Origin of the sequence: Citrobacter farmeri (assembly GCF_019048065.1) — a bacterium.
Taxonomy (GTDB): Bacteria; Pseudomonadota; Gammaproteobacteria; order Enterobacterales; family Enterobacteriaceae; genus Citrobacter_A; species Citrobacter_A farmeri.
Genome location: NZ_CP077291.1, coordinates 1,779,546 through 1,894,888 on the forward strand (window position 1 = coordinate 1,779,546; position 115,343 = coordinate 1,894,888).

General features: G+C 51.3%; 111 protein-coding genes, 7 tRNA genes and 2 pseudogenes (2 of these 120 cut by a window edge). 74 read left to right on the forward strand and 46 right to left on the reverse strand.

All coding sequences use genetic code 11. From position 1 onward, the window contains the following. Positions 1–1,288, forward strand: partial view of an EmmdR/YeeO family multidrug/toxin efflux MATE transporter gene (locus I6L53_RS08330; RefSeq protein ID WP_042318226.1) — the 3' portion only. The gene continues 200 nt to the left of window position 1, outside the view; 1,288 of the gene's 1,488 nt are visible here — the last part of the coding sequence; its start codon lies off the left edge, out of view; the stop codon is at positions 1,286–1,288. 99 nt (positions 1,289–1,387) lie between these two features. Next, positions 1,388–1,463: transfer RNA gene (locus I6L53_RS08335), tRNA-Asn, on the forward strand. 68 nt (positions 1,464–1,531) lie between these two features. Here the strand turns inward: I6L53_RS08335 and I6L53_RS08340 are convergent. Beyond that, the gene (locus tag I6L53_RS08340) at positions 1,532–1,864 is read right to left on the reverse strand and encodes a type II toxin-antitoxin system PemK/MazF family toxin (RefSeq protein WP_042318227.1); all 333 of its coding nucleotides are present in this window, start codon (positions 1,862–1,864) and stop codon (positions 1,532–1,534) included. Continuing rightward, positions 1,865–2,122, reverse strand: coding sequence for an AbrB/MazE/SpoVT family DNA-binding domain-containing protein (locus tag I6L53_RS08345; protein WP_042318230.1), 258 nt, complete (start codon positions 2,120–2,122; stop codon positions 1,865–1,867). A gap of 611 nt (positions 2,123–2,733) precedes the next feature. Between I6L53_RS08345 and I6L53_RS23605 the strand changes: the two genes are divergently transcribed. The 5 genes from I6L53_RS23605 (at position 2,734) to I6L53_RS08365 (ending at position 13,026) form a co-directional block, all read left to right on the forward strand. After that, positions 2,734–4,671 (forward strand): hypothetical protein, encoded by a 1,938-nt coding sequence (locus I6L53_RS23605; protein ID WP_232231063.1) that lies wholly within the window; start codon positions 2,734–2,736, stop codon positions 4,669–4,671. Beyond that, positions 4,575–6,632 carry a hypothetical protein gene (locus I6L53_RS23610; RefSeq protein ID WP_232231064.1) on the forward strand — a complete coding sequence of 686 codons (2,058 nt, stop codon included), beginning with the start codon at positions 4,575–4,577 and terminating at the stop codon, positions 6,630–6,632. Before I6L53_RS23605 ends, I6L53_RS23610 begins: the two co-directional genes overlap by 97 nt. Before the next feature lie 4 nt (positions 6,633–6,636). Then, positions 6,637–9,096 carry a hypothetical protein gene (locus tag I6L53_RS08355; RefSeq protein ID WP_042318232.1) on the forward strand — a complete coding sequence of 820 codons (2,460 nt, stop codon included), beginning with the start codon at positions 6,637–6,639 and terminating at the stop codon, positions 9,094–9,096. 131 nt (positions 9,097–9,227) lie between these two features. Then, positions 9,228–11,300, forward strand: a complete 2,073-nt coding sequence (locus tag I6L53_RS08360) for an ATP-dependent nuclease (RefSeq protein WP_042318233.1) — start codon at positions 9,228–9,230, stop codon at positions 11,298–11,300. Beyond that, on the forward strand, positions 11,293–13,026 hold the full coding sequence (locus I6L53_RS08365; RefSeq protein WP_042318234.1) for a UvrD-helicase domain-containing protein: 1,734 nt from the start codon (positions 11,293–11,295) through the stop codon (positions 13,024–13,026). Before I6L53_RS08360 ends, I6L53_RS08365 begins: the two co-directional genes overlap by 8 nt. Positions 13,027–13,247: 221 nt before the next feature. Here the strand turns inward: I6L53_RS08365 and I6L53_RS08370 are convergent, their stop codons facing one another. The 3 genes from I6L53_RS08370 to I6L53_RS08380 form a co-directional block, all read right to left on the reverse strand. Further along, positions 13,248–14,702, reverse strand: coding sequence for an AMP nucleosidase (locus I6L53_RS08370; RefSeq protein WP_042318236.1), 1,455 nt, complete (start codon positions 14,700–14,702; stop codon positions 13,248–13,250). A gap of 115 nt (positions 14,703–14,817) precedes the next feature. Further along, positions 14,818–16,134 (reverse strand): shikimate transporter, encoded by a 1,317-nt coding sequence (gene shiA / locus I6L53_RS08375; protein ID WP_042318237.1) that lies wholly within the window; start codon positions 16,132–16,134, stop codon positions 14,818–14,820. Between the two features lie 207 nt (positions 16,135–16,341). Next, positions 16,342–16,417, reverse strand: a tRNA-Asn gene (locus I6L53_RS08380). Between the two features lie 326 nt (positions 16,418–16,743). Between I6L53_RS08380 and nac the strand changes: the two genes are divergently transcribed. Both nac and cbl read left to right on the forward strand, forming a co-directional pair. After that, on the forward strand, positions 16,744–17,661 hold the full coding sequence (gene nac, locus I6L53_RS08385) for a nitrogen assimilation transcriptional regulator NAC (RefSeq protein ID WP_042318238.1): 918 nt from the start codon (positions 16,744–16,746) through the stop codon (positions 17,659–17,661). A 101-nt stretch (positions 17,662–17,762) separates the two neighbouring features. Then, a complete protein-coding gene (cbl, locus tag I6L53_RS08390; protein WP_042318240.1) occupies positions 17,763–18,713 on the forward strand; it encodes an HTH-type transcriptional regulator Cbl in 951 nt (316 codons plus the stop codon). Positions 18,714–18,750: 37 nt separating this feature from the next. Here the strand turns inward: cbl and I6L53_RS08395 are convergent. Next, a tRNA-Asn gene (locus I6L53_RS08395) sits at positions 18,751–18,826 on the reverse strand. 100 nt (positions 18,827–18,926) lie between these two features. Beyond that, positions 18,927–19,724: a DgsA anti-repressor MtfA gene (mtfA, locus tag I6L53_RS08400; protein WP_042318243.1), complete on the reverse strand. Its 798-nt coding sequence runs from the start codon at positions 19,722–19,724 to the stop codon at positions 18,927–18,929. Between the two features lie 93 nt (positions 19,725–19,817). Here mtfA and I6L53_RS08405 point away from each other — a divergent pair. Then, positions 19,818–19,907, forward strand: a tRNA-Ser gene (locus tag I6L53_RS08405). Positions 19,908–20,376: 469 nt separating this feature from the next. Here I6L53_RS08405 and I6L53_RS08410 read toward each other — a convergent pair. Together I6L53_RS08410 and ompC are read right to left on the reverse strand one after the other, a co-directional pair. Next, positions 20,377–23,232, reverse strand: coding sequence for an autotransporter outer membrane beta-barrel domain-containing protein (locus tag I6L53_RS08410; protein ID WP_042318244.1), 2,856 nt, complete (start codon positions 23,230–23,232; stop codon positions 20,377–20,379). A gap of 589 nt (positions 23,233–23,821) precedes the next feature. After that, the gene (gene ompC, locus I6L53_RS08415) at positions 23,822–25,009 is read right to left on the reverse strand and encodes a porin OmpC (protein ID WP_042318245.1); all 1,188 of its coding nucleotides are present in this window, start codon (positions 25,007–25,009) and stop codon (positions 23,822–23,824) included. A 641-nt stretch (positions 25,010–25,650) separates the two neighbouring features. Between ompC and drpB the strand changes: the two genes are divergently transcribed. Genes drpB through I6L53_RS08435 form a run of 4 tightly spaced genes read left to right on the forward strand, consistent with a single transcriptional unit; the run spans position 25,651 to position 28,603 of the window. Beyond that, entirely contained in the window at positions 25,651–25,920 is a 270-nt protein-coding gene (gene drpB / locus I6L53_RS08420; RefSeq protein WP_072015676.1) for a cell division protein DrpB, read from the forward strand. A 52-nt stretch (positions 25,921–25,972) separates the two neighbouring features. Beyond that, on the forward strand, positions 25,973–26,671 hold the full coding sequence (locus tag I6L53_RS08425) for a phosphohydrolase (RefSeq protein ID WP_042318248.1): 699 nt from the start codon (positions 25,973–25,975) through the stop codon (positions 26,669–26,671). A 50-nt stretch (positions 26,672–26,721) separates the two neighbouring features. Then, positions 26,722–28,155: a DNA cytosine methyltransferase gene (locus I6L53_RS08430; protein WP_042318251.1), complete on the forward strand. Its 1,434-nt coding sequence runs from the start codon at positions 26,722–26,724 to the stop codon at positions 28,153–28,155. Next, on the forward strand, positions 28,136–28,603 hold the full coding sequence (locus I6L53_RS08435; RefSeq protein WP_042318252.1) for a very short patch repair endonuclease: 468 nt from the start codon (positions 28,136–28,138) through the stop codon (positions 28,601–28,603). Before I6L53_RS08430 ends, I6L53_RS08435 begins: the two co-directional genes overlap by 20 nt. On the opposite strand, the gene yedA is transcribed toward I6L53_RS08435, so the two are convergent. Continuing rightward, positions 28,595–29,515 (reverse strand): drug/metabolite exporter YedA, encoded by a 921-nt coding sequence (gene yedA, locus I6L53_RS08440; protein ID WP_042318254.1) that lies wholly within the window; start codon positions 29,513–29,515, stop codon positions 28,595–28,597. The two genes, I6L53_RS08435 and yedA, sit on opposite strands and share 9 nt — an antisense overlap. A 171-nt stretch (positions 29,516–29,686) precedes the next feature. Between yedA and I6L53_RS08445 the strand changes: the two genes are divergently transcribed. The 3 genes from I6L53_RS08445 (at position 29,687) to dgcQ (ending at position 32,681) form a co-directional block, all read left to right on the forward strand. Beyond that, positions 29,687–30,604, forward strand: coding sequence for a DUF808 family protein (locus tag I6L53_RS08445; RefSeq protein ID WP_094465880.1), 918 nt, complete (start codon positions 29,687–29,689; stop codon positions 30,602–30,604). A gap of 75 nt (positions 30,605–30,679) precedes the next feature. After that, positions 30,680–30,856 carry a YodC family protein gene (locus I6L53_RS08450; RefSeq protein WP_042318255.1) on the forward strand — a complete coding sequence of 59 codons (177 nt, stop codon included), beginning with the start codon at positions 30,680–30,682 and terminating at the stop codon, positions 30,854–30,856. Between the two features lie 130 nt (positions 30,857–30,986). Further along, on the forward strand, positions 30,987–32,681 hold the full coding sequence (dgcQ, locus tag I6L53_RS08455; protein WP_042318256.1) for a cellulose biosynthesis regulator diguanylate cyclase DgcQ: 1,695 nt from the start codon (positions 30,987–30,989) through the stop codon (positions 32,679–32,681). Here the strand turns inward: dgcQ and I6L53_RS08460 are convergent. After that, positions 32,678–33,493, reverse strand: coding sequence for a mannosyl-3-phosphoglycerate phosphatase-related protein (locus tag I6L53_RS08460; RefSeq protein WP_042318257.1), 816 nt, complete (start codon positions 33,491–33,493; stop codon positions 32,678–32,680). The genes dgcQ and I6L53_RS08460 overlap by 4 nt on opposite strands. Positions 33,494–33,783: 290 nt before the next feature. Continuing rightward, on the reverse strand, positions 33,784–34,011 hold the full coding sequence (gene yodD, locus I6L53_RS08465) for a YodD family peroxide/acid resistance protein (protein WP_042318260.1): 228 nt from the start codon (positions 34,009–34,011) through the stop codon (positions 33,784–33,786). A gap of 129 nt (positions 34,012–34,140) precedes the next feature. Here yodD and dsrB point away from each other — a divergent pair, with 129 nt between their 5' ends. Next, a complete protein-coding gene (gene dsrB, locus I6L53_RS08470; protein WP_042318262.1) occupies positions 34,141–34,329 on the forward strand; it encodes a protein DsrB in 189 nt (62 codons plus the stop codon). A 56-nt stretch (positions 34,330–34,385) separates the two neighbouring features. Here dsrB and rcsA read toward each other — a convergent pair whose 3' ends face one another. From rcsA to fliF, 14 genes are all read right to left on the reverse strand, one after another. Further along, positions 34,386–35,009, reverse strand: a complete 624-nt coding sequence (rcsA, locus tag I6L53_RS08475; RefSeq protein WP_042318264.1) for a transcriptional regulator RcsA — start codon at positions 35,007–35,009, stop codon at positions 34,386–34,388. A 280-nt stretch (positions 35,010–35,289) separates the two neighbouring features. Continuing rightward, positions 35,290–36,084: a flagellar biosynthetic protein FliR gene (gene fliR / locus I6L53_RS08480; protein ID WP_042318267.1), complete on the reverse strand. Its 795-nt coding sequence runs from the start codon at positions 36,082–36,084 to the stop codon at positions 35,290–35,292. Positions 36,085–36,092: 8 nt separating this feature from the next. Then, positions 36,093–36,362, reverse strand: coding sequence for a flagellar biosynthesis protein FliQ (gene fliQ / locus I6L53_RS08485; RefSeq protein ID WP_042318268.1), 270 nt, complete (start codon positions 36,360–36,362; stop codon positions 36,093–36,095). 9 nt (positions 36,363–36,371) lie between these two features. Then, positions 36,372–37,109, reverse strand: coding sequence for a flagellar type III secretion system pore protein FliP (gene fliP / locus I6L53_RS08490; protein WP_042318271.1), 738 nt, complete (start codon positions 37,107–37,109; stop codon positions 36,372–36,374). Continuing rightward, positions 37,109–37,486, reverse strand: a complete 378-nt coding sequence (gene fliO, locus I6L53_RS08495; RefSeq protein WP_084196548.1) for a flagellar biosynthetic protein FliO — start codon at positions 37,484–37,486, stop codon at positions 37,109–37,111. The genes fliP and fliO overlap by 1 nt, the downstream gene beginning before the upstream one ends. Next, positions 37,486–37,899: a flagellar motor switch protein FliN gene (gene fliN / locus I6L53_RS08500; protein WP_042318274.1), complete on the reverse strand. Its 414-nt coding sequence runs from the start codon at positions 37,897–37,899 to the stop codon at positions 37,486–37,488. Before fliN ends, fliO begins: the two co-directional genes overlap by 1 nt. After that, positions 37,896–38,900, reverse strand: coding sequence for a flagellar motor switch protein FliM (fliM, locus tag I6L53_RS08505; protein ID WP_042318275.1), 1,005 nt, complete (start codon positions 38,898–38,900; stop codon positions 37,896–37,898). The genes fliN and fliM overlap by 4 nt, the downstream gene beginning before the upstream one ends. A gap of 4 nt (positions 38,901–38,904) precedes the next feature. Then, entirely contained in the window at positions 38,905–39,369 is a 465-nt protein-coding gene (gene fliL, locus I6L53_RS08510; protein ID WP_042318276.1) for a flagellar basal body-associated protein FliL, read from the reverse strand. 104 nt (positions 39,370–39,473) lie between these two features. Next, complete coding sequence (gene fliK / locus I6L53_RS08515; RefSeq protein WP_042318277.1) at positions 39,474–40,685, reverse strand: flagellar hook length control protein FliK; 1,212 nt, start codon at positions 40,683–40,685, stop codon at positions 39,474–39,476. Next, positions 40,682–41,125 (reverse strand): flagellar export protein FliJ, encoded by a 444-nt coding sequence (fliJ, locus tag I6L53_RS08520; protein ID WP_042318278.1) that lies wholly within the window; start codon positions 41,123–41,125, stop codon positions 40,682–40,684. The genes fliK and fliJ overlap by 4 nt, the downstream gene beginning before the upstream one ends. Positions 41,126–41,146: 21 nt before the next feature. Further along, entirely contained in the window at positions 41,147–42,517 is a 1,371-nt protein-coding gene (fliI, locus tag I6L53_RS08525) for a flagellar protein export ATPase FliI (protein ID WP_042318279.1), read from the reverse strand. Then, on the reverse strand, positions 42,517–43,221 hold the full coding sequence (gene fliH, locus I6L53_RS08530) for a flagellar assembly protein FliH (RefSeq protein ID WP_042318280.1): 705 nt from the start codon (positions 43,219–43,221) through the stop codon (positions 42,517–42,519). Before fliH ends, fliI begins: the two co-directional genes overlap by 1 nt. Beyond that, positions 43,214–44,212: a flagellar motor switch protein FliG gene (gene fliG, locus I6L53_RS08535; RefSeq protein ID WP_042318283.1), complete on the reverse strand. Its 999-nt coding sequence runs from the start codon at positions 44,210–44,212 to the stop codon at positions 43,214–43,216. Before fliG ends, fliH begins: the two co-directional genes overlap by 8 nt. Beyond that, positions 44,205–45,908 (reverse strand): flagellar basal-body MS-ring/collar protein FliF, encoded by a 1,704-nt coding sequence (gene fliF, locus I6L53_RS08540; RefSeq protein ID WP_042318284.1) that lies wholly within the window; start codon positions 45,906–45,908, stop codon positions 44,205–44,207. The genes fliG and fliF overlap by 8 nt, the downstream gene beginning before the upstream one ends. Positions 45,909–46,124: 216 nt before the next feature. On the opposite strand from fliF, the gene fliE reads away from it, so the two are divergent. Continuing rightward, complete coding sequence (gene fliE, locus I6L53_RS08545) at positions 46,125–46,439, forward strand: flagellar hook-basal body complex protein FliE (protein WP_042318286.1); 315 nt, start codon at positions 46,125–46,127, stop codon at positions 46,437–46,439. A 91-nt stretch (positions 46,440–46,530) separates the two neighbouring features. Here fliE and yedF read toward each other — a convergent pair whose 3' ends face one another. After that, on the reverse strand, positions 46,531–46,764 hold the full coding sequence (gene yedF, locus I6L53_RS08550; protein ID WP_042318288.1) for a sulfurtransferase-like selenium metabolism protein YedF: 234 nt from the start codon (positions 46,762–46,764) through the stop codon (positions 46,531–46,533). Next, entirely contained in the window at positions 46,761–47,966 is a 1,206-nt protein-coding gene (gene yedE / locus I6L53_RS08555; protein WP_042318290.1) for a selenium metabolism membrane protein YedE/FdhT, read from the reverse strand. The genes yedF and yedE overlap by 4 nt, the downstream gene beginning before the upstream one ends. 185 nt (positions 47,967–48,151) lie before the next feature. Here yedE and yedD point away from each other — a divergent pair, with 185 nt between their 5' ends. After that, positions 48,152–48,565 (forward strand): lipoprotein YedD, encoded by a 414-nt coding sequence (gene yedD / locus I6L53_RS08560; protein WP_042318292.1) that lies wholly within the window; start codon positions 48,152–48,154, stop codon positions 48,563–48,565. Positions 48,566–48,604: 39 nt separating this feature from the next. Here yedD and amyA read toward each other — a convergent pair whose 3' ends face one another. From amyA to fliD, 4 genes are all read right to left on the reverse strand, one after another. Beyond that, a complete protein-coding gene (gene amyA / locus I6L53_RS08565) occupies positions 48,605–50,092 on the reverse strand; it encodes an alpha-amylase (RefSeq protein ID WP_042318294.1) in 1,488 nt (495 codons plus the stop codon). Positions 50,093–50,160: 68 nt separating this feature from the next. Continuing rightward, complete coding sequence (fliT, locus tag I6L53_RS08570) at positions 50,161–50,532, reverse strand: flagella biosynthesis regulatory protein FliT (RefSeq protein ID WP_042318296.1); 372 nt, start codon at positions 50,530–50,532, stop codon at positions 50,161–50,163. Next, positions 50,532–50,939 (reverse strand): flagellar export chaperone FliS, encoded by a 408-nt coding sequence (gene fliS, locus I6L53_RS08575; RefSeq protein WP_042318298.1) that lies wholly within the window; start codon positions 50,937–50,939, stop codon positions 50,532–50,534. The genes fliT and fliS overlap by 1 nt, the downstream gene beginning before the upstream one ends. A 15-nt stretch (positions 50,940–50,954) precedes the next feature. Then, positions 50,955–52,364, reverse strand: coding sequence for a flagellar filament capping protein FliD (fliD, locus tag I6L53_RS08580; protein WP_042318299.1), 1,410 nt, complete (start codon positions 52,362–52,364; stop codon positions 50,955–50,957). Between the two features lie 254 nt (positions 52,365–52,618). Here fliD and I6L53_RS08585 point away from each other — a divergent pair, with 254 nt between their 5' ends. From I6L53_RS08585 to sdiA, 8 genes are all read left to right on the forward strand, one after another. After that, a complete protein-coding gene (locus I6L53_RS08585; RefSeq protein ID WP_042318301.1) occupies positions 52,619–54,256 on the forward strand; it encodes a flagellin N-terminal helical domain-containing protein in 1,638 nt (545 codons plus the stop codon). A 162-nt stretch (positions 54,257–54,418) separates the two neighbouring features. Continuing rightward, complete coding sequence (locus I6L53_RS08590; RefSeq protein ID WP_042318303.1) at positions 54,419–55,138, forward strand: RNA polymerase sigma factor FliA; 720 nt, start codon at positions 54,419–54,421, stop codon at positions 55,136–55,138. Positions 55,139–55,197: 59 nt separating this feature from the next. After that, positions 55,198–55,749 carry a flagella biosynthesis regulatory protein FliZ gene (gene fliZ, locus I6L53_RS08595; RefSeq protein ID WP_042318305.1) on the forward strand — a complete coding sequence of 184 codons (552 nt, stop codon included), beginning with the start codon at positions 55,198–55,200 and terminating at the stop codon, positions 55,747–55,749. 87 nt (positions 55,750–55,836) lie between these two features. After that, positions 55,837–56,637 carry a cystine ABC transporter substrate-binding protein gene (gene tcyJ, locus I6L53_RS08600; RefSeq protein ID WP_042318306.1) on the forward strand — a complete coding sequence of 267 codons (801 nt, stop codon included), beginning with the start codon at positions 55,837–55,839 and terminating at the stop codon, positions 56,635–56,637. A 106-nt stretch (positions 56,638–56,743) separates the two neighbouring features. After that, entirely contained in the window at positions 56,744–57,730 is a 987-nt protein-coding gene (dcyD, locus tag I6L53_RS08605; protein ID WP_042318308.1) for a D-cysteine desulfhydrase, read from the forward strand. Positions 57,731–57,745: 15 nt separating this feature from the next. Beyond that, positions 57,746–58,414, forward strand: coding sequence for a cystine ABC transporter permease (tcyL, locus tag I6L53_RS08610; RefSeq protein WP_042318310.1), 669 nt, complete (start codon positions 57,746–57,748; stop codon positions 58,412–58,414). Further along, the gene (gene tcyN / locus I6L53_RS08615) at positions 58,411–59,163 is read left to right on the forward strand and encodes an L-cystine ABC transporter ATP-binding protein TcyN (RefSeq protein ID WP_042318311.1); all 753 of its coding nucleotides are present in this window, start codon (positions 58,411–58,413) and stop codon (positions 59,161–59,163) included. Before tcyL ends, tcyN begins: the two co-directional genes overlap by 4 nt. A 234-nt stretch (positions 59,164–59,397) precedes the next feature. After that, complete coding sequence (gene sdiA, locus I6L53_RS08620; RefSeq protein ID WP_042318313.1) at positions 59,398–60,120, forward strand: quorum-sensing transcriptional regulator SdiA; 723 nt, start codon at positions 59,398–59,400, stop codon at positions 60,118–60,120. Between the two features lie 67 nt (positions 60,121–60,187). Here the strand turns inward: sdiA and I6L53_RS08625 are convergent, their stop codons facing one another. After that, complete coding sequence (locus I6L53_RS08625; protein ID WP_042318315.1) at positions 60,188–60,412, reverse strand: DUF2594 family protein; 225 nt, start codon at positions 60,410–60,412, stop codon at positions 60,188–60,190. 19 nt (positions 60,413–60,431) lie between these two features. Continuing rightward, entirely contained in the window at positions 60,432–60,479 is a 48-nt protein-coding gene (locus I6L53_RS23790; protein WP_418656714.1) for a hypothetical protein, read from the reverse strand. Between the two features lie 393 nt (positions 60,480–60,872). On the opposite strand from I6L53_RS23790, the gene uvrY reads away from it, so the two are divergent. The 6 genes from uvrY (at position 60,873) to I6L53_RS08660 (ending at position 64,411) form a co-directional block, all read left to right on the forward strand. Beyond that, the gene (gene uvrY, locus I6L53_RS08635) at positions 60,873–61,529 is read left to right on the forward strand and encodes a UvrY/SirA/GacA family response regulator transcription factor (protein WP_042318319.1); all 657 of its coding nucleotides are present in this window, start codon (positions 60,873–60,875) and stop codon (positions 61,527–61,529) included. Next, positions 61,526–63,358, forward strand: coding sequence for an excinuclease ABC subunit UvrC (uvrC, locus tag I6L53_RS08640; RefSeq protein WP_042318321.1), 1,833 nt, complete (start codon positions 61,526–61,528; stop codon positions 63,356–63,358). Before uvrY ends, uvrC begins: the two co-directional genes overlap by 4 nt. A gap of 56 nt (positions 63,359–63,414) precedes the next feature. Continuing rightward, positions 63,415–63,963: a CDP-diacylglycerol--glycerol-3-phosphate 3-phosphatidyltransferase gene (gene pgsA, locus I6L53_RS08645; protein ID WP_042318323.1), complete on the forward strand. Its 549-nt coding sequence runs from the start codon at positions 63,415–63,417 to the stop codon at positions 63,961–63,963. A 150-nt stretch (positions 63,964–64,113) separates the two neighbouring features. After that, positions 64,114–64,189, forward strand: a tRNA-Gly gene (locus I6L53_RS08650). A 49-nt stretch (positions 64,190–64,238) separates the two neighbouring features. Then, a tRNA-Cys gene (locus I6L53_RS08655) sits at positions 64,239–64,312 on the forward strand. 12 nt (positions 64,313–64,324) lie between these two features. Then, positions 64,325–64,411, forward strand: a tRNA-Leu gene (locus I6L53_RS08660). Positions 64,412–64,522: 111 nt separating this feature from the next. On the opposite strand, the pseudogene I6L53_RS08665 reads toward I6L53_RS08660, so the two are convergent. Next, positions 64,523–64,756: pseudogene (locus I6L53_RS08665) on the reverse strand (site-specific integrase); the annotation flags it as partial. Between the two features lie 24 nt (positions 64,757–64,780). After that, the gene (locus I6L53_RS08670; RefSeq protein ID WP_042318327.1) at positions 64,781–64,981 is read right to left on the reverse strand and encodes a hypothetical protein; all 201 of its coding nucleotides are present in this window, start codon (positions 64,979–64,981) and stop codon (positions 64,781–64,783) included. 178 nt (positions 64,982–65,159) lie between these two features. On the opposite strand from I6L53_RS08670, the gene I6L53_RS08675 reads away from it, so the two are divergent. From I6L53_RS08675 to I6L53_RS08710, 9 genes and pseudogenes are all read left to right on the forward strand, one after another. Beyond that, positions 65,160–65,522, forward strand: a complete 363-nt coding sequence (locus I6L53_RS08675; RefSeq protein WP_042318329.1) for a hypothetical protein — start codon at positions 65,160–65,162, stop codon at positions 65,520–65,522. A gap of 1 nt (position 65,523) precedes the next feature. Further along, on the forward strand, positions 65,524–65,703 hold the full coding sequence (locus tag I6L53_RS23615; RefSeq protein ID WP_247751671.1) for a hypothetical protein: 180 nt from the start codon (positions 65,524–65,526) through the stop codon (positions 65,701–65,703). Then, complete coding sequence (locus I6L53_RS23620) at positions 65,700–65,957, forward strand: YqhG/Tai3 family protein (protein ID WP_247751672.1); 258 nt, start codon at positions 65,700–65,702, stop codon at positions 65,955–65,957. The genes I6L53_RS23615 and I6L53_RS23620 overlap by 4 nt, the downstream gene beginning before the upstream one ends. A gap of 930 nt (positions 65,958–66,887) precedes the next feature. Further along, positions 66,888–67,184 carry a hypothetical protein gene (locus I6L53_RS08685; RefSeq protein WP_139155868.1) on the forward strand — a complete coding sequence of 99 codons (297 nt, stop codon included), beginning with the start codon at positions 66,888–66,890 and terminating at the stop codon, positions 67,182–67,184. A 2-nt stretch (positions 67,185–67,186) separates the two neighbouring features. Beyond that, positions 67,187–67,794 (forward strand): annotated as a pseudogene (locus I6L53_RS08690) (MipA/OmpV family protein). 22 nt (positions 67,795–67,816) lie between these two features. Beyond that, positions 67,817–68,950, forward strand: a complete 1,134-nt coding sequence (locus tag I6L53_RS08695; RefSeq protein WP_042318333.1) for an Acg family FMN-binding oxidoreductase — start codon at positions 67,817–67,819, stop codon at positions 68,948–68,950. A 117-nt stretch (positions 68,951–69,067) separates the two neighbouring features. Continuing rightward, complete coding sequence (locus tag I6L53_RS08700; protein ID WP_042318334.1) at positions 69,068–69,982, forward strand: alpha/beta hydrolase; 915 nt, start codon at positions 69,068–69,070, stop codon at positions 69,980–69,982. A 1,057-nt stretch (positions 69,983–71,039) separates the two neighbouring features. Continuing rightward, positions 71,040–73,661 carry an autotransporter outer membrane beta-barrel domain-containing protein gene (locus tag I6L53_RS08705; protein WP_052425364.1) on the forward strand — a complete coding sequence of 874 codons (2,622 nt, stop codon included), beginning with the start codon at positions 71,040–71,042 and terminating at the stop codon, positions 73,659–73,661. A gap of 162 nt (positions 73,662–73,823) precedes the next feature. Next, positions 73,824–74,630, forward strand: coding sequence for a helix-turn-helix transcriptional regulator (locus I6L53_RS08710; RefSeq protein ID WP_042318335.1), 807 nt, complete (start codon positions 73,824–73,826; stop codon positions 74,628–74,630). A gap of 39 nt (positions 74,631–74,669) precedes the next feature. Here I6L53_RS08710 and I6L53_RS08715 read toward each other — a convergent pair whose 3' ends face one another. Beyond that, complete coding sequence (locus I6L53_RS08715; RefSeq protein ID WP_042318337.1) at positions 74,670–75,032, reverse strand: RidA family protein; 363 nt, start codon at positions 75,030–75,032, stop codon at positions 74,670–74,672. Positions 75,033–76,056: 1,024 nt separating this feature from the next. Here I6L53_RS08715 and I6L53_RS23795 point away from each other — a divergent pair. The 4 genes from I6L53_RS23795 (at position 76,057) to I6L53_RS08735 (ending at position 78,683) form a co-directional block, all read left to right on the forward strand. Continuing rightward, a complete protein-coding gene (locus I6L53_RS23795) occupies positions 76,057–76,569 on the forward strand; it encodes a LuxR C-terminal-related transcriptional regulator (protein WP_042318338.1) in 513 nt (170 codons plus the stop codon). 136 nt (positions 76,570–76,705) lie between these two features. Beyond that, a complete protein-coding gene (locus tag I6L53_RS08725) occupies positions 76,706–77,479 on the forward strand; it encodes a winged helix-turn-helix domain-containing protein (protein ID WP_042318339.1) in 774 nt (257 codons plus the stop codon). Further along, entirely contained in the window at positions 77,476–77,937 is a 462-nt protein-coding gene (locus I6L53_RS08730) for a hypothetical protein (RefSeq protein ID WP_042318340.1), read from the forward strand. Before I6L53_RS08725 ends, I6L53_RS08730 begins: the two co-directional genes overlap by 4 nt. An 80-nt stretch (positions 77,938–78,017) precedes the next feature. After that, complete coding sequence (locus tag I6L53_RS08735; RefSeq protein WP_042318341.1) at positions 78,018–78,683, forward strand: YecA/YgfB family protein; 666 nt, start codon at positions 78,018–78,020, stop codon at positions 78,681–78,683. Between the two features lie 46 nt (positions 78,684–78,729). Here the strand turns inward: I6L53_RS08735 and tyrP are convergent, their stop codons facing one another. Beyond that, positions 78,730–79,881 (reverse strand): tyrosine transporter TyrP, encoded by a 1,152-nt coding sequence (gene tyrP, locus I6L53_RS08740; protein WP_276535236.1) that lies wholly within the window; start codon positions 79,879–79,881, stop codon positions 78,730–78,732. A 252-nt stretch (positions 79,882–80,133) separates the two neighbouring features. Here tyrP and I6L53_RS08745 point away from each other — a divergent pair, with 252 nt between their 5' ends. Continuing rightward, entirely contained in the window at positions 80,134–80,373 is a 240-nt protein-coding gene (locus I6L53_RS08745) for a YecH family metal-binding protein (RefSeq protein ID WP_042318343.1), read from the forward strand. A gap of 34 nt (positions 80,374–80,407) precedes the next feature. On the opposite strand, the gene ftnA is transcribed toward I6L53_RS08745, so the two are convergent. Next, positions 80,408–80,905 (reverse strand): non-heme ferritin, encoded by a 498-nt coding sequence (gene ftnA / locus I6L53_RS08750; RefSeq protein ID WP_042318344.1) that lies wholly within the window; start codon positions 80,903–80,905, stop codon positions 80,408–80,410. A gap of 182 nt (positions 80,906–81,087) precedes the next feature. Then, positions 81,088–81,423: a YecR-like family lipoprotein gene (locus I6L53_RS08755; protein ID WP_042318345.1), complete on the reverse strand. Its 336-nt coding sequence runs from the start codon at positions 81,421–81,423 to the stop codon at positions 81,088–81,090. 260 nt (positions 81,424–81,683) lie between these two features. Between I6L53_RS08755 and I6L53_RS08760 the strand changes: the two genes are divergently transcribed. Next, positions 81,684–82,322, forward strand: coding sequence for an RpiB/LacA/LacB family sugar-phosphate isomerase (locus I6L53_RS08760; protein ID WP_042318346.1), 639 nt, complete (start codon positions 81,684–81,686; stop codon positions 82,320–82,322). Between the two features lie 47 nt (positions 82,323–82,369). Here I6L53_RS08760 and I6L53_RS08765 read toward each other — a convergent pair whose 3' ends face one another. After that, on the reverse strand, positions 82,370–83,788 hold the full coding sequence (locus tag I6L53_RS08765; protein ID WP_042318347.1) for an MFS transporter: 1,419 nt from the start codon (positions 83,786–83,788) through the stop codon (positions 82,370–82,372). Between the two features lie 201 nt (positions 83,789–83,989). On the opposite strand from I6L53_RS08765, the gene azuC reads away from it, so the two are divergent. Together azuC and I6L53_RS08775 are read left to right on the forward strand one after the other, a co-directional pair. Further along, the gene (azuC, locus tag I6L53_RS08770) at positions 83,990–84,073 is read left to right on the forward strand and encodes a stress response protein AzuC (RefSeq protein ID WP_014229869.1); all 84 of its coding nucleotides are present in this window, start codon (positions 83,990–83,992) and stop codon (positions 84,071–84,073) included. 121 nt (positions 84,074–84,194) lie between these two features. Then, positions 84,195–84,446 (forward strand): DUF2766 family protein, encoded by a 252-nt coding sequence (locus I6L53_RS08775; protein ID WP_042318348.1) that lies wholly within the window; start codon positions 84,195–84,197, stop codon positions 84,444–84,446. A 128-nt stretch (positions 84,447–84,574) separates the two neighbouring features. Here the strand turns inward: I6L53_RS08775 and I6L53_RS08780 are convergent, their stop codons facing one another. Then, positions 84,575–85,078: a non-heme ferritin-like protein gene (locus I6L53_RS08780; RefSeq protein WP_042318349.1), complete on the reverse strand. Its 504-nt coding sequence runs from the start codon at positions 85,076–85,078 to the stop codon at positions 84,575–84,577. Between the two features lie 517 nt (positions 85,079–85,595). Here I6L53_RS08780 and I6L53_RS08785 point away from each other — a divergent pair. From I6L53_RS08785 to otsA, 6 genes are all read left to right on the forward strand, one after another. Next, complete coding sequence (locus tag I6L53_RS08785) at positions 85,596–86,153, forward strand: DJ-1/PfpI family protein (protein WP_042318350.1); 558 nt, start codon at positions 85,596–85,598, stop codon at positions 86,151–86,153. Between the two features lie 318 nt (positions 86,154–86,471). Next, positions 86,472–87,461 (forward strand): arabinose ABC transporter substrate-binding protein AraF, encoded by a 990-nt coding sequence (gene araF, locus I6L53_RS08790; RefSeq protein ID WP_042318351.1) that lies wholly within the window; start codon positions 86,472–86,474, stop codon positions 87,459–87,461. Between the two features lie 85 nt (positions 87,462–87,546). Then, complete coding sequence (gene araG, locus I6L53_RS08795; RefSeq protein WP_042318352.1) at positions 87,547–89,061, forward strand: arabinose ABC transporter ATP-binding protein AraG; 1,515 nt, start codon at positions 87,547–87,549, stop codon at positions 89,059–89,061. A 14-nt stretch (positions 89,062–89,075) separates the two neighbouring features. Then, positions 89,076–90,068 carry an arabinose ABC transporter permease AraH gene (gene araH, locus I6L53_RS08800; protein WP_042318353.1) on the forward strand — a complete coding sequence of 331 codons (993 nt, stop codon included), beginning with the start codon at positions 89,076–89,078 and terminating at the stop codon, positions 90,066–90,068. Between the two features lie 165 nt (positions 90,069–90,233). After that, positions 90,234–91,034 carry a trehalose-phosphatase gene (gene otsB, locus I6L53_RS08805; protein WP_042318354.1) on the forward strand — a complete coding sequence of 267 codons (801 nt, stop codon included), beginning with the start codon at positions 90,234–90,236 and terminating at the stop codon, positions 91,032–91,034. After that, the gene (otsA, locus tag I6L53_RS08810; protein WP_042318356.1) at positions 91,009–92,430 is read left to right on the forward strand and encodes an alpha,alpha-trehalose-phosphate synthase; all 1,422 of its coding nucleotides are present in this window, start codon (positions 91,009–91,011) and stop codon (positions 92,428–92,430) included. The genes otsB and otsA overlap by 26 nt, the downstream gene beginning before the upstream one ends. A 17-nt stretch (positions 92,431–92,447) precedes the next feature. On the opposite strand, the gene uspC is transcribed toward otsA, so the two are convergent. Continuing rightward, positions 92,448–92,876: a universal stress protein UspC gene (gene uspC / locus I6L53_RS08815; RefSeq protein WP_042318357.1), complete on the reverse strand. Its 429-nt coding sequence runs from the start codon at positions 92,874–92,876 to the stop codon at positions 92,448–92,450. Positions 92,877–93,670: 794 nt separating this feature from the next. Between uspC and flhD the strand changes: the two genes are divergently transcribed. The 6 genes from flhD (at position 93,671) to cheW (ending at position 99,092) form a co-directional block, all read left to right on the forward strand. After that, the gene (gene flhD / locus I6L53_RS08820; RefSeq protein WP_042318359.1) at positions 93,671–94,021 is read left to right on the forward strand and encodes a flagellar transcriptional regulator FlhD; all 351 of its coding nucleotides are present in this window, start codon (positions 93,671–93,673) and stop codon (positions 94,019–94,021) included. A 2-nt stretch (positions 94,022–94,023) separates the two neighbouring features. Continuing rightward, positions 94,024–94,602: a flagellar transcriptional regulator FlhC gene (flhC, locus tag I6L53_RS08825; protein WP_042318680.1), complete on the forward strand. Its 579-nt coding sequence runs from the start codon at positions 94,024–94,026 to the stop codon at positions 94,600–94,602. Between the two features lie 125 nt (positions 94,603–94,727). Then, the gene (gene motA, locus I6L53_RS08830) at positions 94,728–95,615 is read left to right on the forward strand and encodes a flagellar motor stator protein MotA (RefSeq protein WP_042318360.1); all 888 of its coding nucleotides are present in this window, start codon (positions 94,728–94,730) and stop codon (positions 95,613–95,615) included. Then, a complete protein-coding gene (gene motB / locus I6L53_RS08835; protein ID WP_042318361.1) occupies positions 95,612–96,541 on the forward strand; it encodes a flagellar motor protein MotB in 930 nt (309 codons plus the stop codon). The genes motA and motB overlap by 4 nt, the downstream gene beginning before the upstream one ends. Positions 96,542–96,545: 4 nt before the next feature. Then, complete coding sequence (cheA, locus tag I6L53_RS08840; protein ID WP_042318362.1) at positions 96,546–98,567, forward strand: chemotaxis protein CheA; 2,022 nt, start codon at positions 96,546–96,548, stop codon at positions 98,565–98,567. 21 nt (positions 98,568–98,588) lie between these two features. Continuing rightward, positions 98,589–99,092, forward strand: coding sequence for a chemotaxis protein CheW (gene cheW / locus I6L53_RS08845; protein WP_042318363.1), 504 nt, complete (start codon positions 98,589–98,591; stop codon positions 99,090–99,092). Positions 99,093–99,181: 89 nt separating this feature from the next. On the opposite strand, the gene I6L53_RS08850 is transcribed toward cheW, so the two are convergent. Further along, entirely contained in the window at positions 99,182–100,450 is a 1,269-nt protein-coding gene (locus I6L53_RS08850) for a dicarboxylate/amino acid:cation symporter (RefSeq protein ID WP_042318364.1), read from the reverse strand. 423 nt (positions 100,451–100,873) lie between these two features. Between I6L53_RS08850 and I6L53_RS08855 the strand changes: the two genes are divergently transcribed. The 11 genes from I6L53_RS08855 (at position 100,874) to cheZ (ending at position 112,481) form a co-directional block, all read left to right on the forward strand. After that, the gene (locus I6L53_RS08855) at positions 100,874–101,443 is read left to right on the forward strand and encodes a Csu type fimbrial protein (protein WP_042318365.1); all 570 of its coding nucleotides are present in this window, start codon (positions 100,874–100,876) and stop codon (positions 101,441–101,443) included. Between the two features lie 12 nt (positions 101,444–101,455). Beyond that, on the forward strand, positions 101,456–101,998 hold the full coding sequence (locus I6L53_RS08860) for a Csu type fimbrial protein (RefSeq protein ID WP_042318367.1): 543 nt from the start codon (positions 101,456–101,458) through the stop codon (positions 101,996–101,998). Between the two features lie 16 nt (positions 101,999–102,014). Further along, entirely contained in the window at positions 102,015–102,770 is a 756-nt protein-coding gene (locus I6L53_RS08865; protein ID WP_042318368.1) for a fimbrial biogenesis chaperone, read from the forward strand. An 11-nt stretch (positions 102,771–102,781) separates the two neighbouring features. Then, the gene (locus I6L53_RS08870) at positions 102,782–105,136 is read left to right on the forward strand and encodes a fimbria/pilus outer membrane usher protein (protein ID WP_232231066.1); all 2,355 of its coding nucleotides are present in this window, start codon (positions 102,782–102,784) and stop codon (positions 105,134–105,136) included. Next, complete coding sequence (locus I6L53_RS08875; protein WP_042318371.1) at positions 105,133–106,098, forward strand: Csu type fimbrial protein; 966 nt, start codon at positions 105,133–105,135, stop codon at positions 106,096–106,098. The genes I6L53_RS08870 and I6L53_RS08875 overlap by 4 nt, the downstream gene beginning before the upstream one ends. Positions 106,099–106,179: 81 nt before the next feature. Next, positions 106,180–107,841, forward strand: a complete 1,662-nt coding sequence (tar, locus tag I6L53_RS08880) for a methyl-accepting chemotaxis protein II (protein WP_042318373.1) — start codon at positions 106,180–106,182, stop codon at positions 107,839–107,841. A gap of 44 nt (positions 107,842–107,885) precedes the next feature. Further along, the gene (gene tap / locus I6L53_RS08885; RefSeq protein ID WP_042318375.1) at positions 107,886–109,487 is read left to right on the forward strand and encodes a methyl-accepting chemotaxis protein IV; all 1,602 of its coding nucleotides are present in this window, start codon (positions 107,886–107,888) and stop codon (positions 109,485–109,487) included. Positions 109,488–109,506: 19 nt separating this feature from the next. Further along, on the forward strand, positions 109,507–110,373 hold the full coding sequence (cheR, locus tag I6L53_RS08890) for a protein-glutamate O-methyltransferase CheR (protein WP_042318377.1): 867 nt from the start codon (positions 109,507–109,509) through the stop codon (positions 110,371–110,373). Next, positions 110,370–111,419 (forward strand): protein-glutamate methylesterase/protein glutamine deamidase, encoded by a 1,050-nt coding sequence (gene cheB, locus I6L53_RS08895; protein WP_042318378.1) that lies wholly within the window; start codon positions 110,370–110,372, stop codon positions 111,417–111,419. The genes cheR and cheB overlap by 4 nt, the downstream gene beginning before the upstream one ends. Positions 111,420–111,436: 17 nt before the next feature. Further along, positions 111,437–111,826, forward strand: a complete 390-nt coding sequence (gene cheY / locus I6L53_RS08900; protein WP_042318379.1) for a chemotaxis response regulator CheY — start codon at positions 111,437–111,439, stop codon at positions 111,824–111,826. Between the two features lie 10 nt (positions 111,827–111,836). Next, a complete protein-coding gene (gene cheZ / locus I6L53_RS08905) occupies positions 111,837–112,481 on the forward strand; it encodes a protein phosphatase CheZ (RefSeq protein WP_042318381.1) in 645 nt (214 codons plus the stop codon). A 46-nt stretch (positions 112,482–112,527) separates the two neighbouring features. On the opposite strand, the gene I6L53_RS08910 is transcribed toward cheZ, so the two are convergent. Further along, positions 112,528–113,670, reverse strand: coding sequence for a fimbrial protein (locus I6L53_RS08910; RefSeq protein WP_052425365.1), 1,143 nt, complete (start codon positions 113,668–113,670; stop codon positions 112,528–112,530). Then, positions 113,667–115,343, reverse strand: the 3' portion of a protein-coding gene (locus I6L53_RS08915) for a fimbria/pilus outer membrane usher protein (RefSeq protein ID WP_052425366.1). Its footprint extends 873 nt past the window's final position; only the last 1,677 of its 2,550 coding nucleotides appear in the window; its start codon lies beyond the right edge, outside the window; its stop codon occupies positions 113,667–113,669. Before I6L53_RS08915 ends, I6L53_RS08910 begins: the two co-directional genes overlap by 4 nt.

Here is a 115,343-nt window from a genome sequence, read left to right on the forward strand (position 1 = left end):
CAGTTGGTTGGGGAAGGAGGCAATGGCGGGCGTCGGTCTGGCCGACAGTTTCAATATGGTGATTATGGCCTTTTTTGCTGCTATCGATCTGGGAACGACGGTCGTGGTGGCCTTTAGCCTCGGTAAGCGCGATCGCAGACGCGCCCGTGCGGCGGCCCGGCAATCTCTGGTAATTATGACGCTGTTTGCCGTGATTCTGGCGGCGGTGATTCACTACTTTGGCGAGCAGATTATCAATGTTGTGGCTGGAGAAGCGACAGCGGAAGTGAAGGCGCTGGCGCTGACTTACCTGGAATTAACGGTCCTTAGCTATCCTGCTGCGGCGATTGCGTTGATTGGCAGCGGTGCGTTGCGCGGCGCGGGCAATACGAAGATTCCGCTGCTGATAAATGGTGGGATGAATATCCTTAATATTATCATCAGCAGCATCCTGATTTACGGGATCTTTTCCTGGCAAGGGCTCGGCTTTGTCGGTGCCGGACTGGGCTTGACCATTTCGCGTTATATCGGCGCGGTTGCCATTATCTGGGTGCTGATGATTGGGTTTAATCCGGCACTGCGCATATCGCTGAAAAGTTATTTTAAACCGCTGAACTTCGCCATCATCTGGGAAGTGATGGGGATTGGTATTCCGGCCAGTATTGAATCGGTACTGTTCAACGGCGGTAAATTGTTAACGCAGATGTTCGTCGCCGGGATGGGTACCAGCGTCATTGCGGGTAATTTCATTGCGTTCTCCATTGCCGCGCTGATTAACCTACCGGGGAACGCGCTGGGGTCGGCATCCACCATCATTACCGGAAGACGTCTGGGGAACGGACAGATTGCCCAGGCGGAGATTCAACTACGCCACGTGTTCTGGCTCTCTACTATTGGCCTGACCGCCATCGCCTGGTTGAGCGCACCGTTTGCCGGGCTGATGGCATCGTTTTACACCCACGATCAGGAGGTAAAAGACGTTGTTGTCATCCTGATTTGGCTCAACGCGGCATTTATGCCGATCTGGGCAGCTTCCTGGGTTTTACCTTCAGGGTTTAAAGGCGCGCGCGATGCCCGTTTCGCCATGTGGGTATCGATGCTGGGAATGTGGGGCTGCCGCGTGGTTGCTGGCTACACGCTAGGGATTGTACTTGGCTGGGGTGTCGTGGGGGTCTGGATGGGGATGTTCTTCGACTGGGCAGTACGCGCAGTGTTGTTTTACTGGCGTATGGTCAGTGGTCGTTGGCTGTGGAAATACCCTCGACCGGAACATGAAAAGGTGGCAAAAGCCCCCGTTGTGTCTGAATAAACGACGAAATGAAGAAAATTTCGGCAAACAGTTGCCACAGTGCATTCAGGCTTTGACAACGGCAATGGGCATCGCTAATATGCGCCCCGTTCACACAATTCCTCTGTAGTTCAGTCGGTAGAACGGCGGACTGTTAATCCGTATGTCACTGGTTCGAGTCCAGTCAGAGGAGCCAGATTTAGAAAATCCCGCTTAAGGAAACTTGAGCGGGATTTTTGTCATTATGGCATTGCTACTAAAGCATCAGATCAGGATGGCTTCCAGTCGCGCCAGCACCTCATTCACGACAGCGTCGGGTATACGTTCCAGCCGCTTACCATTTCGGGCCCCCATATCAATGGTTCTGGGCTGGTCGCAGCGAATGACGCCAGTTGTTTTTGTTCCAGCGCCGTCCAGTGAGACGGTAAAACCGGCTGAGCGGGCGAAGTTTCCGCCGCTGGTGACGGGAACAACAACGGGTAGCTGGGTCAGCATGTTAAACGATGCCAGAGAAACGATAAGTACCGGACGTTTTCCGCTTTGTTCATGTCCGGCTGTAGGATCCAGTGAGACGAGCCAGATTTCCCCTCTGTCCATTTACAGGATCTCCTTGCCCACAGCAGGCGCATTAATCCATTCCCGATCCTCTTCGCTCATTTCGGCGTGCGGATCGCACTGCGCCAGCAGTTCCTCAAGCGAATAACGGGGCCGTTTCTGGGGTTCAATAATAAGGCAGCCATTATCAATGGTCATGCCCACTTCACTGTCTGTCGACAGCGCCAGCGTTTTCAGCACAGCAGGAGGAACCGCCAGCATGACGGATCCGCCGACCTTTTTCAGACGTGTGGTATACATAGAGCACCTCCTGATATTATATTTTAATATAACATCTGCGGCAGGCGATGCACAATTATTCATCAGATTCATTGTGAGTTCCTTAGCGTAATAAAGCGTGAAGAAAGCCTTAATCCATCGAAGGACAGATCCGGCAGTTTTCAAAGGCGACATTGCCGGTAAAACGGCGACCATCCTGATACATCAGGCGCTTCTTTCAGGTCATGAAGCATTTTGTGCAGGCGGGAGCTTAGCTCGTAGTAGGAAGGCCGATAATAGAAAACTGTTTCTGCGGTTCAAAGGATTATGACGGATCAGATAAACGAAATGAGGCGCAGCTTCCGGCACGGACCTTCTCCGGATAAGTATCAGCGATAGCGCAAAGGCAAAATTAGTTCAGTTGTGACACCCGGCAATTAGACAAGAGGAAAAACGACGAACACGCGTTTACAGAGAATATATAACCTAAAGTAACAATATGGCATCAAGACTAATCATAACGTAGAAAAATATATCATGCTCATTGATTTATAAAGAAAAATTAACCACAACCATTGCAATGTCATCCGAGCGGTGTAACATAAATTGTTGAAATATTAGTCGTCGAAAAGTCGAGATAGATGAGGTGATATATGAATCCCCCTTTACTGCGTTCCTATAATGCCGTTATCGAACATACGTTATCCCAAACAAAAAAATCCAGAACAACGAAACACATTGCCGGTTTTTGTCAGTTACAGGGGCCCACGGGCAGCGGAAAAACTAGCGCTCTTTACCGTTCTGGCTTCACCGATAACGCCCCTCCGGCGTTGGAGACAATAAAAAAATCAGGCTCTCAGGCCATTCTGGTCACCCATCGTTGGAATATACTCCACGACATTTACGAAAAAACAGCTTCGCACGAAGACAGCAATGGAAAACCATTTAACGTTAGTGTGCTTTATGCGCAGGATGAACAAATTGTTTCTGCAATCGAAGCTACGCCGCTACCTCATGAGAAAGATATTTCCGCAGATTCACTCCCGGATCCCTTTAATTCCATCAACGAACTTGAGGGAAAAAATTTGTTTGTCGGCCCAGATATTGCAGACAAACTGCGTAAGAATTGCAGGAATATCCTATATATCAATAAATCATTGAAAGGATACCCGGCACATTTACGTGCAGCTATCGCCAGTGAAAAAGAGGCGTTAATAAAATCATGTGCGGCAGTTGAGATATCGTTAATTCAAAATATCAAATTGCTGGAAAAAGAAGCCAGGAAGCAAAAAGAAAAATATGGTGAAGAACATGAACTCTTGCAGGCCGCCAAGCAACGAGTTGATGACTTCCGTCGTCATGCCTGGGTCAGACGCATTCTGCCCGCCATCGCCTGGCGCGACGAAAAACAACATCTGCTGATTATGACAACCCAAAAGCTGGTTTCATCATTTTACGATGGGCGACGCAAAGTACGAATGTCCAGCAAAGAGCTGCACAATTATGTCATTTTTATTGATGAATTTGATTATCAGGCTGAGGTACTACAGGAATATCTGGCGCAAGCCCAATGGGTTCAGGAACCGCCTGAATGCTTGGGGCAGTTACTCGAGGGGGGACGCAGATTACTGCAACGTATGCAGTATGTTAAAACAGCACCTGCACCGATGATCCGTGAACGTCTTGAGACATTTCTTAACGAACTGGATGACACCCTAAAAGGGAAAAAAATTGATTTAACACATGCCAGATCGCTAGTAATTCCTCTGCAACGATATCTGGATAATAAACCCTTCGGTGAACATTATTTATTTCGCTCCGATCAACTGGTAACCAGTGAGCGCCTTATCATGCGACAGGCCGAACATGGCTACGAAATTATCAGACCAGATTCCTCATTTCAGGATAACGAGCAGGCTATCGACATCAGTGATTTTTTGCGCCTGATGGAGAAGTTTATTAGAAAGTTCAGTCTGATGTTAACGGACCTGACAGCCAGCGAAGATGAAACGTATGAATACATCAAAAAGTTAACCCGACTTCTGTTCGACCCAGTTAATGACTACAGACCGTCATATTATGGCTCAACCCTGCCAAATATGTCTCGGTTTTTGTTACCACGTACCGATCTACCTGAACTGCGGGAACTAAGAAAAAATAATATTTTGCCCAATACACATGCCAGTATTTTTGGGTTAACTAACTGGTTGCTGAAACAAAATGTTGTGGATACCGATATCGATCCATTACGAATACAGATCAAGCGTGCGTTCTTGCCAACAACAGCAGAAGGTTTACTACTGTCACTAGCCAGCCGTAATCTCGTTTTTGCACTGTCGGCCACATCATATATTGAAAGAGCCTGCAACCACTTTGATGTTCGGTGGATAAACTCAGCCTTACGCTATATTGCAGAAGCACGTAACCCTACAGTTACGGAAAGCTTCTCGGAACTACTTTTGAAAATCGACCTGATTCCTGGTTTAAAGAACCGATGCCCTACGTTCAGACCGATGATGACCTTCAGTTACAAAATACCGCGATTGAAGAGATCAATAGCAACAAGGAAAGCATCAGAAAGACACAACTGAATACTGAGATCCATGATTTTAATAGAACAAAGAACAGCCCGCATTCAGCCGATCTTCTTGCTTCTCTGCCCCCCGATTTTTTCCAGAATGATGATGAACCTTCAACAGATTTCGAATCAGAGTATCGCCAGAATATTCTACTTAAATTGCTTGATGTGCTGGATCTAGCAGGAAAAAGGCCTCAGCACCGAGGACATCTGGCTTTTGTTAATTCCATATCTTATTTTAGAAAATGGCTAACCGCTGCAATAGCGACACAAAGCAGAGATTGTCTCATATGGTTAAAGCTGGATCCGCCTTTATCCGACAATCTTCTGCTAAAGAATTTTACTGATGTATTTATTCCGTTGACTATACATAACGAGCCCGCACTAATCTGTCTGTTAACCGCAGAATGTCAGAAAAAAAAGGGCTTCAGTGATGCCTATCAGGCTGCATTTGCTTCCCGACGTATTGTTATTGTGCTGACACAAACTGCCTCTGCCACCAACGGTATAAATCTGGATTTCAGCCTACCTGAATCCGGCAAAAATATGGATTTGACCTGTTTATATTTACTGGAATCACGACATTTTTACTTTTCCGCTTTCCAGACCAGTGCAGATAGCAATGATGATATGGCACATGCAGGCTTCCAGTTACGCAATCTGGAAAAACTACTCCGTGCAGGGGAAATTTCACGTAAACAGCATCAGCGCTTCATCCTGCCACTGATGTTGAACAGGAAGAACGAAATCTCCCAGTTAAACGGAGAGTATAAGAGAACCAGCGATTATATAAAAAATACGGCAGCCAATGTCCAACAGCAGGTTGGTCGTATTGAGAGAGCGTGGTGCGAAGTACCCAACGCTGAGATTCACCTTGATGCTGAATTAGCAAAAGACCTGTCCCGCTTTGCTTCATTACCTATCTATACATCAAATCGTCGACAGCTTTCGGCACTCAATCGTCAATTACTGGATACACTTCGGGAGCGTGATGAACTGACACAGAATAATTTCTTCAGCCAGCTCATGACGCCGACACAGCCTGGAAAACTAGCATTGGCTTATATCGATCAGCGACTAATTCCGGCTATTCGGTTGTTACGGGAACAGTCAACACCAAGAGATGACATCCCATTACTCTGGCGACAACTCGGTAAAGCAGTACTTCAACATGATTTAGCCTGGAAACCGGGAAAAAACGCTTTCGACATTGATCTTGAATTATATAAATGGGCTTGCTTTGAAAAACCGGAATTAGCTAATACTGACGGCAAAATCTGGTACTCCCCACAGACATGGCAGTTTTATGACAAAGCAGCAGAAGGGCTGCGCCAATACAACCCTCAGAAATTGTACCAGTATATCCAACGTCATCCTGTCATAACTGACTGGTTTAACCGTAAGGGTTACCGAACGTCTATTATGCCCTTCGCGAGCGATTTGGAAGAGCGTTACGCATTCCATCCGCTAGTTATACAACGCCTACTGATGGGGCGTCTGGGAGAAGAAGCTATCCGGGCACTTCTTTATTCAGAGAGCATCATTACCACCAGCCAAGTAAGCAATCACCGGCTTTTTGAGCTGTATGATTTCAGCATAAAAAATTCTGATTATCGTGTGGATGCTAAGTTTTGGAGACAGGATACTCTCGATAAGGCAGATGAAGAATATCAGCAATGGTTGGCATCTGGCGCAAATCAAGAGCATACCCCTCTGGGTCTTAGTAAAAAACTGGCACAAATTCGCGCTATCGAGGGTAATAAAACCAAATTGGTTATCGCCAACTTTGTTGCTCCACATGCTGATAGTCTATTACTGGGTTTCTCTCACCAGTTAACCCCTGTTCAAAATCCTTATGAGGCGGACATTCTGGTTCTCGGCGGATGCGTGACCCCGGACACCATTTCAGTGGAAACACCCGGATTCGGGCAACTCAAAAAAATCATCAATCAAAACATTATGGAAAGAGCATAACATCATGGCGAAACGTAATGACGAAATAATCCGTTCTCTCCCCCTTTCACACATGATTTACCGGGACAACGAGATCGATCGGGAGAAAGCTGAAAAACTAGTTGTCTATCATTATCCGTTAAGTAAAAACTATCGCTGGAATGAATGGCAAAGCCGAATTGATGATGAGTTAGGTAGTCGTTATTACCCTTATTTGATGAAATCTCATAAGGATCAATTTGGGCTATACGTTGCTTTGGACTCAGAGCAAGACAAGCCACCCATAATAAAAAATGGTGATGGGATTATTGTTGAGCCAACGCGTGTCCATTACGAGGCTATGCTGAATCCAGTATGGATCCGACTTATCATGCGTAAAGTATCCGCCTTTGGTTCACATTGCAAAGGTAGCCATACACTGGGATGCCCCTTGCTACAGACTGACGTCTGGAAAAGTAAGAATAGTTGCGGTATCAATGCAATTAGTCTGGACTGTCGCACTCAACAAAGAAGCGATAAAAATATAACTGAGGTTATATTATTTCATAAAAATGTCCCATTACGTCCAATCGATATAAAAGACGAATTATTTAATATTCATCAACCATTATGGATTTATGATAAAAATAATGTTCTTGCCCGCTGGAAAGCGGAAAAAACGACAAAACCTAAATCTCAGATTTACCGGGAAGTAGCCAAAAGTAAAGATAAACGCAAGCTACGCCCTTTTCTCGACCTTTCGTCTTCAACCTCACTCAAAAATAGCTGGCCTTGGATCCTTCAACCCGTTCAAAATGAATTTATTGAGCAAGCAAGAAAATTTGGCTTCGGATTATCGCCAGTAGTACTTAAGTTACGCCCCTTACCGCTAAAAACAAAATTCAAAACCGCTGACAAGGCTAAATTCCCAAGTGTACAGCTTGACAAAGAGATAAAGGTTCTTGATCTACGTTTTTCGAAAAATGTATCCTCACAATACATTGTTCATAACATTCTGTCTCTGCTGAATGAAAAATATCCTGATGCACGCATGTCATTACTACCTGATATAGAACCGGATCAGATTGTGAACATAGAAATTGATGGTTCACAGTGTCTACTTGTTTTGCTGGATCAGACTCCTGGTATCATTGACGATCGCTATCCATTGACACAAATATTAAGAACAAAAGTTGCCTGCCAGCATATTAATATTAATCCTTTTGATCTCACAGGCGACCCAATTACGGATAACTTACTGATAGAACAGTCTACTTCTGACGGTGACACAAGGCTTATTCCTGCCACAGATTCTCGTTACTATGATTATAGTATCAGTGATTTTGAGAAAAAAGCGGTTCAAGAATCTTTGGCACGTAATGTTGAAATTGTATATAAAGAGTTAGCCCTGAAGCATTTGCTGCTATGCAATGAAACCAAAATTAGTGTGACGCTTCCACAGCAGAAGGATCTACTCACAAACAATCTCGCTGTAATCACTAATGGCTGCTTGTTTACTGTTAAACAAGACCGCCCAATAATATTACCTTTCCACCCTGCTATGTCAGATGCTGTTTCAGCCTGTGATAATATACTCCGTTCATTTGATACCTCTGTAACAGCACTACTAACTTTGCTTAACGAAAAGTGGCCTTACCATTATCGCCCCCAGGATATTACACAAGGGATTTGGAATGAAACAGAGAAGTTGACCCGATTTATTAATCGATTGACGGTGATAATTCATAAAACGGAAAAAGTGACAATTCTCCTTCAGGATCCACAATATGGAGCACCTCATATGCTTCCGGAGAAGTTAAACGATTTAATGACTATTCTGGATTCTCAACGGCAACAACTTCCTCTTAATCAATGGTTATTACCTAAAATGGATGAACTAACGTTTCATATAGACCAACTTACTGAAGAAGGTGAATTATCCGATACAAATAAAAATACGTTACTTCACGAACTAGATTTGTTGTGTGACCTATGGCAATGCGCTTTAAGAAAATATTATTCTGACAATGAATTCAATGTCACTTATGATGTTTTAAAAAATTATGTTTTTTCCCAATGGCCTGAAAAGAAAAATGCGCTTATGGTGGAAGTTGCTCAAAAATCAGTAAAAAGAGCCAGTACATCATTAATAGCATCATGGAATAAATTATTATCTCGTGTCTTCGATTTACCTTTAGGCGATCCTCGCAACTGGCTCAAGAACGTACCAGGTATTACACGACTCTGGCATGATCCAGAGCAAAATTACGTCATTGTTGGCAGTCTTTCCTCCCCCCAACCTATTATTCAACGTCAACCCAGTATTCGCCAATGGCATGCATTGCAGGGGGAACTTAATTCCGAACTGCTAGCCGGACTAGTTGATGTTGATTGGGTCAGAATGAATCAACTAGCGGGCAATCCCTGTGTGGCTACGCTTGTGCGTCGATGGAAGGAATTTCAGGTTCAGTTGGATGATGTGCGTGATGCATCACTGACAGAGTAAAGTTTCAATGCCACAGGTAATAATATAGAGCCTGAGGTATTGTGAACAACTAAGCTATCAGAAGAATGAAGTTCACATGCAATGTAATAACATCAGCTTTGTCGATATCCTATACACAGATTGAGGGACGTATGCGCATTCATCAGGTTCAAATAAAGAATTTCCGACTTTTAGCTGACGTGGAGCTTGTATTAGAGGAACAAACGACAGTCATTGTTGGTCGAAACAACAGTGGGAAAACATCGCTCTCAGAGATAATACGCAGATTTTTAGCAGACGGCAGTGCGACTTTTCAACTCGAAGACTTTTCCAGTTCTTGCTATGACCGTTTTTGTGATGCACTGAAAGCGCTAAACGAAGGGGAAGAGGATCATGTCATTCGTGATCTCGTCCCAGCTATTGAACTTCGATTGAAATTCCAGTACGACTCCGCGCAACCTCAATTAGGCCCATTGAGCCCCTTCGTGATTGATTTGGATCCGGCGTGTACCGAAGCGCTCGTGGTAGTCAGGTATGAATTGAAAGATGGCCAACTGGCACGGTTTCTCGAAGGACAGCCCACAGAACCACTAACTCAGGAGACTCGGATTGCCTTCTTCCGGGCGTTACGGGAACGTATTCCCAACGATTTTTGTGTAAAAATATGGGCTGAAGATCCCAATGATCCAGAAAATCATCGCGACTTACAATCTAGCGCACTGCGCGGTCTGATCAAGTCGGGCTTTATCAACGCTCAACGGGGACTCGATGATGTGACATCCAGAGAATCGGATGTACTGGCTAAAACGGTAGAACATCTTTTCGCAACAGCGTCCTCGGCCTCTGCGGATACAGCAGATAAGCAAATTGCCGATGCGTTGAAAGGTGCAGTTCAAGATATTCAGACTCAGATTGACACAAACTTTGGTAGCCAACTCAAAAGCCTGATTCCTGCGCTGAAAACGTTTGGATATCCCGGACTGGGAGGGCAAGAATTACACACCGAAACATTGCTCGACGTACGCAAGTTACTATCAAACTTCACTAAGGTTCGGTATTCGGGTTATAGCGGTGTCACACTACCGGAGTCGTACAACGGTCTTGGCACTCGTAATCTAATATTTATTCTGCTGCAGCTGGCTGGTTTCTATAAGGCATTTCGCGCTGAAGTTACTGAGCCGGGTGTACATCTGATCTTTATTGAAGAGCCTGAAGCCCATCTGCACCCACAAATGCAGGAGGTCTTTATTCGTCAACTTGCTAAGATTGTTCAACAACTGGTTGATGGCACTGAGGACAGGAGCCCCTGGCCCGTCCAGTTTGTTGTCTCTACACACTCATCTCACATTGCCAACGCAGCTGGTTTCGAGAGCATTCGCTATTTTCTCGGTGCTACAGTGCAGGGAACTCAGGAAGGAGTTCGTACAACCAAAATCAAAGACTTACGTAAAGGGCTTAGACATATTCCAACGGAAGATAGAAATTTCCTTCATCAATACATGACGCTGACCCGTTGCGATCTCTTTTTCGCAGATAAAGCTATTCTCGTCGAGGGATTGAGCGAGCGATTATTGCTTCCTGCTATCATCAAAAAACTAGAATCAGCCGAACCAGAAAGACCGAAGCTGTCGAGCCAGTACGCAACGGTGATGGAAGTCGGTGGTGCTTACGCTCATTTGTTCTTCGAGTTATTAGCATTTCTTGAACTTCAGAGCCTGATCATAACTGATCTGGATGCCGTTCTGGCTCCTCGGGGTAAAGCGTGCGCCGTTCATCTCGGCACATATTCCAGTAATGCTTGTTTGAAAGCATGGTTCTCTGAAGATACTCCTTTCACATTAGCTGGTTTGATTGCCAAGAGTGACGATGATAAAGCTCGTAATGGAAATCGTATTGCCTATCAATGTGCAGAAGTGACAGATGGCCCCTGCGGACGCACATTCGAAGATGCATTTATCCTTGCAAACTCGGCTCTATTCGGGTTGGTAGGGAGAAATACTCAGGAACTTGAAATAGAAGCCCGTGATAAAGCGGCTGAGTGGAAAAAATCAGAATTTGCATTGAAATACGCGATTACAGAGGCAGAATGGAACGCCCCCAAATACATCGTCGATGGAATTCGCTGGTTAGCTGGCAGCAATGAGCCTATGACACAAGATCCAGTATTGGCGCAGGTTGTAGAGGCCGCAACTAGTATTGAAGAAGGAGCCAGCGCTGATGTCTGAGATCCATTCGCCCGCCGAAGCTGCTAGCCAGCGAGCTTTGGAATCTATGTATGCTTGCTTCAGTGAAGGACGAAGCTTCCGGCTGGAAGCTGGCGCTGGTGCGGGTAAAACATATTCCCTTATTAAGGCACTTCGATTCTTGATTGAGCGAAATAAGAATTTATTTGAAAAACATAGCCAGCAAATTGCCTGCATCACCTTTACTAACGTGGCGAAGGATGAAATCGTCGCGCGAACAGATCGAAGCCCCATCGTTTTTTGTGATACCAATCATGCGTTCTGTTGGTCGTTAATCAGTAGCTTTCAAAAACCGTTGAGAGTACTGATTGAAACAATGCCAGAGTGGAGAGAAAAGCTCGAAGAGGCTGGTGGAAGCCTTGGTAATCGTAGTGTTGAGTATAATCTTGGACATCGCTCCATCCGCGACCATCGTATAACTATTCATCATGACGATGTCCTTTCTTTAACTATCTCACTCATGGAACACGATAAGTTCCGCAAAGTGATTACAGAACGCTTCCCGATCATTCTGGTCGATGAGTACCAGGACACAGACAAAGACTGGATTGAGGCAATTAAAAGACATTTTCTTGGCCGAACTGGAGCTCCTCTATTTGGTTTTTTCGGCGACCATTGGCAAAAAATCTATGATGGTGGATGTGGTAAGCTGGAACATCCAGATGTGATTGAGATAGGTAAGGAGGCCAATTTTCGTTCGGATAAGACAATTGTCGATGCCCTCAATCTCATGAGGCCTGAGCTACCGCAGTGTGTTAAAGATCCCGAGGCTGAAGGTCTGGTACGGATTTTCCATACAAACAATTGGCAAGGGGTACGTCAAAAAGGTGTGCACTGGGGTGGAGATCTCCCCTTAGCAGAAGGGCAAGCTACTCTGGAACGTGTCAAAGAAACGTTGCAACAAGATGGTTGGGATTTCTCTCCCGCTCATACCAAAATTCTCATGCTGACTCATCGACTTTTAGCCAATCAACAAGGTTACTCAAATATAGTAGCAACGTTTCGATATAACGAATCTTTTACGAAAAAAGAAAACGAGCATATAGCCTTCTTTATCGACAAGCTTGAACCTGCCTGCGACGCCTTTGAGGCTCGCAAATATGGTGCGATGTTTGAAGTTTTTGGTGGCACTGCGCCACAATTACGTAGCCATTCAGATAAGGAAAGTTGGCACAATGCAATGATGCTGTTACTTGCTATACGCAAAACAGGAACTATCGGTGAAGTGGTTGAATTCTTGCGTACTCATCGGAAGCCCAGACTTCCAGATAATGTTGAAAAACTCGAACAGGAATTACTCAATTTTGACAGGACTGCTGGTGCTGAAATACCCCGAAGGCTAAAAGAACTGGAAAAATTGAAAGATATTCCCTATTCCGAAGTAAAGTCACTTCGCCGTTATCTTGATGGTCATTCCCCCTTTGAGACTAAACACGGTGTGAAAGGTGCTGAATTTGAAAATGTCTTGGTAGTTGTTGGACGAGGGTGGAACCAATATAACTTTGGTGAAATGTTGGGTTTTGCTGGGGAACAAATGCTCCCAGCAGGAAAAGAAGATTCATTTGAGCGTAACCGAAATTTGTTTTACGTTGCCTGCTCCAGACCTCAAAAACGCCTTGCAATCTTGTTTACACAAGCTTTGTCACCTGAGGCACTTGCAACATTAGGGAATTGGTTCGGAGCGGATACTATTGTGCCTGCACCATAATTGGCTCGGTTTGCTGGTGTTCAATTGGCTAAAGCCAGTGCCTAAATATGTCATTAGTTCCGTAGTGAAATGGTGGTCATTCTGGTGGTCTTGACAAAGAATGAATTCCGCCTTAGCTTATTTATTAGCCACTTGCTGGCAAAGGCGATCCCAGTCAGAGGAGCCAAATTTAAAAAGCCTGCTTTCGAGCAGGCTTTTTGCATTTTCGTTCCCGGACCTTCTTAACGGAACGGCGGCTCGTTGAAGGTACGCAGTTTGCGGGAGTGCAGACGGTCGCCTTCTGCACGTAGCAGGTCAATAGCGCGAATACCAATCTGCAGGTGTTCGGAAATTGCCCCCTCGTAGAAACGGTTTGCCTGACCGGGCAATTTGATCTCGCCATGTAATGGCTTATCAGAAACGCACAGCAAGGTGCCATACGGCACACGGAAACGGTAACCCTGCGCGGCAATGGTGGCGCTTTCCATATCAATCGCCACGGCGCGACTCAGGTTAAAGCGCAGCGCCGAGGCAGAGTAGCGCAGCTCCCAGTTGCGATCGGAGGTGGTTACCACGGTCCCGGTACGCAGACGCTGTTTGACCTCTTCACCAGGCATGCCGCTGACCATCTTCGTTGCATCATACAGGGCACGCTGTACCTCTGCGATGCTCGGTATCGGGATATCCGGCGGCAGCACCGCATCGAGCACCTGATCGTCACGCAGATAGGCATGCGCAAGGACGTAGTCGCCAATCGTCTGGCTTTCACGTAGACCGCCGCAGTGACCAATCATCAACCAAACATCCGGGCGCAATACCGCCAGGTGATCGCAGATCGTTTTGGCGTTGGACGGGCCTACACCAATATTCACCAGCGTGATCCCCTGACCGTCGGCTGTGATCAAATGCCATGCTGGCATCTGATGTTTTTTCCATGCCAGATCGGAAATCGCTTCTTCGGGTGCCTCCGTTTCCGCGGTGATCCAGATACCGCCGGCGCAGGAGAGAGCAATATACGGACTGTCCGGATCCAGAATCTGACTGCATCCCCAACGCACAAACTCATCCACATAGCGGGTGTAGTTAGTGAACAACACGAACGGCTGAAAATGTTCCACCGGCGTCCCGGTATAGTGGCGCAACCGCGCGAGCGAGAAATCGACCCGGCGCGCGTCAAAGTGCGACAGGGGAGAATACTCAACTGGATGATAGATGCCATCTGCGGTTTCATCGCCAATTTGCGCCAGTTCAGTGGTTGGGAAATGGCGGGTTAACCCGGCGCTCATGGAGCGATCAAGCGTTAGCTCGGAACCGTCAATCACATAGGGATAGGGGATTTCATGTTGTGAAGGTTCTACGATGATCTGTGCGTCGTAATCCTGATACAGCAGCGTGAGTTGCTCTTCCAGATAGGGACGAAACAGTCCCGGACGGGTGATGGTGGTGGTATAACAACCCGCATGTGTGAAGCGTCCGTATGCGCGAGTTTTGGGAGGATTGGTGGCATTGCCATCCCAGGTAACAGAAAGCGATGGGTAAACAAAAAGACCTTTACTCCGGGCGGCGAGATCGGGAAGTTCCCCCGTTTCAATGTACTTGCCAATGGCACTGCGAAGCGCCTGAACGGACTGCTCGTAGAGTGCATCAAGTTTTTCCAGCGCTTGCGCAGGTGTCAGGCTGGAGCCCTTACTCTTCATCTGTGTCTCCTTGTTCTACAGGTGTACTGCTCACCCGATAGTATGTCAGCAGAATGTGAAACAAAAGTCAGAGTTTTAACGACGAGGCGAGAGCCGAACGGCTCTCGCAGAGAACTCAGGCGTGTTGCTTATCTTTCATCAACAGTGCGGTGGCAGCCGAGATCAGACAGCCAGCCAGGAGATAGATCGCCACGCTGTGCCAGTCGCCGCCAGAAAAGGTGACCAGCGCCGCAGCGATGAAGGGGGTGAATCCACCGCCCACCACGCTGGCAACCTGATAACCCACGCCAGCTCCGCTGTAACGATATCCTGCGCCAAACATGCCGGTGAACATGGGTTGTTGCACGCAGACCACCATGTCATGGGCGATATTGGCAAGCATGATCGAGAAGAACACAATCCAGAAGAGCGACTGTGATTCGAGTGCCATAAAGAACGGAAATGCGCTCAGCGTGCCAATCAATGCGCCGGTAATATAAACGCGTCGACGACCAAAGCGGTCTGCCAGCCAGGCAAAGCAGGGAATGGTCAGACAGCTAAGTCCGCCGACCAGCAGACCGATATTCAGAAAGAGCTCACGCGGCAGACCGAGGTTTTGCGTCGAGTAGTTCAGGGCGAAAGCGGTAACGATGTACATAGTCAGCAGTTCGCACAGGCGAAGCGCAATAATCTTTAAAAATGCCCCCGGATGGCGGATGAGTGCTTCCATCACCGGCAGGCGTTTTTTTGCTTCGGGTGACTGCGGTTTCTGTTGCTCAAATTCAGCGGATTCTTCCATCCTGTTTCTCACCCACAGCGCGCCGAGCACCAGGACGATGCTGAACAGGAACGGAATACGCCAGCCCCAGCTCAGAAACTGCTCGTCGGTCGTCAGATAACTGATCAGTGACACGAGACCCGTGGAAAGCAGCAGGCCGACGCCATAGCCCACCTGTACACCGCTGCTATAGAACGCTTTTTTGTTTTCCGGCGCGCTTTCGACGGAGAGCAACGCGGCACCGCCCCATTCACCGCCAACGGCAAATCCCTGAATCGCGCGCAGCAGAACCAACAGTACCGGCGCCCACCAACCAATAGCGGCGAATGAAGGAAGAATGCCAATCAATGCGGTGGCAATACCCATCATCCAGACGGTGAGCATCAGCATCCGTTTACGGCCTAAGCGATCGCCGAAGTGGCCGAAGATCACGCCGCCCAGCGGCCGGAACAGGAATCCGACGCCAAAAGTGGCAAACGCGGCAAGTGTGCCCATTGCCGGACTGACCTGCGGGAAAAACTCACGGTTGAAGACCAGCGCGGCGGTAATGCCATAAAGCAGAAAATCGTACCAGTCGACGACGGCACCGGCAAAGCTGCCCAGCGCGGCGCGTCGGGCGCGATCAAGCGATGGGGTTTCCTCCGCGGAGGGGGTGGAAATGAGGGTGGAATCCATAGTAATCCTGTCTGTACTGATTTTATTATTAGTATGGGAATGAGAGTCACACACATTGCGGCCAACCTATAAGCGGCTGTTATGAGACTACCGCGACAGACAGGAAGTGAAAACGATTTTTAATCCGATGAGAGCAGAATAGGAAAATTAAGCCGATATGGCGTCCTGAAAAGCAAAAAGCCCGCTAAAAGCGGGCTTTTTTAAATTTGGCTCCTCTGACTGGACTCGAACCAGTGACATACGGATTAACAGTCCGCCGTTCTACCGACTGAACTACAGAGGAATCGTGTGAACGAGGCGCATATTAACGACGACAATTGGGGTTGTCAAAGGGGGAAATGCGATTGTGAGTCTGTTTGCTGACAAAACCAGCAAAGCGGCGAACTTTCGATCGCCGACAGCTTTGCCCCATTCTGGTGCGAGCCTACCCCGGATGGGGCAGATCGGAAAACACTGGCTGGAATCGATATTACCGATAACAATCATAAATGCTTATTTTACGGTAGGTTAACGCGAGTTTCTTTCTTTATTCGAAACTGGCAAGCATCTTGCAATTCTCTCCTGACATCACTGCCAGCATGGGTTCTGGCATTCCGGACAGGAGGCAAAATGAACTTCAGACGATTGAAATATTTCGTAAAAATTGTCGATATTGGTAGCCTGACGCAGGCCGCTGAAGTATTGCATATCGCACAGCCCGCGCTGAGTCAGCAGGTTGCCACCCTGGAAGGTGAGCTCAATCAGCAACTCTTAATACGTACCAAAAGGGGAGTGACGCCCACCGAAGCGGGAAAAATCCTCTACACCCATGCGCGGACGATCCTCCGTCAGTGCGAACAGGCGCAGTTAGCTGTCTGTAACGTCGGACAAACCTTAACGGGACAGGTGTCGATCGGTCTTGCACCGGGGACTGCCGCGTCGTCGGTTACAATGCCGTTATTGCAGGCGGTGCGCGCAGAATTGCCCGAGGTGCTGGTGTATCTGCATGAAAACAGCGGGGCAGTGCTAAACGATAAACTGCTGAATGGTTACCTGGATATGGCGGTGCTCTATGAGCGCTCCCCGCTGGCAGGTATTACCAGTCAACCCCTGCTGAAAGAAGATCTCTTCCTTGTGGGTACTCGCGACTGTCCCGGGCAGAGCGTGGATCTCACCGCTGTCGCGCAGATGAATCTTTTTCTCCCTCGCGACTACAGCGCGGTCCGTTTGCGGGTCGATGAAGCTTTCTCGCTGCGTCGCTTAACGGCGAAAGTCATCGGCGAAATTGAATCGATAGCCACGCTGACCGCGGCGATTGCCAGCGGTATGGGCGTGACGGTGTTGCCGGAATCCGCTGCGCGTTCCCTGTGTGGGGCGGCAAATGGCTGGATGGCGCGCATTACCTCGCCATCGATGAGTCTGTCGCTGTCATTGAATATGTCGGCAAGAGGAAGTTTGTCTCCCCAGGCGCAGGCAGTGAAAGAGATCCTGATGTCGCTGGTCAGCAGTCCGGCGTTGGATAACCGCGAGTTGCAGTTGGTAAGCTAAGCGTTATTCCATGACGGAATAAGATGCAGGTTTTTATTATTTGTTATGCCGGACATCAGACTCTAACAATAGCAATATGTCTGATGTAACCGGAGCAACGAGTGAATTTCCAGCAGCTAAAAATTATCCGTGAAGCAGCACGTCAGGATTACAACCTGACAGAAGTTGCCAATATGCTCTTTACCTCGCAGTCAGGGGTAAGTCGGCATATTCGTGAGTTAGAAGATGAGCTTGGGATAGAGATTTTTATCCGCCGGGGTAAGCGTCTGCTTGGAATGACCGAACCTGGCAAGGCGCTGTTGGTTATCGCCGAGCGCATTTTAAATGAAGCCAGTAACGTCCGCCGACTGGCGGATTTGTTCACCAATGACACCTCGGGCGTGTTAACCATCGCCACGACGCATACGCAGGCACGCTACAGCCTGCCGGGTGTGATTAAAGCCTTCCGCGAGTTGTTTCCGGAAGTCCGTCTGGAATTGATCCAGGGGACGCCGCAGGAAATAGAGACGTTACTGCAAAATGGTGGGGCGGATATCGGTATCGCCAGTGAACGGCTGAGCAACGATCCTCTGTTGGTCGCGTTCCCCTGGTTCCGCTGGCATCATAGCTTGTTAGTGCCGCACAATCATCCGTTGATCCAGGTATCGCCTGTTACGCTGGAGTCGATAGCCCACTGGCCGCTAATCACCTATCGACAAGGGATCACCGGGCGCTCACGCATTGATGAAGCTTTTGCCCGCAAAGGGTTGCTGCCTGATATTGTCCTTAGCGCGCAGGATTCTGATGTGATTAAAACCTATGTCGCGTTAGGACTGGGGATTGGTCTGGTGGCGGAGCAGTCCAGTGGTGAGCTGGAAGAGGGGACGCTGACGCGTCTGGACACGCGCCATCTGTTTGACGCCAACACGGTCTGGTTGGGACTGAAACGTGGCCAACTTCAGCGCAACTATGTCTGGCGGTTTATCGAACTCTGTAATGCTGGATTGTCCGTGGAGGATATTAAACGGCAGGTGATGGAACCTGATGACGTCGCGATTGATTATCAGATATAAAGCAAAAAACCCGCTAAAAAGCGGGTTTCTTTAAATTTGGCTCCTCTGACTGGACTCGAACCAGTGACATACGGATTAACAGTCCGCCGTTCTACCGACTGAACTACAGAGGAATCGTGTGAACGAGGCGCATGATACTGACCTCTCCACTGCGTGTCAACAGTAAAATTAGCACGCTTTTTCAAGTGGTTAATTAATCCCCAACGCGAGGGATCAGTGAACCTGCCCGGTGGGGGATGGGTCATCGTCTTCGCTATCACGAAGGCGTTGCAGAGGGTCCTGCTGATAAAACTGGCAGAAGCGTTGCCACAGCGCGGGGAACCGTGGCGCAAAAAGTTCTGGAGCGCTGAAGAAATACTCGGACAGGACGGCAAAACATTCCGCCGGATCGCTTGCCGCATAGGCGTCAATGCTCGACGCAGTTTCCCCCACCAGATCAATTTCATCCTGAATATTGTTCATTGCGGCGTGCAGGTCATGTTCCCAACTCGCTACCTCCCGTAAGGGAATTAGCGGGATGCCGCTGGCACGGTCGCCATTGCGCATGTCCAGTTTATGTGCAACCTCATGAATAATAAGGTTAAATCCAGAGGCGTCAAAGGAGTCCTGAATATCCAGCCAGTTCAGAATGATCGGCCCTTGCTGCCAGCTTTGTCCGGACTGAACGACGCGCTGGTTATGGACCAGGCCAATATCATCTTCCCATTCGTCATCAACAACAAAGGGCGCAGGGTAGATCAGCACCTCGTGGAAGCCATCCAGCCATTCGATACCCAGTTCCAGAACCGGCAGACAGAAAAGCAGAGCGATGCGCGCGCTTTTCAGCGAGTCGAGTTCGAAACCCTGAAGGGCGACCAGCCTTTTTTGTTGCAGGAATCGCTCAGCCAGCGCAATGAGTCTGGCTTGTTCTTGCGCAGTCAAAGTCACAAGCAGGGGGATCGCAAGGGCTTCCTCCCACTGAGCTGAGTCACTTTGCGCGGTGTCTTGTGCTTTCCAGGGCCACTTAATCATCGTTTTGCTCGCAAACTCGTCACTTGAACAAAATTGAAGGGACAGGGTCTGTTAAAATGCCAAATTACCTGGCATGATGGCAACCATCAAAACGGAGAGATGCCGGAGCGGCTGAACGGACCGGTCTCGAAAACCGGAGTAGGGGCAACTCTACCGGGGGTTCAAATCCCCCTCTCTCCGCCACTATTCAAGCAGTTAGCTCACTTCCATTCAACGACGCACGTCACACTTGGTACCGTGTTGGTATACTTACCTGGTGTTTTTCGCGCCATCATCATCTTCTGATTTACCCAAAACAGGAAGAGCCTGGGCTGTGAATATTCTTACTTTGCGATCCTGAACATGCACCTGACGTTTCAGCTTATGGTCTGCTTCCGCTCTCGCTCATGATGTGCAAACCGACGAGTTAGACTATTTTCTGGTTGCATTTATGCTCGTCAGGGGCTTTTAAGGGTGTCCAGACCTCTCGGGAGAGAAGAGGGAAGTGAGCTAACGAAATGAGATGATGTGCTTCAGTTACATTATGCATGAAAGATGCAGAGGTGTTGGCGCACCTCTGCATGATGTTGGTTACCTGAAGGTTGATACGGCACATTCTAATTAATGTTTTTCAACTTGTTCTAAGGCAATGTTTCCACTGCCCGTCCGGCGCTTAAAAGCTGAAACGATATCCGCCGCTGACTTGCTTCTGATCAAAGGCATTACCCTGCGTGTAATCCGCTTCGAGGTAGAGTGTGTGCTGTTTGTTGAACTGTGCACTCACTCCCACACCGTTGTTCCAGCCATTACCTTTGAAACTGTGCTTTTCCCGGGAGCGGTTCAGGCGATACTCGGTATCCCCGGAAAACTCGCGAATACCGCCAGTCTTCACATACATATTCAACTGGCTGTTACCTGCGACGACGTCATATCCCAGTATTATGCTGGCACGTCCCAGCATTGATTTGTACTGACTCAGATGGATATTGAGGCCATTACTCGCCTTCATATCCATGTCATTTTGGTGGCTGTATGTGAACTGAGCCTGAGGTTCAATATAGAACCCATGACCTGGTTGGTTCAGGCTGAACTTCTGTCCGGCCTCCAGAGAGGCGCTGAATCCATTGGCGCTGCCGCTGGCGCTAACGCCGTTGTTCTGACTGTCCAGCACATGGAAACTATTTTTCTGGCGTGACGCTTTTACAACCAGATCGCTGTAAAAGCCGCCTTCTGCCATGTAACTGGTGTACATTCCCATATAGTCTGAACGTGCAGTACCATCGCCTCCGCGATAGTCCGGCGACGCGTGTGTTGAACCAATAAACAGTCCTACATACAACGGTATTTCATCAGAGAGACGTTTATCCCCGCCAAACTGTATACCGCTGTAACCCATATCAAAGCCGCTCAGTTTGCCACTGGCGAAGGAGTCCAGGTTGCCCCCATAGCCGCGAAGCCAGATATTACCTTCCTTGCTCTGATTTCTCAGGTCGCCCATTCGCTGCATCAGCGTACGGTTTTCGACATAGTTCATAAGATAACCAACGTTGAGATAATTGCCGCCAGCATCTGCGGTCGTGGTTGGTTTAGGTGCAGGAACTGGCGAGGGCTCGGGTTTTATGACGGGAGGCTGAGCGGGATCCGGTATGGGATCAGGAATCGGTTCTGGAGCCGTTCCGGAAGCGTATAGCTCCCAGTTGGTCCCATTTTTACGCACATCATACAGATATCCTCCCAGCTCAACCTGAGAAGAGGCGGTGAATGAGGCAGCACCGTCAGGGGTTTGTACAACGGTCAGCACTTCATTGCCCGTTGTCGCCTCGCTGCCCTGGTTGCGGATGGTCAATACGTGATTACCGGCGCTACTTCCGCTGATGTTCAGTAAATCACCTGCGTTATTAACGCCATCTCCCTCGCCCACGACATCGGCACGCATAATAAAGGTACTGTTACCGCTCAGGTTCGCGACATTTAATGTGGTAAATGTGCTGGCAGTTGAGGCGCGGCTGGCAAAATCGACGGTTGAATGCGTCAGCGCCAGCGTGTCGAGACTGGAATGACTCGTCACATTCCAGACGCTATCATTCATTGCGACGTCCAGTTTCCCGCCATTGATATTGTCGCTGAAGGAGGAACCCGTCCAGACGGATCCGGAATGCATATCCAGATTGATCAATCCACCTTTGGCAAGGACGCTACCGTTGATTAGCATATGCCCCGAAGCGTTGATTCGGCTGGCGGCATAACCATCGTTATGTTGCGTCGCGATGGCCATCTGATCGGGTGTGCTCATATTAATAACCAGATCGTTCGTCAGATCGATCTGGCTGTTGGTCATGGCATAAACTCCCCGGGTTCCTGCCGCGCCAGTGATAGTCAGATTATCACCGGCTATTTTACCGCCACTCAGCGTCCACAAACCCAGCGCCAGGCTGCCATTACGATCAACCGTAATGTCGGTGTTTTGCATGTTGATAACGGCCGTTGCGCTCTGGGCAGAGGCACCGTAAGAACCGCCGGAGAATATGCTGTTCCGTTGCGTTGGCGTGCCAGAAAAATGGATCGTTGCGCCTGTGCCGTTGGTCACCAGTCCACCCCCCTGGTTGGAAGAAATATGGCTGCCCGCACCGATAGTGGTTATTCCGCCACGGACTTCGATGCCATTGGCGTCAGTTCCATTTACCTCAACAGCGAGTGCATTCGCGCTAAGCTGGCCAAAGCTCCAGATGCCGTGCGCATAGCCGCCATTGGTTTTAATGGTACTGTTTGTTCCCAGGTCGACAACAGAGTTTCTCTGTACGTTTATGCCTAAGGCGCTGTAACCCTGCACATCGATCGTCAGGTCTGTCGCCGTAAAACGCGCAACACCGTTGGCGGAATTGCCGTTGAGACCACCGATGTAAACTCCTGGGCCACCGTTGGTTTTGATTTGGCTTCCGCTGCCAAGATCGGCACTGCTGCCATAGTCGTTGATTTTTAAGCCTGTGCCGTTCGAATTTTCAATGGAAAGTTGGCTGGCTAATAGCGCTGAGCTATGCCCAACAATGACGCCGTCACCGTTACTTTTAATGGTGCTGCCTGTGCCTAAGTCAGCATGCGTATCGTCACCATTTAAATTAATGCCGACCGCAGCGGTTTGACCGACAACGTCGACTGTCAGTTGGTTAGCTGTCAGGGTACTGTTGTTGCCCTGAAGAATGATTCCCTTTGCATACCCGGTGGGGGCGTTGACATTGACGGTAACATTATTACCCAGGTTGATGTTGCCGGGAGTATTACCTGTTGGGGTCATTACGCCATAGAGGCTCCCAGAGGAATCGACGCTATCTCCTGTAATTCTGTCACCATCGTTAACGGTAATACTGGTACCATTTTGACTGCCTAAATCAGCCGCTGCTATTAATGGCGAAAAGACAATTGCATTCAAACCAATAGCGCCGATCGTCGCAAGTTGAATTGAGGCAGAACGTATTTTTAATTCAGCGAGGCGATCGATCCCAATATTTCCATTGTGTTGTTTAATGCCCATACCACTCCTGTATAGTTCCCGTACTACGGGGGACTATGAATCCTGTTATTTTGTCTAAGTGAGAGAATAAAGTTCTCTTACATCACCATCAGATTATTTATATAATGTTGTTAAGGTGAAAGTCTGGAGGATACTTTTCTTTTGCCGGGTGCAAATCAGAAGGGTTGAAAATCAAAGGGTATTTAGCTTCTCTCTTGCGAGATAATGTTAATAATAAACTGTTCTCACACCTGTCATCCTTTATCCCACTTAATGACTATAAATAGGCCGAAAAATATTGTCAAAAGATTCATTTATATCATTGGGGAAGTGTTTTGGTAAGAATCTTATTTAGCTGTGAAATTTTCTTATCTATTTTTTTTGCTTTAACTGAAACATGAGAACGGTGGCTATTATTACATTATTAATAATGAGAAAATGCAAAAAAACATCAGCAGTCTTTTTGGGGGAGTAGAATTTCTACGCAGGCGTTTTACGAACCATACTCAGGTGTGGTTTCACGTACAGTCTATGCGGAAAATCCATCGCGGATTGAGTCTCAGAGGTACAAAAAAGCCCGCCAGAAGCGGGCCTGAAATCATTCTGGAAATTAGAACTGATACACTAAGCCCAGAGCAACGATGTCATCGGTCGCGATGCCGTTGTCTGTATAGAAATGGTCATCGTTATCCAGCAGGTTGATTTTGTAATCAACGTAGGTGGACATGTTTTTGTTGAAGTAGTAAGTCATACCGACCTCAACATATTTCACCAGATCTTTGTCGGTATAACGTGGGTTACCGTCGCCATCGTGATCCTGACCACCCAGGTCCTTACCTTTAGAGACCAGGTAGGCGATGGAGGGGCGCAGGCCGAAATCGAACTGGTATTGCGCGACGGCTTCAAAGTTCTGAGTCTGGTTAGCGATACCGCCAGTTGCTTCACCTTTACCGCTGCCGTAATAGGTCATATTGCGGGTTTCGGCATACATGGTGGCCAGATAGATATTGTTTGCGTCATATTTCGCGCCAATAGTCCACGCTTCGGCCGTTTCGCCGCCAGCATAGTTGTTGGCATGGGAGCGATCGCCATAACCACGAGTAACCTGATTATCAGTGCGATCGGAATTTGAGTAGGCCGCGCCCAGGCTCAGACCGAAGTCAAAGTCATAGGAGGTGGACATACCGAAACCGTCGCCGTTTTCTTTCGCCATGCTACGGGCACCGTTACCGTTACTCGTACCTTCCTGCCCAGCCAGACCGCCGTTCTCGTTATTACCCTGATACTGCAGCGCAAAGTTCAGGCCATCAACCTGACCGAAGAAGCCTTTATTACGATAGGTGGCGACGCCGTTAGTACGACCCAGCATATACACGTCGGTCTGGGTGTAGGTATCGCCACCAAATTCTGGCAGCATATCGGTCCACGCTTCAACGTCATAAACCACGCCGTAGTTACGACCATAATCAAAGGTGCCGTTCTGGCCAAAGCCTAAACCGGCAAAGCCCAGACGCGTCCAGGAGTTACCGTGGTCGCTTTCCGTTGTGTTTGCCTGGATATTGTATTCCCACTGGCCGTAACCGGTCAGTTGATCCATGATCTGAGTTTCGCCTTTGAAGCCAAGACGTGCATAGGACATGTCGCCATCGCTGCCAGCATCTTCAGAGAAGTAATGCAGACCATCTACTTTCCCATAGATATCTACTTTATTGCCGTCTTTATTATAAACTTCAGCGGCATTCGCCACGCCAGAAATAAGTAATGCTGGAACAAGCATTGCCAATACTTTTCTTTTCATTATGTTTTCCCTTATGATGATAATTCTCATGAATGAGTTCTTCTTTCCAGAAGAACACGCTGGATACTATTCCATAGAGTTCATTTTATTTTAAAAGTAACATGTAACAATTATATTTTAAATATTTCTAAATGTTTCTGTTTTGGGTTTTTATAATTAATTTTATATGATTTATTTAAATATCATTCATGTTTTTAGTTTGTTATATCAAATGATTATGATTTTTATGGTTATATCATGAATTTGAATGGTTTCTGAATAAAAGCTTATCTATGAGTCGTGAATAATAAATAATTGACGTGAATGTTGTTTGTAAAAACAAGTTAATTTAACGATGAGAAGTCTGGTGATACAGCATAATGATATGAACACTCTAAAAAAGACGGCGGGGTAGCGGGCGAATTTTTTATTTGTTTGCAATATGCGCAAATAAAGGAAAACCCGGAGATTCTTCGTTTTAGTGGAAAGGGGTGGTGGATTTTGTGACATAACTAAAATTGCCCTGGATCAATACATATGCAAAATCAATGAATGTCAGTCATCTTGTGACACACAGAACATAAAAATGTGACTATAATCACAAAAATAAGCAATGATTACTGTTGAGTTACATCACCAAAATGGAGTTTCCTTTGAGCACTATGGAAGAAAGAGCAACACGGAGTCTGGGCGGAAAACTGGCATTGTGGGTGTTTTATGCTTTTTGCGTCTACTTTGCCTGGGCCATGCTTCGCTACGCGTGGGTGATTAGCCATGTTCAGTCAATCCCGGTTGCCGGATTCGAAAGTTCGCTTGGCTCCACCAGCGGGAAATGGATGGGCGCACTGCTGGGTTTCCTGGTCCTCGGACTGGTGGGACTGATTCTCGGTGGCATCGCCTGGTATACGCGCCCGCGTCGTCAGCCAACGTGAAGACGCAGGAGAAACTTGCTACTGTATTGCTTCTTAACGTACGGGAGGCAATGTGGATCTTCAGCTCTGGCAATCACAATTTGAAGCGTGGTTATGTAACCATCATACCCGGCAGGATGCCGCACATGATATCTTTCACTTCCGCCGCGTCTGGGCGACATCACGGCAACTGATGAAAGGGCAGGAAGTGGATGGACTGGTCGTGCTGACCGCCTGTTATTTTCATGACATTGTCAGCCTTGCCAAAAATCATCCGGATCGTCATCGCTCGTCGGTTCTGGCTGCCGCTGAAACCCGCCGTATCCTCATTCAGGATTTCCCTACCTTCCCTGAGCCACAGCTGGCGTCGGTTTGCCATGCGATCGAGGCACATAGTTTTAGCGCGAACATTGCTCCCCTCACTCTGGAAGCAAAAATCGTTCAGGATGCTGACAGACTTGAGGCGCTGGGCGCGATAGGGCTGGCGCGCGTTTTTGCGGTTTCAGGCGCGTTAGGCGTGGCGCTTTTTGACGGTGAAGATCCCTTTGCAGAACGGCGTGCGCTCAACGATAAACAGTTTGCTCTCGATCACTTCCAGACCAAATTGCTGGCGTTGCCCGGCACAATGCAAACCGAGCGTGGACGTGAACTGGCCCGTCATAACGCTGATTTCCTGGTAAACTACATGGCAAAGTTGAGCGCTGAGCTAAATGGGGAGTATGAATCTGTCGATCCGGCGGTGATCCGCGCATTTCGCCCCAGCCACTCGTGAAGCCAATTTTATGTTAACCTGACGACACTCTTTTTTGGCCGGTTGAAGATATGCAGCAAAATCTTTCAGTAACAGGTTCGCTGGTTACCGCAACAGACAGCAATGTCGACGTTGCGCAGGGGGTATTGGCGAAATTGTTGGAAATTTATGATGTTAAAACGCTGGTGGCTCACCTGAATGGAATTGGCGAGAATCACTGGAGTCCGGCTATTTTAAAACGCGTGGCGGCGAATGCCTCGGCATGGCATCGATTGAGCGAACGTGAGTTGGCATCTTTGTGCTCGCTGTTGCCCACGCCGCCTGCACACCATCCTCACTATGCTTTTCGGTTTATTGATCTCTTTGCCGGTATTGGCGGTATTCGTCGTGGATTTGAGGCGATAGGTGGCCAGTGCGTGTTTACCAGCGAGTGGAACAAGCATGCGGTGCGTACCTATAAAGCCAACTATTACTGCGACCCGGCGAGCCACCACTTTAATGAAGACATTCGCGATATCACGCTCAGCCATCACGAAGGTGTAAGCGACAGTCAGGCAGCAGATCATATTCGCCAGCATGTGCCGCAGCACGATGTCCTGTTGGCAGGCTTCCCGTGTCAGCCATTTTCCCTTGCCGGCGTGTCAAAGAAAAATGCGCTGGGACGCGCCCACGGTTTTGCCTGCGATACTCAGGGGACACTGTTCTTTGACGTCGTGCGCATCATTGACGTCCGCCGCCCGCCGATTTTTGTCCTGGAAAACGTGAAAAACCTGAAGAGTCACGATCAGGGCAAAACGTTCCGCATCATTATGCAAACGCTGGATGAGCTGGGCTATGACGTCGCCGATGCGGAGGATAACGGGCCGGACGATCCGAAAATTATTGATGGCAAACATTTCTTGCCGCAGCACCGGGAACGCATTGTGTTAGTCGGCTTTCGTCGCGATCTGAATCTGAAGCGCGATTTTACCCTGCGTGATATCAGTACGCGTTACCCGCAGCGGCGCACTACTCTGGCGGAACTGCTGGAACCGGTAGTGGAAGCCAAATATGTACTGACGCCGGTGCTGTGGAAATATCTCTACCGCTATGCGAAAAAGCATCAGGCGAAGGGCAACGGTTTTGGCTACGGCATGGTCTATCCCACGAATCCGAATAGTGTGACGCGCACGCTATCCGCGAGATATTACAAAGACGGCGCAGAAATCCTGATCGACCGTGGCTGGGATTTTGCTGCCGGAGAAGTGAACTTCGACGATCCGACAAATCAGCAGCATCGTCCTCGTCGCTTAACGCCGAGAGAGTGTGCGCGACTGATGGGTTTTGAGTCGCCGCAGGGATATCAGTTCCGTATCCCCGTTTCTGACACCCAGGCCTATCGTCAGTTTGGTAACTCTGTCGTAGTGCCCGCGTTTGCCGCCGTGGCGACGTTGCTGGAAGAGAAAATTAAAATGGCTGTCGCGTTACGTCAGCAAGAGAGCGCGGATGGCGGACGTTCACGATAAGGCAACGCGCAGTAAAAACATGCGGGCCATCGCGACCCGCGATACCGCCATCGAAAAGCGGCTTGCGGGACTGCTGGCGGAGCAGGGACTCGACTATCGCGTTCAGGATGATTCGTTGCCAGGACGTCCCGATTTTGTACTGGATGAATACCGCTGCGTGATTTTTACCCACGGTTGTTTCTGGCATCACCATCATTGCTACCTGTTTAAGGTGCCGGCCACGCGCACAGAATTCTGGCTGGATAAGATCGGTAAAAACGTCGAGCGCGATCGCCGGGATACCCAGCGTTTGGCGGGACTGGGCTGGAGGGTGCTGATCGTCTGGGAATGCGCGTTGCGGGGGCGGGAGAAGCTCGGCGACGTCGCGCTGTCTGAACGTCTTGAAGAGTGGATCTGCGGCGGTGGCGCATCCGCGCAGATCGATACTCTGGGGATACATTTACTGTAACGTTTTTTCGTTTTCCATGGGTTTGAGCGTCGGTTTGGCCGGGAAAAGATATTTCCCCAGCGTCACCAGAACCACCGCAAAGACGATGACTCCTAACGCCAGCCATTCAATCAGTGCCAGACGTTCACCTCCCAGTCCTGTCCCCAGTAGCACAGCAACAACCGGGTTCACGTAGGCGTAACTGGTTGCCAGTGCAGGGCTAACGTTACGGATCAAATACATATAGGCGTTGATGGCGATGATGGATCCAAACACCGCCAGATAGCCTACCGCCAGAAAGCCTGACAGCGACGGCAGCGTGGTCAGTTTTTCACCGCTGATGAGCGAGGCACACATCAGCACGATCCCGGCGGCGAGCATCTCAATGGCGCCAGCCATCATTCCTGTCGGCAGTGTAATGCGGGAACCGTAGACGGAACCAAACGCCCAACTGATTGAACCAATCAGAATCAATATTGCTCCCCACGGATTGCCGCTCAGGTTGCCACCGCTGTTGAGCATCACGATCCCCGCCAGCCCAATGGCAATCCCCATCCACTCCAGCCTGCGGGTTTTGATGCCAAAGAAATGGCTGAAGCACAGGGTGAACAGGGGGACCGTCGCGACCACGACCGCTGCGATGCCGGAGGGAACGTCCTGATGTTCTGCCACCGTGACCAACCCATTACCGACGGCCAGCAGCAAAATGCCAATCAACGCCGCGTTAAGCAGCGGGCGAAGCGGCGGCAATTTGTGACCGCGCAGTAGCAAAAAGGCGGTTAACAACCCCCCGGCCGCGAGAAAACGGACGCCAGCCATCATCAGCGGCGGCCAACTCTCCACGCCGATACGGATGACGAAATAGGTAGAACCCCAGATGATATACAGCGCGAACAGTGCGCTGAAAAGCGGTAACAACTGCCTGAAACGCATAATCCCTCACGTGCGAAACGCTAACAAGCGATATAGTAAACGCGAAAACGACCAGACTGGCGAGCGATATAATTCACGCATCTTGTTAGAAAAATGTTGACGAATAACGTCAGTTTCAGCCTCGCGTGTTTTACTCCATACTTAACGCTTCAAGAAGAAAAAAATGAGGGAATAATTTTGGCAGGAAGTAGCTTACTGACCTTACTCGATGATATTGCCACGCTGCTGGATGATATCTCGATGATGGGCAAACTGGCCGCGAAGAAAACCGCTGGCGTATTGGGGGACGACCTGTCGCTAAACGCGCAGCAGGTGACGGGGGTAAGAGCGAATCGCGAGCTGCCGGTGGTCTGGAGCGTGGCGAAAGGCTCGCTCGTCAACAAAGTGATCCTGGTGCCGCTGGCATTGCTCATCAGCGCCTTTATTCCCTGGGCGATTACGCCGTTGTTGATGATTGGCGGTGCCTTCCTCTGTTTTGAAGGTGTGGAGAAAGTTCTGCATACCCTCAAATCGCGAAAACAGAAAGAAGATCCGGCTGAGCGACAGCGGCGGCTGGAAGCGCTGGCGGCACAGGATCCGCTGGCGTTTGAAAAAGATAAAATCAAAGGCGCAGTGCGAACCGACTTTATTCTCTCTGCGGAGATTGTGGCGATCACGCTGGGGATTGTGGCTGAAGCACCGCTGCTCAATCAGGTGCTGGTCTTGTCGGGGATCGCGCTGGTGGTGACGATTGGCGTTTATGGTCTGGTCGGACTCATTGTTAAGCTGGATGATATGGGCTACTGGCTGGCAGAAAAAACCAGCGTGTTGGCGCAGGCGTTAGGTAAAGGATTGCTGGTTGTCGCGCCGTGGCTGATGAAATCGCTGTCGGTGATTGGCACGCTGGCGATGTTCCTTGTGGGCGGAGGGATTGTCGTGCACGGCGTTGCACCGTTACATCATGCCATTGAGCGGTTCGCCCAACAGCAAAGCGCCGTAGTGGCGTTGATTTTGCCGACGCTTCTGAATCTGGTGCTGGGCTTTATCATCGGCGCGATCGTTGTGCTGCTGGTAAAAGCGGTGGCCAAAGTGCGCGGGGGGGCGCACTAAAAGTCTTCCCCTGAATGAGGCAAAACCAGACATCCTCGTCTAAGGTGAAAACGTTCACTGTATACAGGAGGTAACATGGTTTTTTCGGTCAGTGAGGAAGTGACTGTGAAAGAGGGCGGTCCACGCATGATTGTCACCGGCTATTCCAGCGGTATGGTGGAATGTCGGTGGTATGATGGGTTTGGCGTCAAGCGAGAAGCATTCCATGAGAGTGAACTCGTTTCCGGTGATGCCAGACAACGGTGTGAATAAGCCTGATGCCTGAACGCCCGGCGACCGTCGGGCGTTTTCTTAAATTCAAAAAATACGTGACGGTCATAATACGTAACGTACTGAGTTATGCCAGGATTAGGAAAGCAATCGCGAGTAGGGAGTGGTCAGAGTGCCGCACGAAACAACGATGGAAAACTGGGGCTGGCTGAAAACGCTGGCGCGGCGACTCGGCCCTGGCCATGTCGTGAATCTCTGTTTTCTGACCGTCATGCTCTTTTCAACCCTGCTGACCTGGCGGGAAGTAGTCGTCCTGGAAGACGCTTATATCTCAAGCCAGCGTAATCATCTGGAAAATGTCGCCAACGCCCTCGACAAGCAGCTGCAATTCAATGTGGATAAGCTGCTGTTTCTGCGTGACGGGATGCACGAGGCGCTGATCACCCCTCTGGGATTTTCCGTCTTAAAAGATGCGGTTACCCATTTTGAACAGTTACGCCATTCGCGCGTCTGGCAGCTTGAACTGGATAAGCGACGGACGCTGCCGCTGAATGGCGTTTCTGATTCGTTTGTGAATCAAACTCAGTTGCTCTCGCGTGACAACGAATCGCTGGATAACGAACTGACAGCCGCGCTGGAGCTGGGTTATCTGCTGCGCCTGGCGGTCACCCGCGCGTCTCTGTCACTCCAGGCGATGTACGTCTCGCGCGCGGGATTTTACGTCTCCACGCTGCCGACATCGCTCTCGAGCGAAATTACCGCCCGCTACTACGACTACGTAATTCAACCCTGGTTTACCGGGCAGTCGCAGCGAAAAAACCGGACGCGCGGCGTGCGCTGGTTTACCTCGCCGTCATCCGAATTCAGCTATGCGCAGCAGCGCGTAACCGTCAGTGTACCGCTGGATAGCAATCATTACTGGCTCGGGGTGCTGGCGATGAGCATCCCCGTTTCAGCAGTAGAACGGTTTATGGATGAGGCTATCGACAAAGATGTGGAAGGGGAGTACCAACTCTACGACAGTAAACTGAAACTGCTGGCAGCCTCAACGCCGGAACTGAGGAATGCTAAGACCTTTGATGAGCGCGAACTGGCGTTGCTGGCGCATGATATTGAGCAGGATACCGTAGGCGGCTTGCGCATGGGCAGTCGTTACGTTAGCTGGCAACGGCTGGACCATTTCGATGGCGTGCTGGTACGGGTACATACCTTGAGCGAAGGGGTACATGGCGATTTCGGCAGCATCAGTATTGCGCTGGCGCTACTGTGGGCGCTGTTTACCGCGATGTTGATCATCTCCTGGGTCGTTATCCGCCATATGGTCAGCAATATGTTTGTGTTGCAAAGTTCACTTCAATGGCAGGCCTGGCACGATACGCTGACCCGCTTATATAACCGCGGCGCGCTGTTTGAAAAAGCCAAACAGCTGACCCAGCGTTGTCGAATGCAAAAACAACCTCTGTCGGTTATTCAGATCGATCTTGACCACTTCAAAAGTATCAATGACCGCTTTGGTCATCAGGCCGGGGATCGCGTGTTAACGCATGCCGCAGGCTTAATCAGCGGCACATTGCGTACCTATGATGTTGCCGGGCGTGTGGGCGGGGAGGAGTTCTGCGTGGTCCTGCCGGAAACGTCTCTGGCGCAGGCGGAGCAGATAGCTGAACGCATCCGCCAGCGACTGAATGAGAAAGAGATTCTGGTGGCGAAAAGCGCCACGCTGCGGATCAGCGCCTCACTCGGGGTGAGTAGTACCCAGGAAACCGGAGACTACGACTTCGAGCAACTCCAGTCGCTCGCGGATCGCAGACTCTACAAGGCAAAACAGGCCGGACGGAACCGCGTTTGCGCGGTGGATCGGGGCTAAGGCGCGGCGAACAGCCAGGTCATGCCTTCCTGCCAGCCCTCGGGGCCTTCATGCTGCGTGCGGTAAACCTGCGCCGTGCTGTCGGAGCGTAAAACCACCCCTTCGCGATTCAGTCCTTTGACGATCACCGCGTAATCCATTGCCTCAAGCAGTGGGGCGTCGTTCGGGCCGTCGCCCAGACCGACGGTGATCGGGCGCTTTTTCCCCTGGCGCCGATAGAGATCAATCAGACCGTTTGCCGCGTGGTTTTTCCCTGACGTGGCGTCCAGGACATGCCAGAAGCGGGCACCATGGACAAACTGCAGTCCCAGATCGTTTAGCTGCCGGGCGAACTCGGCCATGCGTTCATCGCTGTCGCGCCAGATCAGGGTGACAGAGGCTTCATGCAGTCGCGTTAAGCTGGCCTGAGCATGCGACAGACCGGTCCACTCGGCGATCGTGGACTCATCGACATCATCAAACGTCGTAAATTTAAACGCGGATCGGGCACGAAGTTTATCCAGCACAGCGCTAATTTCAGCATGCGAAGCGCCGAAGATCTGGCGCGGAAAGTCAGGATGCGTCTGCCAGCGGCTGTCCAGTTCAACCACTGCGCCATTTTCAGCAATCAACGGCAGTCCTTGTAAGCCCAGCAATTTCTGGATGTGCAGCATTTCTGCGGCGGTTTTACTGCTGCACAGGATCACGGGAATACGCTTTTCACGCAGACGAGCCAGCCAGGCTGCGGCAGGTTGCCAGTCATAGGTATGACTGTCCAGTAGCGTGCCATCCAGATCGGTAAAAATCAGCAGTGGGGCGTCGAGTGATAGCATTTTTATTCCCGTCACGTAAGTCGCGGTATTCTGGATAAATCCTAAAAACAGGGCATTTTATCTGACAGGGAATTGGGATCGATCCCGCCATCACGCGTGCTGACAGCCTGTCCGCCTTAACCATTAGAAGGATTAATCATTTGTCTGAAAAATATTTGCTTGTCATGCAAAAAAATTGCGGATAAGGTTTAGCGTACATCAGATTTCCTGGTGTAACGAATTTTCAAGTGCTTCTTGCATAAGCAAGTTTCATCCCGACCCGTTAGGGTCGGGATTTTTTTCGCTGTGGGTCAGCGATTAATTTCCGTCACGCTAAAGTCATGGATATCCAGCTCAAACGCCTCGGCTAATTCATGCCATGTATGATACTCACGACCATCCACGCTGACTCTGTCCGGGTCGTTTCCGCTGCGATGAATCTCGCTTTCGCTGATTTCATTAATCGCCGCCAGCAGCGCGTCAACATCGACGCTGACTTCACGTTTTGCGGTATCGCTATACTCTTTCGCGGTCTTCATTTCAACCTCGTCATTAACCGTGCCACAGACTAAGTATAGACCGTTGAGAAAACCCGCAATCAAACCGGTCAGACGCTGTCAGGCGGCGGTTTTTGTTCTACACTGGCACAAAGCCACAGGAGGATAATGATGAAGGTGAATGATCGGGTCACAGTCAAAACGGACGGCGGTTCTCGTCGGCCTGGCGTGGTACTGGCAGTAGAAGAGTTTAGTGAAGGCACAATGTACCTGGTTTCGCTGGAAGACTACCCGCTCGGCATCTGGTTCTTTAACGAGTCAGGGCATCAGGATGGTATCTTTGTGGAGAAGGCAGAGTAGGCATTACAATGCCCAATGTATGCCCGGCTGGTGGGACAGCCACCAGTCGGGGCGTCTCATCGCATGTTAACAAATATACCGTTGGTCACGTTATCGGTGAGTCTGACAACATGATAGATAACCTGTTTGTTATGCGTCTTTATCTTTCGTTTTATATTCCCCTTATGGGATGACACCGTTTTCGCCTTGATATTCATTTGATCTGAAATTTGAATTGTTCCCTGGCCTTCCATCCACATGCGCAGCATGCTGGACTCAGTGCGACTTAATGATAACGTCGGTAAATTTATTACCCCGGCGACGTCCGTCTCTTTTTTCAGAATATCGCCAAGGAGATCGTCCAGTGATTCTGGCTTAATTGACTTTGAGCTGATCAATAAGTTTTTTCTGACTAATAGATATTCATCAAAATGGACATTGGCAATTGCCATAAAAACAATAAATAGCGTATTGGGATGCTGATTAATGATTTGCTTTATATGCTGACTGCTGGCTGGATCATGGATAAAACAGTCTTCATTAATAAACACCACAGACGGCTGGTGTGTGTCACAAGCGATGTCGAGTTCGTCAACGGTTTCGATGTCGTTGATTTCCCTTTTTTTCACCCCTCTGCTTACCAGATACCCGGTCAAACCCAGCCGGGTGTAACTGCATAAATCCATAATAATCGTTGACATGGCTTACCCTCACTCAATGCGTAACGATAATTCCCCTTACCTGAATATCTCATCACAACTTAACGGAATCGAATGCTTCACCTAATGAGACGCATATGCGGTTTTCAGGCGGACTTACTATCCCGTAAAGTTACGTATAATTTGCCTGGAATTGTCTTAAAGTAAAGTAAATGTTGCGTTATGTGAGAGAGATAAAAACAAATAAAGCGCGTGAGAGTTATCCTGGTAGATGTTTTTACTGAATGACTTTAGGATAATCCTTAGAAAAACAGGATAAACATTATGGACTATTATTAACGGGCAATTCACTAACAATATCAGCTAATAGATTGAAGATTTCACTAAATAGATGTTCACAAAACGGCGCAATCAATGGCATTAATGCCGCGATTAACGAGATACCCACGGTCAGGGTGAGCGGAAAGCCAATCACAAATACAGATAATTGCGGTGCCATACGATTTAATAATCCCAGCGCCAGGTTCAGCGTTAGCAGCATGGTGATCACCGGCAGCGCCAGCATCATCCCGTTAAGGAAGATCAGGCTGCCCGCTCTGGCCAACGCCAGAAACGCGTTGCTGTTCACCGGATTGCCGCCAACAGGCAGGGTGTGGAACGTGTCGACCAGCAGTGAAATCAGCCACAGGTGACCGTCAAAGGTCAGGAACAGCAGCATTGCCAGCATATCAATAATTCTGGCAAGCACTGGCATATTCAGGTGGCTGGCCGGATCGACAAAGGTGGCAAAGGAGAGGCCCATCTGCAAACCGATGATCTCACCCGCCGTACGTACCGCCGCGAAGGCAAATTGCATAGTAAAGCCCAATGCGATGCCGATCAGGATTTGCTGCATTGCCAGCCATAACGCGTTAAACGAAAAAATAGGCACATCGTTGGGCGGCAAAGAAGGGGCAATGACAAAGGTGATGATGAGCCCCAGCCCCAGTTTCACCCGTTTAGGAACCGCGCGTTCACTGAGGATCGGGGCGGTGCTGATCAGCGCCAGTACGCGCAGTAGCGGCCAGAAATAGAGGCTCAGCCACTGCAGCCATTGATCGCTGGTTACCTGCAACATCCGTCATCTTACCCGATGATGTACGGCAGATTGGTGAACAGCGTGCGCACGTAATCCAGCAGCAAATTCAGCATCCACGGCCCGGCCACGATAATCGCCGTAAACACCGCCACGATTTTCGGGATAAACGACAGCGTCATTTCGTTAATCTGTGTGGCGGCCTGCAAAATACTGATGATAAGCCCCGTCACCAGTGCAACCAGCAGCAGGGGGGCGGCAAGGGCGAGGGCAACTCTCATGGCCTCGGTGCCAATCATCATGACCGATTCAGGTGTCATTTTTCGCCTCTAACTGTAGAAACTTTGTGCAAGCGAACCCACCAGCAGTTGCCAGCCATCCACCAGCACGAACAGCATCAGTTTGAACGGTAGGGCAATGGTTGCCGGCGGAACCATCATCATCCCCAGCGCCATCAGCACGCTGGCAATCACCAGGTCGATAATCAGGAAAGGGATGAAGATCGTAAAGCCGATCTGGAAAGCCGTTTTCAGCTCGCTGGTCACATAGGCGGGCAGCAAAATACGCATCGGTACGGCTTCAGGCCCCTGAAGCGGACCGCTGTTTGCCAGACGGGCAAACAGGGCCAGATCGGCCTCGCGGGTCTGGCGCAGCATAAATTCACGCAGCGGTTGCGCACCTTTGTCCAGCGCTTCCTGCATTGAGATTTTCTCTTCGCTGAACGGTTGATACGCCTCGACATAGATCTTGTCGATGACCGGCGACATGATGAAAAAGGTCAGGAACAGCGCCAGCCCCAGCAGCACCTGGTTTGGTGGGGCGGATGGCGTACCAAGCGCATTACGCAGCAGGCCAAAGACGATGATGATGCGGGTAAAACTGGTCATCATCAGCAAAATGGCCGGAATAAAGGTCAGCGAGGTGATGAAGACCAGCGTCTGCACGGGCAGCGACCAGCTTTGTCCGCCCCCGGGCAGGGGTTGGCTCACAAGACCTGGCAGTTGCGCCAGTGCGGCGGGGCTGATAAGCCATAAACTGGTCAGCGTAAGGGATAACAAACGGCGCATCAGGATCTCCCGGAACGCTTAAGCAAACTCTTCATCATGGCCTGAAAATCGGCAGGAGCAGACGACGTCTCTTCTGGCACAACAGGGGCCGGGGGGAGGGTATGTAGCACACTGATGTTTGACGCCGTGACGCCAAGCACCAGTCGCGCGTCCTCAACGTCGACAATCACCACGCGCTCGCGTGGACCCAGCGAGGTACTGGCGGAGACTTTCAGTCCGCGCGTATGGCTGCCTTTCGGCGAAAAGCCCAGACGTTTGATGACCCAGGCAGCCGCCAGGATCAGCAGGATGATCCCCAACAGCGCGCCGCTAACCTGCATCAGGGGCGAGCCCGGAACGGCAGAAGGCTGTTGAACGGTGGCCTGGGTTTTCATGATTAGCGACTCAGACGACGCATACGCTCGGACGGGGTGATGATATCGGTAATACGTACACCGTATTTATCGGCCACGACCACAACTTCACCCTGGGCGATCAGATAGCCGTTGATCAGGATATCCAGCGGTTCACCCGCCAGGCCGTCCAGCGCCACCACGGAACCCTGCGTCAGGCGCAGTAGCTCTTTAATGGTCATGCGCGTGCGACCCAATTCGACGGTCAGTTTGACCGGAATATCCATGATCAGGTCGATATCCTGCAGCGTACCGCTGACATCGCCACCGCCAAGCTGCTGGAAAACGGCATCGGCAGCACTTTTGCTGGTGGTCGTTTTTTGCTCGTTCAACGCGTCAGCCCACAGATCGTCCAATGCACCAGTGTTCTCATCAGACGGATTATTCATGTCACTCATTTGGGCTGTTCCTCATTCAGCGAATTCAAAATCGGGTTAATCAAATGTTCCACGCGTAACGCGTACTGACCGTTAACCGTGCCGTATTGGCTGGTCAGTACAGGCACACCGTCCACATGAGCAATAATGCGGTCTGGTTTTTCAATCGGCAGCACATCGCCGGGTTGTAGTTTTAATATCTGAGAAAGGCGCAGCGGAATATCGGCAAAGTTCGCCACCAGCTCCAGCTCGGAGTGCTGAACCTGACGCACCAGATTGTCGCGCCAGTTCTGATCTTCATTACGGGAGTTTTCCAGCGGCGGATTCACCAACAGTTCGCGTAGCGGTTCAATCATGCTGAACGGCAAACAGATGTTGAACTCACCGGTCAGGTTGCCAATCTCGACGTGGAAAGGGGTGTTGACCACAATATCGTTCGGCGATGTGGTGATGTTGGTAAATTTCACCTGCATCTCAGATCGCACATACTCCACTTCCAGCGGATTGATGGCCTTCCACGCGTCGCTATAGCCTTCCAGCGCCAGTTTCAGCATGCGGTTGATGACGCGCTGTTCGGTATGAGTAAACTCGCGACCCTCTACTTTCGTCGGGAAGCGTCCGTCTCCCCCAAACAGGTTATCGACGGCGATAAACACCAGACTTGGCGAGAACACCACCAGACCCGTACCGCGCAGCGGCTTGAGGTGGATCAGGTTCAGGTTGGTCGGCACCGGCAGGTTGCGGGCAAACTCGTGATACGGCTGAATGCGGATCGCGCCCACGGTAATATCCGGACTGCGACGCAACAGGTTAAACAGCCCCATCCGGAACTGACGGGCAAAACGTTCGTTGATGATCTCCAGCGCCTGCAGACGCTCACGCACCACGCGACGCTGAGTATTGGGATCGTACGGGCGAATTTCACTTTCGCCCGCGATACCTGGAGTCGGCTCGTCTTTCGTGTCGCTGTCGCCATTCAACAGCGCATCGATTTCAGCCTGAGAGAGAATACTGTCGCCCATGTCTTTACCGCAGAATGAAAGCTGTATACAGCACGTCGGTGACGTCCTGTTTGGGTTGTCCGGCAACGAGCGGAGGGGAAAGCGTCTCTTTGATTGCCGCGATCAATTTTTGCTTACCTTCTTCGGTAGACAGTGCGTTGGCGTCCTGACGAGAGAACAACAGCAGCAAACGGCTACGGACTTCTGGCAGATATTCGTTCAGGCGCGTACGCGTGGCTTCATCTTTCAGACGCAGCGTCACGCCGATATACAGTACGCGATCCGCATCGCCCAGATTGACGGTAAACGTATCCAGGGCGAAGAACACCGGTGCAGGCGGTGGCGGTGGTTCACTCGCCGCCGGAGTGGGATGCTGCTGCATACGCCAGTAGCTATAGCCTGCGGTTGCGCAGGCGGCAAGGGTAATGATTACCAGCAGCGGGATCCAAATTGAGCGTTTGCTCTTTTTGCTAATCGCGGAATCAGTCATCTGATACGGGCTTCCTGTTTCGGTACAGCTTATCGGCTGATTATCCCGTGTCCTGACCACGGCAAAGCGTGGAAAAGACGCGGATAATCATGCTACCTCTGGCGTTAGGCGAAGATATCGACGGCGCCGTTACCGCGAGCAGCGGACTGGAGCGAAGCGGGAACCGCCAGCTCACTCTCGTCATCGGCCATGTGCAGATCCTGTCCCTGCGTGCGAGCCGTCTGCTGCTGTTGAGAAGACGACTGCTGCTGGCCGGCGAAACTCTCGCTGCTGATGCTGCTTTGTCCCAACTGAATGCCGCTTTCTGCCAGCTGCGTGCGCAGCGTCGGCAGAGCGGCTTCCAGCGCCGCACGAACATGGCTATGGGCTGAAACCATCTGCAGTTGCGCCTGGTTATCATCAAGCTTAAGTGAGATCTGTACCTGACCGAGATCCTCCGGGTGCAGACGCAGTTCCGCACTTTGCTGACCCTGGCGGGTAAACAGCGTGATGTGCTGACTCAGGGATTGCTGCCATTCATGGCTACCCAGCGGTGCGCTCAGAACCGGTGCCGCGCTGGTGGTCGGCGGCTGCGATGCGGAGTGTGTGGCGGTGGTCATGGCAATACCCTGTGTCACCGCGGAAGGCGTACTGTCGATCTCCGCGTTTGCGGCGGCGGCAGCCACCACAGGCGGGGTGACCGCCTGTCCTTTCGCGCTTTCCGCGGCGATAATCGGCGATGTGCTATCCACTTTGTCCTTTTTCACGTCGTCACGGGTCAATGGACCGCCCGCGCTCTGTGCGAGCGAGCGGGTCGCGGCGCTAAGCGAGGTGCTTAGTGCACTCACTTTTTCACCGGCGGCCACCGGCGGTGTCGTCATTCCCGGTTGACCCGGCAACATGGCGAAAAGGGCGCTAAGGTTGGCGAGATCGTCATCGCTCAGGGCAGACGTATTTTCATCCTTTTGTGCAGTCTGGCGCAGGGCTGCCAGCGCGCTGTTTTTTTGTGTGGGTGTCAGCGCGGACAGCAGGGCCTGCGCATCGCTCAACCCTTTTTGTATCTCGTCAGACTGTCCTTCTTTGGCGGCTAGCAGGTCGGCCAGCTTAATGGCCTGCGATGAGTCGCCGTCCTGCGCCAACAGGCCCTTTTGCAGCTTGCCGCTGGCGGCCTGCAAATCGGCTAACGTCAGCGGCGCGTCTTTACCCTGTGCGTCGCCTGCGCCTAACGCGCCTGCCAGCAGCGCCAGAAAATCCTGGGCGGAGTCCGCCGTTTTCCCGGACGACAAGCCGGTGATAAGGTCTGAGTCAGTTGTGACCAGTTGGGGCAAAGTGATCATTCTGGTTTCCTCATTGCTGCACGCTGCGCAAATTCATCCATTTTTTTCTGATCCAGGCGGTTTTCAGCCAGTAAGGCTGCCGCGTTCTGTCTGTCTTGTAAGGTCTGCCAGGCCTGAAGTCGCTGTTTTTTTTCACGCCAGCTGTTCAGCGCCACATCCACTTTTTGCGTCCACTGCGTTAACTGCTGGCGATGCTGTTCCACCGCTTTTTCCAGGGTTTGAATGAACTGCTGGTAGTTAATCCAGCGATTACTGGCAATCCCCTGGCTCATATCGTTGTTGAGGTTGCTGCGGTATTCGTTCTGGTAGTCGAGCAGCATCGTGAGCTGCTCTTCCGCTTGCTGAAAACCGCGGCGCATTTCACCTAACAGCAGCGCAGCATCGTCCACCTCTTTTTCGGCGAGATCTTTGAGCGTTGCCAGTGCACCATGTTCAGCCATGACCCTTATCCTCCTGCTTTATCACACCGCCGGGAAAATCAGATCGAGCGCCGCCAGGGAATCCTCCCAGTCAGCGCGTTCGAAAATACCTTGCTGTAAAAACGCCTCCAGCTGTGGCCATAACGTGATGGCTTTATCGAGCATTGGATCGCTGCCTTTGGCATAAGCGCCGACGCTAACGAGATCGCGGTTGCGCTGGAAGCTGGACAGTAACTGCTTGAAGTGACGCACTTTGGCGTAGTGTTGTTCCGTAATCAGCGCCGTCATGGCACGGCTGATCGATGCTTCAATGTCGATAGCGGGGTAGTGCCCGGCTTCCGCCAGACGACGCGACAGCACAATGTGACCGTCAAGAATGGCTCGCGCCGAATCGGCAATCGGGTCCTGCTGATCGTCGCCTTCGGTCAGCACCGTATAAAAGGCGGTGATAGACCCGCCGCCGTGGATCCCGTTCCCCGCGCGTTCAACCAGCGCCGGAAGTTTGGCGAACACCGAAGGCGGATAGCCTTTGGTGGCTGGCGGTTCACCGATCGCCAGTGCGATTTCACGCTGGGCCATGGCATAACGGGTCAGAGAGTCCATGATCAGCAGCACGTGCTGACCGCGATCGCGAAAATCTTCGGCAATACGGGTGGCATAAGCGGCACCCTGCATGCGCAGTAATGGCGAAACGTCCGCCGGAGCAGCAATCACCACCGAGCGTGCACGACCGTCGGCGCCGAGAATGTTCTCGATAAAATCTTTCACTTCGCGGCCACGTTCGCCAATCAGTCCAACGACGATGACGTCAGCGCGGGTATAGCGCGCCATCATGCCGAGCAGGACGCTTTTCCCGACGCCGGAACCGGCGAACAGCCCCATACGCTGGCCGCGACCAACGGTTAACAGGGCGTTGATCGGGCGCACGCCGGTATCCAGCACATGCTCAATCGGCGTACGTTGTAACGGGTTAAACGGCTGGGTAATCAGCGCCCCTGTTTCCGTGGTATCAGGGGAGGGCAGACCGTCGAGCGGTTTGCCGCTGCCGTCGAGCACGCGACCTAACAGCGCCGGTCCCAGCGGCAGTTGCTTGCTGCTTTGCAGCCCTTCACTGGCGATATTTTTGGCGTAGACGCGTGCGCCGGGCAGAATGCCTTCAACCTCTTCGAGCGGCATGAGGAACAGCCGCTGGCCGTTAAAGCCCACCACTTCACTTTCCACTTCGCGGGTTTCAGTGCCCTCCTGACGCTCAATCACGCAGGTCGCGCCAAGCGGTAACTGCAATCCCGTTGCTTCCAGAACCAGACCAGTGGCGCGTGTCAGTCGCCCATAGCGGCGAACAGCCGGAAGTTGCGCTATTTTGGCTTCGAAGTTATCCAGCGTCGTCAACCAGCGGGTCAGGCGTGAAGTCATTAGATCACTCCCGGTGCGGCCAGACGGCACAGTTCTTGCCAGCGGGTCGCGACGCTGGCGTCGAGATCGCCTTCATCCGCAGAGACTTTACAGCCGCCGTGGTGCAGGGTCGGATCGCCACGCAAACGCCAGCCGTGCAGGCTGAGGGTGGCACCGAGCATCTCTTCGACGCGCTGCAAATCATCCGGGTGGACGCGAAGTTGCGGTTTGCCGCTGAACAACGGCTCCTGCTGTAAGAGTTGCTGGATCTGCTTGATTAACGCCGAGTTATCCACCGCGGGCGTCTGACCAATTACCTGACGCGCGGCCTCCAGCGCCATCTGCATCAGGCGCGAGGCAATCACGCTGTCCAGCGCGTCCAGCGTGTGCTGAAACTCGCTGACCAGCTGCTGCATCCGCGCATGAAGCGGTGCCTGCTGGGCGCGCGCCTGCGCCTGGCCCTGTTCCAGCCCCTGCGCCAGCCCTTCCTGATAGCCTTGTTCATGACCGGACTTTCGACCTTCCGCAAGGCCCGCATTGTAGCCTTGTTCATGGGCCTGAATTTTCAGCTGCGCTAACTGCTGCTCAAGCTGCTGTTCCTCACTGATCTCCGGCTCACCCTCTTCTGGCGCGGGCTCATCGCTGTGCTCCATGGGCACAAACTCAGCCAAAGGCGGGGCGAGATCGTCCGGGGTCCAGATTTTCCACGGCAGCTCGTTAGACATAGGTATCCTCGCCGCTGCCAATCATCATCTCGCCGGTCTCGGCCAGACGACGCACAATCAACAGAATGGCCTTCTGCTCGTTTTCCACCTGCGACAAACGCACCGGGCCACGGTTGGCGAGGTCGTCGCGCAGGATATCTGCCGCACGTTGCGACATATTGCGCAGGAACTTCTCGCGCAGCGGCTGTTCCGCGCCTTTCAGGGCGATCAGCAGCGACTCGGAATCCACTTCCTGCAACAAACGCTGGATGCTGCGGTCGTCCACATCCACCAGGTTTTCGAACAGGAACATCTCGTCGATAATTTTTTGCGCCAGCTCGCCGTCGAATTCGCGCACCGCGGTAATAACCGCTTCTTCCTGCTGCGTTTTCATCAGGTTGATAATTTCTGCCGCCGTTCTTACGCCGCCCATTTTGCTGCGCTTGAGGTTCTGACCGTCGAGCAGACCGTTGAGTACTTCGGTTAGTTCAGCCAGCGCGGCAGGCTGTACGCCGCCAAAGGTGGCGATACGCAGCATGACATCGTGACGCAGACGTTCGTCGAAGAGCGCCAGAATATCTGCCGCCTGACCGCGTTTGAGGTGCACGAGGATGGTGGCGATAATCTGCGGGTGTTCGTCGCGGATAAGGTCGGCGGCGCTTTGCGGCTCCATAAAGTTGAGCGTTTCAATGCCGCTGGCGGTATCGCGGGTTTCGAGAATATCTTCCAGCAGGCTGGAGGCGCGCTCTTCGCCCAGCGCTTTTACCAGTACCGAACGCAGATATTCGTTGGCGTTGATGTTCAGGGCGGCGAACTGCTCGGCTTCCTGTTCAAACTCCGCCAGCACGTCGGTCAGTTGTTTGTTAGAGATCTGACGGACGTTTGCCATTGCCGCACTCAGCGTTTGTACTTCGCGCTGGGAGAGGTGTTTGAACACCTCCGCCGCGCGGTCTTCGCCAATGGTCATCAGCAGGATGACGCTTTTATCGGTACCGGAAAGAGCATTACTCATGATCGTTATTCATCCACTGGCGAATGACCAGCGCCACGACGCGCGGATCGTTATCTGACATTTCGCGAATACGCTGGCTCATCACTTCTGCACCCAGACGCTGATTCGCCCGGCGCTGCTGAGTCTGCTCATCTTTACTGAGGCGTACCTCAACGGCTTCTTCGGTCTCCTGACGGATCTGTTCGCGTTCCTGCTGGGCTTTCGCCTCTTCAGCACGACGTGTCAGTTGCGGACGAACCGCTTTACGCCACAGGATCCACGCCACCAACAGCACCAGCAGCCAGCGACCGGCAGAGATCAATTGTTCGATAAACAGCTGCTGTTTCCAGAACGGCAGTTCGCCCGCGCTGTCATCCGTGGCGCTGAACGGTGAGTTGACTACGTTCAGGGTATCGCCGCGCTTGTCCGAGAAGCCCATGGCTTCACGGGTCAAATCTTCAATCTGTTTCATTTGATCGGCGGTGAGCGGCAGCGGTTTGCCATCCGGCAACGTTTTGTAGTTCACGACCACCGCGACGGACAAACGCTGTACGTCGCCGACGTTCATTTTGGTGTGGCGGATGGTGCGATCAACTTCATAGTTACTGGTTTCGTTGCGCTGAGTATTACGCGGGCCAGCACTGGCGCCGGCGGCAGCCTGCTGCTGTGCATTCTGTCCGTTCTGCCCGTTTTGCGCGTTCTGCGCATTTTGCTGGTTCGCCGGCGGCGTGGTGATGGGAGCCGTATTAGCCGGCGCAGGCTGGTTGGACAGCGCACCCGGCACGCCACCCGGCAGACCTGAGCCAATTTGCTCGCTTTCGTTCAGTTGGCGCGAACGCAACACGGCCTGAGAGGCATCGCCGTTGGGTCGATACTGCTCTTCTGTCTGCTCTTTATTGGCGAAATCCAACTGCGCGGTGACCTGCGCATGGACATTCCCGTTACCGACTATCGGTGACAGGATCGATTCGATACGGCGCTGGACGCGGCCTTCCACGTCGCTGGCGTATTTCAACTGCGCGTCGTTCAGATCGCGACTGCTGGTGTTTGACTGGGTGAGCAGATGACCGGCCTGATCGACCAGCGTCACGTTACCCGGTGGCAGACCCGCTACCGCGCTGGAAACCAGATGCACAACAGCGCTTATTTGCCCTTCATCCAGCGCACGGCCCGGTTCCAGATTGACGGTAACTGAGGCTGAAGGGGATTTCTGTTCACGCACGAACAGAGACGGCTTTGGCATCGCCAGATGCACGCGAGCGCGTTTAACCGGGCCAAGCGTTTCGATAGTACGCGCCAGTTCGCCTTCCAGCGCCCGCTGGTAGTTTACCTGCTCGCTAAACTGGCTGATGCCGAACTTTTCCTGATCCAACAGTTCAAAGCCCACCGCACCGCCTTTCGGCAGCCCTTGTTGCGCCAGACGCAGGCGCAGTTCATGGACTTTTTCTGCCGGAACTTCAATCGCACCACTGCCTTCAGAGAAGCGGTACGGGATATTCATTTGGGTCAACTGGGTGACGATCGCGCCGCCATCCTGATCGGATAAATTGCTGAACAACGTACGGTAGTCTGGCGCTTTGGCCCACAGCACCATCGCCACAATAATGGCGATGGCCGCAGAGCCTGCAACAACCAGAGGAATTTTGGGATTCGCACGCAGGCGATTAAGCCACTCGAGAGGTTTAGATTGGGTTGCAGCCGATGCAGTCGCGTTCATCTCGCACCTCGTGACTGTTCGTGGACGGCTTTATTTGCAAAGTGGAACAAGACTCACTCCCGGGTCAGCAAAATCGAAAAATTGACGGTCTCATTATTTGCGGTTTCGTTTTTTTCTATGCGGTAAAAACCGGGGTTTTATAGCGTTATTTAGCGCCTTTATCTTATTGACAAACTGGTAATCTCTGCTGCGTAGAAAACCATCCAGAGGATTATCATGTCAGCGATACAGGGGATTGAAGGGGTCATCAGCCAGCTCCAGGCCACGGCGATGAGTGCCCGTGCGCAGGAGACAATGCCGCAGCCGACCGTGAGTTTTGCCGGTCAACTGCACGCGGCGCTGGACCGCATCAGCGATACGCAAACTGCCGCCCGCACCCAGGCGGAAAAATTCACGTTGGGTGAGCCGGGAATTGCGCTCAACGATGTGATGACCGATATGCAAAAAGCCTCTGTCTCTATGCAGATGGGGATCCAGGTGCGTAACAAACTGGTGTCGGCTTATCAGGAAGTGATGTCAATGCAGGTGTAGGTTTTCTTGCCGGATGGCGCATACGCTTATCCGGCCTACGATTCATACTTCTTGTAGACCGGATAAGGTTTAGTTGCCTTCCGGCAACCTGTTATTTCTGAATCAGATAGCGGATCGTCGGTCCATCCTGCTGAATATCCAGCACGGTGTAGCCGTGGTTGCGGGCATCCAGCGGAATGTTGTTGATGGACTGCGGACAGTCGCTGACCACTTCCAGTATTTCCCCTTTCTGCAGTTGCGGCATCGCTTCCAGCGTTGCCACGGCAGGGTAAGGGCAGGGTTCACCGACCATATCAAGGCGATAATCAGGAATAATTTTTTTCATGCGGATTCCTTAGCTGGGGTTAGCCCGGCACGACGGAAGAAACGTTTTTCCCAGCCGATGATGAACATCAACGCGGCAAACAGCAGCAGATAGGTCACCAGCAGGCCGCCGAGCGGACCGAAGGTGTTGAGCAGGTTGATTTTGTCCCAGTTGGTGGCGAGCGCAGGGGCGAAATCATCCCAGTAATAGGCCAGAATCGTTGAGCCGATGACGTTACCGAGTCCCACCCACCAGTAGTGTACCTGTCCTTCCACTGCGCGATACATCCAGCCGGTTTCACACCCGCCAGCCAGCACGATACCAAAACCAAACAGCAGTCCGCCGATCACCGCATTCGGGCCCGCCCACATGATTTTGGCTTCCACACCAAGCTGTACGTAGCTGAAAATCCCGATCGCACTGACGCCCATCCCAAAGATAATTGCCTTTGCCATATGGGTGCGTCCGGTGATCCACAGATCGCGAAAGGCGGAAGTGAAGCAAATCTGCGCGCGTTCGATTAACAGACCAAAACCAACGCCGAACAGCATCGCCAGGCCCAGTTTCGGCTGGTTCATGGCGGTCAGCAGCGCCCAGCCGATCATGCCAATAAACACCAGCATGCCGAGACGGAAACGACGACGCGCCTGTTCCGGCTTTTGCGTCAGCGGTGACGCGGCGGAGACTTTCTGCATTTTGACCGGAATGCGGAATATCGGCAGCAGGGTGAATCGCGCGCCGAACCAGGAACCGATAGCCGTTGCCACGGCAAAGAACCAGGCGTGCAGGGAGAACTGAGGGATACCGGTAAAGAACGCCGCCAGGTTGCAGCCCATCGCCAGACGCGCGCCGAACCCGGCAATGATCCCACCCAACACCGCCTGCATGATGCGGATGCGACTGCGCGGGATTCGTAGTTTGACGTTGTTGGCCCACAATGCTGCCGCGAAACAACCGCCGAACATTCCGAGGATCATCATCCCGTCGATGCGGGTGAGCGGAGTGCCTTCCAGATGGATTAGCTTGTAGTAGCCCCATTCTTCCGCATGGACGCCAAACAGTTGCAGGATTTGTCCGCCCCAGCGGGTAAATTCACCCGTGACGGCCCAGAAGGTGCCGGTGATGCCGAAATAGTAAGTAGAGAGAATACCTGCTGCGATGACCGCAGGGACAGGTGCCCAGAATTTAATTAACCAGGCTTGTTTGAATTGTTGCCATGACATGTGTTTTGCCTCTGAACTCAGAAGGTGTGATACAAGAATGCGGATAGTACACCACTGCAGTAATTTTGCCTGGTACTATTAAGCGGTAATCCCAAATGGATCAAAGTTCTGCTGACACCGCGAAAGGCTGGCGACCGCAGGGCTTTAATGCCACAATCCTCTTTTCTTCGCATGCAGGATGAATGATGAAAAAATGTGCAATCATTGGGGCGTTACTGATGTTAGCGGGATGCGCCGAGGTAGAAAATTATCATGATGTCGTCAAAACGCCAGCGCCCGCCGGACTGGAAGGGTACTGGCAGACTAACGGACCGCAACGCAAACTGGTAAGCCCGGAAGCCATTGCCAGCCTGGTGGTGACCAAAGAGGGGGATACTCTTGACTGTCGCCAGTGGCAGAGGGTGATTGCGCTGCCAGGTAAGCTGACTATGCTGTCCGGAGATTTAACCAACGTGACGGTTAAACGTGAACTTTACGAGATCGAGCGGGAAGGAAATACCCTGGAGTATGACGGGATGACCTTGCAACGCGTGGATCGTCCAACGGTGGAATGCGCTGCCGCGCTGGAGAAATCGCCGCTGCCCACGCCACTGCCGTAATGTTTTATCCCCGACAGCCATTCCTGTCGGGGCGTTTCCCTAGATCACCTCTTCAATCACCCATACGCTTACGCTGCCAGCGTTGCAGTAAAACGTGGCATCACCGTTCTCATCCGTGACCACGCTTTCGCTCCGGTTTCCGAGAAAATCTCGCCACGTTTTATTACCGTAGTTTGCGCCCAGCGCGAGTGTTTTCTCGCCGTCGTCGCCATTGGATAACACCACTACGCAACCGGGATCGTCATCCGTACCGCTGCGGCTGAACGCAATGCAGTTGGGATGATCAAACCAGAGCGTCTGAATGCCGTGGGCGAAACGCTGGCGGGCAAGAATGAGTTCATCGAGTTGCTCGATGATCGGCATGTCAATGGTATAGGTTTCCCCGTCGCCTCCGGTATCTTCATAATGTGCGCCATAGAGATCGGGATAGAAAACTGACGGCACGCCGTTTTCCCGTAGCAGGATGAGCGCATAGGCCAGGGGTTTAAACCAGGCTTCAACCGGCGCTTCCAGCGCCTGCAACGGCTGGGTGTCATGATTGGCGACCAGCGTCACCGCGTGAAACGGATCGGCTTCCACCAGCGTTCCGCTGAAGATCTGGCTCATGTCGTAATCACGGCCCTGGCGCGACGCTTCATGAAAATTGAGCTGTAATGGGGCATCGAACAGCATCGTTTTGCCTTCCACCTGGTCGATATAGGTTTGTAGCTTATCTACTTCATGCGACCAGTATTCGGCGACGATAAACAACGGTTTCGGTGCCACCTCCTGGACATGTTCAATCCACTCTTTATAGAACCAGGCTGGAATGTGCTTGACCGCATCGAGGCGAAAGCCGTCACACTGGGTTTGTTCCATCACCCAGCGCGCCCAGTATTTAATCTCCTCGGTGACGGCGTGATTACGAAAGTCGATATTTTCGCCCATCAGGTAATCGAAATTACCCAGTTCGTCATCGACCTGATCGTTCCAGCCCTCGCCAGTGTAGTCATTGACGATCTTAAAGATGCCGTCTTCGTCAGGATTTTCGATGTGGTCGATACCGCTGAAACATTTGAAATCCCAGATGAACTGAGAGTACTGGCCGCCTCGCGCTGGAAAGGTGTAACGCGTCCAGCCTTCACAGTCGATGATCTCATCCGCAATCTGCGTGCGATCCTCTTCGTTGACGCGCTGTACGCGGATGGGTTCTTTCTCGTCTGCTCCCATTTTGTGATTCACCACCACATCGAGCAGCACCGCGATGTCGTTTTTTTTCAGCGCATCGACAGCCGCCAGCAGCTGCGCCTTATCACCATATTTGGTGGCAATGGTGCCTTTTTGATCGAACTCGCCGAGATCGAACAGATCGTAAGAGTCATAGCCGACGGAATAGCCGCCTGATGCGCCTTTATAGGCGGGCGGCAGCCAGACCATATTGATACCGATATCGTTGAGGCTGTCGGCGCGCTCTGTCACTTCCTGCCAGAGTTTGCCGCCGTCGGGGTAATACCAGTGGAAGAACTGCAGTAACGTGGGATTTTTCATCTTCCGTGCTCCAGAAGTCTTTTAGACGACCTCTGGAGTATGGAAGATTTTTGCCAACGTAGCGGGAATTATTGTGGGGCAGTGGGGGCGTCGGGCACCAGCAGCATGCCAGAAAGCCGACCATAAGCATTATTGAGCGACTGCTGACGCGTTGACTGACCGATCAGACCGCTGAGTTCATCGAGCCGTTGGCGCAGCAAAACTTTCAGGTGTTCTTCGTTATCCAGCGTCTGTTTGATATGGCTGGCCACGATATCCTGAATACTGCGTGTCATGCCCGGTGGAGTTTGCGTTTCAACGACCGCTTCAATACTTTGCAGATAGGAGACTTCCTGCTCCAGTAAAAGGTCCCATTCACCCCGCTGCGCAAATTCGAGCAGCGACTGACTGAGCAGCGCAATGCGCTGCCAACGGTTGATAAACTCCACGGCTGAGGTCATTAACGAGACTCCTGGGAAGATGCTTTCGGTGAGATCTGTTTCCAGGCTTCCGCAATGTTGCCGAGTAACCCTTCCACTTCTTCAATGGCTTGACTGTCATTGCGCAAATTAGCGAGTAATAAACGACGGATCATATAGTCATACAGCGAGGAGAGATGGTCGGCAATTTCGCCGCCATTCTCCTGGTCCAGTCCCGCTTTCAGACCGTTATCAATGATGTTGATAGCCTTACTGAGCGCTTCTCCTTTGGCTGCAATATCACCTTGCGCTAGAAACAGGCGAGCGCGCACCAGGGCACTGTTTGCGCCATCAAACAACATTTCGATCAACTGGTGCGGACTCGCACTCATCACGCCGCTTTCCACGCTGACTTGCGCATAAGCTTTGGTACCGCTCGCGGTATACATGTTTACCTCTGGTTATCAGGAACTGGTCATCGCAGTAAATTGCTGGTTTAAATAGCTACTGGTGTTATTCAACTTGCTCATCATGGTATCCAGTTGGGTGAACTGGGCCTTATAACGTGCGATGGTGTCGTCGATACTGGCACTGACGGAAAGATACTGCTTAGTCAGTTTTTTCAGGGTGGCATTGATGCTGTCCTGGGCGCTGTCGATAATACCGTCATCAGCCAGGTAGCCTTTCACCAGCGAAGCCACTTTGGTGGTAATCCCGGTTTCTTTTCCATCACCGACTAACAACTGCTGAACATCCACAGAATTATCGGTCAGCGCTTTTTTCAGTTTTTCATCATCAATTTTCAGCTTGCCGGTGGTGCCATCCTGGGTAATACCCATCTGTGATAACGTCTGGAATTTGCCATCGTTAGCACTGGAGGAGAATTGACCCCGGATCCCGGTCTGGATGGTACGGACGGTGCTGTCGCCGAGTAGCGCGCCGTTGCTGGCGTTTTGCTCTTCAGCGCCCGGATCGACAGAAGTATATTTCGTCAGAGTACCAATGGTATCGACTAAGGCGTTATAGGCATCCACCCAGGCCTTGATGGCTGTTGTGGATTTTTCATTGCTGTTTGACACGGTGACGGTGACATCTTTGACTTCTTTCGTCAGGTTCAGCGTCAGGCCCTGTGGCGCATCGGTCACGGTATTGCTGCTGCGAACAATATTGATCCCGTTAACGGTAAGCTCCGCGTCTTTTGCTTCAACAATTTGTTCAACATTACTATTCGAGCTGTTGGGATTATTGAAACTGATGAATTGATTGAGTTTCTCATCTCCTGAGACGGAAACACTCATTTGATTGGTCAGACCCGTGTTAGAGGAGGTCAGAACCAGTTGGAAATCGTTATCTTTAACTTTAACAATGCTGGCCGTCACCCCGCCGTTGGCGTTGTTAATCGCATCGCGCATCCCTTCCAGAGAAGTTTGGTCTTTGGTCAGTTTTATTTCTAAAGGCTTCTCTTTGCCATCCTGCTTAATGATCAGCGTCCGTGAAGCATTGTCATTACCTTGCGCGGCTTTGCTGTCCGTTACCGTTGAGGTGGTACGAATAGATTGCGCCTGCGCTAATTGTGTCACGTTAATTTTGTAGATCCCGGCAGCCGCGCCTGCAGTTGTACTCACCGTGAGATCCGTTGAGTTGCTTACCGCCGTGGTGCTTTTAAAAAGAGTCGCATCATTTAATGCCGTGTTGGCGGTCTGGAATTTTTCCAGCGAGCTTTTTAACGTTCCAAATGCCGTCAGTCTTGCCGTAAAGCTACTCTGCTGCTGGGTGATAGGTTTCAGACGTCCCTTCTCCGCAGTGCTCAGGTTCGTCAGTAACGTATCCAGCGGCAGGTTTGAACCCACGCCTAATGAAGTAAAAGAAGCCATGCGTAATCCCTTTTAATTGCAAACAGTGGTTAGCCACCTTATCGGCAATCTGGCGGCAAAGTTTAATAATAAATTTGGAGAAATAATGGCCGGAATAGTGCGCAAGAAAACCGGTTATTCAAAGGCTAAGAAAAAGAGGGGGGAAACTAAAAATTTTCTAAAGTTCGAAATTCAGGTGCCGATACAAGGGTTACGGTGAGAAACCGTGGGCAACAGCCCAATAACATCAAGTTGTAATTGATAAGGAAAAGATCATGGCACAAGTCATTAATACAAACAGCCTGTCGCTGTTGACCCAAAATAACCTGAATAAATCTCAGTCTTCTCTGAGCTCTGCTATTGAGCGTCTGTCTTCTGGCCTGCGTATCAACAGTGCAAAAGACGATGCTGCTGGTCAGGCGATTGCTAACCGCTTTACGTCTAACATCAAAGGTCTGACTCAGGCTTCTCGTAACGCCAACGACGGTATTTCTGTTGCCCAGACGACGGAAGGCGCGCTGTCTGAAATCAACAACAACCTGCAGCGTATCCGTGAACTGTCTGTACAGGCAACTAACGGTACGAACTCCGATTCTGACCTGAACTCCATCCAGGACGAAATCACTCAGCGTCTGAACGAAATTGACCGCGTTTCCGGTCAGACTCAGTTTAACGGCGTGAAAGTGCTGGCCTCTGACCAGACCATGAAGATCCAGGTAGGTGCTAACGATGGCGAAACCATCGAAATCGCGCTGGATAAAATCGATGCGAAAACCTTAGGTCTGGATAGCTTCAGCGTTGCGCCGGGTAAAGTTCCGACCTCTGCTTCTGTGAGCCTGAAAAGCGAAGCCGCACCGACATTGACCAATGTTGCTGCTGCTACTGGTACCGTTAACGGTGCTGCAGGCGCTGCGTTTGGTGCTGACTTCCGCGATGGTACCAACGGTGCTATCACGGCCTATTTTGGTGCTTCAGCTGTTGATACCGGTGATACCACCGATGCAACAGGTACCGCTGACTCTAAAGTTTACAAAATTGAAGTTGATGGTCAGACGCATTTTGTTGCTCAGGACGACAATGACGCAACCAAATCTTATACTCTGCTTCAGCAGGATGGCACGGGTTATAAGAAAGTTCAGACTCAGGTTAGCGATGGTGCTGGCGGTACTGTCGCGGCAGATGTTCAACTGGCCAAATTTGGTGGTCGCGTGACTGCATTCGCAGCAGACGCTTCCGGCAATGCTGTATCTGTTGATGTATCTACCAACAAAGCTGGTAAAGCACTGGCATTCAACGACTCCCCAATGTCTGTTTACTCTGACGGGAAAAACCTCGATGTTCGTCAGGTTCTCGACAAAGATGGCAATGCTATCGCGAATACCTATGCTGCGAAAACTGCTGATGGTAAATACCTGGCTGTAAACGTTGATACAACAACTGGTAATACCTCCGTCATCAAAGATGCAGATGGTAAGGCTGTTGAGTTCGCTTTAGGTTCAGATGGCAGCGCGAGAGCGATTGTTCGTGATGGCGAAAAAACCTACGGTGTAACGTTGGGTGCTCTGGGTACGAACGCTCCGACTGCAACTGTTGATAAGACGAAAGAGCTGACTGCCAGCGACCTGAAATCCATCAGCACCAATAATCCGCTTGAAAAACTGGACGCTGCTCTGGCTAAAGTTGACAAACTGCGTAGCTCCCTGGGTGCGGTACAGAACCGTTTCGATTCTGCTATCACCAACCTGGGTAACACCGTTAACAACCTGTCTTCTGCTCGTAGCCGTATCGAAGACGCTGACTATGCGACCGAAGTGTCTAACATGTCTCGTGCGCAGATCCTGCAACAAGCAGGTACTTCTGTCCTGGCACAGGCTAACCAGACGACGCAGAACGTCCTGTCTCTGCTGCGTTAATTTACGCTTCTCTTACAAACCCCGCTCCGGCGGGGTTTTTTCGTTCTGGCTTTACCGGTAACCCCTAAATAACCCCTCATTTCACCCACTATTCACCCGATTAAAACCCCTGCAGAAACGGATAATCATGCCGATAACTCATTTAACGCAGGGCTGTTTATCGTGAATTCACTGTATACCGCTGAAGGTGTAATGGATAAACACTCGCTGTGGCAGCGTTATGTACCGCTGGTGCGTCACGAAGCGTTGCGCCTGCAGGTGCGTTTGCCCGCGAGCGTAGAACTGGACGATCTGCTACAGGCGGGCGGTATCGGGTTATTGAATGCAGTTGACCGATATGACGCTCTGCAAGGAACGGCATTTACCACTTACGCAGTGCAGCGTATTCGTGGGGCGATGCTGGATGAACTACGCAGCCGTGACTGGGTGCCGCGTAGTGTCCGGCGTAATGCCCGCGAAGTGGCACAGGCGATGGGGCAACTGGAACAGGAATTAGGGCGCAATGCGACGGAAACCGAGGTCGCGGAGCGGCTGGCGATTCCTGTAGAAGAATATCGTCAGATGTTGCTTGATACCAACAACAGCCAACTCTTCTCCTATGACGAGTGGCGGGAAGAGCATGGCGATAGTATCGAGCTGGTGACAGAAGAGCACCAGCAGGAAAACCCGTTACAACAGCTCCTTGAGAGCAATTTGCGCCAGCGCGTGATGGATGCCATTGAAGCACTTCCGGAACGCGAACAACTGGTGCTCACGCTCTATTACCAGGAAGAACTCAATCTCAAAGAGATTGGCGCGGTTCTGGATGTCGGGGAGTCACGGGTCAGCCAGTTGCACAGTCAGGCCATTAAACGGTTACGCACGAAGCTGGGTAAGTTATAGCGAACGACGTTGTCGGCGCTGAAAAATGCCGCACAACGTATTGACTACCAGGAGTTCTCATGACGGTGCAGCAATCAAAAAGACGGCCTCTAAGCCGCTACCTCAAAGACTTTAAACACAGCCAGACGCATTGCGCCCATTGCCACAAGTTACTGGATCGCATCACGCTGGTGCGCAAAGGGCAGATCGTTAACAAAATCGCCATCTCCCGCCTCGACACCCTCATGGATGAAGCCGCCTGGCAGCAGGAGCAGAAAGAGTGGGTGGCGCTATGCCGTTTCTGCGGCGATCTGCACTGCAAGACGCAGAGCGATTTCTTCGACATCATCGGTTTTAAACAATTCCTGTTTGAACAGACCGAAATGAGCCACGGGACCGTACGTGAGTATGTCGTTCGTTTACGTCGTCTCGGCAATCATCTTAGCGAGCAAAAAATTTCTCACGATCTGCTCCAGGACGGTTACCTTGATGAAAATCTGGCGCCGTGGCTGCCAGAAACCAGCACGAACAATTATCGCATCGCGCTGCGTAAGTACGCGCAATATAAAGCGCATGCCCGCCCCGAACTGCAACAGAAATCCTCCCTCCGGATGACTTCTGATATATATTAAAAATGAATAAGATGTAGCAGAGTGGTTTATGTCGTTACCGATAAACGCTCTACACTACGGGCATTCATAACAACATTCGGGGTAAATATGAAATTAGCACTTCTGGGACGCCAGGCGCTGATGGGCGTGATGGCTGTGGCTCTTGTCGCGGGAATGAGCGCAAAAACGTTTGCAGATGAAGGTCTGCTGAAGAAGGTCAAAGATCGCGGCACGCTGCTGGTGGGGCTGGAAGGCACCTATCCGCCGTTCAGTTTCCAGGGCGATGACGGTAAATTGACCGGCTTTGAAGTGGAATTTGCCGAAGAGCTGGCAAAGCATCTGGGCGTGAAAGCCACGCTGAAACCGACCAAATGGGACGGGATGCTGGCCTCTCTGGATTCTAAACGCATTGATGTGGTGATCAATCAGGTCACCATCTCCGATGAACGTAAGAAGAAATATGATTTCTCTACCCCTTATACCGTTTCCGGTATCCAGGCGCTGGTGAAAAAAGGCAATGAAGGCGCGATTAAAACAGCGGCCGATCTGAAAGATAAGAAAGTTGGCGTGGGTCTGGGAACCAACTATGAAGAGTGGCTGCGTCAGAACGTACAGGGCGTCGACATTCGGACTTATGATGATGACCCGACGAAATATCAGGATCTGCGCGTAGGCCGTATCGATGCGATTCTGGTGGATCGTCTGGCGGCGCTGGATCTGGTTAAAAAGACCAAAGATACGCTGGCGGTTGCTGGTGAAGCTTTCTCCCGTCAGGAGGCTGGCGTTGCGCTGCGTAAAGGCAACGACGATCTGCTGAAAGCGGTGGACGCCGCCATTGCCGAAATGCAGAAGGACGGCTCGCTGAAGGCGCTTTCTGAGAAGTGGTTTGGTGCGGATGTAACGAAATAATCTGATAGTGACAAAAAAAGGCGCTTTAATCAGCGCCTTTTTTATTTCATGCGTTTGAACGTGCATAATAAAAAGAACATCACAACAACAAATACCTGGAGGCTTTATGCCACTGCACAACCTGACACGCTTTCCGCGTCTGGAATTTATCGGCGCGCCGACGCCGCTTGAATACCTGCCGCGTTTTTCTGACTATCTGGGACGGGATATTTTCATCAAACGCGATGATGTGACGCCGATGGCGATGGGGGGAAATAAGCTACGCAAACTGGAGTTTCTGGCCGCAGATGCGTTACGTGAAGGCGCAGACACCCTGATCACGGCAGGCGCGATTCAGTCTAACCACGTCCGCCAGACGGCGGCAGTCGCCGCGAAGCTGGGACTGCACTGTGTGGCGCTGCTGGAAAATCCCATTGGCACGACGGCGGAAAACTACCTTACTAACGGCAATCGGCTGCTGCTGGATCTGTTCAATGCCCAGGTCGAAATGTGTGATGCGTTAAACCAGCCGGACGCTCAGTTGCAGGAGTTGGCTACCCGGATCGAAGCGCAGGGTTTTCGCCCCTATATCATTCCGGTCGGCGGTTCAAATGCGCTGGGGGCTTTAGGCTATGTTGAAAGTGCGCTGGAGATCGCTCAACAGTGTGAAGGCGCGGTACAACTCTCTTCCGTGGTGGTGGCTTCTGGCAGTGCGGGAACGCACGCCGGGCTGGCGATTGGTCTGGAACAACTGATGCCGGACGTGGATCTAATAGGCGTGACGGTCTCGCGTAGCGTAGCCGATCAAAAGCCGAAGGTGGTGGCGCTGCAACAGGCTATCGCCAGCGAACTGGAACTGACGGCGACGGCGGAGATTTTGCTGTGGGATGATTACTATGCGCCGGGTTATGGCACGCCAAATGAAGAGGGGATGGAAGCCGTGAAGTTGCTGGCGCGTCTGGAAGGGATCCTTCTCGATCCGGTTTATACCGGTAAAGCAATGGCTGGGCTGATTGACGGAATCAGCCAGAAACGCTTTAAAGACGAAGGTCCGATCCTCTTTATTCATACTGGTGGGGCACCCGCACTGTTTGCCTACCATCCACACGTGTAATTTTCGGATAAGCTCATGCAAGAAAGTATCCAACTGGTTATTGATTCCCTGCCGTATCTGCTCAAAGGGGCGGTGTTTACGCTGCAGCTAAGTATTGGCGGGATGTTCTTCGGCCTGCTACTGGGGTTTATCCTTGCGCTGATGCGCCTGTCGCCGCTGCTTCCTCTGCGCTGGCTGGCGCGTTTTTATATCTCCATTTTTCGCGGTACACCATTGATTGCTCAACTGTTTATGATCTACTACGGTCTGCCACAGTTTGGCATTGAGCTGGATCCGGTTCCGTCTGCAATGATTGGCCTGTCGCTCAATACGGCGGCCTATGCCGCTGAAACCCTGCGTGCGGCGATTTCGTCGATTGACAAAGGGCAGTGGGAAGCGGCTGCCAGTATCGGGATGACGCCATGGCAGACGATGCGTCGCGCCATTTTACCGCAGGCTGCCCGGGTGGCGCTGCCGCCGCTGAGTAACAGCTTTATCAGTCTGGTGAAAGACACTTCGCTTGCGGCAACTATCCAGGTGCCAGAACTGTTCCGCCAGGCGCAGTTGATCACGTCGCGTACGCTGGAGGTATTCACCATGTATCTGGCGGCATCGCTGATCTACTGGATTATGGCAACCGTATTGTCTTCATTGCAGAACTACTTTGAAAATCAACTGAACCGCCAGGAGAGAGAGCCGAAATGAGTGCGATCGACGTGAAAAACCTGGTTAAGAAATTCCATGGTCAGACGGTGCTGCACGGTATCGATCTGCAGGTGCAGGCGGGAGAGGTCGTCGCGATCATCGGTCCAAGCGGGTCGGGAAAAACGACACTGTTGCGCAGTATTAATCTGTTGGAACAACCGGAAGCGGGCACGATCACCGTGGGTGATATCACCATTGATACGGCGCGTTCGCTGAGTCAGCAAAGAACGCTCATTCGCCAGCTGCGTCAGCATGTCGGCTTCGTATTCCAGAGTTTCAATCTCTTCCCACACCGGACGGTGCTGGAGAACATCATTGAAGGTCCGGTGATTGTGAAGGGGGAAGGCAAAGAAGAGGCGATGGCGCGAGCGCGGGAACTGCTGGCGAAAGTGGGGCTGGCAGGGAAGGAGACGAGCTATCCGCGGCGTTTGTCTGGTGGGCAGCAGCAGCGTGTAGCGATTGCCCGGGCTCTGGCGATGCGCCCGGAGGTGATTCTGTTCGATGAACCGACCTCTGCGCTCGACCCTGAGCTGGTGGGTGAGGTGCTGAGCACTATCCGCCAACTGGCGCAGGAAAAACGCACGATGGTGATTGTGACACATGAAATGAGCTTTGCCCGCGATGTCGCGGACCGGGCGATATTTATGGACCAGGGGCGAATAGTGGAACAGGGGCCAGCCAAAGCGTTATTTGCCAATCCGCAGCAGCCGAGAACACGTCAGTTTCTTGAGAAGTTTCTGCTGCAATAATCGGTTTGCTTGCCCTCGTCCGGGATTATCCCATTTCGGGCGAGGGGGCATGCATAAATAGTAATTTCATACGCATGACTATGAGTCATTTCCCTGGGCAAAATACGCGTATTGAAACAACACTCAAGTAATTGGCTTCCTGACCGATATTTTATACATCTACTTTATGTTTATGTGATAGGTTATTTCTCACATTTAAAATGATTATCACTCTCAAGGGCGCGAATACTGAGTATGCAGGATCTCGATTTCTTTACCTGGCGACGGACGATGTTGCTACGCTTTCACGAAATGACAAGCGCAGAGGACGTCTACAGCGAATTACAGCAGCAGACACAATTGCTGGAATTTGATTATTACGCGCTGTGTGTCAGACATCCGGTTCCGTTTACCCGTCCTAAAATTTCCCTTCATACCACTTATCCCGATGCGTGGGTTTCGCAATATCAGGCGGAAAATTATTTCGCGATTGATCCGGTTCTGAAGCCGGAAAACTTCATTCAGGGACATCTTCCCTGGAGTGATGCGTTATTCAGTGACGCGCAGACCATGTGGGATGCCGCCCGTGCTCACGGGCTACGCAAAGGGGTCACGCAGTGTCTGATGTTACCGAACCGCGCGTTAGGTTTTCTCTCGGTTTCGCGGTCGAGTTTGCGTAATACGCCGTTTGCGGGTGATGAGGTGGAGTTGAAACTGCAGTTGCTGGTGCGCGAAAGCTTAACGGTACTTTCCCGACTCGAAGATGAGATGGTGATGGCACCGGAAATGCGCTTTAGCAAACGGGAAAAAGAGATTCTGAAGTGGACGGCGGAAGGAAAGACGTCTTCTGAAATCGCGATGATTTTGTCGATATCAGAAAACACCGTTAACTTTCACCAGAAGAATATGCAGAAGAAGTTCAATGCGCCCAATAAGACGCAGATTGCGTGTTATGCTGCAGCGACGGGTCTTATCTGAAATAATGAGCGTTCTGCGTGGCAGACGATAAACCGGCTGAAAGCGCTGCTCTCAGCCGGTTTTTTCTTTACTGACGGTAAGCTTGTTTAATTTGCTTAACGGTGCTGGAAAATACTGCGGCCTGCGCGTCGTCTTCGACCAGCGCGATCTGTTTTTCCATTTTAAGAATCACGCGGCCTGCGTCTGCCTGGCCCATAGCTTGCAGCATCAGCGTTAACAGCGCCTTCAGGCAGGTGACTTCGTTAGCCAGTTCTTGATTATTCTCGGCAGTGGAAAAGTCAGGCGTACTCATTTATTTTCCTCGTAATGTTTCAGTAAAAATGTGCGATGGTAAATGTTAAGGCCGCGGAGTATACCATAAGCTGAGGAAAAAATAGCGATGGTTGTTTTTTGATCGGAAATCACACCAGAGCAGTTAAATTAAACAACAGCATGAGAAGTCTCTATTTTCTACACTTGTTGTTTATTCCGAGTATTTTACTCGTTAATTATTGTAACAAACTTGTCCGTCTATTTAGCATTTAGGCAGGGGATTGCGAGTTTTTGTCACTATTATGAAACCTTGTTCCTGAAATAGCCTGAGCAACTGGCTGTTCTTAGTGAAAGTTTCCACAAAACGTACAGACTAATTTCCAAAAACGAGAGCAAAATCTGGCACCGGACGTTTTTTACGTTTCAAAGTTGAGATAAAACCCGCTAATATAGTGGCGATCCACTATCAGTAGCGTTATCCCTATTCTGGAGATATTCCTTTGATCAACGTTCTTCTTGTTGATGACCACGAACTGGTGCGCGCAGGGATACGACGCATTCTTGAAGATATAAAGGGCATAAAAGTTGTTGGTGAAGCCGGTTGCGGTGAGGATGCCGTGAAATGGTGTCGCGCTAACGCTGTCGATGTTGTGTTGATGGACATGAACATGCCCGGTATTGGTGGCCTTGAAGCCACGCGCAAAATTGCGCGTTCAACTGCCGATATTAAAGTGATTATGTTGACCGTTCACACGGAAAACCCATTGCCGGCAAAAGTGATGCAGGCTGGCGCTGCAGGTTACCTGAGTAAGGGCGCTGCGCCTCAGGAAGTGGTGAATGCCATCCGTTCGGTTTATTCCGGGCAGCGATACATTGCTTCTGACATCGCACAGCAAATGGCATTAAGTCAGATTGAACCAGAAAAAACGGAAACTCCGTTTGCCAGTTTGTCTGAGCGCGAATTGCAGATTATGCTGATGATCACCAAAGGTCAGAAGGTTAATGAGATTTCAGAGCAGTTGAATCTCAGTCCTAAAACGGTGAACAGCTATCGCTATCGTATGTTCAGTAAACTAAACATTCATGGTGATGTTGAGCTGACTCACCTGGCAATTCGCCATGGCCTGTGTAATGCGGAGACGTTAACAAGCCAGTGAGCAATCAGTTTGACGCGAAAGCGTTTCTAAAAACCGTAACCAGTCAACCCGGCGTTTATCGTATGTATGATGCCGGTGGTACGGTCATCTATGTGGGTAAAGCGAAAGACCTGAAAAAACGGCTTTCCAGCTATTTCCGCAGCAATCTGGCTTCGCGTAAAACCGAAGCGCTGGTTGCGCTCATTCAGCAAATCGATGTGACGGTGACGCACACCGAAACGGAAGCGTTGCTGCTCGAGCACAACTACATCAAGCTGTACCAGCCGCGTTACAACGTGCTGCTGCGTGATGACAAATCCTATCCCTTTATCTTTCTCAGCGCGGATACCCATCCCCGACTGGCGATGCACCGTGGGGCGAAACATACCCGGGGTGAATATTTTGGCCCATTTCCTAACGGCTATGCCGTCCGTGAAACGCTGGCGCTATTGCAGAAAATTTTCCCGATCCGCCAGTGTGAAAACAGCGTTTATCGCAACCGCTCACGTCCGTGTCTGCAATATCAGATCGGTCGTTGCCTCGGCCCCTGCGTCGAAGGCCTGGTGAGTGAAGAAGAGTATACGCAACAGGTTGACTATGTCCGGCTGTTTTTGTCGGGTAAAGATGACCAGGTTTTAACCCAACTGATCGCGCGGATGGAGAAGGCCAGTCAAAATCTGGCGTTCGAAGAGGCTGCGCGTATACGCGATCAGATCCAGGCCGTGCGACGGGTAACGGAGAAGCAGTTCGTCTCCAATGCAGGCGACGATCTGGATGTGATCGGCGTCGCGTTCGATGCCGGAATGGCGTGTGTGCACGTGCTCTTTATCCGCCAGGGGAAAGTGCTGGGGAGCCGCAGTTATTTCCCGAAAGTTCCAGGAGGGACTGAACTGGGCGAAGTGGTTGAAACCTTCGTCGGGCAATTTTACCTCCAGGGCAGCCAGATGCGCACATTGCCTGGCGAGATCCTACTGGATTTCAACCTGGACGACAAAGCGCTGCTGGCGGATTCTCTCTCTGAACTGGCAGGACGTCGTATCAATGTGCAGACTAAACCCCGCGGCGATCGCGCACGTTATCTGAAACTGGCGCGGACCAATGCCGCCACGGCGCTAACCACGAAACTCTCTCAGCAGTCGACCATTACTCAACGTCTGACGGCGCTGGCGACCGTATTGAAGTTGCCGGCGGTAAAACGGATGGAATGTTTCGACATCAGTCACACGATGGGCGAACAGACGGTCGCATCCTGCGTGGTCTTTGATACAAACGGGCCGCTGCGTGCGGAATACCGTCGCTACAATATTTCTGGCATCACGCCGGGCGATGACTATGCGGCAATGAATCAGGTACTTCGTCGACGTTATGGCAAAGCCATCGAAGAAAGTAAGATTCCGGATGTGATCCTGATCGACGGTGGGAAAGGGCAGTTGGGACAGGCAAAGGCCGTTTTCGCCGAACTGGATGTCCCCTGGGATAAAAATCGCCCCTTGCTGTTAGGGGTTGCGAAAGGCGCTGACCGTAAAGCCGGTCTGGAAACCTTGTTCTTTGAACCAGAAGGCGAGGGATTCAGCCTGCCGCCAGACTCGCCGGCGCTGCATGTGATCCAGCATATCCGCGATGAGTCACACGATCATGCTATCGGCGGCCACCGTAAAAAACGGGCAAAGGTGAAAAACACCAGTACGCTGGAGACCGTCGAAGGCGTCGGTCCGAAGCGGCGTCAAATGTTGTTGAAATATATGGGTGGTTTGCAAGGATTACGTAACGCCAGCGTTGAGGAAATTGCAAAAGTGCCAGGTATTTCGCAAGGTCTGGCAGAAAAGATCTTCTGGTCGTTGAAACATTGAGTCCGCTGTAGCAACATAGGGGTAAATTCTCTGACAACAGATAGTTACCCGTCACTATGCAATTTAATATTCCAACGTTGCTTACGCTGTTTCGCGTCATACTTATTCCATTCTTTGTCGTGGTGTTTTATCTGCCATTCACCTGGGCACCGTTCGTTGCTGCACTGATCTTCTGTATCGCTGCCGTCACCGACTGGTTTGATGGTTTTCTGGCGCGTCGCTGGAATCAGAGTACGCGTTTTGGTGCGTTCCTCGACCCGGTCGCGGATAAAGTGCTGGTGGCGATTGCGATGGTGCTGGTAACCGAGCACTATCACAGTTGGTGGGTGACCCTGCCAGCGGCCACCATGATCGCGCGTGAAATTATCATCTCTGCGCTGCGTGAATGGATGGCGGAACTGGGTAAGCGCAGCAGCGTGGCGGTCTCCTGGATCGGTAAAGTCAAAACCACCTCGCAAATGGCGGCGTTGGCCTGGCTGCTATGGCGTCCGAATATCTGGGTGGAGTACGCGGGTATCGCGCTGTTCTTTGTCGCGGCAGTCCTGACACTGTGGTCAATGTTCCAGTATCTGAACGCCGCACGCGGTGATTTGCTTGATCAGTGATCGTTTCGCCGTAAATTTCAGCAAACGAGCTTATGTGGCGAAAAATATCGTTGACTCATTGCGTCAGGTAAGTAGAATGCAACGCATCGAACGGCGGCACAGATTGCCAGACGATAGTAAAATCAAGTGATTAACGATTTACTTGATAATGCGGGAATAGCTCAGTTGGTAGAGCACGACCTTGCCAAGGTCGGGGTCGCGAGTTCGAGTCTCGTTTCCCGCTCCAGTTTAAGACATCGGCCGTTGCGGGTGTCAGTCGCAAGACAAAGATTTAAGGCGCGTTAGCAAAGCGGTTATGTAGCGGATTGCAAATCCGTCTAGTCCGGTTCGACTCCGGAACGCGCCTCCACTTTCTTCCCGAGCCCGGATGGTGGAATCGGTAGACACAAGGGATTTAAAATCCCTCGGCGTTCGCGCTGTGCGGGTTCAAGTCCCGCTCCGGGTACCATGGGAAAAAGCAGAATAATCAAAGCAATAAGCAGTGTCGTGAAACCACCTACGGGTGGTTTTTTTGTGCCTGATATTCCATTTCCTAACATTATTCCTAACATCAATTGCGCTATTTTTGCCCACCAACCACCGGAACGATCTTAATTTTGCGATCGTAGCGAGCTGTTTGAGTAATCGTTTTATGGCCGGAAATTTGCTGTTTTTCCTGCAGACTCCCCTCCAGATCGGAAACACCTTTCGCCTTGAGATCATGGAATGTGAAATCAAAAAGCAGGTGAGGATTTTTTTTCTGAGCCTTATCTCTTGCCTCTTGCCATCGACTGTTAAATCCATCACGCGTATACACGGATTTACCGTGCTACGGGTGTTACTCCCCACGTGTTGCGCCCGGATAGTACATCAACACGCAGCAGATCAGATCACCCAGGCGTTTCAGGTGTGAATTTGACGACGCAAGGCACGCCCGCGCCAGCGCTCCACCGGCCATTACAGCAATGATGCGTATTGCCTCCGGCGGATTGGTGAACAACATCATCAACACCTCAGAGAGGTTGTGTTTGTAGGGCATTTTCGTTCGTCCATAAAAAGCCCACCAGTGGTAGGTATTTAACTTATAAATAGTTGATTTAATTTGCATAGTTGGGGTGGATTGTGGTTAATATCACCTAACTATCAATTACAAAAATTCATTAATAACAGGCGTAAAAGATTCCTTGCCACACGTTAAATTAATAAGGAATTTTTATATGTCATGGAATAAAAGTGAAGCTGTCTCATATGCCCGTATCCACGCTCAACCCCAAACAACCCACTATTGCGCACGCGCTGTCGCGGCCGCCATTCGTGCGGGAGGAGTGAAAATTGAGGGGGCCAATGCAAAGGATTTTGGGCGTTCTCTGGAAAAGGCAGGATTCACTAAGGTATATGGCACTCCGATAGCTGGTGATATTGCTGTTATTAATGCGTTGCCCGGTCCTAAACAGTATGGCCATGTATGCATTTACGATGGAGCCGGAACCTGGTATTCAGATTTCAAGCAGAGAACACTGTACCCGGGCCCGGCGTATCGCCAATTACAACCAGCAGTAACTATATACAGGCACTACTAATATGAAAAAATTTGCCTTTCTTCTGTTTTTAAGTGCCGCTGCTATGGGGGCTGAGAACATGCAGATCCCGATGAATCGGGCTCTTGAGTTCAACCGCTGGTATATAAAACAAGTTAATAATGATCTCTATCCCATCAAGAGGGGGGGGAAATCGATCAGTTTGTTACGGCCGGAACAATGAAAAAACTACGTCATGCAGACGATCCGCGCTATGCAGACGACGAATTTTATGAGGCTGACTTTTTTCTTAAATCACAATATATCGACGATGACTGGCCGGATAATGTCGTTGTCACCTCTTACGATTCAGATCCGGTTTGCGTGAATGTGAATATCACGTTTGGCAAAAAAAAACCGCATACCGTAATTGACTGTATGGTGAAAGAAAATGATATCTGGAAAATTCAATCAGTAGCCGCACGTGATAACAATTAAAATAATTGCAGGGGCGATTGTTGCTCCCTGCAATGAGGGCTGTAACCTGTCCGGATTTTGGTTATGAACCCGTCAAAAAAACGCTAATCCCACCGTTGGATTTAACGACACAGCACAGAGTGAGTGTTAACGATGGGATTTGCGGAAATAAGAAAACAAAAAACCACCCGAAGGTGGTTTCATTCCTAACTTTAATTATCGCACTATCTCGCTCGATCATTCGGGTCTTTGTAGGCTGTATAGATGACCTCGTATCGATGAGGATCCTTTTTAGACGGCTGAATAGGGTACGAGATACCATTAAAAAAAAGCGGACCTTTATCAACTGGAACTTTTATTAATGCAAGAATCTCGTCTACAGGAGATTTAGACGTAGGTTTAATGATAAATATATTTTCCATAATTAACCCTCCGTGGGTTTCAGAGCTTGCGTCATTGCATACCGTCTATAAAGAATATCAACGTTGAAAATTGTCAGCAAGATAATTTTATTAAATTTTCATCGTATATTATAAAAACTAGCGTTTCCGAGTTTACTATTTATACATTGGATGGCTCAGATGTCGCTGCAAATGCTGCCTTTGATTATCAAATATCCCGATCCAGATAAGATCATGTAAAATTAAAAATATTTTCAATTATTTAATTTGCAATAATGCATATAATAGAAACAATGCTGTTCTCAAAATGCCTTGAGTGCCGCAGGATATACTTACAATCAAGAAGAAATCAAAAATACTGCGGTAACGCCTGCCGTCAGATGTCCTGGCGTAGACGACAACAACACCAATAATTACCACTTTTGTAAATCCGTTACGCCGTTTTGTAACATTTTGATTACACAATAGAAAGCACTCATCAGCCTGTCTATAACCACAGTGCCTATAACTCGAACTGGAGGAGATATGCGCGATTTGACAGGTGGCGATTATGACGACGAATACACAGAGAAACCGCAACCGGACAGCACGTCTGGCACGGGTACATCTGATATGCGCGTCGTCTGATTCGCCAAAATGTGACGATGAGAGGGATTCTGAAATGGAACATCCATTCAAGAATGAAATTGAAATCAAGGGCTTTCCTGTTCCTTATACTATGCATGGCGGTAATTGCGGCCATGGCGGGGCGGGATGGGGCGGTGATGGTTTTGGTGGCGGCTTTGGCGGTGGTCCGGGCTGGCAGCGGTGTGGCTTTCATCGCCCTATAAAGGACATGATGACCTGAACGTGCCTGTTCCGATCGTTAACATTGAAAGGGAATCGTTTTATGTTCGGGGAACTGATGCAGGAGCATTTCTCTGGAAGAATGAGAGCCAGGCATTTTCACTTGGCATCTCGTATTCTGAGTTGTTTTTTGATGCGGGAAAAACAAAGAATCATAATCTCAAAAAACTCGACAACAGACATTCAACCCTGAATGCCTTTCTCCAGTACACGCTGTATTCCCCGTATGGTCATGCGAGTATTCAGCTCCTTCGTGACACCCTTGATAACACCGACGCTTTCAGCGGCAGGGCATGGTACCAATATCCTGTTTCATTCGTGTCGGTTCATTTCACCCCCAGGGTGGGAATTCGCTGGGACAGCCAGCAGCAACTGGATTATTACATCGGGGTTTCTGGGCGTGAAGCGCAAGAAAGCGGCTCGGTAGATACCGTCCGCAGGGAGGCGTGTCACCGTTTATCTCTCTTAACACCCCTTGGCCGTTTGCTGATGACTGGAGCGTCATCACGAGCAGTGGCATTATTTTCTTAAATAAGGAGATCAGAAACAACCCGATGATTGATGACAATTTGATTTTCCATGTCACCATTGGACTGTCATATTCATTCTGAATTATCCGGGAGAGGTGGTTTTATGAAAACAATTACGCTGATGATATTCACCTGTCTGCTGGTTGTTGGAATATATGTCTGGTCTGTTGGCCGACCACTTATACTGGACAAAGATCTGCATCTTCCATTTGCAATGTCGGAAGAGTACAAAAGCATGCTTTATCATGCGTCAATGGCGCCAAGCGGGCATAATACACAGCCCTGGAAAGTGATTTATTATGCCCGCAGTCATGATTTCACGCTGTTTCTTAACCGTGATCGGGAACTGGCGCAGGTCGATCCTGAGAACCGTGAAGCATTAATCTCCTTGGGGGCCTTTCTGGAGAACTGGCAGCAGTCGGCGCAGGCATACGGATATACTCCGAAAATGAGTATTTTACCCACTCCTGGTGCCCAAATGCAGATTGCCCATGTTACGTTTTATAAAACCAGTCATATTCCCGCAGATTCAGAGCAACGTCTTGCTCGCATGACAGTTCGCCATACTGACAAAAGGAGCTATGAACCCCACAATATTTCCCCGACAACAATCCGCACTCTTCTTGAACGAAATGGCCCCTGGCTGCGCTATTATCCAAAGGGAACTCCTGGGTTCGCATGGTTGTCCCGCAATACCGTGGAAGCCATGAAGACTCAGGGAGAACATGAAGGTAAAAGACGGGAACTGTCTCAATGGATAAGATTTTCCAATACTGAAGCACGGCAGGCCAGAGACGGTCTACCGGCAGAGCAACTCGGTATGAAGGGACCACTCAAAGCGGCTTTTTATACTTTTTATAATCGTCAGGACACGACAACGCCATCTTTTGCCCGTGAATCTGTCAAACTGACCGAGCAACAAGTTGGCAGTGCGGCGGGATTTTTTGTCATAACGGGGGCTGGCGATTTTCAGGGAATTATCCGTGCAGGCATGCATTTTGAGAGATTCTGGCTCGATGCGGTGGAACTGGGAATTTCTCTGCATCCCATGAGTCAGATTCTGGAAGAAAAACCTTTCTCCGATGATGTAATGAAAGCATTAAATCTTAATGCTCCTGTTCAGATGATTGTCCGGGCAGGTATTACCAGTAATTATGGTGAAAATAACGGAATAAGAAGAAATATCAGTCGGTTTACCTCTATTGATGAGTCCAATGTGGGATCATCAGTCCCTTAATAGCGTCTCAAAAGAAAGTCTGATGGAGGGCATTATCGCAAGCGATGTGTTGTGCTGAAACAAATCGGTTTTTCGGTATACTGTCTCTTGTCTGCCAATTCGCAGTGAGGCGAAATCATGTTAAGCAATGAAGCAAAGCGCAAGAGAGAAGCACTTTTCAGAGACTACGCGAGCAATGTAGATTTTGTGCTTAATACGCCTCTTCTTGAGCAAAGAAGAATATGGGAAGAAGGGGCAATGAATGCGCCGTTACCCGAAAATATCAGCATAGAAACGATCGCGGAAGAGGGGATTTCAGCGGAGTGGGTGAGACATTCGCAGGCAGATAAGCGTAAAGTCATCCTGTATCTTCATGGTGGGGGTAACAATCAGGGATCAAGTATTACGCACAGGAAGTTGGTTGCACATATTGTTCATGATTCAAAAGTGAATGCTCTCACGCTCAATTATTCGTTAGCCCCTGAACATCCATTTCCTGCCGGTCTGTTGGATGCAAAAAATGCCTGGTTGTGGTTATTAAAGCAGGCATATCAGCCTGATGATATCATTCCTGGCGGTGACTCAAGTGGCGGTGGGCTGGTTTTATCTCTGCTCCTGTTGCTGAAAAACGAGCATTATCCGATGCCACACTCCGCTTTCCTGCTATCTCCTATGCTTGATTACACCTTATCGGGTGGCAGTATTTCTTCTTGTGCAGAGAAGGACCCGATGATCTTTATTGAGGATTTGCGGCAAACCGTCGCGTACTACTGCTCTGATGCTGAAACATCGAATCCCCTGGTTTCACCCCTTTATGGCGATCTGACAGGTCTTCCCCCTCTCCTGATACAAACGGGAAGCGATGAATTACTTCTCGATGACTCGACCCGTCTGGCGAAACAGGCGACAGAGGCTGGCGTTGGCGTTCAAATTGAAATCTGGAATGGGTTGTGGCACGTATTCCAGTCATCCGCAGGGAAAATACCGGAAGCAAGCCGCGCGATAAGCCGAATCGCATCATTTATTCATTCACAGCCGCTTGAGATGTTGTAGCGCGCAGGGGCGGCTTAATGCAATCAGAATCAATATTATACTAAGTAAGTATTAATTTAAGCGCTGTAAAGATATAGGAATTATCCCCGCCTTATTTAACAAGTAAAATATAAAAACAACATGGTGCGTTTACAAATAAAAATATATATACATTTTTATTTTTTCTGACTATATTGAGCAAGAGTGGTTTCTACCTCTCTTGCATTCATAATGAATTAATTTACTGCTTTGGCAGTATTTTCACCTTTAAGCGTATGGCTATCACTCTGAATCTTACAGATTCAGTGGTTGTCTGCGCATTTGATTTTATATTCCACCGGCTTTTGTATGGCGTGGATAGATAATATTTCTTTTGAAAACAAAGGGGGCGCGTCAGACGAGGTGATTTCTTCATTAATAGGAATAATGGGAATTAAGTGCCAATTATCTTAATTAGCAAGGCGATGCTCCATTTATAATGGTTAGTATTTGTGAGTTATTGCTTAATAAAAATATTGTAATGGTTCTATCTGGAACCATTCGCAGGGAAATGTTTTTTTCCAGGGGCCTCGAAAAGAATACCGCAGAGACACCAGGAGTGAGCATGCTTGAACTGGAGGACTGACAAGTGACTCAAAGGAAATTGAAAAAATTATTATTAGCGGCATCAGGTTGTGTTGCAATATGCGCATTCCCTGTCGGCTCGACGGAACTCGTGGACCGGGAGTTCATCACCGGCGTCTCCCCCATTAATTCCGGGAGTCACACCGTAAATGGAGACGATGACAACGTTACGTTAGATGCCAGTGGGTTAACCGCATCAGTTGCATACCAGCGTGCGATTATCAGCACCCTGAATGGCACGGTAAGAATTGCTGTCTCTCAGGGTAAAACCTTAACGGTTATAGGACACAATAATAATTCTACTGTCGAAAACAGTTCAGCGTTATATGCCTGGCAAAGAGACACATATCCCGGTAGCTCTATAATTTTTACTGGGGGCAATGTCGTTGTCAGCAATTCTGTTCCGGGATCTTCTTCTGATATCTACGCCATCTACGCCGGTCCTGGTGGAAAATTGGATTTCCTCAGTGATGGCGATAACAAGATCAATCTCAAAGTGGATATGTCAGCGGAAGACGGGGCCGGAACCCATCGAACGGGCATTGCGCTTCATAATGGTGAACTGAATTTTGATGGTGGTCGGTTTGAGGTTTACGTAGATGGCGCGCCAGGAAGCCATTCCATTGACGGACGCAATGGAATAACCATCGCGGCGGAGAGCAAGATGAATGTCAAGGCAGATAGCATTCATATTGAAACGAATCAAACGGCTATTGGGGTAACGGGGAGCACGGGCTCGAGTCGTCCTGCCGCTCCCTACGGTGTTTTCAATGAAGTGAACTTCGAGGCAGATTCAATTTATCTGAAAGGTTCTCAGGGAATTATATCCATGTTGAACGACAACCTCCGAAGCCACACCCGTTTCACGTTCACCGGCAGGACGGCTATAGAGGCAATAGCCAATACGGGCCCGTGGGGGTTATCCGGTGATTATGTCGGGGGGCATATTATTGCTGGCAACGCGACAGACTTCGAATTCAATGGTGATGTGACATTGACGGGTGAAGACCTGACGTCACTTGGCACGAGTCCTGGTCATGAACTCAAAGGCGTTACGCTTGTTAATGGATCAAGCCTGGTTGCAAATGATAATTTTAGTCTCCGGAGCAACGGTGGTTATCAGAACACGGGTTTACGGATATTGGAAAGTCAGGCCCAGTTCAGTGGGCAAACGCAGATCGCCGTGTTAAATGGTGTCGAATCGGCTACCGGGATCCACATCGATGGTCACCCCGGAATAACCACTCACGCTGAATTTCAGGATGACCTGACAATTTCAACGGCGGGTTCTCATGCGGCTAAAATTACCGGCATCGAAGTTCTCTCGGCGGGCACAGCAGATATTCAAAGAGGGTTGTTTATTAATGATAACCCCTCAATTGACTGGTCTCTTTTTTCAACAGGCGCCAACAGTCGGATCGATGCAAACTCGTCGGGAACCGGGACCGTACAAGTTCAGGGTAATATTGGCACGGCTGACAGCGGTACGCTGGAGATGACACTCAACAATGCAAACTCGTGGTTAAAGGCAACCAGTTATACCGCCCGTGATACGGCCAGGGGCGGTACCCTGAACATGAATATCTCCAACGGTGCGGTGTGGGAAGTGACCGGTAATTCGTACGTCACTAACCTGCTGTTGCAGGGAGGGCGCGTGAATATGCTTGCGCCGGGCAACGCTGGCACGTTCAAGACATTGACTGTCGAAGGCAACTATACCGGCGGTGGAACCCTGACATTGAATACGGCGCTCGGAAGTGATAGCTCAGCGACGGACAAACTTATCGTCGAGGGAAATACTTCCGGCCATACCCGGGTGGCCATCAACAATATTGGTGGTATGGGGGCGCAGACGGTTGAAGGGATTGAAATTGTCAATGTTGCAGGAACCTCCGACGGAACTTTCGCGAAAGAGAGTCGCATTGTTGCCGGGGCGTACGATTACGATGTGGTCAGGCGCGGCAGCAACTGGTATTTATGCAGCGCAATGGAGCCTGTTGATCCGACGGACCCGGTCGACCCGACTGACCCGAACGATCCTACAGACCCGGGTGTGCCTGCCTCGCCAGAAACCCCGCAAACGCCGGTGCACCCAGGCGGCCCATCACAAATTCGCCCGGAATTCGGCAGCTATCTGGCAAACGACCTGGCTGCAAATACCTTGTTCATCTCGCGACTGCACGATCGTTCTGGCGAAACGCAGTACACCGATGTGCTAACCGGTGAGAAAAAAAGCACCAGCCTGTGGATGCGTAACGTCGGAGGCCATATCCGGTTTAACGACAGCAGTGAACAGTTAAAAACCCGGAGCAATAACTATGTGCTACAGATGGGGGGCGATGTGGCGCAGTGGAGTACGGATGGTCTGGATCGCTGGCATCTTGGTCTCATGGCGGGCTATGCCAACAGCCATAGCCGCACCACGTCGACGTTAAATAACCATGATTCCCGTGGTAAGGTCGACGGCTACAGCGTGGGGCTATATGGCACGTGGTATGCTAATGAGCTTGATAAATCAGGTGGTTATATAGACACCTGGATGCTCTATAACTGGTTTGATAACACTGTCAATGGTCAGTATCAGGCAAGTGAAGCGTATAAATCCAAAGGTATCACAGCTGCGGTTGAGGCGGGTTACAGTCTGAAGGTAGGTGAAAGCCAGCAATTGACCTACTGGATCCAGCCCAAAGCTCAGGTCATCTGGATGGATGTGCAGGCGGACGAACATCGGGAACGTAGCGGCACCCAGGTGAAGGGAGATAGCACCGGTAATCTGATGACCAGTCTGGGCGCCAGAGCATATTTCAAACGTAAACCCACCGGTCAAGAAGACAGAGTGGCAGGCATTCAGCCATTTGTTGAGGCGAACTGGATCCACACCTCACGCAATCCGCGAGTGACAATGGGTGAGGTACACAATGACGTTCAGGGCGTGAAAGACCTGGCTGAACTGAAAGTGGGTGTGGAAGGACAACTCACTTCTCGATTGACCGTCTGGGGAAATGTCTCCGGGCAAATGGGTCGCGACAGCTATCGCAATGCGCAGGGAATGGTGGGCGTGAAATACAACTGGTAAATGGAAGGGAGAGGGGCAGGGGAAACCTGCTCCTTATTCATTCGGGATTAACTGGGCTCTGTTCCGGCAAATAGCAAAAGATCGGTCGTCTATCTCAGTTTCAAAGGGTATCTTTAGCATGAGTCGCGAATTCCCTGCATCCGTTGCCACGAGAGAACGACCATGAAGAAAGAAGTTCACCAGGTAAAGCAGCACCGCTGCGTGATCCCTGATATTGAAATCCTGTCGTTATATTCAGAGCGTGCTTTCCCGCGCCATTCACACGATCAATTCGGTATTGGGGTTTTTATCCAGGGTAGCCATCGCTCATGGAGCAATATCGGCAATGTGAACGCGGTGACAGGGGATATTATTATGGTCAACCCCGGCGAAATTCACGACGGGATCCCAGCGTCAGGCCCTCGCGGCTGGCATATGCTCTATATCAATCCCGACGCCTTTATAAAAGAATGGAATACTGACTTACCGGCAGACGATTTAACCCTGAAGCCGGTAGTTAACGATCCTGCTCTAGGCTTGATGATTCGGCAACTTTTTAGCCAATCGGCAGCCGGAGATCCTGACACTATGGCTATTGAAGAGACGATCATGCGTTGTCTGATGCAGGCAGGACAAAACCACACGTTGTCTGCTACACAGCGTATACTTCATTCTCCGACGGTACGGCTTGTTAAAGAGTTCATCGATGATGCGCCGGAAGGAAATATTACATTGACCGGGTTAGCCAGCCTGTGTGATATCACCCGGTTCCAGCTCATTCGCCGTTTTTCCCGGGAGGTGGGGATTACGCCGCATGCTTATCTTTTACAGTCCCGGGTTCGTCTGGCAAAAAAACTCTTATCACAGGGCAAGAGAACGGTTGATGTTGCGATGATGGCGGGTTTTTCCGATCAGAGCCATCTTACGCGTGCGTTTCAGAAACAGACTGGAATAACACCGGGGCAATACCGCTCCGCCGTGGTGGATTAACACGACTGACATTGAGGAGCAGTACTACCATGAGGAACATTATCGACAGGCAATGGCGTCAAGTTGAAACAGCATTCCCGATGTCCCACCGCGATGGGCAAATTCAGTCTGAATAGATTTTCTCGCAGGAAATTGCCCGTTAAATCGCTGTTTCATGACGTTTTCCATGACCGGAATATCCCACACATCGCGGAACAGGGCGTCAATTTTAACGACTGACTCCAGTGTCAGGCCGATAGTACTGAGTCTTTCACTCAGATTATCAAAAGCACCATTGATTTGTGCCTCAATGGGTTGTCCGATATTTCCGATACAATAGCTGACAAAAACAAAACCGCCAGCTTCAACCATTCCGGCAAGTGCCCAGTCTTCATTTATTTCATGCCTTGTTATTGTCGTCATAATGCACCTCGTTATCCCTTTTCCTGACATGGTTATTGTCTGGCATCATTGTATCTTCAGGCATTGTAGCAATAAAGGAATATTTCAGGCGGGAGAAATAAGAAAGCCAGGCGCCTGAAAGTACGTCGTTGCAATGTTTTGCATATATCCCAACACGCGCATTAACAACGTCGCCAGACCTCTGCCATTTCGCGAATTCTGATTTTTTATTACTCGATTTTAGTAATAAATCAACATTATTTTCTGTAAGCAAATTCAATGTTAATTAAAAGTAACGCATTTAAGTTTCTTATTGCCGATAGCGATGCCCGGGATCTTATCCTGACGGTACGGTAGAGGAAATAATATCTCAACTTCAAATACTCATGTTCTGCAATCTAACCGTCTGGTTTCTATTATGACATGTAATGATAGCCATTATTAAAATGGAGTGAGTATGAGGATTAGCGTGTAACAAAGGTCATAGAGTCAAATGATATTGGTATCATATGATTAAACCAGGGTTAATGATTATGCTCTTTTCGTGTTATCATTTTGTGTTGGAAGAAGATATTCAACGCGTAAAGTGTTAAATATCTCCTCGATTTTGCTTAAATGAGTGCTCAGGAAAGCTTTACAGTCCTGGGTTTGTCGTAATTTTGTGCATTAATTACTTAATGTTGTAAGAATATATTCTTGTAAATCATAAGGTTGAAGAAGTTCATTTTTTCATAAGATCACAGATACCTCTCATTTAAGGTCGTTTAAGGCTATTTAAAATGACAATTTAAGATATTTACAGCAATAATCAATGTAACAAGAGTCGAAAGTGTCTCTGTTGCCTGGCTATTCTATTCTCATAATGAACTTTTGAAATTATTGCTTTATGCGAAAGGAGTCGACGATGCATGCGAAAACGGTAATAAATAAAATCTTGCTGAGTCAGGTTTCCTGAAAGGTCAATATCTGGATGATTTGTAATTAATATATTTAATATGTCCTTTTAAACATTGAGATGTCGTTATCACGGATGGGGTGGAGCAAAATGCATATATTTTCATATGACCAGTATTTTATTACCGGGTTACAGCAGTTACTATTCTTTACCGGTCTTGAGCAATCACCCGACGTTGTTGTTTTTGATCCGGGAGGAGGGACTGTGTATATTACCAATAGTGCTGAATGTCTCCGCGCCGGGTCATCAGATACGTTAACGCATTTTACACAAATACGATGTTATTCATTGACCAGGAACGCATCTTTGACGGAGTATTTTTACGTGCTGGACCAGGTCAAGCAGAATAAACGTATCCCGTTGCATACCCGATCATTGTCGAACAGAGAGCGGATAATCATTGAACACTATCTGGCGGGCCTGGGAAAAAGTGCGATTGCACGAACCATGCTGCTCAGTGAGGGGGCCGTCAGCAATAGCCAGTTAAGAGCATTGCGAAAAATGAATATGAAAAATATTCCATTGTTTCTACAGGTTATGCGTAACTGGTGTGTATTCAGAGCAAAATACATCTGTGAATCTAATATCACCTTTCTGTCCTAGATGTTAAGAGGTAATGATTATCCTGAACGAATTACAAAATGAATTAAATCGTACCTTGAAAAACTGAAGCCTTGATCGTGTGAACGGTATTTATGATTAAGAACCGTTTTTGTGGGGATATCCAAAGGATATGGTGATGACATTGTACTTAATAAATGGAGTGGTAGAGTTCAATCCGCAGACACGAGGCCTGAAAAATCAATTGACGGGAGATGTTGTTTACCTACAGCAGCCCGCTGCAACCTGTTTTCTTTATCTTATCCTGAATCAGGGTGTAGTTATCGCGCAGAAAGAACTGGTTGAACAAGGCTGGAAAGAGCGTGATGTTGTGACGATGCCAAATACGTTTTATCAGACTATTTTAACACTGCGTAAGGCACTCGAAGAGGTAGGTTTACCGAGAAACATGGTAAAAACCATTTCCCGACAAGGATTAACCTTATCATCAACAATTCTGATTGAGCCGTTTGATCTTCATAACGTTGCTATTACTGAACGTCCATCAATCAAGCCGGTGATGAGCGATAATGTATTGTCCGAAAAGATGCTAAAAAGAAAATCCTGTGGGGTAAATATTGGAATATCTTTTTTCTTTATCGTGACGGTAATAAATTGCATATTTATTTATCAGAGTCGATTGACTATGCCATTTCAGAATTTTGTGACGATGCCCATGGATAAAAAGACAGACCATGCCTGTAATGTCTATTATGAGGTGACGCAGTCAGTCACTGAGAATTACTATGAGCTAATAAAAAAGCATGCGCTTTTTTGCCGGGATAATAATTATATCTTTCTTACGGGCTATGCTAAAACGGGACGTACTGCGGCATTTGTCTGTAACAAAGATGTTCGGTTTGACACCGAGGCATTTTGTTCATCTTATTTTTTCTGGAGTCGGAGCCTATGAGTAAAAATAGGGCTGTGCTACTCCTTATCATGTTTTTCAGTACGACAATTCTTTCCGGCGCTTTTCTGTTTTACATGCTCTTCAAACCTTCATATCTGGACTGCATCGGTGATGCAGACTGGAATGTTGACGATGCGCGTTTTGTTGGCGCAGTTTCCTTTCAAATGCATAAGAAAGGAGGACTGGCTGTCATTACGGGAAAAATTGGTGGGGAGCGCATTAACGTGAATCGACTGGTCTATTTTAATTATACCCAACAGTTCAGAACGCGGATTTTACATGCGGTCCGCATTGTCAAAACCTTTTCCGATACCGTTAATGATGCAGAATTCGAAAAGATATTATCCCGGTTTTATCTTAAGACCGGGGGGGAATTAACCCTGACCGTGGATGAATATCAATCAGCATATGTCTTTTCAAATGCCAATGTGCCATATCTGTTTTGTAGGAAGAAATGATCGCGCGGCATTCAGTATCCGTTTCCTCGTTCGCCATGTAAGATAGCCGCTGGCGAGAGTGTTTACCGAGGACAAGCATGATGAAAACGGGACCGTTGAACGAAAGTGAACTGGAATGGCTGGATGATGTACTGACCAAGTACAACACCGAGCATGCCATTCTGGACGTGGCCGAACTGGATGGGCTGCTGACGGCTGTTCTCAGTTCACCACGTGAAATTGAACCAGAGCAGTGGCTGGTTGCCGTATGGGGTGGAGCGCAATATGTGCCGCGCTGGTCCTCTGAAAAAGAGATGACGCGCTTTATGAATCTCGCTTTCCAGCATATGGCGGACACCGCTGACCGGCTGAATGATTTCCCGGAGCAGTTTGAACCGCTATTTGGTCTGCGCGAAATTGAAGGGCGTGAGATTACCATTGTGGAAGAGTGGTGCTTTGGCTACATGCGTGGCGTCGCGCTTTCTGACTGGTCTGCATTACCAGACACCCTGAAACCGGCTCTGGACGCTATTGCGCTGCACGGCACAGAAGAGAATTTCGCGGTGGTTGAGAAATTGACCCCGGAAGCGTTTGAAGAGAGCGTTGAGGCGATTCGTCTCGCTGCGCTGGATCTTCACGCTTACTGGATGGCACACCCGCAGGAAACGCCAGTGCAGATGCCGGTGAAAGCGGAGGTGAAAGTGGGTCGAAACGATCCATGTCCGTGTGGAAGTGGCAAAAAATATAAGCAGTGTTGTCTGCACTAGCACAAACAGAGAGGGGCTAACGCCCCTTTCTGTTCACTCAATGTTGTTATCCCACCTCGGGCAGTACTCCGGCAGCAATCAAAAACTGCACGCCTATCACCACAATGCCACACGTAAACACCAGTACTAAGGCCGGGCGTCCGCCCCGTACGCGGTAGCCTGCCTGAGGATTCTGTTTGCGGCTGTGCCATGCCAGTAGTGAAGGGATAATCAGCGCCAGTACCGCCAGTGCGACCCCGGCATAGCCCAGCGCCATCACAAATCCACGCGGATAAAAGAGGGCGAAGGCCAGCGGCGGCAGAAAGGTAATTGCGCCCGTTTGCATCCGGCCTGACGCCGTATTGCGGCGTTGAAACAGATCGGCCAGATAATCGAACAGCCCCAGCGCAACGCCGAGGAAGGACGTCGCCAGTGCTAAGTCAGCAAAAAGATGCACCGCCAGTTCAACGTGCGGCGAGGCAACAACTTCCCGTAGCGCCTGCAGCAAACCATTCAGTCCGGCATGATTTGCCAGTAGCCCCATAAACGTCGTGGAGTCGATGCTGCCCAGCGTTGCCAACTGCCAGAAGATATAGGCCACTAATGGAATCGCGCTACCTGTGATAAATACCCAACGCAGTTTGCGGATGTTGCCTTCCATGTAGCTCACGATACTGGGTACACTGCCGTGGAAGCCAAAAGAGGTAAAGATGACAGGGATAGCTGAAAGCGCAAGCCCTTGCTCAAGCGGCAGGGTCAGGAGATTGACCTTATGAATGTGCGGCATCAACAGCGCCAGCATCACCACCAGGAAGATGATCTTGGCGCTGAACAAAAAACGGTTAAACAGATCGACCAGCGAGGTGCCTACACACACTACGCCACCGGCAACAAAGGTGAACAGCAGCACGCCAGTGGTGGGCGACATCTGCGTCCCGGTCCAGTCGCTGATACTGGAGGCGAGCAATTCCCCCGCACCGCTGATATAGGCTGCCGTCAGCGCGTACATCAGGAACATCATACTGAAGCCGGTTATCCACTGGCCATAGCGTCCCAGGTAGCGTTTTGCCAGCGAGCCCAGTCCGGTGTCTGCCGGGACGTGCTGATACACTTCAAGCAGCAACAGCGCGGTGTAACACATCAACGCCCACAGCCCAATCAATAACGCAAAAGTGACGCCAAAACCGACCCCGGCAGCAGCCAGAGGCATCGCCAACATCCCTGCGCCAATCGTGGTGCCCGCCACGATAAAAACACTTCCCAGAGTTCTATTCTTCACGCTTTACACTATCCCGGAGATAAACAATAGTTAGATCTGCGGCGCAGGGTAAGGCAAAACGTTATTTTCGTCAAATGACCGTTACATGAGCTGTACAAAAATATTTACACCATTGAATGCCCGCAACCTGCGTTAGCGCAAAACAGCCGATTTCATATCGTCGTAGGCTACGCACTTTATTGAGGAGGAATGATGGATTCTGTTCACGGTCATGAAGTGTTGAATATGATGCTTGAGTCAGGCGAGCAATATACAACGGCAAGTCTGGAAGCTGCGATTAAGACCCGGTTTGGTGAAGCGGTGCGTTTTCATACCTGTTCAGCGTCGGACATGACGGCCGGAGAACTGGTGGCATTTCTGGCAGCGAAAGGGAAGTTTATTGCTCAGGATGACGGTTTCTCTACGCACGAAAGTAAAATCTGCCGTCATTAAGAAAACGGTGAGGAAGGTTCCTCACCGTTTACAATTAATTTGCAGTATCAAGCGTCGACAATTCTTTATCGATAAAATACAAACCTTCGCCGCTTTTCCCTGCCAGCGTTAATTTATCAATCACCGATTTAAACAATTTCTCTTCTTCATGCTGTTCGGCAACATACCATTGCAGGAAATTAAAGGTCGGATAATCCTGACTGGTCATCGCGGCATGCGCCAGTTCGTTAATTTTCTGGGTGATCAACTGCTCGTGTTCGTAGGTCACGCGGAATAATTCGTCCAGCGAAGCATATTCTGCAAAAGGCGATGAAACGGTATTAATACGTGGCAAGCTGCCGGTATCGGTCAGATAGTCGAACAGGCGCTGCATATGGGTCATCTCTTCCTGCGCATGGCGACGCAGGAACGCGGCGGCCCCTTCAAAGCTGTGGTAGCTGCACCAGGCACTCATCTGCTGATAGAGCAGGGAGGAATATAATTCCAGGTTCATTTGCTCATTCAGTTTGTCGATCATTTCTGTTTTCAGCATGACTTCGCTCCACAAAATTCATAAATATGTTGATGTGGCGTCACTATAATTTGTTATTTAAATATTTGCAAAAGGTAAAATAATAAATTTAATTATTAAAAATACGAATGGGAATAAAACGCATTTGCGGTTTAATATAATCAGCGTCTGATAAATCAGGCCAGCCAATACTGGCCCATAAATTAATAATAATGAGGAACCGTTTGCGAAATGGCGACGCCCTGACATTGCCAGGAGAGTGTGATTTTTGTGTTCATACACAGCGATCCGGCATAAACGCTACAGGTGCTGACGGGTTGACCGAATGGCATGGCGCTGGCATAGCCTAACTGCTGACACGCACGCGTGGCAGTACCCTGGGCGATATAGTTATCGGTATGGGCATTTTGCAGCATCGCCTGATCGTAACTCAACCGTACCACGCCGGTTGTCGCGCTGGCATCACTCACCTGCGCCTGTCTGTTGATCGTGCATCCGGTCAGGAGTATCAGTGAGAGGGCAATAAAAAGAGTCTTCATGGTATCGCTCTGAATGTTCGGTGATACGCTATCCTAATTCACGCAGCGGCGTTTCAATGGCCTGAATAACTTATAGATCAGCAGCGACTAATCCACACGACGGAGGGTGTTTTGCGGTCAGTGGACGAAAATGTGAAACCGCTCTTCATTTTTAAAACTATCTTTCATAAAATTTGAAAGTATGTTTGCTAAGTAGTACTGTGCGGTATCGTGATTGATTCAAGACGGGACTTCCCGCATCGCATTCAGGAGAAGACAGAATGAAAATTGCATTGATGATGGAAAACAGCCAGGCGGGCAAAAACGCCATCATTTACCGCGAACTTAAAGCGGTTGCCGATGAAAAGGGCTTTCCGGTTTTCAACGTCGGGATGAGCGACGAGAATGACCACCATCTGACCTACATCCATCTCGGCATCATGGCCAGCATTCTGCTAAATTCAAAAGCGGTTGATTTCGTCGTGACCGGTTGTGGTACAGGCCAGGGGGCGCTGATGTCGCTGAACATCCATCCGGGGGTGGTGTGCGGTTATTGCATCGATCCGGCGGATGCGTTCCTGTTTGCGCAGATTAACAATGGTAATGCGCTGTCTCTGCCATTTGCGAAAGGATTTGGCTGGGGAGCAGAACTGAACGTGCGCTTTATCTTTGAGAAAGCCTTTACCGGCCGTAACGGCGAAGGTTATCCGCCAGAGCGTAAAGAACCGCAGGTGCGTAACGCAGGAATTCTCAATCAGGTTAAAGCGGCAGTCGTTAAAGACAACTATCTTGATACACTGCGCGCGATCGATCCGGAACTGGTGAAGACAGCGGTTTCCGGTCAGCGTTTCCAGCAGTGTTTCTTTGAAAATGGTCAGAGTAAAGAGATTGAAGCGTTTGTTCGCGAAATCCTCGGGTAATCTTTGCTGAAAAGCCGGATGGCGCAATGCGCTTCCGGCTTCACACATTACTGTCTTACAGACACCGCGCTCCCCGCATCTTTCGCCAGCCGCAACGTATCCACCATGCCAATCAGGCAAATAAGCGCGATGGCCACAAATGCCAGACGAAAGCTGATGCCAGGAACTGCGTTTATTCCCAGCCATTCACTCACATTCGCGCCAATACGAATACCGATTGCACCCAGTGAAATCCCCAGTCCAACGGCCAGCTGTGTGGCGGTGCTGAACAAGGTATTCGCATAACTCATCTGGACGGAAGGAACGTCTGCGAAAGCCAGCGTGCTGATACCGGTAAACTGAATCGAACGGAAGACGCCACCAAGGTACAGTATCAGCAGAATAAGCCAGACGGGAGTCGAGGGGGTGAGTAGCGCGCAGGCGAGTAGCGCCAGCACATTGAGCGCGCCGTTAATCAACAGTAGCTTTTTAAAGCCTAACCAGCGGATAAGCGGCGTGGTCGCGGGCTTAATCGTCAGATTGCCGACAAACACCGCCAGAACCAGTGAACCGGCCTGAAAGGCATTCATGCCAAAACCCACCTGAAACATGAGCGGCAAAAGAAAAGGCACAGCGCTGATTGAGGCGCGGAACAGCGAGCCTCCGTACATGGTGACGCGAAACGTTGGCACCTGCAGGGCGTCGAGGCGAATCATGGGATAGTCTGCTCGACGGAAATGGCGCAAAGAAAAGGCAAATGTTCCCACGCCAAGCGCCAGCAGAGCTATCGTCAATACGCCTTCGGGATGTTGGGCGCCCAGTAACTCCATCGCATAGACCAGGCTGACCATCGCGATGGCGGTGGCGATGAAACCAGCAAGATCGAAAGGACGCCGATCGTCATCGCGGATAGTGGGAATAAATCGCAGCGCCAGTACGATCGCCAGCAGCCCCAGCGGCACGTTAATAAAAAAAATCCAGCGCCAGTTGGCATAGCTGGTGATAAAGCCGCCGAGTGGTGGGCCAATAATGGGGGCAACCAGTGCAGGCCAGGTTAAGGTGGCGATAGCCGTAATTAACTGATGTTTTGGCGTGGTGCGCAATACCGCTAAGCGACCCACCGGAACCATGAGTGCGCCACCCACACCCTGCAGGATACGCATTGCCAGGAAACTCTCCAGCGTCGTGGAAAGGCCGCACAGCACTGACGCGAGGGTGAAAATAGCGAGGGCAAGCGTAAAGATTTTGCGCGCGCCAAAACGGTCAGCTATCCAACCGCTGGCCGGGATGAGTACCGCGAGGGTAATCAGATAGGCGCTGATACCAATATTTAAATCAACCGCCTGAACACCGAAACTTTTGGCCATATCGGGCAGGGCGGTCGCGATCACCGTGCCGTCAATAAACTCCATGAAAAACGCCCCGGCGACGAGCAGAGCGGCAGGGGAGATACCGCGTTTGCTTTCTACATTTCGATCTTCTTGCATCTTGTTCTTGCCACTATAAACCTTTACCGGAACGGATGATGACGTAGATGACTGATTTACCAGCTAAACAGGCAAAAATGGAAAAGTACATAAGCTTAAAAATGTGATTCACATCACAAATTAGTTGATTTTTGTGATGGTGATCATATTATATGCGCACAGACAGTAACACCTGCATAACAACATAGTTGGAGCCATGCCATGAAATTGCGCAAAATCCTGAAAAGCATGTTTGAAAATTATTGCAAAACTTTCAAAGACGTACCGCCAGGCGCTATGTTCTGATGAAAAAACCTGCTTCGGCAGGTTTTTTTATGCCTGTTTCATGCGGTGGCAAGTCTGGCTATCGTTTCGGCGTCTGAATCGGTACTATGACGGCCTTTCAACATTATCAGGAACGCATACTATGTCCCAACCGCTGAATGCCGATCAGGAACTGGTCTCTGACGTTGTTGCCTGCCAGCTCGTCATAAAACAAATTCTCGATGTTCTCGACGTGATTGCTCCCGTCGAAGTTCGCGAAAAAATGACCAGTCAACTGAAAAATATTGATTTTTCAACGCATCCCGCTGCTGCCGATCCCGTCACGTTACGCGCTATCCAGAAAGCGATCGCGCTGATTGAACTGAAATTCACGCCGCAGGGCGAAGCCCACTAAAATAAACCGTTGTTTTAGATTTTAGAAATACTTTTTGCGATACCTCCCCAAAGTGGGAGGCATCAGGCTGAAAGGACTTTGCTAATTGGCCTGCAGGGGAGTGAAATGCAGGCCAATGACAGGGTCAATTAATGCTGTTGGTAATTGACGACGTTGAGTACGTGCTGATCGGTCTGTGCCGGACACAGTCCTGCGCGTTTGGCGCTACGCACTTCATCAAGAATAGTTTGCAACAACAGTCCATCTTGCTGCTGTTCTTTTTCCAGATCGTGGAGAAAATCGAGGGTTGGAGCATCATTCAGCGCTTCAGCTTCGTTGGTCAGTTGCGAAAGCGTGCTGGCCCGTTGTTCATAATCATCTATCGTTTTCTGAAACAGCTCTTCCAGCGAATGTAAATCCTCACCCTGTACGTCGATGGCCTTAACGACGGGATTTGCCCCCGCATTTTTCATGAAGTTAAACATGCGCATCATTTGGGTGACGTTACTCTGAGCCTGAGTACGTAAGAAAGTCGCAGTACCCATCAGACGGTGTTCGGAACACCACTCACTCAGATGGAGGTAGAGATTGGAAGCATAAAACTCAAGATTCATTTGATTGTTGAGTTTGTGTACCATTCCAACTGCAGCCATATCAATATCCTTATTTCCTGATAGAAGGGGTGTGCAAAGCCAAGGTGCACAACTTACTGTTAGCAGAATAAATCCATTCCGCCGGTCCATTATGTGATCGAAGAGTCAATTTCGTTGCGAATCGAAAATAAGCTTACCCTCATCAAAGGAATAAGAAAATCCTTAAATGGCGTTATTTATGATTTTTTACATATTACTGAAGCTAATACATCATGTTGCCACGGGTAAACATAATGTGAATTTATATATCTCTTTGATTTAATGGTTAAATGATTTATTTGTTAGTTTTGAAATGGTGTTTCAAGTCACAAAACGGAATGATTTCGCATGGTAATATCAGATTATTGATAATTTCTTCCGTCCCTGCCGCGATAATAATCCTGTGAAACGGTTTTGGCCGAAATAACCCAGCTTATCTCTTGCGGAAATCAGGGCGGCGACAGCGTGTTTAATTATAACCGAATGATTAATTCGTCATTTTCGGTGTTATCAGCATGTAATAAATGAGGGATGGTGAATGACAAGAGTGGCAGTCTTGCTGGCATCAGGTTTCGAAGAAGCGGAAGCGATCGTCACGATTGATATCTTGCGTCGTCTGAATATCGACGTTGACACACTGGCCTGCGCGGAGTCTCGCGCCGTGGTGAGTTATCACGATGTTCCAATGGTGGCCGATTACACCCTGGTGGGGCAGCGGGAGAACCTGTATGACGCGGTGGTGCTTCCGGGTGGACCTCAGGGTAGCGTGAATCTTGCGGCGAATCCGCAGGTTGTTGAGTTCATCTCGCGTCATGATGCTGCCGGGAAATTGATTTGCCCCATTTGCTCAGCGGCCGCACGTGTATTAGGTGGCAATGGCTTACTGAAAGGGCGTCGCTATGTCTGTTCAGGCGATCTCTATGAAACGGTGACCGACGGGATCTACGTTGATGCGCCTGTGGTGCTGGATGGTCATCTCCTGAGCGGTAAAGGCTTAGGCCATATTTTTGATTTTGCCCTGACGTTGTCAGCCCGTTTATTAGGTGATGACAAACCGGTCCGCGATCACGCCGACCATATCTATTATCCGTGGTAATCCGTTTGTTCCCGAATGCAGACGTATTCGGGAACAAGGATTTGTGAGCTGACCTTATGGACTAATGTGCTACGCCACTTTTTATTTGTCTGACAAATCCCCCCTTTCTTATGTCATTTTCCGCTGAATTTATGTACGCAATTACTGTAATTCTGCGGTGTGATGCCGCTCTCCTATGGAGAATCAATTTCCCGCTACAACTATTCCAGAACCGGCATTTATCTTAAGTCTGTTTAGTAATGCCTTGTTTTTCGTCTGAATTACACAAAGCCGTTAAATATTACCCTACATAAAATGACGCTAAAGCTGGAGTTAACCATGCACAAATTCACTAAAGCGCTGGCAGCCATCGGTCTTGCTGCCGTTATGTCACAATCCGCTATCGCAGAATCGATGAAGCTGGGTTTCCTGGTGAAACAACCGGAAGAGCCCTGGTTCCAGACAGAGTGGAAATTTGCCGATAAAGCCGGGAAAGATCTGGGCTTTGAAGTCATTAAAATTGCAGTGCCAGACGGTGAAAAGACCCTGAATGCGATCGACAGTCTGGCGGCAAGTGGAGCGAAGGGGTTTGTTATTTGCACCCCTGACCCGAAACTGGGCTCCGCTATTGTTGCTAAAGCGCGCGGCTACGATATGAAAGTCATCGCCGTGGACGATCAGTTCGTTAACGCCAAAGGTAAACCGATGGATACGGTCCCGCTGGTGATGATGGCCGCGACCAAAATCGGCGAACGTCAGGGCCAGGAACTGTATAAAGAGATGCAAAAGCGTGGCTGGGACGTCAAAGAGAGCGCGGTGATGGCGATTACGGCTAACGAACTGGATACCGCACGTCGTCGTACGTCGGGTTCCATGGAAGCGCTGAAAGCCGCGGGTTTCCCGGAAAAACAGATCTACCAGGTTCCAACCAAATCTAACGATATCCCTGGCGCATTTGATGCCGCCAACTCCATGCTGGTTCAGCACCCTGAAGTGAAACATTGGCTGATTGTCGGCATGAACGATAACACCGTACTGGGCGGCGTGCGCGCCACTGAAGGCCAGGGTTTCAAAGCCGCGGACGTGATCGGCATTGGCATCAACGGCGTTGACGCGGTGAGCGAACTGTCAAAAGCGCAGGCGACCGGTTTCTTCGGCTCACTGCTGCCAAGCCCGGACGTTCACGGTTATAAATCCAGTGAAATGCTCTACAACTGGGTGACCAAAGGTGCTGAGCCACCAGCATTTACCGAAGTGACCGATGTCGTGCTGATCACTCGTGAAAACTTTAAAGAGGAACTGGCGAAAAAAGGGTTAGGCGGTAAGTAATACGACAGCAAGTGAAAAGCCGGATGGCATTGTTCATGCTGCCATCCGGCAACCGGTTAGAACGATACTGACTCACGGAGACGTTATGCAACAGTCTACCCCGTATCTCTCATTTCGCGGCATTGGTAAAACCTTCCCCGGCGTTAAAGCACTTACGGATATCAGTTTTGACTGTTACGCCGGTCAGGTGCATGCGCTGATGGGTGAAAATGGCGCCGGGAAATCCACACTCTTAAAAATTCTCAGCGGTAACTATGCGCCAACCACGGGCTCTTTGGCGATTCGCGGGCAGGAAATGAGCTTCGCGGATACCACCGCCGCGCTGAATGCCGGCGTTGCCATTATTTACCAGGAATTACATCTCGTGCCGGAGATGACCGTTGCCGAGAATATCTATCTCGGTCAGCTTCCGCATAAAGGCGGCATTGTGAACCGCACTCTGCTCAATTATGAAGCGGGGCTGCAACTTAAACATCTGGGGATGGATATCGACCCCGCAACCCCTCTGAAGTATCTCTCAATCGGCCAGTGGCAGATGGTGGAAATCGCCAAAGCGCTGGCGCGTAACGCCAAGATCATCGCCTTCGACGAGCCGACCAGCTCGCTCTCCGCAAGGGAGATAGAGAACCTGTTCCGGGTGATCCGCGAACTGCGTAAAGAGGGGCGGGTCATTCTGTATGTCTCGCACCGCATGGAGGAAATCTTCGCCCTCAGCGATGCGATTACCGTGTTTAAAGATGGCCGCTACGTGAAGACTTTTACCGATATGCAGCAGGTCAACCACGATGCGCTGGTGCAGGCGATGGTAGGGCGCGATCTGGGCGATATTTACGGCTGGCAATCACGGCCTTATGGCGCAGAACGCCTGCGTCTGCATGAGGTAAAAGCGCAGGGCGTGCGTACGCCCATCAGCCTCACGGTACGCAGCGGCGAAATCGTTGGGCTGTTTGGCCTGGTGGGGGCGGGTCGCAGCGAGTTGATGAAAGGATTATTTGGTGGCACCCGCATCAGCAAAGGGCAGGTGTATATCGACGAAAAACCGATTGATATCCGCAAGCCAGCGAATGCTATTGCGGCAGGAATGATGCTGTGTCCGGAAGACCGGAAGGCAGAGGGGATCATCCCTGTGCATTCGGTACGCGACAACATCAACATCAGCGCCCGGCGCAAGCATGTGCTTGGCGGATGCGTGATCAACAATGGATGGGAAGAGACCAATGCCGACCATCACATTCGCTCGCTGAACATTAAAACGCCCGGTGCGGAGCAGTTAATCATGAACCTCTCCGGGGGTAACCAGCAAAAGGCAATTCTCGGTCGCTGGCTGTCGGAAGAGATGAAGGTAATTTTGCTCGACGAACCGACGCGCGGGATTGACGTTGGTGCGAAGCACGAAATTTATAACGTTATTTATGCCCTGGCCGCGCGCGGCGTTGCCGTGCTGTTCGCCTCCAGTGACCTGCCGGAAGTCCTCGGCGTGGCAGACCGCATTGTGGTGATGCGGGAAGGGGAGATCGCCGGGGAATTACTTCACGAACAGGCGGATGAACGCCAGGCGCTGAGCCTCGCTATGCCTAAAGTCAGCCAGGCTGTCGCCTGAGAAAGGAGAGAATGATGTCTTCCGTAACTACTTCCGGATCGGGCGCGCCAAAGTCGCCATCACCCTTTAGCCTGGGACGTATCTGGGACCAGTATGGCATGTTGGTGGTGTTCGCCGTCCTGTTCCTGGCCTGCGCCATTTTTGTGCCGAACTTCGCGACATTCATCAATATGAAAGGGCTGGGGCTGGCGATCTCCATGTCGGGCATGGTGGCCTGCGGCATGTTGTTCTGCCTGGCCTCAGGAGATTTCGACCTGTCGGTGGCGTCGGTGATCGCCTGTGCCGGCGTGACCACGGCAGTGGTCATCAATATGACCGAAAGCCTGTGGATTGGCGTGGGCGCGGGCCTGTTGTTGGGGGTACTGTGTGGTCTGGTCAACGGCTTCGTAATTGCGCGGTTGAAGATCAACGCCCTGATCACCACGCTGGCAACGATGCAAATTGTCCGTGGCCTGGCGTATATCATTTCCGACGGTAAAGCGGTGGGAATTGAAGACGAGCGCTTCTTTACCCTTGGCTACGCCAACTGGTTTGGCTTACCGGCACCAATCTGGCTCACGGTAGGCTGCCTGATTATCTTTGGCTTGTTGTTAAACAAAACCACTTTTGGGCGTAACACGCTGGCGATTGGGGGCAACGAAGAAGCGGCGCGTCTGGCTGGGGTTCCGGTGGTGCGCACTAAGATCATTATTTTCGTACTTTCCGGTCTGGTCTCTGCGGCCGCCGGGATTATCCTTGCCTCGCGTATGACAAGCGGACAGCCGATGACCTCCATTGGCTATGAACTGATAGTCATCTCTGCCTGCGTGTTAGGTGGCGTTTCCCTGAAGGGCGGCATCGGAAAAATCTCATATGTGGTGGCGGGCGTCCTGATCCTGGGCACCGTTGAGAATGCGATGAACCTGCTGAATATTTCGCCTTTCGCCCAGTACGTTGTACGCGGCCTGATCCTACTGGCTGCGGTGATCTTCGACCGTTACAAACAAAAAGCGAAGCGTACGGTCTGATAAAAAACGCCTAACTTTTTAGTCTAGTTCCCCACCTTTGCCAGCCGCTAGCCCGGCTGGCAATTGTCTTCTGAAATGGCGAGCATTGTCACACTGTCTATACTTACCTTTGCTTATGAGGCGCGATCCGCGCGGCTCCGACATGACATTAAGGAGGAGTATTGGGTGGCAGAACCGTTAACCGTAACCCCTGAACCGTCCGCACAATATGCTTATTTTTTTGATCTCGATGGAACGCTTGCGGAGCTCAAACCGCACCCGGACCAGGTGGTGATACCTCCCACGATCCTTCAGATGCTTCACTATCTTGCAGAGTGCAACGCAGGGGCTCTGGCATTGATTTCAGGGCGCTCAATGGTTGAGCTTGACGCGTTGGCTACCCCCTGGCGCTTTCCGCTGGCAGGCGTGCATGGGGCTGAACGCCGTGACATCAATGGGAAAATGCATATCGTGCATCTCCCTTCGGCAATAGAACGCGATATCAGCGTTCAGTTACATACGGCGCTGTCGCATCTACCGGGAACGGAGATTGAGACGAAAGGAATGGCGTTTGCGCTGCATTACCGACAGGCGCCGGAGCATGAAGCCGCACTGCAGGCGCTGGCGCTGCGTATTACGCAGACCTGGCCGCAGCTTGCGCTTCAGCAAGGGAAGTGCGTTGTCGAAATTAAACCCAAAGGCACCAACAAAGGTGAAGCAATAGCCGCGTTTATGCGGGAAGCTCCCTTTGCCGGGCGGGTCCCTGTTTTTCTGGGGGACGATCTGACCGATGAATCGGGGTTTCATGTGGTGAACAAGGCGGGGGGTATTTCTGTGAAGGTAGGAGAGGGGGAGACGCAGGCGCAATGGCGTTTAGCCGGGGTGCCAGATGTCTGGCGCTGGCTGGAGTCTGTTTACACTGCACAACAAGAAAAAAACACGAATGACAGGAGAAATGGTAATGAGTCGTTTAGTCGTAGTATCTAATCGAATAGCGCCTCCGGATAATAAAACCAGTGCAGGCGGCCTGGCCGTTGGGATACTGGGCGCATTGAAAGCGGCTGGAGGGCTTTGGTTCGGTTGGAGTGGCGAACTGGGTAACGAGGATGAGCCATTAAAAAAGGTCACCAAGGGCAACATCACCTGGGCATCGTTTAACCTGAGCGAGAAGGATCATGAAGAGTATTACAACCAGTTCTCTAACGCGGTGTTATGGCCAGCCTTTCACTATCGGTTAGATCTGGTGAACTTTCAGCGAACGGCCTGGGAAGGCTACCAGCGTGTAAATGCGCAACTGGCAGACAAACTCCTGCCGCTACTAAAAGACGATGATATTCTCTGGATCCATGATTACCACCTGCTACCGTTTGCCAGCGAACTACGTAAGCGCGGCGTGAACAATCGGGTCGGTTTCTTTCTGCATATTCCTTTCCCCACACCGGAAATTTTTAATGCGCTGCCGTCGTCAGAGATCCTCCTTGAGCAGATGTGCGATTTTGATCTGCTGGGTTTTCAAACTGAAAACGACCGCCAGGCATTCCTTGAGAGTCTCTCCAGCCTGACAAGAGTCAGTTCCTGCGATACGCAGAACCACACGGCATGGGGGAAACACTTTCACACCGCGGTCTATCCTATCGGCATTGAACCGGAGGAGATTACCCGCCAGGCGTCAGGGCCGCTGCCGCCGAAACTGGCTCAGCTAAAGGCTGAGTTGAAGAATCTGAAGAATATCTTTTCTGTTGAGCGACTTGATTACTCAAAAGGGCTTCCGGAGCGTTTTCAGGCCTATGAGGCGCTGCTGGAGAAATTCCCTCAACATCATGGAAAAATTCGTTACACGCAGATTGCGCCCACTTCGCGTGGCGATGTGCAGGCCTATCAGGACATCCGTCATCAGCTTGAGACGGAAGCCGGACGCATTAACGGCAAATACGGGCAATTGGGCTGGACGCCGCTGTATTATCTTAACCAGCATTTTGAACGTAAATTGTTGATGAAGGTATTTCGTGCGTCGGATGTAGGGCTGGTTACGCCGTTGCGCGACGGCATGAATCTGGTGGCGAAGGAGTTCGTTGCCGCCCAGGATCCCGCCAATCCTGGCGTTCTGGTGCTATCACAGTTTGCTGGTGCGGCAAATGAGCTGACCTCAGCGCTGATCGTCAATCCTTACGACCGCGATGAAGTGGCGGCGGCGCTGGATCGCGCGCTCACCATGCCACTTGCCGAGCGTATTTCGCGTCATGCTGAGATGCTGGAAGTGATTGTGAAAAACGATATCAATCACTGGCAGGAGCAGTTTATCTGCGATCTAAAGGCGATCACCCCTCGCAGTGCTGAAAGTCTTCAGGCACGTAAAGTCGCGACGTTTCCTAAGCTGGCCTGAATGACGTTCCAGGGAGATTAATCGCCTTCAAGCGGGACCAGCAGGACATCTACCAGGCTTGAACTCACCACACTTTTCGCCGAGCAGGAGGCTCGCGAAAAGAAGCTATGGTTGTGGTTGCCGCAGATGACCAGATCCACATCATGCTTGCGGCATACGTCCAGAATATGCTCGCTTAACTCACCGTAGGTAATGAAGGTCTGGGCGATCGGGTAACCTGCTTCCCTTCCCAGTTTTTCAAGAAAATCCGTTGTCTCCTCATGCATCACCGCGCGTAAATCTTCCAGCATGGGGGCGGCAAATTGATTGTATATCTCTGGGTCGGAGGCGAGGGTGATAAGGCTTATCCGTGCGTTGACGGGGCGGGCAATGGAGACGGCTTTTGCCAGGAGTTGTTGGCTTTCCGGCGTCACTGCCACGGCAACCAGAATGTGGGTATAGCTCATAACTCGCTCCTTATTGCAAGAATATGAGATGGTTCTTCAGCATTACTCCGATTCGCTGATAACTGCAATGCTTCAATATGACATTAATGTGAAGGCTATCATAATTATTCATTAATATTCCTTATAAGTGGATCTAAGGAATAACCAAAAGTGTTAACCGAATCTACTGACTTAAATCAAATCACGGAGTCAATCAATATTTGGTTTAACAAATTCATTCTTGTGATTAATCGCAATGAAATCATAAGTGCGATGTATTGATAAAAAATAAATGATAATTAACATATTGTTTGGTAAGGATAAAAATTAGTTTCCGTTTGGGGTTAGATCAATTCACATTAATTACTTTCATTAAGTGACTTTAACGGTGATGACATAATATCTTCTGCCGTATCCGGCATTTGATTTAATACCAATGAGAATAAAATGAGGTTTTACTGGTTAATTTCCCAGCAAAATAAAAGCCCAACTGATGGATTTATGTTAACGATTAAGTTAATTTATGTGATGTTCATCACATATTTTCCAAATTCGCAGCGTGGCTTTGTTGTATGTCTCGGGTGTGACGAGTACAGTTGCGTCGATTTAGGAAAAATCTTAGGCATTTGTAAGAAATCATGTGCTCGTGTTTCAACCTGAGAAGGGGATCAGTGTGACGCGTGCGTCCATGCTTCAGCGCCTGAGTAAAGGTATGTGTTTGACCTATTTGTTTTTTTTACCGGGAATTCCCGGCGACATCACGGGGTGCGGTTTTACCGCATAAAAATAAAAGTTGGTTATTCTGGATGGGAATAATGCATACATCCGAGTTGCTGAAACACATTTATGACATTAACTTGTCATATTTACTCCTTGCACAGCGTCTAATCGTTCAGGACAAAGCGTCCGCCATGTTTCGTCTCGGGATCAATGAGGAAATGGCGGTCTCACTGGGGGCGCTGACCCTTCCACAAATGGTAAAACTGGCAGAAACGAATCAGCTTGTATGTCACTTCCGTTTCGACAGTCATCAGACCATTACTCGTCTGACTCAGGATTCCAGAGTCGACGATCTCCAGCAAATTCACACCGGTATCATGTTGTCTACTCGTCTGTTAAGTGATGTCAATCAGGCTGATGAAACTGCGCGTAAGAAAAGGGCCTGATGATGAGTGAAAAAAGCATTGTTCAGGAAGCTCGTGATATCCAGTTAGCGATGGAATTGATCACTCTGGGTGCCCGTTTGCAAATGCTGGAAAGCGAAACGCAGTTAAGCCGCGGTCGCCTCATCAAGCTCTACAAAGAACTTCGTGGTAGCCCGCCGCCGAAAGGGATGCTGCCGTTTTCCACTGACTGGTTTATGACATGGGAGCAAAATATTCATGCGTCCATGTTCTGTAATGCCTGGCAGTTCTTGCTTAAAACGGGTCTGTGCAGTGGCGTTGATGCGGTAATTAAGGCGTATCGGTTGTACCTCGAGCAGTGTCCGCAGGGTGAAGACGGGCCACTGCTGGCGTTGACTCGCGCGTGGACGCTGGTGCGTTTTGTAGAAAGTGGACTGCTTCAGTTATCGAGCTGTAACTGCTGTGGCGGCAATTTCATTACCCATGCACATCAACCTGCGGGCAGTTTTGCCTGTAGTTTATGCCAGCCGCCTTCCCGTGCGGTAAAAAGACGTAAACTTTCCCAGGATGCTGCCGATATTATTCCACAACTGCTGGATGAACAGATCGAACAGGCTGTTTAACCGATACGGTGTGGACGGAACACTCCAGCAGCGGTAATTCATTACCGCTGCTTTTTTTTGCCTCGCCAACGTGTTAACGCCCCGACTGCACGTCCTGTCATAGTCAACAGCGGAAGGATGATGTCGTGCTTATCTTATTAGGTTACCTGGTGGTTATTGGTACAGTTTTCGGTGGTTACATGATGACCGGCGGAAACCTGGGGGCACTCTATCAACCGGCTGAATTTGTCATCATCGGTGGCGCGGGAATAGGGGCATTTATCGTGGGTAACAACGGTAAAGCCATCAAGGGGACGCTGAAAGCGCTGCCGTTACTGTTTCGCCGTTCGAAATACACCAAAGCGATGTATATGGATCTGCTGGCGTTGCTCTATCGCCTGATGGCCAAGTCTCGCCAGCAGGGGATGTTCTCACTTGAACGCGATATCGAGAATCCGAAAGAGAGCGAAATTTTTGCCAGCTACCCGCGCATTCTGGCCGACTCGGTGATGCTGGAATTCATTGTCGATTACCTGCGCCTGATCATCAGCGGCAACATGAATACCTTCGAGATCGAAGCGCTGATGGACGAAGAGATTGAAACGCACGAAAGCGAATCGGAAGTGCCGGCCAACAGCCTGGCGCTGATGGGCGATTCACTGCCGGCGTTTGGTATCGTTGCGGCAGTGATGGGGGTGGTACATGCGCTCGCGTCCGCTGACCGACCCGCCGCAGAGCTGGGTTCGCTGATTGCTCACGCGATGGTCGGTACATTCCTCGGTATTCTGCTGGCCTATGGTTTTATTTCCCCGCTTGCCAGCGTCCTGCGCCAGAAGAGCGCGGAAACCAGCAAAATGATGCAGTGCGTGAAGATCACCTTACTGTCTAATCTGAACGGTTACGCCCCGCCGATCGCCGTCGAGTTTGGACGTAAAACGCTGTATTCCAGCGAGCGTCCGTCGTTCATTGAGCTGGAAGAGCATGTTCGTGCAGTGAAAAATCCGAACCAGCAGCAGACGACTGAGGGCGCATGAAGAATCGGTCTCATCCTATCGTCGTCGTTAAGCGACGCAAACATAAGGGGCATGGCGGCGGCGCTCACGGATCGTGGAAGATTGCTTACGCCGATTTTATGACCGCCATGATGGCCTTTTTTCTGGTGATGTGGCTCATTTCCATCTCCAGCCCTAAAGAACTGATTCAGATTGCCGAATACTTTCGTACTCCGCTGGCGACGGCGGTAACGGGAGGGAATCGAATTTCAAATAGCCAGAGTCCGATTCCCGGTGGTGGCGACGACTTCACCCAGCAGCAGGGCGAAGTGAACAAGCAGCCGAACATCGATGAACTGAAAAAGCGCATGGAACAAAATCGCCTGAGCAAACTGCGTGGCGACCTCGATCAGCTCATCGAATCGGATCCCAAACTACGTGCACTGCGCCCGCATCTGAAGATTGATCTGGTACAGGAAGGGCTGCGTATCCAGATTATCGACAGCCAGAATCGCCCGATGTTTAAGACCGGCAGCGCCGAGGTCGAGCCCTACATGCGTGACATTCTGCGCGCAATCGCGCCAGTGCTGAACGGTATTCCAAACCGTGTCAGCTTGTCCGGGCATACCGATGATTTCCCTTACGCGAACGGCGAAAAGGGCTACAGCAACTGGGAACTCTCTGCCGATCGCGCCAATGCGTCGCGACGCGAACTGGTGCAGGGGGGATTGGATGATGGAAAAGTATTACGAGTGGTCGGCATGGCCGCCACGATGCGTATGAGCGATCGCGGTCCGGATGACGCCATCAACCGCCGAATCAGTCTGTTGGTACTGAACAAACAGTCCGAACAGGCCATTTTGCATGAAAACGCTGAAAGCCAGAACGAGCCGGTAAGTGTATTACAACAGCCTGAGGCCAGTCCGCAGGTAAGCGTTCCCACATCGCCACCAGCCAATCCGAGGTGATAGCGTGAGCATGGATATAAGCGATTTTTATCAGACCTTTTTTGATGAAGCTGACGAGTTGTTGGCTGACATGGAGCAACATCTGCTCGATCTGGTGCCCGAAGCGCCGGACGCCGAGCAACTGAATGCCATTTTTCGTGCAGCGCACTCCATCAAAGGGGGAGCCGGCACGTTCGGCTTTACCATTTTGCAGGAAACCACCCATCTGATGGAGAACCTGCTGGATGAGGCGCGTCGCGGTGAGATGCAGCTCAATACCGCCATTATCAACCTGTTTTTGGAAACGAAAGATATTATGCAGGAACAGCTCGATGCCTATAAAAGTTCGGAAGAGCCGGATGCCGCCAGTTTCGAATACATCTGCACGGCATTACGCCAGTTAGCGCTGGAAGCGAAAGGCGAAACCACACCGGTCGTGGTGGCGAATGCCCGACTGAGCGTGGTCGACAACACGACGCCTGAAGAAGTTGTTGCAGCCCAGGAAGAGAAGTTGCGCATCGTCCTCTCACGTCTGAAACCCAGTGAAGTGGCCTTGCTGGAAGAAGAACTGGGCAATCTGACCACCTTATCTGATGTGGTTAAAGGCGCAGACAGCCTTGCGGCAACGCTTGAAGGTGATGTTGCAGAGGACGACGTTGTCGCCGTGCTGTGCTTTGTAATTGAAGCCGACCAGATTGCCTTTGAGAAAGTGGCGACCGTGACGGCACCTGTGGTGCAGGCGGAAGCGGCTGATCTGGTTGCCGTCGAACAACCTGTCGTTGCAGTTCCTGCGGTGAAGGCCGTTGCAGGTGAACCGCAAAACGGGCGCACAGAGCGGGAAAAACCGGCGCGCGTCAGTGAATCCACCAGCATTCGTGTCGCGGTGGAGAAGGTCGATCAGTTGATCAACCTGGTCGGTGAGCTGGTGATCACCCAGTCAATGCTGGCACAGCGTTCAAACGAACTCGACCCGGTTAATCACGGCGATCTCATCACCAGCATGGGTCAGTTACAACGTAACGCCCGCGATCTACAGGAATCGGTGATGTCGATTCGTATGATGCCGATGGAGTACGTGTTTAGCCGTTTCCCGCGTCTGGTGCGTGACCTGGCGGGCAAACTCGGCAAGCAGGTTGAACTGACGCTGGTCGGTAGTTCGACAGAACTCGACAAAAGCCTGATTGAACGCATCATCGATCCGTTAACTCACCTGGTGCGTAACAGCCTTGACCACGGTATCGAACTGCCGGAAAAACGCATGGAATCCGGTAAGAATGTGGTGGGTAATCTGATCCTGTCGGCAGAGCATCAGGGCGGTAATATCTGTATCGAAGTGACCGATGACGGGGCTGGGCTGAACCGCGAACGCATTCTGGCGAAGGCGCTCTCCCAGGGGATGGCGGTCAATGAAAATATGACCGATGACGAAGTGGGGATGCTGATTTTTGCTCCTGGCTTCTCGACCGCCGAGCAGGTTACCGACGTTTCCGGGCGCGGCGTGGGCATGGACGTGGTGAAACGTAACATCCAGGAAATGGGTGGCCATGTTGAAATCCAGTCGAAACAGGGGGCTGGCACCACTATTCGTATTTTGCTGCCGCTGACGCTGGCGATCCTCGACGGCATGTCCGTGCGCGTCGCCGACGAAGTCTTTATTCTGCCGCTGAATGCGGTGATGGAATCCCTGCAGCCGCGTGACGATGATCTGCATCCGTTGGCCGGGGGCGAGCGCGTGCTGGAAGTGCGCGGCGAATATTTGCCGTTGGTCGAGTTGTGGAAAGTCTTCGAAGTGGAAGGGGCGAAAACCGAGGCCACCCAGGGCATTGTGGTGATCCTGCAAAGCGGCGGGCGCCGTTACGCACTGTTGGTCGATCAACTGATTGGTCAGCACCAGGTGGTGGTGAAAAACCTGGAGAGCAATTATCGCAAAGTGCCGGGGATCTCAGCGGCCACTATTCTGGGCGATGGCAGCGTCGCACTGATTGTGGATGTCTCCGCCCTGCAAGGTTTAAATCGCGAACAACGTATGGCGATCACCGCCGCCTGATTGAGTGAGAAAGGGTAAAATATGACCGGTATGACTAATGTAAGTAAACTGGCCGGCGAGCCGTCAGGTCAGGAATTCCTGGTGTTTACGCTGGGAGAGGAAGAGTACGGCATCGACATCCTGAAAGTGCAGGAGATCCGTGGTTACGATCAGGTCACGCGCATTGCCAACACGCCTTCCTTTATCAAAGGGGTAACGAACCTGCGCGGCGTGATCGTACCGATCGTCGATTTGCGCGTGAAGTTCTGTCAGGGCGATGTCGACTATAACGATAACACCGTGGTGATTGTGCTTAATCTGGGACAGCGCGTGGTGGGGATCGTGGTGGACGGCGTGTCTGATGTGCTGTCGCTGACCGCGGAGCAAATCCGCCCGGCACCGGAATTTGCCGTGACGCTGTCAACAGAATATCTGACCGGACTCGGCGCGCTGGGCGACCGGATGCTGATCCTGGTGAACATTGAGAAACTGCTGAACAGTGACGAAATGGCGCTGTTGGATATGGCCGCCTCTCACGTTGCCTAATCGCATTACCCGATGCCGGTAACGCCTTATCCGGCCTACACTCACAACGTAGGCCGGATAAGCGAAGCGCCATCCGGCATAATCAACCGTTATGCTTCGACCTTCTGCGACACTTCTTCCTCATCACGCTCTTCCAGCAACCCTTCGTTTTGCGCCAGCATCGCCGTGGCAATGCCGTTGCCTAACACGTTAATGGCGGAACGGCCCATATCGAGAAAATGGTCGATGCCCATCAGTAACAAAATGCCAGCGACCGGAATATTGAAGCTAGGAATGGTTGCCGCCAGCACGACTAACGCAGAGCGTGGAACACCGGCAATGCCTTTTGACGCCAGCATCAGCGTGAGCATCAGGACGCTAATCTCAGCAAACGACAAGTGGATATTGTAGGCCTGAGCGATAAACATCGAGGCAAAAGAACAGTAGACCATTGAGCCGACCAGGTTGAAGGAGTAGCCAATGGGCAGCACGAAAGAGACGATATTACGTGAGCAGCCGAACGTCGTGAGCTGCTCCAGGGTTTTCGGATAGGCGGCTTCAGAACTGCTGGTGGTAAAGGCCACCAGCACCGGATCTTTAAGCATACTGACCAGGCGAAAAACCTCTTTTTTCAATACCAGATACCCCACCGCAAGCAATACCAGACAGGTCATCAAAATCGCGAGGTAATAGCCGCCAATAAACGAGGCGTAGTTGAGCAGAATACCTAACCCCTCGGTGGCGATTACCGAGGAGATGGCGGCAAAAATCGCCAGCGGCGCGACGTACATCACGTAGCCAGTGACTTTCAGCATGATGTGGGACACCACGTCCAGCGCGGCGACCAGCGGGGCATTGAATTTCTCGCCCAGCGAGGCGCCGCCAATCCCGAAGAACATCGAGAACACCACGATCTGCAAAATTTCGTTATTTGCCATCGCACCGGCGATGCTGGTGGGAATGGTATGCGACAGGAAGCCTTTAAGGCTCATCCCGCCGACGGCGAGACCGGTATCCACCGCTTCTTTCGGGATAGCCAGATTGAGCCCACTGCCGGGCTGTTCCAGGGTAACAATAAACAGGCCCACCAGAATGGAGAGAATGGAGGAGCTGATGAACCAGATCATCGCTTTGCCGCCTACACGTCCGATGGTGGACGTCTCACCGAGACGCATAATGCCCACGGTGAGGGTGCTGAACACCAGGGGAGCGATAACCATTTTAATCAGACGTAAGAAGATGTCGGTGAGAAGGGTGATGTTATCCGACCAGGCGGCAATGACGCTTTCGGAAGTATACGAGTGAATAACTGCACCTGACACAATGCCTGCCAGCATGAAAATCACGATACATATCGTGAGCTTATTTGCATTTGCCACTAAAAATCCCTCGGGCTGAATTTAACAATTTATTATCAGGGACATATACGTTTTATGTATTTATTGTCGCTGAATCATTTACTACCTAACCTGGAGTAATCTGCCGGGGGTTACAACTATTTTTTATTATTTGCTCATTTTGTTGTGTTATATCCAGGGCGATTTTGTGAACTGGATCGCATAAGAAGGAATATATCCTCTCAAAAAGCGAGGAAAACAGAATGCTAATGATGTTAATGAATTGATGTATAAGCGCTTTCGTTGTCAATCACCCGTTCGTATGGCGAAGCCTGACGGCAGTGGTTGTTTTCTCATCCGTAAACTAAATTTCTGATTATCGGTTTGTTTTACAGGTCTGCGTGACCTTTCTCGCCATGCGAGTTGTGACTTTCGTTAATCGTGGCGATTTTTCGGAGGTGTTTGATGAACAGTTTATTCCGGTTCCTGGGTATGGCTGGCATTTTCCTTCTGCCATTGCCTTATGCAATGGCGGTGACCAGCAGCGGGACAGTCGGGGCGACGTTGACCTTAACCAACGGTTGTCTGATCAATGGTTCACCCAGTCAGAACGGTATTAACTTTGGTACGCTGGATTTCGGTACTCATCCTGCCACGTTCTCAGAATTAACGACCCAGTTGACGGGGGCTGCGGGCGGAAACAGTTTTGGCATTCAGTGCACCACCGCGGATTACACCGTGCAAATCACCGGCAATACCAACTCATCTGCTCCCGGCACCGTCGTCGGTACACCGGGTACACCCGCCCGTTACCTGGTGAATGCTGCCAATACCACCCAGGGCGTGGCCTACAGCCTCTACAGCGACAGCGGTTTTAATAACGTTATCAGTAATAACACCCCAATACCGAAAGCCTCAACGACGGCCGGGGTCGACAACTACACGTTGTATGGCCGGATTCAGGGCGGCGGAAACAGCGTCACCGTGGTGCCGGGGACTTACACCGATACGATTAACGTCAGCGTCATCTACTGATCGCCCCAGGTAATGAGGATCCTCAGCGTGAGCTTCCCGTGGGGAGGCAGGGGACGGCTACGCCTTTTTCTGGCGATATTCGGTCTGACTGTGGTGCCGGTCATGGCTGTGACTACGCAGTCCTTTCAACTGAACGCCACCATCACGCCGGGGTGCTCGGTGACAACCGGCAGCGGCGCGGCGCTGGGAACCCTCAACTTCGGTACCTATAGCGGCGTGGAAAAACGACAGGCGAGTGCGCAATTTGTCCCTAATGCCGCGCTGGCTCTGGCCTGCACGCCGGGCGTGGCGCTGAGCATGACGATTGACAGCGGACGCAACTATACCTCGGTGCGCAATATGCAACGTTCCGGGGGAACGGACCGGGTGGCCTATCGGCTCTACAGTTCGTCATCGCTGGCGGCGAACAGTGAGATCGGCGTGAATCAGCCGGTCTCAGTCGTCTACACCGACAGCAATAATATCGCGTTACCGCTGTTTGGCGCGGCAACGCTGACGGGGTTTAGCCCCGCAGGTAACTATTCAGATCAGCTTACGGTGACCCTGTCATGGTAGCGAAGGGAGAGGTGATATGCACATACGAGCGTCTTTGGGACTGCTGTTTGGCTTCACGACAGCGCTGGCTTCCGCAGGGGCAAACAGCGCTGCGACGATCCTGCTGTGGCCGATTGATCCCTGGCTGGCGGCGGAGAGCAACGCAACGGAGTTGTGGATCCAGAATCAGGGCGACACCCCAACGACGATGCAGGTGCGAATTGTCCGCTGGCGGCAGGATGACGGTTTCGAACGCTATCAGCCGCAGCAGGATGTGGTTGCCAGCCCGCCGATTGTCCGGATTGAAAAGGGCAGCAAGCAGCTGATTCGTCTGATTAAACAGTCTACGGTTCCCGCTGGGGTTGAGCAGGCTTACCGTATTATCGTCGATGAGATCCCACAGCCTGACAGCGGCGATAAACTGCAAATGGGGTTGAAGGTGCAAATGCGCTATTCGTTGCCGCTGTTTGTCTACGGTCAGGGGATCCAGACCTGGGCGCAGGGAGAACATCATGCGCGGGTGGATACCGCGAAGCTGCGCTGGCGGGTGGTCCGCACCAACGGACAGCCCGAGCTGGAGGTGCGCAATGATAACGACGTACATGTCCGGTTAAGCAAAGTGACGCTGCGTCAGGGCGGCGTGCAGCACACGATGGCGCAAGGCTTATTGGGATATGTTTTGCCTGGCAGCATTCGCCGCTTCCCGCTTCCCGCCGGTGCTACCCATCCGGACAACATTAGTGCGGCAATCAACGCGCAGGGTGGCAAATGGTTGTCTGGTCCCGCCCTCTAAGCGGCTTACTGATGACGACCTTTCTTATCACCAGCGGGATCTGTCGCGCGGAGTCGGGGGATGATGCGCTCCCGCCGCCGCCCGATGCCCGCGCTATCGATCAGCAAGCGGTTTTTCATCTGGCGCTGATCGTCAACCATTACGACACGCAGCGAGTGGTGCCAGTGACGCAGCGGGCAGGTGAGTTCTATGTCAGCCATGACGATCTGCTCCAGGCCGGGCTTCCCGCCGAACACCTTCCGCAGGGCGAGGTCAATGTCTCGCGCTTATCGCAGGTCAAAACGCAATACGACAGCAGCGGGCAGCGCCTGCTGCTGAGCGTACCGCAGGACTGGCTGCCGGAACGTGCAACGCCATTCGGCGGTGAAACCCCAGTCAATGAGGCGCGCAACGGCAGCGGGGCGCTGCTCAACTACGATTTCTACAGTAGCCACTCGCAAAAGGGCGACAGCCAGGCCTCTGTCTGGCACGAATTGCGTTTTTTTAACGATGTGGGGTCGCTCTCGTCAACGGGCTACGTGCGGCAAGAACTGGCCGGGGAGGGCGATCGGCAGGACGGATACGTGCGCTACGATACCGTGTTCACGGCGACTCATGAGGCAGATGCGACGCAATGGCGGGTGGGCGATGTGGTAAGCGACGCACTGAGCTGGAGCAACAGCGTGCGGGTGGGGGGCGTGTCGTGGGGGCGCGACTTTTCGTTGCGCCCGGACCTGGTGACCTGGCCCTTACCGGAGTTTTCCGGTGAGGCGGCGGTGCCCACGGCGGTGGATCTGTTTATCAACGGCTATCGGGCCGGTTCAACGGAACTCCAGCCTGGGCCGTTTACCCTCACTAATCTGCCCTACATTAATGGCGCCGGCGACGCGGTGCTGGTGACCCGTGACGCGCTGGGTCGCCAGGTAAGTACGACCTTACCGTTTTATGTCGCCAGTCATTTGCTCAAAACAGGCGTCAGCGACGGCGCAGTCACGCTGGGCAGCCTGCGCCGCAATTATGGTATCGACAACTTTGACTACGGTCCGGCAGTCGGTAGCGCCAGCTACCGATACGGCGTGAATGATTATCTGACCCTCGAGGGCCATGCCGAAGGGGCGGAAGAACTGGCGCTGGGTGGCGTGGGTTCGCTGGTCAAGCTTGGGCGACTTGGCGTGGTCAATGGCGCATGGACGGAAAGCCGGATGCGGGGCAACAGCGGCAATCAGGTTAACTGGGGTTATCAATACAGTACCGCTGAATTTAGCGTGGCCACCCAACATTCCCGTCGCGAGCGCGGTTTTGGCAACCTGGCACTGTACGATCAGACTCCGCTGGCGGATAACGACAATCAGCCGCTGGCCTCGTTAAGCCAGCGCAGCGATCAGTATTCGCTGACGTTGAATATGGGGGAATTTGGCAATATCGGCGCGGCCTGGATTGGGATCCGCAGTTTTGACTCACAGAAAACAGAACTGCTGAATCTCTCCTGGAGCCGGAACCTGTGGGGAAGCAGCAGCCTTTATCTGTCCGCAAGCCGTGACAATCAGCAGGGCGACTGGACGCTGGCAATGTCGGTGCAGATCCCGCTGGGCGAGCGGGACAGCGCGGCGGTGTCGATGGAGAAAACGCCGGACGCCGGTCAGACCCAGCGCATCAATTACAATCACTCAATGCCGACCGACGGCGGGTTTAGCTGGAACCTGGCATGGGCGCGACAGTCTCAGGCGCGGGATTACCAGCAGGCAACGCTGGGCTGGCGTAATCGAAATATCGAATTACAGGGCGGAACCTACGGCGAAAGCAATGCCATGACCTGGTGGGGGGAGGCGATGGGATCGCTGGTCTTTATGGAAAACCAGCTGTTTGCCGCCAATAAAATCAACGATGCCTTTGTGGTGGTCAGCACCGACGGGCATCCTGATGTTCCGGTCAATTATGAAAATCAGCCGGTTGGTCATACCAACGATCGGGGTTATTTGCTGATAAGCGGCGTCTCCGCCTACTACCCGGCGAGTTACAGTATTAATACGCTCAATTTGCCTGCCGATACCCGCCTGAGGGAGACAGAACGTAAAGTAGCGCTGCGTCGTCAGAGCGGATACCTGGTGGATTTCCCGATGGAGCAAGAGCGAGTGGCAAGCGTCATTTTGCATGATGAAAACGGACATGCGCTGCCGGTGGCAAGTCAGGTTATGCGGGATAATAAAGCGCCCGCCGTGGTGGGCTACGACGGCATCGTCTGGCTGGAAAATCTCGACGGGGTGAATCCACTTCGGGTTGTCACGCCAGAGGGGACGCGCTGCGAAACCCGCTTTGCGCTGACCGCTAATCCTGAACATAAACTCCAGACTTACGGGCCGCTGATCTGTCGTCTGGGGGGCGGATGACCGTACGCGCACTACTGTTGTTGCTGTTATTCACGACGGCGTCGGGGGCCTGGGCGGCCTGTACCGTAAGCACGACGGCGGGGGCGTTTGGCAGCGTCTCCTCGTTTACCGTCAACAGCACAGAGCAGGCGACCAGCGCCAATCTGCTGGTGCAATGTGACGTGGTGCTGGGGCTATTAAATAACGATACGGTGACATTGACATATACCGGGGCAACGGTGTCGGCAGGTACCCGCGCCAGTCTCAAGCGCACGGATAATACCGCTGTGGCGGACGTGGTACCGGTTCGTTTGTGCGGCCAGTCCGGTTGCGCCAGCAACAGCGAGGTTGCCATCGGCAGCAGCTATACCTGGAGCGGGAATACACTATTAGCGCTGTTAGGTTCCACCCGCTTTACTCTGCCGCTCTTCTTTCGTACCAGCACTGGACAGAACGTCAGCGCCGGACCGTATCAGGTAACGCTCAATTTCAATGTTTATTACAACATCTGTCAGGTGGGGGCTCTGGGACTGTGCGCCACCACGCAAACCAATACGGTCGCGACCACAATGCAGCTTAACCTGACGGTGACTAATGACTGCATCACTATCAATGCGCCGAACGTCAATTTCGGCAGTGCCCCGTTGGTAAACAATTTCCCGACGATTTCGCAGGCGGTTTCCATTACCTGCACCAAAGGCAGCAACTACACGGTAGGGATTAATAACGGCAGCTATGCCAACGGTAATGTGCGCAATATGGCGAGCGGCAACAATCGCCTGAGCTACGAAATTTACAAAGCAAGTACCACCAACCGCTGGGGCAGTGTGGGGACGGAACGCTGGGCCAGCAGCGCCTCTTCTTCTACCAGTAGCGACGGTCTGCTGCGCACCTACAACTACACCGCCAGAGTGTTGCCCACCCAATCCACGCCTCCTGCCGGAACTTACACCGACACGGTGGTGGTGGATATCGCCTTCTGACCCGGATTTCCCTTTCGCAAACGTAAAGTTCTTATCAAGGGTGCCGATAACGTTGATAACTCGTTTTCAGGAAGGTGCCTTATGTGTAACCGTATCCGCGTTGTCACAATGCTGATGATGGTGCTGGGGGTTTTCGCACTGCTACAGCTTGTATCTGGTGGTTTGCTGTTTTCGTCTTTACAGCAGAATCAAAAAAGTTTTGTTATTTCCAACGATCTACGCCAACAGCAGAGTGAACTGACCTCGACATGGGATCTGATGCTGCAAACGCGTATCAACCTCAGCCGTTCCTCTGCGCGCATGATGATGGATGCGAACAATCAGCAAAGCAGTGCCAAGAACGATCTGTTGAAGAGCGCGAAAAATTCACTTGCTCAGGCGGCGGAGCACTACGCCAGGTTTAAATCTATCGATCCTCTGCCAGAGATGGCGGAGGTCAGCAACAATGTGGATGAAAAATACCAGAAATATCATGCCGGTTTAACTGAACTGGTGCAGTTCCTGGAAAACGGCAATATGGATGCCTTCTTCGCACAGCCCACGCAGGGGATGCAAAACGGTCTTGGCGACGCGAAGAGCAAGTACGCCAGCGTCAGCGAAAAACTCTATCGCCAGGCGTTTGATGAAAGCGCGCGCGATTACCAGTTTGCGAAGTGGCAACTCGCCATCCTGGCAGTGGTGCTGGTGCTGATCCTGGTGGTGGTGTGGTACGGCATTCGTCACACCCTGCTCAACCCGCTTTCCAGCGTGATCGCCCATATTCGTGAAATTGCTGGCGGTAATCTGACTAACACCCTGACCGTCGCCGGACGTAATGAGATTGGCGAACTGGCCGGCAGCGTCGATCACATGCAGCGCTCGCTGGTGGAGACCGTGACTCAGGTGCGCGAAGGATCTGATGCTATCTACTCCGGCACAACAGAAATCGCCACCGGTAACACCGATCTCTCATCGAGAACCGAGCAACAGGCGTCGGCGCTGGAAGAGACGGCTGCCAGTATGGAAGAGTTGACCGCGACAGTGAAACAGAACGCCGATAATGCCCGCCAGGCGTCGCAACTGGCGCAGAGTGCGTCGGAAACCGCGCAGCACGGTGGCAAAGTCGTGGATAACGTCGTCAAAACCATGCACGAAATCGCCGGTAGCTCGAAAAAGATCGCCGACATCATAAGTGTCATCGACGGTATTGCTTTCCAGACCAACATCCTGGCGCTGAACGCGGCAGTGGAAGCCGCGCGAGCCGGCGAGCAGGGGCGTGGCTTTGCGGTGGTGGCGGGCGAGGTACGTAACCTGGCCAGCCGCAGTGCGCAGGCGGCAAAAGAGATCAAAGCACTGATTGAAGATTCTGTTTCACGCGTGGATACCGGCTCCGTGCTGGTCGAGAGCGCGGGCGAGACCATGAACGATATTGTCAATGCGGTGACCCGCGTAACCGACATTATGGGTGAAATCGCCTCGGCCTCTGATGAACAAAGCCGTGGCATCGATCAGGTGGCGCTGGCGGTTTCTGAAATGGACCGCGTAACGCAGCAAAACGCCTCGTTGGTGCAGGAATCTGCTGCAGCCGCGGCCGCGCTGGAGGAGCAGGCCAGCCGTCTGACGATGGCGGTGTCTGCATTTCGTCTTGCCGCACGTCCTTATGCGGTAAAAACAAAAGAAGAACGGACTTCGGCGGACGTGCCCCGCACGGCGCAGAAGTCCTCGTTAAGCATGGAGCACGATACTAACTGGGAAACATTTTGACTGAATTTTAACACTGCGGCCGTTGCCGCCTGATGGGAGCGTTGATGTTTAATCGTATTCGAATCTCGACCACGCTGTTTTTGATTTTGATCCTCTGCGGTGTATTGCAGATTGGCAGTAATGGCTTGTCTTTTTGGGCATTTCGGGACGGTTTTCAAAGCCTGAATCAGGTCGAGCAGAGTAATCAGCAACGTGCGGCGCTGGCACAAACGCGCGCCGTTTTATTACAGGCGAGTACCGCCCTGAACAAGGCCGGGACATTAACGGCGCTGAGCTATCCGCCCGATGACATCAAAAGTCTGATGGTTATCGCGCGCGAAAGTCTGGCGCAATCCGGCACGCTGTTTAACAGCTTCATGGCGATAGAGGCGAATACCCCGGAGGGAAAAGCCTTACAGGACGCAACGCAGAAAAGTTTCACTCAGTGGCACAGCGATCTGGAGCACCAGGCTACCTGGCTTGAGAACAACCAGTTGTCAGACTTTCTGACCGCACCGGTACAGGCTTCGCAGGACGCCTTTGACGTTAACTTTAGCGCCTGGCAGCAGAACATTAATCATGTGCTGGAGGTGGCGGGGCAACAGAGCAAAAACAACTATCACATGTCGGCAGCGATCTTTATCAGCATGGTGATTATTGCCGCACTGTTAACCACCGGGGCACTGTTCTGGTCGCGCAAAATGATTGTCCAGCCGCTGGCGATTATTGGCAGTCATTTTGACAGCATTGCCGAAGGGAATCTGGCGCGGCCGATCGCGGTCTACGGTCGTAACGAGATTTCAGCGATTTTTGCCAGCCTGAAGGCGATGCAACTGGCGCTACGGGAAACCGTCAGTGACGTGCGTCAGGGCAGTCTGGCGATGCATACCGGGATTTCCGAAATCGCGATGGGCAATAACGATCTCTCCTCTCGCACCGAGCAGCAGGCGGCGTCGCTGGCACAGACGGCGGCCAGCATGGAGCAGTTAACCGCCACCGTTGGTCAGAACGCCGACAATGCGCGTCAGGCTTCTGGTCTGGCGAAAAGCGCGGCTGACACCGCGAAAACCGGCGGCGATCAGGCCACGAAAGTCGCCAGTACGATGCAGGCGATTGCCGCCAGTTCGCAAAAGATTGGCGACATTATCGGGGTGATTGACGGCATCGCTTTCCAGACCAATATTCTGGCGCTGAATGCGGCGGTAGAAGCGGCGCGGGCCGGTGAACAGGGGCGTGGATTTGCCGTGGTTGCCGGAGAAGTGCGTAACCTGGCGAGCCGCAGTGCTCAGGCAGCGAAAGAGATAAAAGGGCTGATTGAAGAGTCGGTGAATCGCGTCCATCAGGGATCGCAACTCGTTAATACCGCAGCACACACCATGACGGAAATTGTGAGTTCGGTTACGCGTGTCAACGACATCATGGGCGAGATTGCTTCGGCGTCAGATGAACAGCGCAGAGGGATTGAGCAGGTAGCGCAGGCGGTCACGCAGATGGATCAGGTGACGCAACAGAACGCCGCGCTGGTGGAAGAAGCCGCCGCTGCGACTGAGCAACTTGCGCATCAGGCCGACACGCTGTCAGCTCGCGTGGAGGTATTCAAACTGGAAGAACACGTTGTAACACACCAAGAATCGGCACCGCTGCAGGCAGTGCCCGTTGTATCCTGAATGTGATTGAGAAGGCGCTATGACATCATCTCTGCCCAACGGGCAAACGTCATTATTGTTACAGATGACCCAGCGCCTTGCGCTGTCTGACGCGCACTTTCGTCGGATATGTCAATTAATCTACCAGCGCGCGGGGATCGTGCTGGCGGACCACAAGCGGGATATGGTTTATAACCGCCTGGTTCGTCGACTGCGTACGCTGGGGCTGGATGATTTTGGCGACTATCTCAGCGTGCTGGAAGCAAATCAAAGCAGCGCAGAGTGGCAGGCTTTTATCAACTCGCTGACCACCAACCTGACGGCCTTCTTCCGCGAAGGGCACCATTTTCCGGTGTTGGCGGAAAGTGCACGTCGTCACAGCGGCGAATATCGGGTCTGGAGCGCCGCGGCATCGACCGGCGAAGAGCCGTACAGTATCGCCATTACGCTGGCCGATACGCTGGGTACGGCGCCGGGGCGCTGGAAAGTGTTTGCCAGCGACATCGATACCGAAGTGCTGGAGAAGGCCCGCAGCGGGATCTATCGCCTGGACGAACTGAAGACCCTGTCGCCGCAGCAACTCCAGCGCTATTTCATGCGCGGAACGGGCCCTCATGATGGGCTGGTTCGCGTGCGTCAGGAACTGGCCAGTCATGTCGAGTTTTCCGTGATTAACCTGCTCGATAAGCAGTACAACGTGCCGGGGCCGTTTGACGCCATCTTTTGTCGTAATGTGATGATCTATTTCGATAAAACGACGCAGCAGGACATCCTGCGCCGTTTTGTTCCTCTCCTTAAGCCTGATGGCCTGCTGTTTGCCGGGCATTCAGAGAACTTTAGCAACCTTGTGCGCGACTTTAGCCTGCGCGGGCAAACGGTTTATGCGCTAAGTAAGGGTAAAGCATGAGTAAAATCAGGGTGTTGTCGGTCGATGATTCTGCATTGATGCGTCAAATCATGACTGAAATTATTAACAGCCATAGCGATATGGAGATGGTGGCAACCGCGCCCGATCCGCTCGTCGCCCGGGACTTAATCAAGAAATATAACCCTGACGTGTTGACGCTGGACGTCGAAATGCCGCGGATGGACGGCCTCGATTTTCTTGAAAAGCTGATGCGACTGCGTCCGATGCCGGTGGTGATGGTGTCGTCGTTGACGGGGAAAGGATCGGAAGTGACGCTACGGGCGCTGGAACTGGGTGCGATCGATTTTGTTACTAAGCCACAGTTGGGGATCCGCGAAGGGATGCTGGCCTACAGCGAGATGATTGCGGAGAAAGTACGTACGGCGTCGCGCGCCCGGCTGACGGCTCATAAGCCGCTCGCAGCACCGGTAACCTTAAAGGCGGGACCGCTGCTCAGTTCGGAAAAGCTTATTGCGATTGGTGCCTCAACGGGCGGGACTGAGGCTATTCGCCATGTGCTGCAACCGCTGCCGCTCTCCAGCCCGGCGGTCATTATCACGCAGCATATGCCGCCCGGTTTTACCCGCTCCTTCGCCGAGCGCCTGAACAAACTGTGTCAGATTGCCGTGAAAGAGGCGGAGGACGGGGAGCGCGTTCTTCCGGGTCATGCCTACATTGCGCCGGGCGACAAGCATATGGAGCTGGCGCGCAGCGGGGCAAACTATCAGATAAAAATTCATGACGGTCCGCCGGTTAACCGGCACCGACCATCGGTGGATGTACTGTTTCATTCGGTAGCGATTCATGCGGGGCGCAATGCCGTCGGAGTGATCCTGACGGGGATGGGCAACGACGGCGCCGCCGGAATGTTAGCGATGCACCAGGCGGGCGCCTGGACGATTGCGCAAAATGAAGCAAGTTGTGTGGTGTTCGGCATGCCGCGCGAAGCTATCAACATGGGTGGCGTCAGCGAAGTGGTCGATCTTAGTCAGGTAAGCCAGCAGATGCTGGCGAAAATCAGTGCCGGACAGGCAATACGTATTTGAATCAGGAGTAATTTTTTATGGCGGATAAAGAGCTTAAATTTTTGGTTGTGGATGACTTTTCCACCATGCGTCGCATTGTGCGTAACCTGCTTAAGGAACTGGGCTTTAACAACGTCGAAGAAGCTGAAGATGGCGCGGACGCGTTGAATAAACTGCAGGCAGGTGGGTTTGGCTTTGTCATTTCCGACTGGAACATGCCGAACATCGACGGTCTCGAGTTACTGAAAACCATTCGTGCGGACGGCGGGATGTCCTCTCTGCCGGTGCTGATGGTGACGGCAGAAGCGAAGAAAGAGAATATCATCGCCGCGGCGCAGGCTGGAGCCAGCGGCTACGTGGTGAAACCGTTCACCGCGGCGACGCTGGAAGAAAAGCTCAATAAAATCTTTGAGAAACTGGGCATGTAAGGGGCTGACCATGATGCAACCATCGATTAAACCCGTAGATGAACATTCTGCCGGGGATATCATTGCCCGCATTGGTAGCCTGACCCGCATGCTGCGTGACAGTCTGCGCGAACTGGGACTGGACCAGGCCATTGCCGAAGCGGCAGAAGCCATTCCCGATGCCCGCGACCGTCTGGACTACGTGGTACAGATGACCGCGCAGGCGGCAGAGCGCGCCCTGAACAGCGTTGAGGCCTCTCAGCCGCACCAGGATGAAATGGAGAAAGGGGCGAAAGCGCTGAGCAAGCGCTGGGATGAGTGGTTCGAAAACCCGATTGAGCTCTCTGACGCCCGCGAACTGGTGACGGATACGCGCAAATACCTTGGTGATGTGCCTGGACACACCAGCTTTACCAACGCGCAATTGCTCGACATCATGATGGCGCAGGATTTCCAGGACCTGACCGGTCAGGTGATCAAGCGCATGATGGATGTGATTCAGGAGATTGAACGTCAGTTGCTGATGGTGCTGCTGGAAAACATTCCGGAGCAGGGCGCTCGACCTAAACGCGAAAGCGACAGTTTGTTGAATGGCCCTCAGGTCGATACCACCCGGGCGGGTGTTGTCGCCAGCCAGGACCAGGTGGACGATTTGTTGGATAGCTTAGGGTTCTAAATTGCCCGCTCAGAGATGGCCCAATGGGTCATCTCTGAGCGGGGCGCTATTTAATATCCATTTTCACCGTAACATTGCCTTCGAATTTTCCCCCTTTGGGAGGATTGGCGGTTGTTGACACTGGAGCTGCCTGCATTTTTATCGAGCCATTGCCCCGGGAGTCCAGAACAACTGGGAACTCCGCGGTTCCATCCAGTCGTACATCGTGACTGTTGCTGTCATACATTCGCACCCCGATGTCGTCACGATCGACCATCTTCGCAATCAATCCACTTTCCCCGTCGCTAACGCCCTGATCGGCTGACAGCGTTAGCTTTATCTTATCGCTGTTACTGACTGCCGCACTGTCGCAATGAAAGTTGATATCGACCGCTTTAAGGGCGAATCCGTCAGGCGGTGAACCCTTATGGACGAAATTTGTGCTCACGAGATTACCCAGGTCGACCTCAATTGTGCTACCGGCGTTAATGGTGCAACTTAGCGGTGCGCTGATGGTGCCGGACAGATAAATACTTGCTGCAGGATATGAGGCGCTGGCGGTACACCCTGTAGTGTTGTAGAGACACACGGCAACCTGTGCAACCAGCGTTGGGGGAATGGTTTCTACACCGAGGATAGGGGATTTGATGTAAAGCCTCGCGTTGATAGCGTTCCAGGAGAATTGACGTGCAGGGGTACCAGGCACTGGCTGCGTCCCTGCTCTGCAAACTGAGCCGTTTGATTCGACGATTTCTTGTGACTCGATTTTTGAGATCGGCGATGTTGTCGGATAGCTATTAATGGAGACCTGAATTAATGAACTTATGCTGGTGGCACCGCTGGTATTGGTATACACGTCAATATCGAGATCCAGATGGCTGGTCAGATAGCCATACCCTGCCGTCGACCCGGTTTGAAGCGGTGAGGTGACATAGATAACGTCAGATATCTTGGAGCTGCCGCTGATTGCTGCTGTACATTCGCAGTCAGCGGTGAGTGGGGGGCCATTGCCAACGAGAACGCCAGCGCTAACCAACTTACCTTGCGCATTGTCGGCTGGGCTCAGGTCATAGGACCAGTCGATAGCGTAATTCGCTCGATTGGGAAAACAATTTTTCAGAACAAAAGCCGCATGGCAGAACGAATGACTGAAAAACAGCATGGCTGCCAGGAGCCTGGCGACTATGAAAGTACGGCGACAGATATTCATGGTTTGCTCCCTGGTTGGCATAGTGCATTTAACATTTTAATTTTCATTGTTGACTGAGCGTTCCTTGCTTCAGATGGGATCTTAATAGTGGTAATACAGCGCTGTTGCGAAGTTGCTCCCCATTGAACTTCCACGGTCGAATTGTCCTGTAAGCCCGACAGATACAGCAGCCCCTGATCGTCGACGATGCCGCTGCTTTGTTTGTCGGTGGTGAGCGCCAGAGCACCAAAGGGAACGGGATCGCCGCCCGGCAGTACCAGCGTTAACAGAACACGATACCCGGTATGCGCCGAGAAATGCGCCTCCACGGCAGCGTTGCGCGAGGGGATCACGGTGACCGCGGTATCACTGCTGTCGACATCATCGGGGAGCGCGGTGGTGTTGAGGCCAATTCGGTTTTCCTGATAGGGCGACAGTGAAGGAATAATGGCATTACCCCACCAGTCGGTTCGAATACCGTACTGGTTTTGAAATTGCAGACCGGAGGCACCATCGGCATTGATAATGGCAAACTGATCGCCCAGCGGCTGGGAAAGCGTGACCCCATGCGGATGGGCAACAACGGCGCCACTCACGCCATAGCTTAGCTGTTGTGATCGGTCGGAAGCGCTGTGATAACCGGCGTTAAGATTACTAAAAGGCGCGCGCCAGGTGGCAGAGAGATTGCTGCTGTTGGCTGCCGGATGTTTACTGTGGCTTTGCTGGAGACTGTAGTTAAGGCTGCGATCGTCCAGCAACGTGCCATTAAGCCCCAGATTCTGGGTAGTTGCTCCCCCTTTGGTATTGCTGATGTCGTAGTTCGCCCAGCTCCCGGGCAACCAGTCGTTGAGCGGAATACTGATGCCGACAGAGAGTATTCTGTCATTGCTTCCGCTTTGCGAGTCATTCCAGCTCAGATTCATATGATAGCTAATGTGCTGGAATTGATAACTGGCACCTGCGTTAACACTGCGCTCCTTTTTATGAGTTCCCCAATAGTTCTGCTGGTAGCCGTTGAGGTAAAAGGTGCCGTCACCAAAAGGCTGGTTAACGCTGAGCTGCATCCGGTTGCGCTTATTGTAGCTGTCTCTCCAGTCGTCCTGAATGTCCTGATTATCGAGGTGGTTCGCATCCGCGAAAGAATAGTATCCGCGGCTGGAATAACGATAGCTGGCAAGGGTGAAGTAGGTTCCTGTTACGGCGATATTAGAGGTGTACATCAGTCGCCAGGATTGTCCCGTTTGCGTCCCTTCGTATTCGGACCTTGTTTGCGCCGCAGTCACGTCAGCGGAAAGGCTGCCATAGCGCCCAAGGTTGACGCCTGCTCCGGCAACGGCCGCAGAATAGTTTTCGGCAAACGTGGCGCCGCCGTACAGTGTTAACCGGTTGTTGACACCATAAATGGCAGAACTCTGAGCAAACATCGGCTCGCTGTCGCCGCTCTCGTTATCAGCTCTATACCGCCCGACAGTCGTTTCGAACCGAAGGTGGGAGGGGCGCTGCATCAGGGCAACACTGGAAGAGGCCTGGGTAAATTGATGTTCAGTTCCGTCGGCTTCTTTAATGGTGACCTCCATGTCGCCACTGCTGGAGGTGGCGTACAGGTCGCGAATTTCAAAGGCGCCAGGCGATACCGTAGACTGATAGATGACATAGCCATTTTGTTTAATGGTCACCTGCGCATTAGACATGGC

Excerpts from the sequence above, each read along its gene's own strand:
- I6L53_RS08670 (WP_042318327.1), bottom strand. The coding sequence starts at position 64,981 with ATGCCCTACAAACACAACCTCTCTGAGGTGTTGATGATGTTGTTCACC.
- I6L53_RS08755 (WP_042318345.1), bottom strand. The coding sequence starts at position 81,423 with ATGAAGACTCTTTTTATTGCCCTCTCACTGATACTCCTGACCGGATGC.
- tcyJ (WP_042318306.1), top strand. The coding sequence starts at position 55,837 with ATGAAATTAGCACTTCTGGGACGCCAGGCGCTGATGGGCGTGATGGCT.
- dsrB (WP_042318262.1), top strand. The coding sequence starts at position 34,141 with ATGAAGGTGAATGATCGGGTCACAGTCAAAACGGACGGCGGTTCTCGT.
- uspC (WP_042318357.1), bottom strand. The coding sequence starts at position 92,876 with ATGAGCTATACCCACATTCTGGTTGCCGTGGCAGTGACGCCGGAAAGC.
- fliI (WP_042318279.1), bottom strand. The coding sequence starts at position 42,517 with ATGACTTCACGCCTGACCCGCTGGTTGACGACGCTGGATAACTTCGAA.
- tyrP (WP_276535236.1), bottom strand. The coding sequence starts at position 79,881 with ATGTTGGCGATGCCTCTGGCTGCTGCCGGGGTCGGTTTTGGCGTCACT.
- cheB (WP_042318378.1), top strand. The coding sequence starts at position 110,370 with ATGAGTAAAATCAGGGTGTTGTCGGTCGATGATTCTGCATTGATGCGT.
- otsA (WP_042318356.1), top strand. The coding sequence starts at position 91,009 with ATGAGTCGTTTAGTCGTAGTATCTAATCGAATAGCGCCTCCGGATAAT.
- ompC (WP_042318245.1), bottom strand. The coding sequence starts at position 25,009 with ATGAAAAGAAAAGTATTGGCAATGCTTGTTCCAGCATTACTTATTTCT.
- I6L53_RS08460 (WP_042318257.1), bottom strand. The coding sequence starts at position 33,493 with ATGCTATCACTCGACGCCCCACTGCTGATTTTTACCGATCTGGATGGC.
- I6L53_RS08625 (WP_042318315.1), bottom strand. The coding sequence starts at position 60,412 with ATGAGTACGCCTGACTTTTCCACTGCCGAGAATAATCAAGAACTGGCT.
- drpB (WP_072015676.1), top strand. The coding sequence starts at position 25,651 with ATGGAAGAAAGAGCAACACGGAGTCTGGGCGGAAAACTGGCATTGTGG.
- I6L53_RS08860 (WP_042318367.1), top strand. The coding sequence starts at position 101,456 with ATGAGGATCCTCAGCGTGAGCTTCCCGTGGGGAGGCAGGGGACGGCTA.
- I6L53_RS08410 (WP_042318244.1), bottom strand. The coding sequence starts at position 23,232 with ATGGGCATTAAACAACACAATGGAAATATTGGGATCGATCGCCTCGCT.
- I6L53_RS08730 (WP_042318340.1), top strand. The coding sequence starts at position 77,476 with ATGAGTAAAAATAGGGCTGTGCTACTCCTTATCATGTTTTTCAGTACG.
- I6L53_RS08685 (WP_139155868.1), top strand. The coding sequence starts at position 66,888 with ATGACGACGAATACACAGAGAAACCGCAACCGGACAGCACGTCTGGCA.
- fliK (WP_042318277.1), bottom strand. The coding sequence starts at position 40,685 with ATGATCACTTTGCCCCAACTGGTCACAACTGACTCAGACCTTATCACC.
- yedD (WP_042318292.1), top strand. The coding sequence starts at position 48,152 with ATGAAAAAATGTGCAATCATTGGGGCGTTACTGATGTTAGCGGGATGC.
- fliH (WP_042318280.1), bottom strand. The coding sequence starts at position 43,221 with ATGTCTAACGAGCTGCCGTGGAAAATCTGGACCCCGGACGATCTCGCC.
- I6L53_RS08360 (WP_042318233.1), top strand. The coding sequence starts at position 9,228 with ATGCGCATTCATCAGGTTCAAATAAAGAATTTCCGACTTTTAGCTGAC.
- motB (WP_042318361.1), top strand. The coding sequence starts at position 95,612 with ATGAAGAATCGGTCTCATCCTATCGTCGTCGTTAAGCGACGCAAACAT.
- I6L53_RS08775 (WP_042318348.1), top strand. The coding sequence starts at position 84,195 with ATGTCCCAACCGCTGAATGCCGATCAGGAACTGGTCTCTGACGTTGTT.
- dcyD (WP_042318308.1), top strand. The coding sequence starts at position 56,744 with ATGCCACTGCACAACCTGACACGCTTTCCGCGTCTGGAATTTATCGGC.
- flhD (WP_042318359.1), top strand. The coding sequence starts at position 93,671 with ATGCATACATCCGAGTTGCTGAAACACATTTATGACATTAACTTGTCA.
- I6L53_RS08340 (WP_042318227.1), bottom strand. The coding sequence starts at position 1,864 with ATGGACAGAGGGGAAATCTGGCTCGTCTCACTGGATCCTACAGCCGGA.
- fliP (WP_042318271.1), bottom strand. The coding sequence starts at position 37,109 with ATGCGCCGTTTGTTATCCCTTACGCTGACCAGTTTATGGCTTATCAGC.
- I6L53_RS23615 (WP_247751671.1), top strand. The coding sequence starts at position 65,524 with ATGAAAAAATTTGCCTTTCTTCTGTTTTTAAGTGCCGCTGCTATGGGG.
- cheY (WP_042318379.1), top strand. The coding sequence starts at position 111,437 with ATGGCGGATAAAGAGCTTAAATTTTTGGTTGTGGATGACTTTTCCACC.
- fliE (WP_042318286.1), top strand. The coding sequence starts at position 46,125 with ATGTCAGCGATACAGGGGATTGAAGGGGTCATCAGCCAGCTCCAGGCC.
- cheZ (WP_042318381.1), top strand. The coding sequence starts at position 111,837 with ATGATGCAACCATCGATTAAACCCGTAGATGAACATTCTGCCGGGGAT.
- yedE (WP_042318290.1), bottom strand. The coding sequence starts at position 47,966 with ATGTCATGGCAACAATTCAAACAAGCCTGGTTAATTAAATTCTGGGCA.
- I6L53_RS08735 (WP_042318341.1), top strand. The coding sequence starts at position 78,018 with ATGAAAACGGGACCGTTGAACGAAAGTGAACTGGAATGGCTGGATGAT.
- I6L53_RS08785 (WP_042318350.1), top strand. The coding sequence starts at position 85,596 with ATGACAAGAGTGGCAGTCTTGCTGGCATCAGGTTTCGAAGAAGCGGAA.
- fliG (WP_042318283.1), bottom strand. The coding sequence starts at position 44,212 with ATGAGTAATGCTCTTTCCGGTACCGATAAAAGCGTCATCCTGCTGATG.
- I6L53_RS08855 (WP_042318365.1), top strand. The coding sequence starts at position 100,874 with ATGAACAGTTTATTCCGGTTCCTGGGTATGGCTGGCATTTTCCTTCTG.
- fliL (WP_042318276.1), bottom strand. The coding sequence starts at position 39,369 with ATGACTGATTCCGCGATTAGCAAAAAGAGCAAACGCTCAATTTGGATC.
- shiA (WP_042318237.1), bottom strand. The coding sequence starts at position 16,134 with ATGGATTCCACCCTCATTTCCACCCCCTCCGCGGAGGAAACCCCATCG.
- yedA (WP_042318254.1), bottom strand. The coding sequence starts at position 29,515 with ATGCGTTTCAGGCAGTTGTTACCGCTTTTCAGCGCACTGTTCGCGCTG.
- nac (WP_042318238.1), top strand. The coding sequence starts at position 16,744 with ATGAACTTCAGACGATTGAAATATTTCGTAAAAATTGTCGATATTGGT.
- I6L53_RS08365 (WP_042318234.1), top strand. The coding sequence starts at position 11,293 with ATGTCTGAGATCCATTCGCCCGCCGAAGCTGCTAGCCAGCGAGCTTTG.
- I6L53_RS08700 (WP_042318334.1), top strand. The coding sequence starts at position 69,068 with ATGTTAAGCAATGAAGCAAAGCGCAAGAGAGAAGCACTTTTCAGAGAC.
- I6L53_RS23795 (WP_042318338.1), top strand. The coding sequence starts at position 76,057 with ATGCATATATTTTCATATGACCAGTATTTTATTACCGGGTTACAGCAG.
- I6L53_RS08435 (WP_042318252.1), top strand. The coding sequence starts at position 28,136 with ATGGCGGACGTTCACGATAAGGCAACGCGCAGTAAAAACATGCGGGCC.
- cheR (WP_042318377.1), top strand. The coding sequence starts at position 109,507 with ATGACATCATCTCTGCCCAACGGGCAAACGTCATTATTGTTACAGATG.
- I6L53_RS08715 (WP_042318337.1), bottom strand. The coding sequence starts at position 75,032 with ATGACGACAATAACAAGGCATGAAATAAATGAAGACTGGGCACTTGCC.
- I6L53_RS23610 (WP_232231064.1), top strand. The coding sequence starts at position 4,575 with ATGCCCTACGTTCAGACCGATGATGACCTTCAGTTACAAAATACCGCG.
- tcyL (WP_042318310.1), top strand. The coding sequence starts at position 57,746 with ATGCAAGAAAGTATCCAACTGGTTATTGATTCCCTGCCGTATCTGCTC.
- mtfA (WP_042318243.1), bottom strand. The coding sequence starts at position 19,724 with ATGATTAAGTGGCCCTGGAAAGCACAAGACACCGCGCAAAGTGACTCA.
- I6L53_RS08725 (WP_042318339.1), top strand. The coding sequence starts at position 76,706 with ATGACATTGTACTTAATAAATGGAGTGGTAGAGTTCAATCCGCAGACA.
- cheW (WP_042318363.1), top strand. The coding sequence starts at position 98,589 with ATGACCGGTATGACTAATGTAAGTAAACTGGCCGGCGAGCCGTCAGGT.
- amyA (WP_042318294.1), bottom strand. The coding sequence starts at position 50,092 with ATGAAAAATCCCACGTTACTGCAGTTCTTCCACTGGTATTACCCCGAC.
- I6L53_RS08745 (WP_042318343.1), top strand. The coding sequence starts at position 80,134 with ATGGATTCTGTTCACGGTCATGAAGTGTTGAATATGATGCTTGAGTCA.
- I6L53_RS08450 (WP_042318255.1), top strand. The coding sequence starts at position 30,680 with ATGGTTTTTTCGGTCAGTGAGGAAGTGACTGTGAAAGAGGGCGGTCCA.
- fliS (WP_042318298.1), bottom strand. The coding sequence starts at position 50,939 with ATGTATACCGCGAGCGGTACCAAAGCTTATGCGCAAGTCAGCGTGGAA.
- fliR (WP_042318267.1), bottom strand. The coding sequence starts at position 36,084 with ATGTTGCAGGTAACCAGCGATCAATGGCTGCAGTGGCTGAGCCTCTAT.
- fliD (WP_042318299.1), bottom strand. The coding sequence starts at position 52,364 with ATGGCTTCTTTTACTTCATTAGGCGTGGGTTCAAACCTGCCGCTGGAT.
- I6L53_RS08780 (WP_042318349.1), bottom strand. The coding sequence starts at position 85,078 with ATGGCTGCAGTTGGAATGGTACACAAACTCAACAATCAAATGAATCTT.
- I6L53_RS08355 (WP_042318232.1), top strand. The coding sequence starts at position 6,637 with ATGGCGAAACGTAATGACGAAATAATCCGTTCTCTCCCCCTTTCACAC.
- fliQ (WP_042318268.1), bottom strand. The coding sequence starts at position 36,362 with ATGACACCTGAATCGGTCATGATGATTGGCACCGAGGCCATGAGAGTT.
- flhC (WP_042318680.1), top strand. The coding sequence starts at position 94,024 with ATGAGTGAAAAAAGCATTGTTCAGGAAGCTCGTGATATCCAGTTAGCG.
- I6L53_RS08695 (WP_042318333.1), top strand. The coding sequence starts at position 67,817 with ATGAAAACAATTACGCTGATGATATTCACCTGTCTGCTGGTTGTTGGA.
- I6L53_RS23605 (WP_232231063.1), top strand. The coding sequence starts at position 2,734 with ATGAATCCCCCTTTACTGCGTTCCTATAATGCCGTTATCGAACATACG.
- fliF (WP_042318284.1), bottom strand. The coding sequence starts at position 45,908 with ATGAACGCGACTGCATCGGCTGCAACCCAATCTAAACCTCTCGAGTGG.
- I6L53_RS23620 (WP_247751672.1), top strand. The coding sequence starts at position 65,700 with ATGAAAAAACTACGTCATGCAGACGATCCGCGCTATGCAGACGACGAA.
- tap (WP_042318375.1), top strand. The coding sequence starts at position 107,886 with ATGTTTAATCGTATTCGAATCTCGACCACGCTGTTTTTGATTTTGATC.
- fliT (WP_042318296.1), bottom strand. The coding sequence starts at position 50,532 with ATGACCTCAGCCGTGGAGTTTATCAACCGTTGGCAGCGCATTGCGCTG.
- I6L53_RS08765 (WP_042318347.1), bottom strand. The coding sequence starts at position 83,788 with ATGCAAGAAGATCGAAATGTAGAAAGCAAACGCGGTATCTCCCCTGCC.
- I6L53_RS08370 (WP_042318236.1), bottom strand. The coding sequence starts at position 14,702 with ATGAAGAGTAAGGGCTCCAGCCTGACACCTGCGCAAGCGCTGGAAAAA.
- I6L53_RS08760 (WP_042318346.1), top strand. The coding sequence starts at position 81,684 with ATGAAAATTGCATTGATGATGGAAAACAGCCAGGCGGGCAAAAACGCC.
- fliM (WP_042318275.1), bottom strand. The coding sequence starts at position 38,900 with ATGGGCGACAGTATTCTCTCTCAGGCTGAAATCGATGCGCTGTTGAAT.
- I6L53_RS08865 (WP_042318368.1), top strand. The coding sequence starts at position 102,015 with ATGCACATACGAGCGTCTTTGGGACTGCTGTTTGGCTTCACGACAGCG.
- araF (WP_042318351.1), top strand. The coding sequence starts at position 86,472 with ATGCACAAATTCACTAAAGCGCTGGCAGCCATCGGTCTTGCTGCCGTT.
- fliZ (WP_042318305.1), top strand. The coding sequence starts at position 55,198 with ATGACGGTGCAGCAATCAAAAAGACGGCCTCTAAGCCGCTACCTCAAA.
- araH (WP_042318353.1), top strand. The coding sequence starts at position 89,076 with ATGTCTTCCGTAACTACTTCCGGATCGGGCGCGCCAAAGTCGCCATCA.
- pgsA (WP_042318323.1), top strand. The coding sequence starts at position 63,415 with ATGCAATTTAATATTCCAACGTTGCTTACGCTGTTTCGCGTCATACTT.
- tcyN (WP_042318311.1), top strand. The coding sequence starts at position 58,411 with ATGAGTGCGATCGACGTGAAAAACCTGGTTAAGAAATTCCATGGTCAG.
- tar (WP_042318373.1), top strand. The coding sequence starts at position 106,180 with ATGTGTAACCGTATCCGCGTTGTCACAATGCTGATGATGGTGCTGGGG.
- I6L53_RS08675 (WP_042318329.1), top strand. The coding sequence starts at position 65,160 with ATGTCATGGAATAAAAGTGAAGCTGTCTCATATGCCCGTATCCACGCT.
- I6L53_RS08875 (WP_042318371.1), top strand. The coding sequence starts at position 105,133 with ATGACCGTACGCGCACTACTGTTGTTGCTGTTATTCACGACGGCGTCG.
- I6L53_RS08870 (WP_232231066.1), top strand. The coding sequence starts at position 102,782 with ATGACGACCTTTCTTATCACCAGCGGGATCTGTCGCGCGGAGTCGGGG.
- araG (WP_042318352.1), top strand. The coding sequence starts at position 87,547 with ATGCAACAGTCTACCCCGTATCTCTCATTTCGCGGCATTGGTAAAACC.
- rcsA (WP_042318264.1), bottom strand. The coding sequence starts at position 35,009 with ATGTCAACGATTATTATGGATTTATGCAGTTACACCCGGCTGGGTTTG.
- I6L53_RS08710 (WP_042318335.1), top strand. The coding sequence starts at position 73,824 with ATGAAGAAAGAAGTTCACCAGGTAAAGCAGCACCGCTGCGTGATCCCT.
- yodD (WP_042318260.1), bottom strand. The coding sequence starts at position 34,011 with ATGAAGACCGCGAAAGAGTATAGCGATACCGCAAAACGTGAAGTCAGC.
- fliN (WP_042318274.1), bottom strand. The coding sequence starts at position 37,899 with ATGAGTGACATGAATAATCCGTCTGATGAGAACACTGGTGCATTGGAC.
- yedF (WP_042318288.1), bottom strand. The coding sequence starts at position 46,764 with ATGAAAAAAATTATTCCTGATTATCGCCTTGATATGGTCGGTGAACCC.
- I6L53_RS08345 (WP_042318230.1), bottom strand. The coding sequence starts at position 2,122 with ATGTATACCACACGTCTGAAAAAGGTCGGCGGATCCGTCATGCTGGCG.
- I6L53_RS08585 (WP_042318301.1), top strand. The coding sequence starts at position 52,619 with ATGGCACAAGTCATTAATACAAACAGCCTGTCGCTGTTGACCCAAAAT.
- sdiA (WP_042318313.1), top strand. The coding sequence starts at position 59,398 with ATGCAGGATCTCGATTTCTTTACCTGGCGACGGACGATGTTGCTACGC.
- I6L53_RS08910 (WP_052425365.1), bottom strand. The coding sequence starts at position 113,670 with ATGAATATCTGTCGCCGTACTTTCATAGTCGCCAGGCTCCTGGCAGCC.
- azuC (WP_014229869.1), top strand. The coding sequence starts at position 83,990 with ATGAAATTGCGCAAAATCCTGAAAAGCATGTTTGAAAATTATTGCAAA.
- I6L53_RS08430 (WP_042318251.1), top strand. The coding sequence starts at position 26,722 with ATGCAGCAAAATCTTTCAGTAACAGGTTCGCTGGTTACCGCAACAGAC.
- ftnA (WP_042318344.1), bottom strand. The coding sequence starts at position 80,905 with ATGCTGAAAACAGAAATGATCGACAAACTGAATGAGCAAATGAACCTG.
- fliJ (WP_042318278.1), bottom strand. The coding sequence starts at position 41,125 with ATGGCTGAACATGGTGCACTGGCAACGCTCAAAGATCTCGCCGAAAAA.